Below are 110,410 nucleotides of genomic sequence, written 5' to 3'. Positions count from 1 at the left end.
GGGCGCCGCTCGGAACCGGAGGAGCGCCCACCCCCGTAATCGCCGCCCCGCGAGCCCCCGCCGCCGGACTCGCCGCCGCGGCTGATCTGGCCGCCGCCCTCCTCGTCGGCGCCCATCTCGCCGCCGCCGCCGCCGCGCCCGTCGATGATCGTCAACTCGCCGCGGAAGCGCTGGAGCACCACCTCGGTCGTGTACTTCTCGACGCCCGAGTTGTCGGTCCATTTCCGGGTCTGGAGCTGGCCCTCGATATAGACCTTGGAGCCCTTGCGCAGGTACTGCTCGGCCACCCGGGCCAGGTTCTCGTTGTAGATCACGACCGAGTGCCACTCGGTCTTCTCCTTGCGCTCGCCGGACGCCTTGTCCTTCCAGGACTCGGACGTCGCGAGCCGCAGGTTGACCACGGGATCGCCGGAGGCGAGACGCCGCGTCTCGGGGTCGCGCCCGAGATTGCCCACCAGGATCACCTTGTTCACGCTGCCCGCCATCACGCTCTCCTCAGCTGTCGATCTCACCGGGCCGTCGGGCTTCGCCAAGAAACCCGACCGGGCCTCCGTCTTGAGGCCCCCGCACCGCGCCCGCAATCGGGGCGCGGCACTTGTTCACCGGTTCCACAACCGGCGAACTTTGTCATTCGTTCTATATCTGTTCTATCGGGCCCGCAAGCGTCGGGGCCCTCCCCTGGGGCCTCCCCTGGGCCATTCCCTGGGCTCGGCGCGCTGCCGGCACCGGGCCCCGCCGGATCAGGCGACGCGCACCACGAGCTTGCCGAAGTTGCGGCCCCTCAGCATCCCGATGAAGGCCTCGGGGGCGTTCTCCAGCCCCTCGACGATGTCCTCGCGGTAGGTCACCCGGCCGGCCTTGAGCCAGTCCGAGACGTCGCGCTGGAAGGCCGGGGCCTGGTCCGCGAAGTCCCAGACGATGAAACCCTGGAGGTGCAGCCGCTTCGTCAGGATCGCCCGCATCAGGAGCGGCGTGCGGTCGGGGCCGGCGGGAAGCTCGGTGGCGTTGTAGCCCGCCACGAGCCCGCAGACGGGCATGCGGGCGAAATCGTTGAGGAGCGGCATCACCGCCTCGAAGACCGCGCCCCCGACATTCTCGAAATAGACGTCGATGCCCCCGGGGCAGGCCGCCGCGAGCGCGCCGGGCAGGTCGTCGCCCCGGTGGTCGAGGGCCGCGTCGAAGCCGAGCGTCTCGGTCAGGTAGGCGCATTTCTCGGGGCCCCCCGCGATGCCGACCACGCGGGCGCCCTTGATCCGGGCGATCTGGCCGACGAGGGAGCCGACCGGGCCCGCGGCGGCGGCGACCACCACGGTCTCGCCGGGCTTCGGCCGGCCGATGGTCAGGAGCCCCGCATAGGCGGTCATGCCGGGCATGCCGAGGATGCCCAGCGCGGTCGTCGGCGGGGCGAGGGCGGGATCGACCCGGCGCAGGCCCTTGCCGGTGGCGATCGCGTAATCCTGCCAGCCCGAGAAGGCGGCCACGAGGTCGCCCACCGCGTAGGCCGGGTCGTTCGAGGCCGCGACCTCCGCCACGACCTCCCCGGTCATCGGCTCGCCGATGGCGACCGGCTCGGCGTAGGATTTCGCCGCGCTCATGCGCCCGCGCATGTAGGGGTCGAGGGAGAGCCAGCGGGTGCGCAGCAGAATCTCGCCGTCGCGCGGGGTCGGCGCCCGCCCCTCCTCCAGGCGGAAATGCGCGGCGCTCGGCTCCCCGTGCGGGCGCGAGGCCAGGACGATGCGGCGGTTGACGGCGGCCATGGGCGGACTCCGGTGCGGCTTGAACGGGCATGTCGAGACCCGGGCAGATGGGGCGCCGGCGCGGCTTCGCAATCGCCGCCGGCTTCGCGTCGGGGGCCTTTGCGTCCCAAGGGCCTGCGGTGGCGGGATCGGCGTCGGCGGGATCCGCGCAGGCGATCCTGCGCGGATCCCGTGATCCGATCGCGGCCTCCGGCGTTGTCCGGTCTGGTGGATCGAGCGGGACGGGAGCCGGCATGGTGGGGCGCAATCTCGGCGCGGCGGGGCTGGTCCTCGCGATGGCGGGCGGCGGGACGGGCGGGGCGGCGGCCGGCGGCGATCCGCTGGCGCAGCACCTCTGGACCTCCCGCGTCCTCGTCCTGTCGGCACCGGACGCCGCCGACCCGCGGCTGAGGGGCCAGCGCGAGGCCCTGGCCTCGGCGCGCACGGATGCGAAGGCCCGGGACCTCGTCGTCGTCGAGGCGGTCGGCCCGGGTGCGGAGGCGGAGACGCTGCGCCGGCGCCTCGACCTGCCGGCCCGGGCGTTCCGGGCGGTCCTCGTCGGCAAGGACGGGGGCGCGAAGCTGACCGCCTCCGAGCCGATCGCTCCGCAGCGCCTGTTCGCCACGATCGACGCCATGCCGATGCGCCGGGACGAGATGCGCCGGGACGAGATGCGCCGGAACGAGATGCGCCGGGACGGGCGCTGAGGCGGCGCGGGAGCGTCCGGCGACGGGCCCCGGCGGGCCCCCAGGAAAAAGGGCGGCTCACGCCGCCCTGATCCTCGGACAGGGGCTGGCTGCCCCAATGGCAGCGATGCCGCCTCAGTAGCAGCGCTGGACCAGCACTCGGCGATAGCCGTAGGGCGTCCAGCGCGTGCGGGGCACCGCGTAGCAGCCGCCGTAGCCGTAGCCGGCCGGGGCGTAGCCGTAGCCGTATCCGGCGGGCGCGTAGCCGTAGCCGTAACCGTAGCCCGGGTAGCCGTACCCGCCGTAGCCGCCGTACCCGCCGTAGAGGCCGCCCGCCGCGAGGCCGAGGCCGACACCGAGGCCGAGCCCGCCGAGACCGTATCCGTAGCCGCGGCCACCCCAGCCACGGCCGTAATAGCCGCCGCGGTAGCCACCGAAGCCGGCGCCGCGATAGCCGCCGAAGCCGCCCCGGAAGCCACCGCCCCCGAAGCCGCCGCGGAACCCGCCGCCGCCGCCGTGGAATCCACTGCCGCCGAAGCCGCGCGCATCCGCCGCCGCCGGCAGCATGGCCAGTGCGCCGGCCATCGCGGCCGAGGCAAGAAGTACACGCTTCATCACTTTGTCTCCGACCAAACTCGGTTTTGCCAAACCAACTCGCGCCCCATCGGAGGAAAAACGCGGTCGCCGTGAGAACGGTTCACGGTCTGTTTGCCACGCCCGTTGCCGCACCCCGCCGGCGCATCCGGCCCCGGCCCCCGTCGAAGACTGCGGAATCGGCCGCGCCTGCTTGAAAACCATCACAATTTCAGGCGAGGAAGCCGCCGCGCGTCGCGCGGCGCGGCGGATCGGGGCCCCGGGAACTCACGATGATGTTACGTTCGGCGCAAGGCTGTCGGCTCGTCCTCCTGCTCGCGGCCCTGGCCGGCACCGGCCCGGCCGCCGCCGAGACCCTGGCGCGGACGGCGACGAGCCCCCAGGCCGCGCCGGCGCCTCAAGCCGCGCCGGCGCCTCAAGCCGCGCCGGCGGCCGCCGGCTCCGGCCCCTGCCGCGCCGTCCAGGCCGAGGGCGAGGCCTACACGGTCTGCGTCGTCGACCTGAAGCGCCAGCGGGTCCGCCTGTTCTGGCTCGGCACGGACGGGCTGCCCTACTCCTCCCTCACGAACCTCGCCGAGAAGCAGGGCCCCCGGCTCAGCTTCGCCATGAATGCCGGGATGTACGACAAGGGCCAGGCTCCCGTCGGCCTCTATGTCGAGGAGGGCCGGGAGATGAAGGGCGTCTCGACCGCGAACGGCCCGGGCAATTTCCACCTCAAGCCGAACGGGATCTTCTACGTGAAGGGAGACCGGGCCGGGGTCGTCGACACCGGCCGCTACCTGAAGGCCCGGATCAAGCCCGACTTCGCCACGCAATCCGGGCCGATGCTGGTCATCGACGGCCAGATCCACCCCAAGATCTCGTCGGACGGCCCCTCGCAGAAGATCCGCAACGGGGTCGGGGTCCGGGACGACGGCCGCACCGCCGTGTTCGCGATCTCGGAGCGCCCGGTGAGCTTCGGGGCCTTCGCGCGCCTGTTCAGGGACGATTTCGGCTGCCGCAACGCCCTGTTCCTCGACGGCAGCGTGTCGAGCCTCTACGCGCCGGGCCTCAACCGCTCCGACCTCAGCCGGCCGCTCGGCCCGATGGTCGGCGCGGTCGCCCGCTGAGCGCCGCGGCGCCCTCAGACGAGGCGCGCCCGGGGGCCGAGGGCCGCCGTCAGGCGGTCGCGCACGGCCGGGCCGATCGCCTCCCCGGAGGTGATCCGCACGACGGGCATCGCCCGCCCGACCGGGCTGCGCGGATCGAGGGTGAAGGCGAGGTGGTGCGGGCCGATCTCGAGGGCGACGACGCCGTCGCGCTGGGTCAGTTCCTCGCCCAGGAACTCGACGGAGAGCCCCGTCGCGTCGATCTCCACGATGAAGTAGCCGGCGGGCTCCTCCTCGTCGTCCGCCCCCGCGATCAGGCAATGCCCGTCGGCCTCGTCGATGCGCACGCGCTCCACCGCGAAGCTGACGCCCTCGGCCGGCGCGGCGCCGTTTCGGCCCGGCGCCATGCTCAGCGCTGCCCGAACTGGGTGTCCCGGAACAGGTCCTTGAAGGCGCGCGGCTGCGAGCGCCAGTACTGCTTCGGGGCGCGGATCCGGGCGCCGAGCTCGGCCGCCGCGTGCCAGGGCCAGCGCGGGTCGTACAGCATGGCGCGGGCGAGCGAGATCGCGTCGGCCCGGCCCTCGGCCAGGATCGCCTCGGCCTGGGCGGCCTCCGTGATCAGGCCGACCGCGATCGTGGTCAGGCCGGTCTCCGCCTTGATGCGCTCGGCATGGGGCACCTGGTAGCCCGGGCCGAGGGTGATCGCCTGCCGGGTCGAGAGGCCGCCGGTGGAGACGTGGATCGCGGGGGCGCCACGCGCCTTCAGGCACCGGGCGAGCTCCACGGTCTCGTCGAGGGTCCAGCCCTCCTCGACCCAGTCGGTCGCCGAGACGCGCATCCAGACGGGTTTGCCGCTCGGCACCACCGCGCGCACCGCTTCGAACACCTCGAGGGGGAAGCGCATCCGGTTCTGGAGGCTGCCGCCGTAGGCGTCGGTGCGGCTGTTCGAGAGGGGGGAGAGGAACTGGTGCAGCAGGTAGCCGTGGGCCCCGTGCAGCTCCACCGCCTCGATGCCGAGGCGCATGGCGCGGCGGGCGGTCGCCACGAAGCCGTCGCGCACGCGCTTGAGGTCCTGCGCGTCGAGGGCGTGCGGGGGCATCTCGGCCTCCCCGTGCGGGATCGCGGAGGGCGCCTCGGTGCGCCAGCCCTGGGGGGATTCCGGCGGGATCTGCTGGCCGCCGATCCAGGGCGCCTCGCTCGAGGCCTTGCGGCCCGCATGGGCGATCTGGATGCAGACCGGGATCGGGGCGTATTCGCGGATCGCCCCGAGGACGCGGCCGAGGGCCCGCTCGGTGGCGTCGTCGTAGAGGCCGAGGTCCCAGTCGGTGATGCGGGCCTCGGGCGAGATCGCGGTCGCCTCCAGGGTCAGGAGCCCGGCGCCCGACATGGCGAGCTGCCCGAGATGCATCATGTGCCAGTCCGTCGCCGCGCCGTCCCGGGCCGAGTACTGGCACATCGGGGCGATCAGGATGCGGTTCTCGAGGGTGAGGTCGTCGAGCGCGAGCGGTTCGAACAGGCGGGCGGTCATGGGCGGGGGCTCCGGGACGGGACTGCCCGCCATGTGGCGCGCCGGGGCCGGCTTGGCCAGACGCCGCGGGTCGTTTCGCGCGGGACCGCGCCCGGTCCCGGCCGGGTTCGCCGACACCCCGGGCCTCGGCCGGGTTCGCCGATGCCCCGGCCTCGGCCGGGTTCCCCGCTTCCCCGGGCCTCAGCCCGGCTCGCCGATGCCCCGGGCCCTGAGGCTCTCGCCGATCTCGTCGAGGACGGCGGCGTCGTCGATGGTGGGCGGCAGGGTCCAGGGCTCGTGGTCGGCGATGCGCTTCATGGTGCCGCGCAGGATCTTGCCCGAGCGCGTCTTCGGCAGGCGGTTCACCGTGAGGGCGAGCTTGAAGGCCGCCACCGGCCCGATCCGGTCGCGCACCAGCGCGACGAGCTCGCGCTCGATCTCGCCCGGGTCCCGCGCCACGTCGGCCTTGAGCACCACGAAGCCGCAGGGCGCCTCGCCCTTGAGGCTGTCGCGGATGCCGATCACCGCGCATTCGGCGACGTCGGGATGCGAGGCGAGCACCGCCTCCATGCCCCCCGTCGAGAGGCGGTGGCCCGCGACGTTGATGATGTCGTCGGTCCGGCCCAGCACCGTGATGTAGCCGTCCCGGTCGATCACCCCCGCATCCGAGGTGTCGTAGTAGCCCGGGAAGGTGGTGAGGTAGCTCTGCGCGAAGCGCGCGTCCGAGCCCCACAGGGTCGGCAGGCAGCCGGGGGGCAGCGGCAGGCGGATCGCGATGGTGCCCATCGTGTCGGGGCCGACGGGCCTGCCGCCCTCGTCGAGGACGCGCACGTCGTAGCCCGGCATCGGCACGCAGGTGCTGCCGTGCTTGACCGGGAGCTGCCCGAGGCCGACCGGGTTGCCGGCGATCGGCCATCCGGTCTCGGTCTGCCACCAATGGTCGATGACGGGGCGCCCGAGGGTGCGCTCGGCCCAGGCCACCGAATCCGGGTCCGCCCGCTCCCCCGCCAGGAACAGGGTCCGGAAGCGCGCGAGGTCGTAGCCCCCGACCCGCTCGCCGCGCGGGTCCTCCTTCTTGATCGCCCGGAGCGCCGTCGGGGCGGTGAACAGGCAGGCGACCCCGTGCTCGGCCACCACCCGCCAGAAGGCCCCGGCATCCGGGGTGCCGACGGGCTTGCCCTCGTACAGCACCGTGGTGCAGCCGATCAGGAGCGGCGCGTAGACGATGTAGGAATGGCCCACGACCCAGCCGATGTCGGAGGCGCAGAAATAGACCTCGCCGGGATGCACGTCGTAGAGGTTCGGCATCGACCAGGCGAGGGCCACGAGGTAGCCGCCGGTGTCGCGCACGACGCCCTTCGGCTTGCCCGTCGTGCCCGAGGTGTAGAGGATGTAGAGCGGGTCGGTGGCGCGCATCGGGACGCATTCCGCCCGCCGTCCCGCCGCCCGCGCCGCCGCCACCGCCTCGGCCCAGTCCCGGTCGCGCCCGGGCACGAGGCCCGCGGCGCAGCGGGGCCGCTGCAGGATCAGGCAGGCCTCGGGCTTGTGGCGCGAGGCCGCGATGGCGGCGTCGAGGAGCGGCTTGTAGGCGACGACGCGGCTCGGCTCGATGCCGCAGGAGGCCGCGAGCACGACCTTGGGGCTCGCATCCTCGATCCGCACCGCGAGCTCGTTCGCCGCGAAGCCCCCGAACACCACCGAGTGCACGGCCCCGATCCGGGCGCAGGCGAGCATGCCGACGAGCGCCTCGGGGACCATCGGCATGTAGAGGATCACCCGGTCCCCCGGCCCGACGCCGAGATCGGCCAGCACCGCCGCGAGCGTCGCGACCTCGTCCTGCAACTCGGCATAGGTGATGCGGCGCTTCGTGCCCGTGACGGGGGAATCGTGGAGGATCGCGGCCTGCGCCCCGCGCCCCGCCGCCACGTGCCGGTCGACGGCGTTGTGGCAGGCGTTCAGCCGGCCCTCCGGGAACCAGCGGCCGTAGGCCCCCGCCTCCGGGTCGAAGGCGCGGCGGGGCGGCACCGCCCAGTCGATGCCCGCGGCGGCCCCCATCCAGAACGCCTCCGGATCGGCGAGCGAGGCGGCGTGGACCTCGGCATAGCGTCCGGGCAGCGGCGGGGCGGCGGTCATGGCGTCTCCTGTCGGATCTGCGGCCGGCTTGCCGACGGGTTCGTGATCGGACCCGCGGCCTTGGCGCCATCCTAGCAGAGGACCGGGACGGGACGGCAGGCCCCCAAAACAAAACCGCCACGCTGTTCAGAGGACAGCGCGGCGGCGGACACGAGACGAAAGGGGTTGAGGCGAGAGGCCCGTCAGTGCACCGTATCGGCGGAAGCCTGGAGCCGGTTGATCTCGTCCTTTAGATGGAGTTTCCGTCGCTTAAGCTCTGCGATTCGGAGGTCGTCTTCCGCGGGCTTGTGGATCGCTTCCTGAATCTCACGCTCGAGGGCTTCATGCTTCCGGGTGAGTTGGCTCAGATGCGTCTGCAGCGACATGAGTCGTTTCTCCTGTCATCGTTCCGACAGGGCGACACTGGCACAGGATGAGCCGGCTGTCGAAACCATTCCGATGGCCATGCTTCACGAAAACTTGCCGCTAGCGCGGCCGTGGCGCATGGTCGGGCACACGCGTTCCGGGGTTCGTTGGCGGCAATGACGGTTGAGTTGGTCCAGGATGGTCAATCCGATCTCGCCGTCGAGCTGTCGCGGCTGAAGGAGGAGCATCGCGACCTCGACGGCGCCATCGCGGCGCTGGAACGGAGCGTGGCCGGGGACCAGCTGCAGATCCAGCGGCTGAAGAAGCGCAAGCTCACCCTGCGCGACCGGATCTCCTACGTCGAAGACCAGATCACCCCCGACATCATCGCCTGAGGCGAGGCCCGCCCGGGCGCGCTCCACGGCCAAATCGGCCCCCTGCCTTGCCGGGGCGGGGGCGCGCCTGTATTCGGCAGGTTCGGGCCGGCGGCGCCTCACGGCCCGGTTGCGGCTTCCACGCACAGCACGGATTGGACGACGATGGCGGCAGCGCCCCCGGTCGCGATCATCATGGGAAGCCAGTCGGACTGGGCGACCATGCGGCATGCGGCCGAGACCCTCGAGGCCCTGGCCGTCCCCTTCGAGACCCGCATCGTCTCGGCCCACCGGACGCCGGACCGGCTCGTGGCCTTCGCCACGGGCGCGAAGGCGGCCGGCCTCAAGGTCGTGATCGCGGGCGCGGGCGGCGCCGCTCACCTGCCCGGCATGACCGCCGCCATGACGAGCCTGCCGGTCCTCGGCGTCCCCGTCGAATCGAAGGCGCTGTCGGGCCAGGACAGCCTGCTCTCGATCGTGCAGATGCCCGCCGGCATCCCGGTCGGCACCCTGGCGATCGGCCGGGCCGGCGCCGTCAACGCCGCCCTCCTGGCCGCCGCGGTGCTGGCGCTCTCGGACGCGGCCCTGGCGGCCCGCCTCGACGCCTGGCGCGCCGCCCAGACCGCCGCCGTGGCCGAGCGGCCGGAGACAGAGACGAGCCCGTGACAACCCGTCCCATCGAACCCGGTTCCACCCTCGGCATCGTCGGGGGCGGCCAGCTCGGCCGCATGATCGCGCTGGCGGCGGCCGGGCACGGCCTCAAGGTCCACGTCTTTGCCCCCGATGCCGACAGCCCCGCCTTCGAGGTGGCCGCCCTGACGACGCGGGCCGCCTACGACGACGCCGCGGCGCTGGCGCGCTTCGCCGAGAGCGTCGACGTCGTCACCTACGAGTTCGAGAACATCCCGCGCGAGACCGCCGAGATCCTGGCCGCCCGGGCGCCCCTGCATCCCAGCGCCTCGGCGCTCTCCGTCACGCAGGACCGGCTCACCGAGAAGCGCTTCATCAACGGGCTCGGCATCCCGACCGCCGCCTTCCGGGCCATCGACAGCGGCGACGATTTCGACCGGGCCCTCGAGGCGATCGGCCGCCCGTCCGTGCTGAAGACCCGGCGCTTTGGCTACGACGGCAAGGGCCAGCGCATGATCCGCCAGGAGGGCGCCATCGAGCGCTCGGCCATCATGGCGGAGTTCGGCGGCGCGCCCCTGATCCTCGAGGGCTTCGTGCCCTTCGAGCGGGAGGTCTCCGTCGTCGCCGCCCGCTCGGCGGACGGCTCCTTCGCGGCCTACGACCTCTGCGAGAACGAGCACCGCGACCACATCCTGGCGGTGACGCGCGTCCCGGCCGCCGGGGTCTCGCCCGAGACCGCCGCGAGCGCCACCGAGATCGCCCGGCGCATCGCCGAGGCCCTCGACTATGTCGGCGTCCTCGCGGTCGAGATGTTCCTCGTGCGCGAGGATGGGGGCGAGCGCGTCGTCGTCAACGAGATCGCCCCCCGGGTCCACAATTCCGGGCACTGGACCATCGAGGGGGCGCTGACCTCGCAATTCGCCCAGCATGTCCGCGCCGTCTGCGGCTGGCCCCTCGGGGACGCGGCCCGCACCGGCGGCATGGCGGTGGAGATGCACAACCTGATCGGCGACGAGGCCGATGGATGGCGCGCGATCCTGGCCCGGCCGGGCGCCCACCTGCACCTCTACGGCAAGGGCGAATCCCGCCCCGGCCGCAAGATGGGCCACGTCACCCGCCTGATCCCCTGAGGGGGACGGGCGCGCCCGCGAGCCCGCCGAAACTGGGGCTTTGGCATCACACCCGCGCGGCGCGAGGCCCCGGCTCGGCCCGATTGTCCGGGGGCGCCGGAGCGGGCCATACCTTCGCCACATCCGATCGCTTGAGGCTGAATGTCGCCGCTTCTTAAGCGGGCGTTCACCGCGATGCGGGATCGTGCATCGCACGTCGCCGACCGGGTCTTGCCGGTCGCGGACCGTGGCCGGAGCGGGCTCCGGGGCGGTGCGGCGGGGATCGGCGATCGGACGAGGAACAGTCGGAAGCGCGCGCCTGCGCGCTCTGCCGAGGAGAGCGGGGCGATGACTTCACTGAGCGTGCGGGCACCGAGGGCGGGGCTGATCGGCGCCGCCTTACTGGCCGCGATGGCCCTCGCGGGCTGCGAGACGGTGGGCAGCGCCGCCGGCCCGAAGCAATTCGCCGTGCTGGAGACGGACACGACGGGGGCGACGACCGTCAACATCGCCTCCCTGTCGGAGGTGATCGCCCGCAACCCGAACGACGCGGCAGCCTACAACACCCGCGGCGCGGCCTATGCCCGCGCGGGCCAGTTCGGCGACGCCATCGGCGACTTCACCAAGGCGGTGCAGCTCGATCCGAACTCCGCCTCGGCCTACAACAACCGGGCGCTGACCTACCGGCAGACCGGCCGCAACGACGCCGCCCTGCAGGATTTCTCGAAGGCGATCTCGGCCGACCCGAATTACGGACCGGCCTATATCGGCCGCGCCAACGTGCTGCGCGCCCAGGGCGACCTCGACGGCGCCTCCTCCGACCTCAACCAGGCGATCCGCCTGACGCCGGAATCGGCCGAGGCGTACCACGCCCGCGGCCTCGTGCGGCAGAAGCAGGGCCAGAACACCCAGGCCATCGCGGATTTCGACGCCGCCATCGACCGCAACCCCTTCGTCAGCGCGCCCTACGCCGCGCGGGGCCAGAGCCTCATCGCCACGAACCAGTTCGACAAGGCGATCGAGGACTACAACGCGGCCCTCAACGTCAACAACAAGGACGCGACCTCCTGGGCCTATCGCGGTCTCGCCTACGAGAAGTCGAACCGCAAGAAGGAGGCGATGGAGAGCTACCAGCGCGCCGCCCAGATCGACCCGGGCAACCCGGTCGCCAAGCAGGGCCTCGGGCGCGTCCAGGGCGGCGTCGGCTCGCTCTTCAACTGAGCGATCGCCGGATGTTTCGGGGGCGGGTGCCGCGGGGGGCGCCCGCCCCTTTTCGCGTCCGGCGGCTCCCGCCGGCCAGCCTCACCCCTCGAAGCGCTCCGGCCGGCGGTGCTCGCCGATGATCCGCCGCACGGTGCCGGTCGAGGAGCGGTAGACCACGGTCTCGGTCTCGATCGCGCCGGGCCGGAAGCGCACCCCGCGCAGCAGCGCGCCGTCGGTGACGCCGGTGGCCGCCACGATGACGTCGCCCCGGGCGAGGTCGTTCAGCTCGTACTTCCGGTTCGGGTCGCTGATGCCCATCCCCTCGGCCCGGGCGCGCTTGTCGTGGCTGTCGAGGATCAGCCGCCCCTGCATCTGCCCGCCGATGCAGCGCAGGGCGCCGGCCGCGATGACGCCCTCGGGGGCCGCCCCGATGCCGAGATAGATGTCGGCCCCGGTCTCCTCCGGGCTCGTCGTGAAGATGATGCCGGCGATGTCCCCGTCCGAGATCAGGCGGATCCCCGCCCCCGTGGCGCGCACCGCGCTGACGAGGTTCATGTGCCGCGGCCGGTCGAGGATGATCGCGGTGATCTGCGAGGGATGCACGCCCTTCGCCTTGGCCAGCGCCGCGATGTTCTCGGCCGGGCTGGCGTCGAGGTCGACGAGGCCGGGCGGGTAGCCGGGGCCGATCGCGATCTTCTGCATGTAGACGTCGGGGGCGGCGAGCAGGCTGCCCTTCTCGGCGATGGCCATCACGGCGATCGCGCCCGGCATGTCCTTGGCGCAGAGGGTGGTGCCCTCGAGCGGATCGACCGCGATGTCGACCGCCGGCCCCTCCCCGCTGCCGAGGCGCTCGCCGATGAACAGCATCGGGGCCTGGTCGCGCTCGCCCTCCCCGATCACCACCGTGCCGTCGATCGGCAGGATGCTGAGCTCGCGGCGCATCGCGTCGACGGCGGCCTGGTCGGCTTCCTTCTCGTTGCCCTGGCCGCGCAACCGTGCGGCGGCGATGGCGGCGCGCTCGGTGACGCGGGCCAATTCGAGGGTGAGGGTTCGCGCGACGATCCCGCGCGGCCCCTGTGGGTTCGCCTCCACCATCGTTTCCTCGCCCTGATCACGCCCCGGGGGCCGGCTCTTTGCCGGACCGGAGCCGCGCTTCCGGCGGGACGGAACCGTCCCGCTGAGCCCGTGTGCCTGCCGTTGTAGCGCGTTTTGCGGTCCGGGCTCTCGAACGCTCGAAAAAATCCCCAGCGCTTATTCGCGCTCGATCCGGATCAGCTGCGGCGCCTCGGCCAGGAGCCCGTCCGCCGCGATGGCGTCGAGGGCGGCGCGGATGTTGCCCTCCGTCGCCGCGTAGGTGATCAGCACCAGCGGCACCGGCTGGCCGGAGCGCCCGTGCGGATCCTGCGAGGCGGCCATCTCGGAGCGCCGCTGCAGGATGCTCTCGAGGGAGATCTCGCGCTCGGCCATCCGGGTGGCGACGCCCGCGGCGACGCCGGGGCGGTCGTGCACGGTGAGGCGGATGTAGTAGCCGCCCTCGTGGCGCTGCATCTCGACGCGGGAGGCGGGCTGCATCCGGCCCGTCGGGCGCCCGAAGGCGGGGCGCACCGGGCCCGCGGCCACGTCCGCGATGTCGGCCACCACCGCCGAGGCGGTGGCCTCGCCGCCGGCGCCGGGGCCGATCAGGGTCAGCTCGCCGACCGCGTCGGCATCGATCGTGACGGCGTTCGTCACGCCCATGACCTGGGCGATGCTGGAGGAGCGCGGCACCATGGTCGGGTGCACGCGCTGCTCGATGCCGCCGGCCGCGATCTGCGCCACGCCCAGGAGCTTGATGCGGTAGCCGAGCTCCCGCGCCATGGTCAGGTCGAGGGGCTGGATCGCCGAGATGCCCTCGACCGAGACGCCCTCCGCGTCGAGGGCCGTGCCGAAGGCGAGGCTCGTCAGGATCGCGAGCTTGTGGGCGGTGTCGAAGCCCTCGACGTCGAAGGTCGGGTCGGCCTCGGCGTAGCCGAGCGCCTGCGCGTCCTTGAGGCAGGCCTCGAAGGTCAGGCCCTCGAGCTCCATCCGGGTCAGGATGTAGTTGCAGGTGCCGTTGAGGATTCCGTAGACGCGGCTGATCGCGTTGCCGGTCAGTCCCTCGCGCAGGGCCTTCACGATCGGGATGCCCCCCGCCGCGGAGGCCTCGAAGGCGAGCGCAACGCCCGCCTCCTCGGCGGCGCGCGCGAGGGCGGCGCCGTGATGGGCGAGGAGCGCCTTGTTGGCGGTGACGACGTGCTTGCCGGCGCCGAGCGCCGCCTCGACCACCGCCTTGGCGGCACCCTCGGACCCGCCGATCAGCTCCACCACGGCGTCGACCTCGCCCGAGCGCGCGAGGTCCACCGGATCGTCGAACCAGGTGATGCCGGCCAGGTCGAGGCCGCGGTCGCGGTCGCGGTCGCGGGAGGACACGGCGGTGACCCGGATCTCGCGGCCCGTCGCGGCCGAGAGCGTGGCGGCCCGGCGGGCGACCATCCGGACGACGGCGGCACCCACGGTGCCGAGACCGGCGACGCCGAGGCGGAAGCTCTGTGTCATTGCCTGTTCCCTGACCTGGCCTGTGTCCTGACCTGACTTCGCCCCGCCCCGCGGCCCGACCTGGCCTGTCCCGTGGCCCGACCTGGCCCGTGCCGAGACCTGACGCTGCCGCTGCGGGCCGGTCGATGGTGCGCGGCGATGCGGCGGGACGCGGTTTCCCGTGCCGCGACGCACGGCGCGCTCTTCTGCAACGATTCCCAGAGGGGCGCAAGGAATCGGGGGGCCAGGGAATCGAGGCGGGCGGGAGGGACCGGGGGCGCAAGGAGCGCGCGCTCCCGGGCGTCAGCGCGCGGCCCCGGCGGCGCGCCCGCGGACTTGCCGCGCGGTCTCGATCAGGCCGTAGAGCACGGCCGCGTTGAGCGCGTGCCAGAGGAAGTGCGTGCCGGTCGGCAGCCCGGCGCAGAGGGCCCGGTCGAGGGTCCGGCAGATGAGCGAGACCAGGAACAGCCCCGCGATGGCGAGGAGGCGCCGTCCGGCCACGCGGCGCGCGGGCGCCAGCGCGCGGGTCTGCGGCGTGACCAGCAGCCCGGCCGCCACGCCGAGCAGCCCCAGGAGTGCCGGCACGTAGTCGATCGAGCCGTTGCTGGCCTGCGCGCTCGACAGGCCCGTCGCCGCGTCGAGGAGCGGCGCCAGCCCCGCGCCGAAGGCCGCGAAGGCGAGCGTCGCGGCGAGCGCCCCGGCGGCGCCGAGGCCGAGGAAGCGGCGCATTGCCAGCAGGAAGTAGGCATAGATGAACAGCGCGATCGGGATCACGTCCGCGAGCATCGCCCAGCGCTGGGCGAGGGTGTGGAACAGGAACGAGCCGATGCCGACGACGAGGACCAGGGCCGCGAGCGCCCGCGCGGCGGGATCGCGCACCGCGCCCCGGCGCTCGCGCAGGGCCGCCGCCGCGGCCGCGATCAGGAACGCAGCGTTCGAGACCGCGTTGAGGGGCTCGGCCCAGAAGCCCGGATCCACCCGCTCGCAATAGGCCCGGATGAGCTCGAACCACGCCGCGTCCATCGTCCCCATCCCCTGCCCTCGCCCCGCCCTGGCTTGTCAGCGCGACGCGAAGGCCCGATGACGGGCCGGTCCCGCGACCCGCCCTCCCCGATCGCCGCCCGCGGTGCCGGCCGAGGGCCGCGGCGCGGACGCCCGGAGACGAGAAGCCCCATGCGGATCACGACCTGGAACGTCAACTCGATCAAGCAGCGGGTGGGGCACCTCGTCGGCTTCCTCGAGGAGGCGAAGCCGGACGTCGTCTGCCTGCAGGAGCTGAAGTGCCAGGATGCCGGCATGCCGCGGGCCGAGATCGAGGCGGCGGGCTACGCGGTCGAGACCCTCGGGCAGAAGGCCTATAACGGCGTCGCCCTGCTGGTGCGCGCGCCGCTCCGGATCAGCGAGGTCCGCCGCGGCCTGCCCGGGGACGAGGCCGACCAGCAGGCCCGCTACATCGAGGCCCTGATCAGCGGCGAGGATCCGACCACGGGGAAGAACCTGGCGCCGGTGCGCGTCGCCTCGATCTACCTGCCGAACGGCAACCCCGTCGACAGCCCGAAATACCCCTACAAGCTCGCCTTCCTCGAGCGCCTGCGCCTGCATGCCCGCGCCCTGATGGCGGAGGAGACCGCCCTGGTGCTCGCCGGCGACTACAACGTCATCCCGGAGCCCGAGGACGCGGCCGATCCCGAGGCGTGGCGCGCCGACGCGCTGTTCCTGCCCCAGAGCCGGGCCGCCTTCCGCCGCCTCCTGTCGGAGGGTTTCACGGACGCCCTGCGGGCCTGCGACCCGCGGGCGGGGCTCTACACCTTCTGGGATTACCAGGCCGGCTGCTGGCCCCGGAACCAGGGCATCCGCATCGACCACCTGCTGCTCTCGCCCCAGGCCGCCGACCGGCTGGTCTCCGCCTCGGTGCAGAAGCACCTGCGCGGCCTCGAGAAGCCCTCCGATCACGTCCCCGTCACGGTTGAGCTCCTGCCGGCCTGAGGGGGGCGCCTCGCGGAACCGGGATCGGCGCCCGGTCCGGGTCTCAGCGGCGGCGGCGCCCCGTCGCGGCCTGGGCCTGGGCCTGCGCGTCGGCCCGGTCGTCCTCGGTCGCCCGCGCCCAGTTCTTCTCGTAGAGGGCGACGATCCAGTCGTCCTTGCGCCCCTCCACCCCCTGGCGGGCGAGGGAGAGCCACATCAGCCCGCGCGCCCGCTGCACCGGCACGCCGCCGAGGCCGTTGGCCAGGAGATCGCCGAGCAGCGCCTGGGCCGGGTGGTGCCCCTTCTCCGCCGCGAGGTTGAACCAGCGGGCGGCCTGGCGCGCATCGGCCTCGACCCCGGTGCCGTCGAGATAGAGCCGGGCGAGGTTGTACTGCGCGTTCGGGTCGCCGAAATACGACGCCGCGTAGTTGAACATGTCGTAGGCCCGCTCCGGGTTCGGGCGCACGTAGGTGCCCTTGATCCCGTCGAGGAAGTAGGCCCCGAGCGCCGTGAAGGCGCTCGCCACGACGCCGGAATTCGGCGCCTCCGGCCCGTCGTCGTTGCTGTCGTCGGCGATGCGCGAGAAGAACTCGAAGGCCTTGAGGTCGTCGTGGGGCACGCCGTCCCCTTCGGCGTACATGCGGCCGAGCTTCCACAGGGCGAGGGCGTGGCCCTGGCCGGCGGCGTATTCGAGGGCGCGCGCCGCCCCCTCCTTGTCGCCGGCATTGTACTCGCGCATGCCCGTGCGCAGCGCGTCCTTGGCCGAGCGGAAGCTCTTCTCGGGCACGGGCGTGCGCGCGGTCGCGTCGAGGGCCTCCACCGGCGCGGTCACCGGCAGCCCCAGCACGAGCAGCAGGCCCGCGACGGCCAGAGCCGTCCGCGCTCCTCGCGCGCGCGCGCGCGAGGCGACGAGCCGATCCGGATCGGCCCCGGCCGGCCGCGCGAGCGGCCGGCAAAGGTCAGTCCTAGATGTCCGCATAGGTCTGCGTCTCCTTGGCGCCGCCCGGGTGGGTGACGGCGCCGTTGACCGCGGGTCCGACGGTCTGCGCGTATTTCCAGAGGTAGCCGGAGGTCGCCGCGTTGGTCCGCGGCGTCCAGGCCTTGCGGCGCTCGGCGAATTCCGCGTCCGTGAGCGCCACGTCGAGGGTGCCCTTGATGGCGTCGAGGGTGATGAGGTCGCCGTCGCGCAGGAGGCCGATCGGGCCGCCGATCGCGGCCTCGGGCCCGACATGGCCGACGCAGAAGCCCCGGGTGGCGCCGGAGAAGCGGCCGTCCGTGATCAGCGCGACCTTGTCGCCCATGCCCTGGCCGTAGAGGGCGGCCGTGGTGGAGAGCATCTCGCGCATGCCGGGGCCGCCCTTCGGGCCCTCGTAGCGGATGACCAGCACGTCGCCTTCCTTGTAGGCGCGGGTCTGGACCGCCTCGAAGCAGGCCTCCTCGCCGTCGAAGACCCGGGCCGGGCCGGTGAAGACCTGCTTGTCCGGCCCCATGCCGGCGACCTTCACGATGGCGCCCTCGGGGGCGAGGTTGCCCTTGAGGCCGACGACGCCGCCGGTCGGGGTGATCGGGGCGTTGGCGGGGCGCACCACGTCCTGATCGGGGTTCCAGTGCACCCGGTCCATGTTCTCGGCGATGGTGCGGCCGGTCACGGTCATGCAGTCGCCGTGCAGGAAGCCGTGGTCGAGGAGGGTCTTCATCAGGAGCGGGATGCCGCCGACCTCGAACATGTCCTTGGCGACGTAGCGCCCGCCGGGCTTCAGGTCCGCGATGTAGGGCGTGCGCCGGAAGATCTCGGCGACGTCGAACAGCGAGAACTCGATGCCGCATTCATGGGCGATCGCCGGCAGGTGCAGGGCCGCGTTGGTCGAGCCGCCCGAGGCCGCGACCGCCGCCGCCGCGTTCTCCAGGCTCTTGCGGGTGACGATGTCGCGCGGGCGGATCCCGGTGGCGATCAGCTCCATGATCTTCTCGCCGGCGGCGGCGCAGAACTTGTCGCGGATCTCGTAGGGGGCCGGGGCGCCGGCCGAGTAGGGCAGCGCGAGGCCGATCGCCTCCGAGACGGTCGCCATGGTGTTGGCGGTGAACTGGGCGCCGCAGGCGCCGGCCGACGGACAGGCCACCTGCTCGAGCTCGTCGAGGTCCTCGAGGCTCATGTCGCCGACCGCGTGCTTGCCGACCGCCTCGAACAGGTCCTGCACGGTGACCGGACGGCCCCGGAAGGAGCCGGGCAGGATCGAGCCGCCGTAGATGAAGATCGACGGCACGTTGAGGCGCACCATGGCCATCATCATGCCGGGCAGCGACTTGTCGCAGCCGGCCAGCCCCACAAGGGCGTCGTAGGCGTGGCCGCGCATGGTCAGTTCGACCGAGTCCGCGATGACCTCGCGCGACGGCAGCGAGGCGCGCATGCCGGCATGCCCCATGGCGATGCCGTCCGTGACCGTGATGGTGCAGAACTCGCGCGGGGTGCCGTGGGCGGAGGCGACACCCTTCTTCACGGCCTGGGCCTGGCGCATTAGCGAGATGTTGCAGGGCGCGGCCTCGTTCCAGCAGGAGGCGACGCCGACGAGCGGCTGGTGGATCTGCTCGCGGGTCAGCCCCATGGCGTAGAGGTACGAGCGGTGAGGCGCGCGCTCAGGCCCCTCCGTCACGTGGCGGCTCGGCAGCTTCGACTTGTCGTTCAAACGCGCGTCCATACTGAATTCTCGCGACCCTGGTCCCCGACGCATCGGCTCATTTCATCAACGCTCGACGCCGCTCCTCGCACCGCCCACGGGCGATGTTCGGCAAGAGCCGGCCGCGCTCACGGAATGGACTCGGAACAGAACGGTAAATCGTTGGGGAAACTGCCGTTTACCGCTGACGCTGAGGTGGTCCCGGTTTATGGCGGGATCGCGGCGGATGAAGGCAGGTCTCGGGGCAAACCTGGGATGCTTTCGCGGTGTTGCGACCCCGCCACAGCCACGCTTGGACCCGGTGCAACTTGAGATCTGCTCGTCTTTCCGGGGTCATACCACAGTACAGTAAATCGCAGATCAACCCGATCGTTCGAACTGGATTCGTTGCTCGGATGATTGCTGCGCAGAAACAATCCCGATCCTGACGGGTCGCGCGGCCCGGTGCCTTCCGCCTCGCCGCGGTCAGGCGCCGGGCCCTGGCAGCGTCGGCACCCCCTCCGGCGCGTCGAGGCGGCGCTCGCTCTCGTCCTTGAGGTTCACGCCGGTGAGACCGCGGCTCAGGGCCTCCCCGAGGAGCCAGTTCAGCTTGCACGCGGCCGCCTCGTGCGACAGGCCCGCGGGCCGCACGTTCGAGATGCAGTTGCGCTCGGCATCCGAGCGCCCCGGGCGCGGGCCGAAGGTCAGGTAGATGCCGAGGCTGTCCGGAGAGGACAGGCCGGGGCGCTCGCCGATCAGCACCGCCACCACCCGGGCCTTCAGGATCGACCCGACCGCGTCCCCGATCGCCACCCGCGCCTGCGATGCGATGACGACGGGCGCGAGGCTCCAGCCCGCCGCGGCGATGTGGGGCCGGAACGCCGCGATCAGGGCCCCCGCGCCCTCGTGGACCGCCCGGGCCGAGAGGCCGTCCGCCACCACGAGGGCGAGGTCGACGGGCTCGCCCGCCTCGCGCCGGAGGGCGTCCGCGCTCTCCGGCGCGAGGCGGCGCCCATAATCGGGCCGCCGCAGGTAGGTGGCGCGGTCCGGGGCCTGCGAGGCGGCCCGGAGGGTCCTGAGGCCGAGGGCCTCGACCGCCTCGGCGATGGCGGCGGCGTCCATCGGGGTGTGGACGGCGTCGCGGGCCTGCGCGTGGGCGAGGCCGAAGCGCAGGATCTCCCGGGTGGGAAGCCCGCTCCCCGCCCGGCCGAGGCCGATCCGGGCCGGCGTCAGGCGCGTCAGGCGGGCCCAGAGGTCGTCCGGCGCGCTCACGCGGCGAGGTCCGGCGCGGCGCCGAGGAGGCGCCGGCCGTTGTCGCCGGGCAGCAGGGCGCCGTCGCCGTCCGTCAGGCCGATCCGGGCGAGCCACGCCTCGAATTCCGGCGCCCGCTTCAGCCCCAGGACCTCGCGGATGTAGAGGGCGTCGTGGAAGGAGGTGGATTGGTAGTTCAGCATCACGTCGTCGGCTCCCGGCACGCCCATGATGTAGGTGCAGCCGGCGGCCCCGAGCAGCGTCAGGAGCGTGTCCATGTCGTCCTGGTCGGCCTCGGCGTGGTTGGTGTAGCAGACGTCGACACCGAGGGGCACGCCCATGAGCTTGCCGCAGAAATGGTCCTCGAGCCCGGCCCGGATGATTTCCTTGCCGTCATAGAGGTATTCCGGCCCGATGAAGCCCACCACGGTATTCACCAGGAGGGGCTTGTAGGCCCGGGCGACCGCGTAGGCCCGGGCCTCCAGGGTCTGCTGGTCGATGCCGTGATGCGCGTCCGCCGAGAGGGCCGAGCCCTGGCCGGTCTCGAAATACATCACGTTGTCGCCGACGCTGCCGCGCTTCAGGGCGAGCGCCGCCTCGTGCGCCTCCTTGAGGATCGCGAGGCTCACGCCGAAGCTCGCATTGGCGGCCTCGGTGCCGGCGATCGACTGGAACGGCAGGTCGACCGGCCAGCCCCGGTTCATCGCCTCGATCGTGGTGGTGATGTGGGTCAGCACGCAGGCCTGGCCCGGGATCTCCAGGCGCCGGATCACGTCGTCGAGGAGATGCAGGAGCTTGCCGAGCGCGTGGAGCGAGTCCGAGGCGGGGTTGATGCCGATCACCGCGTCGCCGCAGCCGTAGGAGAGGCCGTCGATGATGGCCGCCGTGATCCCGGCCGGGTCGTCGGTGGGGTGGTTCGGCTGCAGCCGGGCCGCCAGGGTGCCGGGCAGGCCGATCGTGTTGCGGAAGCGGGTCACCACCCGGGCCTTGCGGGCCACCAGGATGAGGTCCTGGTTGCGCATGAGCTTGGAGACCGCGGCGGCGATCTCCGGCGTGACGCCGGGGGCGATCCGGGCCAGGGTCTCGGAGGAGGCGGTGAGCAGGAACTCGCGGAAATCCCCGACCGTGAGATGCGCGATCTCCGCGAAGGCCCCCGCCTCGTGGGTGTCGAGGATCAGGCGCGTGACGTCGTCCGCCTCGTAGGGGATCAGGGGCCGGGCCAGGATCTCAGCGAGGGGCACCTCCGCGAGGCACCAGCGCGCGGCCATGGTCTCCTCGGCCGATTCCGCCGCGATGCCGGCGAGGCGGTCGCCCGAGCGCACCGGCGTCGCCTTGGCCATCAGGGTCGCGAGGTCGGAGAAGGCCCAGCAGCGCGGACCGACGACGTGGCGATAGGCCATTCCGGACAACCTCCTGATCGGGCGCGCCGCGCCGATGATGCCCCCGCGGCGCCCCCGGTCAAAGGCCCGGCCGCGCCGACGATGCCTCCGCTGCGGCCAGCGGGATCCGCGGATCCCCGGATCCCGTGACGACGGGATCCCGTCAGGCGGCGCCGGCGTGCGGGGCCGGCTCCTCGGTCGAGATCGCGTCGACCGTGCGGGCGGCTGGGCCGTCCTGGCCGTCGGCGCGGTTGATCCGGATCTGCATGTTCGTCGGCTGCATGTTGCCGTAGGGCGTCGAGAACGCGATCTCGGCCGCGTCCCGGCCGACGCCGATGCGCACGAGGCCGTCGAGGTTGGCCTGACGCGTCGCGTCGAACAGCCACCAGCGCCCGTCGAGATAGGCCTCGAACACCGCGTGGAAGTCGCAGGGCACGAGGCCGTGGGCGTAGCAGGAGACGAAGCGGGCCGGGATCCCGAGCGCCCGGCAGAAGGCGGTGCCGAGATGGGCGAAGTCGCGGCAGACGCCGGCCCGGCGCAGCAGGGATTCGTCGGCCGTGGTCTGCTCGTCGCTGCTGCCCGGCTGGTAGGTCAGGTGGTCGTGGATCCAGTTGCAGATGGCGTTCACCCGCTGGTGCCCCTTCGGCAGGTTCCCGAACTCCGCCTGCGCGAAGGGCGTCAGCCGGTCCGAGGAGACGAAGCGGCTCGGCAGCAGGAAGGGCAGGATGTCGAGGGGCAGCTCCGTCACCGGCGTCTCGTCGATCGTCGCGGGGTCGGCCCGCAGCACGGTGAGCTCGACCTCGGCGTTGTACTCGAGCGAGAAGGCGCCGGTCGGCACGTTCACCCCGAGGTAGCGGTTCTGGAAATCCGGGGTGACGTAGCTGCGCCGCGGCAGGTCGGGGGAGAGGGTCAGGGTCTCGCTGAGGATCGCGAGGCTCTTCAGGTGCGCGACCTCGAGGTTGAAGATGAACAGCGTGTCCGAGAGAATATTGTAGGAAAGACTGCAGCCCAGAGTATAGCGCACCATCTGCTCCATCGCGGGGGGTCGAGGGCCGACCCTAGCAAGGACTACGCCTGCGACCGGCACGGTTTCCCGCCCGGATGCCGCCCGGTTCCGGGAAAAGGCCTCACGAGCGCGTGAGGCGCGCCCGGCGGCCTCAGGTCCGCGCCAGCAGCACCACGGTCAGCGAGCGCACGCCCTGGGCGCCGTGGATCAGGACGCCCTCGATGTCGGCGGTGGCGGAGGGGCCGGTATGGAGCACCGCGTAGGCCGAGCGGCCGAATTCCGGCCGGCGATAGGCCGCCTGGATGTTGACCAGAAGGTCGGCCGGATCGAGGAGCACGATCAGGTGCTGGGCGAGGTAGGCGACGGCGTTCACCCGCAGCTCGTCCTGGGTGAACAGGACCGAGCCGGTCTCGGCGACGCCGAAGACCGCGCGCACCACCGCCACGTCGACATCCGCGAGGTCGGCCGGGTGCGCGACCCGCGCGAGGTCGCGGTTGCCCGCCACCTCCGGCACCGCGGAGGCGACGACGCGGGCGCCTGCCAGGCGCTCGCGCACGGCCCCGAGGGGGTCGCCGTCCGGGCCCGCCTGGGCCAGGCGCCCGCCCATGCGCTCCAGGCGCTCGCCGAAGGACGCGATCAGGTCGTCGCCGACGAGGGGCGCGAAATCCGGCAGGGGTGGCAGCGCGTAGGTGCCGGACGGGCGGTTCTGCCGGATCGCCCGGAGGATGCCGTCGCGGGCGCTCATGCGGCACCGTCCGTCTTGGCCCGGTTCTGCTTGTACCAGGCGTGGAAGCTCTGGCGCGGGGTCTCGGGCATCTCGCGGCCCCGGCCCCAGGTGTTGAGAGGGTTGTAGACGGCGAAGCGCGGCAGCACCCGCAGGGCGGAATCGGCGGCGCCGATCGCGGCCCGGTAGGCGGCGGGGCGGCTCAGGACCTGCCCGGCGGCCTTCATCATGCCCTTCTTCACCAGCGGGATCTCGTGCTCCTCGGCCAGGACCTTGCGCCAGGCGAAGATCTGCTCGTGGATGTTGATCTTGACCGGGCAGACATTGGTGCAGGAGCCGTTCATCGTCGAGGAGAACGGCAGGGTCGAGTATTTCCGCTTGTTGAAGGTCGGGTCGATGATGAGCCCGATCGGACCCGAATAGGTGGCGCCGTAGGAGAGGCCGCCCGAGCGCCGGTAGACCGGGCAGGTGTTCATGCAGGCGCCGCAGCGGATGCATTTCAGCGAGGTCCAGAACGCCTCCATGCCGAGCCGGGCCGAGCGGCCGTTATCGACCAGCACCATGTGCATCTCGGTGCCCGCGCGCGGGGCGCGGAAATGCGAGGTATACTGGGTGATCGGCGAGCCGAGGGCGGAGCGCGACAGGAGGCGGATGAAGACGCCGAGATGCTCGACCCGGGGGATCAGCTTCTCGATGCCGATCGAGTGGATCTGCAGCTTCGGCACGTTGCCCGAGAGGTCGGCATTGCCCTCGTTCGTGCAGGTGACGACGGTGCCGGTCTCGGCGATGGCGAAGTTGCAGCCCGTCATGCCCGCATCGGCGGTCAGGATGTAGGGCCGGGTGGTCTCGCGCTGGCTCTCGGCGAGGTAGTGGATGTCGTCGTTCTCCGGGTCGGTGCCGAGCGTCCGGGCGAAGACCTCGGCCACGTCGAGGCGGGTCTTGTGCACCGCCGGGCAGACCACGTGGCTCGGCTCCTCCTTGTCGAGCTGCTGGATGCGCTCGCCGAGGTCGGTCTCGATGATCTCGATGCCGTGCGCGTCCATGTAGTGCCGGAAGCCGCATTCCTCGGTGAGCATCGACTTCGACTTGATCAGCGTCCTGGCGCCGTGATCCGTCAGGATGCCGTGGACGATGCGGTTGTGCTCGGCCCCGTCGGCGGCCCAATGGACGTGGACGCCGTTGGCCTTGGCCTGCGCCTCGAACTGCTCGAGATAGGCGTCGAGATTCGTGAGGGTGTGCGCCTTGATCTGCGAGGCGAGCTCGCGCAGCTCCTCCCATTCGGGGATGGTGTGCGCCACCGCGTCCCGCTTCTTGCGCAGGTCCCACAGGCGCTCGTCATGGGCCTTGAGGTGGAGCGGCGCCGCGATGAAGCGCTCGGCCGCCTCCGCCTGGTCGATCGGCCGGTTGCCCCGGATCCTGGCGCCGCGGGGCTGCGGCTCGCGGGCCTGGGCGGCCTTCGGGGCGGCGCTGAGCGGCTGCGTCGTGCCCTCCGCGTGCTGGAGCCGGCTGCCGTCGGGCCCGCGCTCGCTCTCGTCGTCCGGCTGGCGGATCTCGGGGTGGATCAGCCCGCCGCGGTCGGCGGCGCCGTCGTGGATGCGGAGATCGTCTGGCGCGCTCATGCGGCGGCTCCGTTGAGGACCTGGGCGATGTGGATGAACTTCAGCGGAACGCCGAGGCGCTCGGCGCAGCCCTTCTGGTGCATCATGCAGGAGGAATCGGCCGAGACCACGTACCGGGCCCCGGCCCGGGCGTGGTCCGTCACCTTGTCGTAGCCCATCTTGGCCGAGACCGCGGGCTCGAACACCGAGAAGGTGCCGCCGAAGCCGCAGCACTCGTCGGGCCGGGCGATCTCGACGACCTCGAGGCCCCGCACCTTCGCCAGCAGGTCGAGGGGCTTGGAGAAGAACGGCGCGTTGATCTCGCTCGGGCGCGCGTGGCCGATGCCCCGCAGCGCGTTGCAGTTCGAGTGGTAGCTGACCTTGTGCGGGAATTCCGCCCAGGGCAGGTCCTCGACCTTGAGGATGTCGTGCAGGAACTCGACGAGCTCGAAGGTCCGCTCGCGCACGGCGGTGACCTCGGGCGTCTGCGGGATCGCCGTCAGGTGCTCGCGCACCTGGTGCACGCAGCTCCCCGAGGGAGCCACCACGTAGTCGAAGCCGGTGAAGTTCCTGACGAAGAGCGCCTCGGTCGCGGCGGCCTCCGCGTGGCAGCCGGTATTCGTCATCGGCTGGCCGCAGCAGGTCTGGTCGAACGGGTAGGAGACGTCAAGGCCGAAGCGCTCGAGCAGCTCGAGCGTGGCGATCCCCACCTCGGGCTCGAAGGCATCGACGTAGCACGGCACGAACAGACCGACGCGCATCACAGGTGTTCTTCTTCTCGCGGCTCGGCGACCCGGCACCCGCGGGGCGGATTCGGGCCACGGAGCGAAACCGGGCCCGGCCGCCCGCGCGACCGCGCCGGCAGGCTGGAACGTTTCGAAATCCCCGACCCGGTCTAGCGGATGAGGTTCGTCTTGGCGAGGTCGAGAACCGCGTCACCGCGTCCGCTCATCACGGCGCGCAGCACGTAGAGGCTGAAGCCCTTCACCTGCTGGCCGTCGATCTTGGGCGGCATCGAGAGTTCCTGGCGGTTGACCACGACGTCGAGGAGGGCCGGCCCGTCATGGGCGAAGACCTCGCGGGCCGCCCCCTCGAGCTCGCCCGGATCCTCGACCCGGCGCCCGTGGATCCCCGCCGCCCGGGCGAGGGCCGCGAAATCCGGGTTGTCGAGGCTGACGCCGGTCTCGAGGTAGCCCGCGGCCTTCATCTCCATCTCGACGAAGCCGAGGGTGCCGTTGTTGAAGACCACGATCTTCAGGGGCAGCCGCTCCTGGCGCAGCGTCAGGAGGTCGCCCATCAGCATGGCGAAGCCGCCGTCGCCCGAGAGGGAGACCACCTGCCGGGTCCGGTCGGCCGCCTGGGCGCCGAGCCCTTGCGCCATGGCGTTCGCCATCGAGCCGTGCACCCAGGAGCCGAGGAGGCGGCGCCGACCGTTCATCCGCAGGTAGCGCGCCGCCCAGATCGTCGGGGTGCCGACATCGGCGGTGAAGATCGCGTCCCCGGCGGCCGCGTCGCTCACCACCTTGGCGAGGTATTGCGGGTGGATCGGCCTGCGGCCGGCCTTGCCGGTCGCGAGCTCGTCGAGACCCTCGCGCGCCTTGGCGTAGTGCTTGAGGCTCGCATCGAGGTAGCTGCGGTCGTCCTTGACCGTGAGCTTCGGCAGCAGCGCCGCGATGGTCTCGCCGACATCGCCGACGAGGCCGAGGTCGAGCTTGCAGCGCCGGCCGAGCTGCCCCGGCCGCAAATCCACCTGCGCGACCTTGGCATCGGACGGGTAGAATTGCTTGTAGGGGAAGTCGGTGCCGAGCATCAGCAGGGTCTCGCAGCCATGCATGGCGGCGTAGCCCGAGGAGAATCCGATCAGACCCGTCATCCCGACATCGTAGGGGTTGTCGTATTCGACGAATTCCTTTCCGCCGAGGGCGTGCACGATCGGGCTCTTGAGGGTCTCGGCGAGGCGCAGCAACGCGGCATGCGCCCCCGCGCAGCCGCGGCCGCAGAGCAGGGTGATCCGCTTCGAGCCGTTGAGCAGGTCGGCGAGCGCGTCGATCTCCGCCTCGGCGGGGCGGATCACGGGCTTGGCCGGCAGCAGGCCGGGATTGGGCGCGATGGCGCGGGCGGGCGCGTCCTTCACGGCGACGTCGCCCGGGATGATCACCACGGCGACGCCCTGCTGGCCGACCGCGGCCCGCACGGCGTTCTCCAGCACGTAGGGCAGCTGGGCGGGGTCGGAGACGAGCTCGCAGTAATGGCTGCACTCGCGGAACAGGTGCTTCGGATCGGTCTCCTGGAAGTAGCCCGAGCCGATCTCCGGCGACGGGATGTGGGCCGCGATGGCAAGGACCGGCGTGCGCGTCCGGTGGCAATCGTAGAGGCCGTTGATCAGGTGGACGTGCCCGGGCCCGCAGGAGCCGGCGCAGACCGCGAGCCGGCCCGTGATCTGGCTCTCGGCCCCCGCCGCGAAGGCGCCGGCCTCCTCGTGGCGCACATGCACCCACTCGATCTTGCCGCGCGCGCGGATCGCCTCCGTGACGGCGTTGAGACTATCCCCGACGACCCCGTAGATCCGCGCGACGCCGACCTGCTGCAGGGTCTCGACGACGAGGTCCGCGACGTTGGTGATGCGCATGGTTCAGCTCCGTGATGGAAGCCGAACCGCATCAGCCTCCGCCGCGTTCCGCCGCGGAGCGCGGGCGCGTGCGATGCTGCACCCTCACCCGGGAATCTCGCGCTGCGTGCGGGCGATCGCCGCGAACAGGTCGCCGAGCGCCGCCAGACTCGCGGCCTGCACCGCCTGCGCCGGGACGACGGAGCCGTCCGGCGCGGGGAGGTCGCGCGTGGCGGTGGCGGCGGCCACCACGGTCGGCCGGAAGCCGAGGCTGAAGGCGCTGCGCGCGGTCGAGTTCACGCACATATGCGTCATGAACCCCGCCAGGATCAGGTCCTTGATTCCGGCCGCCTCCAGGCGCGCCTGAAGGTCGGTCCCCACGAAGGCGCTCGGATAGGCCTTGGTGATGACGGCCTCGTCCCCCTCGGGCGCCACCTCGTCGCTGATCTGGCCGGCCGCTGCCGTGAGGTCGTAGGGCGAGCCCGGCCCCGCATCGTGACGCACGTGGAAGACCGGGATGCCGGCGGCGCGGGCGCGGGCCAGGAGCGCGGCGGCCTCCGCGACGGCGGGCTCGACGCCATCGAGCCGCATCAAGCCCTCGCGATAGGTGTTCTGCAGGTCGATCATCAGCAGCGCCGACCCGGCGAGCGCGGCGGGTTGCGGGCTGAGGCCCGAGATGTCCCTGAGGGTCCGTAGACCTGCGCGCGTCCGATCCGTCATGGCAGCTCATCCTCTCGATTTCGCGTCCGGTCGTCCGCCGGCCAGGACAGGAACGGGCTCGCGCGGACGCCGTCAATGCGAGAGTGGCCCGGGGTGAGCGCCGTGCCGGCCATTTCGGTGCCGGCCGCGCGTCGCGCCGAACCCGCAGGGCCGCGCCCGGACCTCCCGGGTCGCGGATCGGCGGTGGCCATCGGGCCGCGCCGGAGCGACGTCGCGACCGTCCTCATCGGCGAGTTGGCTCGATCCGACCCTCGCGGTCACAGCTCGGGCTGCGTACGAATCCGGACAAATCCCGGGGAATACGGCGGTGGCGCGATGAAACCTTTGTTCCTGCTTGGGAGGCGCCTGTGGAATCGGAGGGAAACCTCTAACACCTTTGGGCATTCGACCGTACGGACGGATTTTGTTAAACATGCGTTAACCGAAGGGGCATGGGATCGGAGGGTCTACAAGCGAGGCAATACGCCATGGCGATTGTCGTCTTCGACCCCATCACCGGCAAGCTCGTGACCATCCAGCCGCCGAAGCGCGCGCCTTCGGCAAGCTGACGGCGGCGCACCCGGCCACGCTGAACGGCGTCGAAAACTTTGACGCGCGGCCGGGAAAGGCCTTACCCTGATCCCAAAAATCAGGGAGGGACATCGCGTGTGTGCTGCGGGTGCTCGAGTGTTCGCCGTGGAGCGGTTCGGTCAGCCGCATCCCGTCTTCGATTACCGCCTGCCGCGCTGGCATCGTCGCGCCGCCAATGACAATCACGCGGCGACGCGCAGCGTACGGAATGCCGCGCTGGTGGTCGGGGCCATGACGCTGGTCTGCACCAGCGTCCTGCTCCTGGTGCTGGCCTAGCGCGGCCGGAGCCCGCCGGCAGCGGCCCGAGCCGTCCCGGGTCGGCGCGGGCCGGCATCAGCGTTGCGCGTCGATCCAGTCGCGGAGGCGCGCGGCCTCGGCCCGCCACGCATCGCGCTCCTCGGCGGCTTCGGCGAGCTGGCTCCGCAGCGCCGCGACCTCGGCCTGCAGCGCCCCGGGTTCGTCCCGCTCCCGCAGCGCCGCCCGCAGGTCCGGCAGCGCCGTGATGTTGAGCGCGATCCGGCGCGCATCGTCCCGGGACATATACCCGCCGACCGCGCGGTGCCCGATCTCCTCCGAATAGTAGCTGTAGGCGAGCGGCAGCGCCGCCGCGTCCTCGATCCGGAAGGCGCCCTCGAACTCGACGATGCGCCAGGGCGCGAAGAACCGGCGCGGCTCGTCCATCATGGTGCGGATCCCTGCCTCGGAGCGGACGGCTCCGGCGCGAGCGGCGGTTCGACGGGCGCGGGCCCGAAGCAGGCCCCGCCGGCACAGGTCGCGGAGAACCGGCGGGGCCATCCCGCCGGGAGGGGGTCGCGGCGGGTGAGGCCAGGGTCGTCCCGAAGGGTAAACGGGACCTTACCCGCGCGGGGCGCGTACGGCCGCGCACGCAAGCCCTCCGGCCCGCCACCGGGGGGGCCTGCGGCTCGCAACGTCCGATCGGGGTGGCGTCCAGGGGCTTGTCGCCGGACGCGTCTCCTAGTGGACGAGGCCGTCCGGGAGATCGTCGGGCGACAGGCGGCATTCCTCGATCAGGTGGCCGGCGCCGTCGAAGACGCCCTGCCACGCCGCCTCACGGCACTGGACCGTCACCTGCGAACGGCCGAGATCGGCGCCCCGCCCCATCACCACCAGCGTGTGGACGAAGCCGAGGATCTTCTCGGCCTTGAGCTGCTCGCACGGGATGCCGAGCTTGCGCGCGAGCTCGTCCGGATCGACGATCCACTCACCGCGGGTGTTGCGATCGAAACGCATGGCAGGGCCCTCCATCCGCTCGGCAGCGGACGCGGACGAGTCCCGACTCTACCACAGAATGCGCGCCCGCGGTCGATCGAGGCTGCAAGATCCCAGCCGTCCCCGCGAGGGCTCGGCCGCTCAGGCGGGCACCTCGTCGACGGAGGTCGGCTCGACCTCCGGGACGCGGTTGCGCTCGTGCCGGAAGCGCGAGAGCGCCTGATAGGTCTTCAGCCGCGCCCGCATCAGCGAGCCGAGGGGCCGGTGCGCCGCGAGGCTGTGCGCGGGCCGGAACGACAGCACGTCGTCCGCGTAAGCGCGCCTGGCCTCGGCGTCGGCGTCCTGCGGCGGGAGGACGAGGCGGGCCACCGTGCGGTAGGGGCTCAGCGCCTCGTCCCAGCGCTTCGAGGCGTCCTCGACCGGCATCGCCTCGAGGTCGATGCAGAGCTGCACGCGGATCTCGAACACCGCGGCCTCCCCCGCCAGGTAGGTCTGGACCGCGTGCCGGAAGGCGTCCGGATCCTCCCCCGGATCGAGCGTCCCGTCCGCCAGGGCGTTCTGCGCCGGGGAGGCCGGGAAGGCCGCGATCTTGGCGACGTGGTCGCCGTAGCGGAGGGCGGCCTGCGAGTAATAGGGCTCGGCCAGCGGATGCAGCGGCTCGTGCCCGAAGAAGTCGAGGAGCGGCGCGCTCTCGCCCTTGACCGCCTTGACCACGCTGTCGAGGGCGCGGGCCGTCTGCGAGACCACGGCCTTGACCGCCTCCGGGGCGCTCGTGCCGGCCTCAAGCTGCTTCATGCTGCCGAGGAAGCCCTTGGCGTCCGGGTTCGGGAAGACCGGGCCGGTGGCGAGCACGAAATCCTGGGTCGGCGCCGCGTGGCCCTGCAGCCTCTCGCCCGCGACGTCGAACACCTTGATGGCCATGCCGCGATGGGTCGAGACGCTGTCCTTGAGGAGTTCGCCCGGCCCCTGCGCGAAGCGCACCACCACCGGATGGGTGGCGGCCTGCGCGAACAGCCCCTGGCGCAGCTCCGGCGGCAGGTCGGCCAGGATCTCCAGCGTGCCGAGGGCGACGCCGCTGACCTTGGCATGCGAGGCGCGCACCGCGTGGCCGTAGCGCTCGGAGGTCTTCTGACTCTCGCGGGTCATCGAGGCGATGATCGCCTCGATGGTCTCGGCCTCGTCGGGCGCGGGCGTCTCGACGCCGTCGTGGTAGCGGATGGGGGTGCGGGCGTCGCTCATCGGGCTCCTCTCGGGGGTGCGGGGACAGGCAGGCGCGCCGGACGGGGCCCGACGCGCCGGCGGGGGTCAGTTCGGGTGGAACACCACCTTCACGCAGCCGTCCCTCTTGTCCTTGAAGGTCTGGTAGAGGTCCGGCCCGTCCGCGAGGTTCGTCGACCGGTGGGTGATGAGTGACGCGGTGTCGATCTTGCCCTCCTGGATCAGCTTCGTCAGCGGCTCGAGGTAGCGCTTCACGTGGGTCTGGCCGCTCTTCATGGTCAGGCCCTTCTGCACCACGGAGCCCATGTTGATCGGCACCGGGCCGCCATAGACGCCGGGCACCGAGACGATGCCGCAGGGGCGCACCGCCTTGATCGCCTCGGCGAGCACGACCGGGCGCTCGGTCGAGGTCAGCTTCTCCTGGACGGCGGTGAGGAGGCCGGCGAGGCCGTGGCCGCCGCTCGCCTCCATGCCGACGCAGTCGATCACCCCGTCCGGGCCCTCGCCCCGGGTGATCTCCTTGATCCGCTCGAACACGTCCTCCTGCTCGAAATCGATGATGTCGGTGGCGCCCGCCTTGCGCGCGAGGGCGATGCGCTCGGGCACCGTCTCGATCACGATGATGCGCTCCGCGCCCATGATCCGGGCGGCCTGGATGGCGAAGAAGCCGACCGGGCCCGCCCCCCAGATCGCGATGGTCTCGCCGCCCTGGATCTCGCAATGCTCGGCCCCCTGCCAACCGGTCGGCAGGATGTCGGTGAGGAACAGGACCGATTCGTCGTCCATGCCCTCGGGGACCGCCATGGGGGCCACGTCGGCCATCGGCACCCGCACGTACTCGGCCTGGCCGCCCGCGTAGCCGCCGGTGAGGTGGGAATAGCCGAAGAGGCCCGCGGTCGTGTAGCCGAACTGGGCGGCGGCCATCGCGGCGTTGCGGTTCGAGCGCTCGCAGACCGACCAGTTGCCGAGCTTGCATTGCCGGCACGCGCCGCAATTGATGTTGAAGGGCACGACGATGCGGTTGCCCTTCCTGAACTTGGTGAAACCCTGCCCGACCTCGACGACCTCGCCCATGAATTCGTGGCCGAGCACGTCGCCGCTCTCCATCGTGGGCATCAGGCCGTCCATCAGGTGGAGGTCCGAGCCGCAGATGGCACAGCTCGTCACCTTGATGATGACGTCGCGCGCATCCTCGATCCGTGGGTCCGGCACCGTGTCGCAGCGGATGTCGTTCTTGCCATGCCAGCACAGTGCCTTCATCGCGGCGCGCTCCGACGAGGCCGGCGCGATGACGGCCTCTCTGATGTTGCGGGAAGATCGGGACCGCTCGAAACCGGCGGACCCTCACTCCAACCGGCCCTGATGCGAAGTGTTCCGGGCGACGGGCCGGGCCTCGTGGCCGCATTCGCCATGCGTCGTCTTCAGACATGACGCCGTTCCGCGCCATGTCTTGCCCTGACCTGCCCCTTGTCTCGGACGCACCGCCGCGCTGAGCCGGGTCAGGCCGGTGCGCCTGCGCGCTGCGGCGGCGATCGATCGTCCGGCAGATCGCGTCCACCGTCGCACCGTGCTCCCCCTGCCGCAGGGCAATGGCGATCGGTTCGTTCGCGAAGCCTTTGCGGTTCGTTCGCGAAGCCTTTGCGGTTCGTTCGCGAAGTCTTCGCGAGGCCTGGCGCCCACCCTCCCCAGGGGGTCAGGAAGCCCAAGACCCGCGCTCAGCGCGGACCGGTTGTCGGGTCGGGATCGGTCCCGATGACCGGTCAGGTCGCCGCTACCTCGAACCCTTCGCCTGCGCTACAGTCTCGGCGTGCCGTCCGAGGCAGCCGTAGAGGCCCATTGCGCCGCTTTCTCAAATTCCTCCACACGATGGGAGCCATTGGCCTCATGGGGGCGATGGCGTGCCTGCTTGTCATGCTGGCCCTCGCGCCTCCGCCGACCTCCCTGGCCGAATACGCCCTGATGCGTGGCACGATGGGCGCCGTTGCCACGTGGATCTTCTTTCCGTCGCTTGGGCTGACCCTGATCGCCGGTCTTCTCGCGATCGGCCTGCACCGGGGCTTTCATGACGCAGGCTGGGCTTGGCTGAAGGCGGCCACCGGCATCCTCGTGTTCGAGAGCGGCTTCGTGGGTGTTCTGGGCCCGATGCAGCAGGAAGCGGACCTCAGCGCCGGGGCCGTGCTGGGGCGGGTCGATCCTGCAACGCTCGCCGGATCGCTCGCGGCGGAGCGAAACACGCTGTGGGTCCTGCTTGCGATCGCCACGGCCAACGTTGTTCTCGGCATCTGGCGGCCAAGACTGACCCGGCTTCCGAAATAGGTGTCGTGCTCGGTGTCACCTCCGCGAAGGCCGAGCGCGCATCGACAAGGACGGCGCCGGGTTTCTCAGCGTCCGGCAGGAGGACGGCGCGCAGGCGCGTTCTCGTCGTGCCGCCGGGCCCCGTCCAGTAGCTTCTGAAGTGCGGCGTTCGTCGGCTTCTGGGTCTCATCAACGAGCACGAACAGGGCCTGGACCGTCACCGAGGCCTGCGGGGGCGGGTTGCTATGCGGCAATCCCTGCGCATCCGCGTAGCCGACCGGCGTGCCCATATTGGCCTCGAGCACCGTCCGAACGATGTGCGACCAAGGCAAGTCAGACGCCCTGACATCGAACCGGAGGCATTCGTCACCCTCGCTCGAGAACAAGCGCTCGATGATCCACTCCGTGCCCGGCGCGACGATCGCCCGGACAATCATCTCCGGATAGCCTCGGAGTGGCCGGACGATCGCCGAAGCACCGGCCCGCTTGAGCCTCTCGCGGTTCACATCGTCCACGCACTCCGCGATGATGCGGGCCGTGATGCCGCGCTCGCGCAGCCGATGGATGATGTCGAAGGTGCGGCTGTCCGACAGGCGATCCCCTTCGTTCTCGGCGAGGACGACGAGGACCTGGGCCTGATCGACGCCCGCGGCCTCCAGGGCCGCCGGATCATCGAACCGGCCTTTGAGCTGAACGATGAGCGGGTCGTCCTCGAGATCAGGGGGAAGTCCGTCTGGGAAGGCCTCGGTGAGGATCAGGGAGGGCACGCTCGCGAAGTGCGCGTGCGAACGGTGGAGCTGGTCGAGAAGGCGCCGCAGGTAGTCTCCGGGCTCGTCGGCCGGCGCATTCACGAAGACGATATGGTCTCGCATGTCCCATCTCCATTCTCCGCGCCGTTTCCGCTCACGCCGAAGGATCCTGAACTCGAAGAAGGCACCCGCGGCCTGCGTCAGCAGGAAGATGCCGCTCAGGTAAATCAGCACGATGGTGGCGGCGCGGCCGGCCGTCGTCTTGGCGGAGAAGTCGCCGTAGCCGGTTGTCGTGATGGTCGTGAACGTCAGCCAGATCGCCTCGCCGAGGCCGAGATGCTCGAAGGCGACCATCGAGACGACGTGCAGGCCGACGAGGATCAGAAGGCCGACGAGCGCGAACCGGATGCGGTTGCGCAGGTCGCGCACGACGCTGCGCCGAAACCTGAGAGGTCGCGCGCGAGACCGTTTTGAGCGCACCATCAAGCCGGTTGCCTCGATTGCGCTGGGAAGGCCGCTTTTAGCGCGGAAGCCGCCAAGCTGCCACCATCACGGCGAGAGCGCCGATCGGCGGCCCTCGAAGACCGAGGGCTCGTGGAATGGAGCGCAGAAACGCGATGCGCAGCAGCAGCCGGGCGAGGCGTCAGCCCTCGGACTTGCTGCCGAGACCAAGCCCACGGATCAAGTCGCCGATCAGGTCGACCTGCTTCGACCGCTCGGTTGCAACTGCGGTCTTGTCGTTCTCGCTTTTCCCCGCCGATGAGCCAGCCAGCCTGTTGCGCTCGACCGAGGCTTGCCGCTGTCGGGCGGCATCGCGAGCGAACCGATGCCGGCGCGTACTCACCGCCTTCCGTGCTCGCTCAGTCTTCGGGCCATCCCGCAAGGTCACGGGCGCGGGCATCGAGGCTGCCGTCGAAGCGAGCGTGAAGGTGACGGGGCTGGTCGCCGGAGCAAAGATATCGAGGGCCGTCGTCCGGGCGTCCACGGATGACGACGCCGTCGCCGGGATCGACCGTGACGGCGGATCGATCCAGGCCGGCGCACGCGGCGCAGGCTCCGTCACCGCGACGGCTGGCGTTGCACGCCGCGTTCGCGCGTCGAAATTGCCGGGGTGCAGGATGTGCGCCGCGGCGACCAAGCCGAACATCGCAAGGGTGGCGGTCGCGAGTGTGGACTTGACGTGTTCCATGACCATACAACGAACGGCCAAGGTTACGGTTCCGCTTGCCTGAATTGGAAGCACGCGTCGGGTCTCCGAACCTTGTCCAGCGCAAAGTGTTGCGTGCGGAGCAGCGGGCACGAAGGCTTTCGAGCACCTGTCCTGTCGCTGCTGCCACGGCAGAGATCGGCCGGCGCGCTGTGGCGTCGCGGGGGAGGGTCGAGGGCCGGCGTCGGCGGCTGATCGAACTCAGCATCGCTGGCCTGCAGGTGGTCAGCAGAGCGAATGGCTGAGCTTCGGCGGAGATGTAGATAATGTACTAATGAACAAGCATTGCGGGCATGCGTTAAAGGTCGAACGAATTCAGTAGGATTACTCACATGCCTGCGAACAAAAACCTCAGGGCCGCTCAGGCTGCGCTCGATGAAATCGATCAGGACGAAACGGCAGATGCCGACGTCCGGATCGCACTTCTGGAGAAGGCAGGACGCGCGATCTTCCAGGCGGCGACGGCGCGCCGCTCCGGGAAAGGTCGGATCTCGGCCAAGACTTAGCAGCGCGCTGTCCGCGTCCCGGTCACGGGCTTCAGTCGGATCGGTACGCGCCCGCCACGAGCGCCTGCACCTCCGAGAGCCGATGCAGGTGGGGAACGGCGATCCCCGTCACGGCGCGATGCGCTCCGATGCGGCGATCGGCTGACCGCCTTCTCGGCGGACGGCGCTTGCAGCCCTATCGCCACGGTATCGTGGCATGACCTGGCGCAGGCGATCCGACGAGCAAGCGCAGGCCGCGACAGCGCCGGATGCTCAGGTGCTGGCGGCTTGAGCACGAGACGGATCGGGCGCTTCCAGCCGTTGTTATGCCGGAAGCTCCGAACCGCGGCCCCTTTCAAGAACCAGTGTGGCAGCCACCAGATCCTCGAGGGCGGCCCCGACTGACTTGAACAACGTCACCTCGTCATCACCGGCACGGCCGCATCTCGTCCTGGTGCAGAGTTCGCGAAGATCTCCGCAGACGCGGTCTTCGGACCAGATGCCCGCCGCGATCGGCTGGATCAGGTCACCAGCCTCCGCCAGAGCTCCCGCATAGGTGTCGACGTAGACCCGACTGGCGAGGATCACGGCATCGTCGCTCTCGCGCATCGCCGGCGTGAAAGCACCGACGAGATCGATGTGGGTCCCGGGACGGACCTGATGCCCAAGCACCAGCGGCTCAGACGAGACGGTGGCGCAACTCACGATATCGGCTGCTGCCACCGCCGCCGGAAGATCAGATGTCCGCTCGGCCGAGAGGCCCCGCCGGCACAACCGGGCTGCGACCGTTTGGGCCTTGTCGATCGAGCGCCCCCAGACGAGCACCCGACGGATCGGCCTGACGGCAGCGTGCGCCAGCGCCAGTTCCGGCGCGAGGCGGCCCGTGCCGACAAGCGTGAGAACACCGCTGTCAGCGCGCGACAGGTAGGTCGAGGCGAGCGCCGAGGCCGCCGCCGTGCGGCGGTTGGTCAGCGCTTCGCCGTCGATGAGCGCGCGCGGAGCACCGGTTGTCCCATCGAACAGGACGTAGACCGCATGGACGGCCCCCAATCCTCGGTCGGCATTCCGCGGAAAGACGTTCACCAGCTTGACGCCGAGAGCCTCACCCCGCCGCCACGCCGGCATCGCGAGCAACCGGCCCGGTGCCGACGGTGTGCCGACCTCGTAGGCCGTTCGCACCGGGGCCTCGATAGCCGCCATCGCGAAGGCATCGCGCAAGGCGGCAACGAGGCTCGGATAATCGAGGGCAGCGTGGACCGCATCTGCGTCGTAGAAGGGGATCATGTCGCGTCCGGAGGAAGGGCATGCCGCAGCCTGCGGACAGGGAGCCCAGGATCAGGGCCGCATCGGCGGCCTGTGACGGGGGTCGCGACCCGCATCGGCGCGGGAGCCGACGCGCCCGATACTCGCATAGACGTGTGAACGCCCCCGGTCATCTTCGGACGGCGCCAGCACGCACGTCTCGCCCGTTTGGCCGTGCCGGCTGACACCGGCGAACCGGACATCCCGGAGCGCGGCCGCTTGCTGAGCATGGGAGGACCTGTCCCTCGCCATCTGCCGGTCATTCATTCGGCCGGCAAATGCGTGTTATCCGGAAACGGCCACTACGCACCGGACGGCGAATGGACGAAATAGACGTCCATCGAGGATCCGAGTTTCCGGCAGGAAACGCATCAGGAGTGCGCGGACATGGTCGACGTGAATGGCCCCCATTACTTCGTGGCGTTTCAGACACCCGGGCCGAACTGGGTTAAAGGCGTCAAGTACAACGAGCAGCCCGAGTTCGACACACATGTCGGCTACATGACCGCGTTGCAGGAGAGGGGCCTCATCGTTCTCAGCGGCCCCTTCATGGAACGGGCGGGCGGCCTGAACGGCGTGCTGGCCGACGGCGGCATGACGATCTTCAGAGCCGCCGACCTCGACGAAGCCATCACGATCGGCACGGACGATCCCACCGTGAAGTCAGGCATGCTGAACGTCGACGTGAAGATGTTCTGGGTGCCGTTCCACGCGTGAACAGCCTCTTCAGCGCGATCCGCCGCAACATGCGTCGTCGATCCGTCGGGACGACGACGGGCGCGGCCGCGCGCGGGCGCTCCCCACTTCGCATGAGGACCAGGACATGAGACGGCTCGAAGGCAAGGTCGCCGTGGTGACGGGCGGCAGCAGCGGCATGGGCCGCGCGACCGCGAAGCAATTCGTGGCGGAAGGGGCGATCGTGATCGTCACGGGCCGCCGCCAGGACCGGCTCGACGAGGCCGTCGCCGAGATCGGGGGCGCCATCGAGGGCGTCGTGAGCGATATCGCGAGCCTCGCCGACCTCGAACGGCTGCGGGCCCACATCGCCGACCGTCACGGCCGCATCGACGTCCTCTTCGCCAATGCCGGCGGCGGCACGCTCGGCGCCTTCGGCACGATCTCCGAGGCCGACTTCGACCGCAGCGTGACGACGAACCTCAAGGGCACGTTCTTCACGGTACAGACGCTGCTGCCGCTGATCGTCGACGGAGGCTCGATCATCCTGAACGGCTCGATCGCGGCAAGCCTCGGCATGCCGGCCTTCACGGTCTACTCGGCGACCAAGGCGGCGATCCGGTCCTTCGCCCGCACCTGGACGACGGATCTCAGCGCCCGGCGGATCCGCGTGAACACGCTCGCACCGGGAACCATCCTGACACCGATCCTGTCCGAGCAAGCGGGACTGAGCGACGAGCAGGTCGCGGGCTTCCTCGAAAAGTTCGCCGCCGAGACGCCGCTCGGACGCAACGGCGACCCGAGCGAGATCGCCTCGGTCGCGACCTTCCTGGCTTCGTCGGAGAGCAGCTTCGTCACCGGCATCGAGCTTCAGGTCGACGGCGGCTACGCACAGATCTGAGGATGGCCGAAGGTCCCGTTCCCGGCTAGGCTTGGTGACCGTCATGGCCATCGGGAGCGAGGGCGTGAGCGACCGTTTCCAGGCCCTCCGGCTTTTCGTCGAGATCGCCCGGACCGGCAGCTTCTCTAAGGGCGCGCGGGCGATGAAGCTCTCGCAGCCGACCGCCTCGCGGATCATCGCGCTCTTGGAGGAGCAGCTCGGCACGACCCTGTTCTCGCGCTCGACCCGGGCGCTGACCCTCACCGAACCGGGCACCGCTTACCTCGCCCGCGTCCAGCCGATCCTGGCGTCCCTCGAAGCGGCGGACGACGCCATTCGGGGAACCGACGACCTGCGCGGGACCCTCCGGATCGCGGCGTCGTCGATCTTCGCCTCGCGCGCCATCGTCCCGCGGATCGGCGCGTTCGTCGCCCGGCATCCGAACCTCCAGGTCGAGCTGACCATCGACGACCGGCGGCAGGACCTGATTCAGGAGGGGGTCGACGTCGCGATCCGCTTCGGCAAGCTGCCGGATTCGAGTGCCATCGCGCGCCTGATCGGGAGCTGGCCGCTCGTCGTCGCGGCGGCGCCCGCCTATCTCGAGGCACGAGGCACGCCCGAGACGCCGGAGGCGCTCGCGGACCACGCGTTCGTGATCGCCGGTCCGGTGGCCGGCAAGGAGCTCCTGTTCCACCGGGGCGACCGGCAGGTGCGGGTTCAGCCGAAGGGACAGGTCGCGATCGATGGCGCGGAGGTCGCGGTCAGCGCCGTGCGTGCCGGCCTCGGGATCGCCGTCGCCAGCCTTCCGTCCTTCGCCGAGGATCTGGATACGGGCAAGCTGATGCAGTTGCTGGCAGGGTGGCGTCTTGCCGATATCGAGGCGCACGCCCTGTTCGCCGGCGGGCAAGCCGCCAAACCCGCCGCCCGCGCGTTCGTCGACCACCTCGTCGAGGTCTTCCGATCGGTCTGAATCGGCTCGGTCCAACAGGCTGGAGGTCCGCGCGGGTCGGTCGTTGCGTTCAATCGGAATCGTAGGACTGACCGCCTGAGGCAGTGGCGCCGATCTCTCGCGCGTCGGTGTCAATCCGCGCGACGGCGTGAGCCATCGATACAGGCGGATCCGTCAGCATCGCGACCGCGAACGCCGCTGAGAACAGGTCTAGCCTGTGCGCCGCGACGCCGATCCGGGCAGGACGTGCTCGCCAACCCGCACGTGGTCGTGAAGCGCGGCGGCGCCCCCTGGTGCGCGCCGCCGCCCGACGCTCAGGCCGTGCGGGCCGCCGTCGGCGCTGAGCCGCGCTTGATCGCGTCGCGCCGCAGAGCGGAAAGGACCACGAACATCAGGCAGGCGCCCACGGCGAGGCAGGCGGAGAGGAACAGCATCGGCACGAGGTTGCTCTGGGTCTGGTCGCGAATGAACGGAACGACATTCTGAGCCACGAAGCCGCCGAGGTTACCCATCGAGTTGATCGCCGCGATGCCCGCCGCCGCCGAGGCGCCGCGCAGGAACGTGCCGGGCATCGACCAGAACACCGGCTGCGCCGAGAACGTGCCGGCCGCCGCCACGCAGAGGCAGGCGAACTTCAGGGCGTTGCCCGGCACCACGACGCTGAGCGCCAGCGCGGCCGCCGCGATCAGCCCCGGGGCGACCACGTGCCAGGTCAGCGCGTTTCCCTGGGCGCCGGTGCGGGCGGCATGGCGGGGCACCCACCACAGGGCGACCGCCGTGACGAGCCACGGGATGACGTTGATGAAGCCGTTCGTGAGGTTCGAGACGCCGAAGCCCTTGACCACGGTGGGTAGCCAGTAGCTCAGGCCGTAGGCGGAGAGCGGGAATGCGATGTAGACCGCGGCCAGCATCAGCACCCGCTTGTCGAGGAGCGCCGCGAAGGGATTGCCGTGATCCACGTGGCTCCCGCCCTCGCGCTCGTCGCGCAGCGTCCGGGACAGCCAGTCGCGTTGGTCCTTCGTCAGCCAGGGCGCGGTCTCGGGCCCGTCCGGCAGGACGCGCAGCACGATCACCGCGAGCAGCAGCGCGGGCACGCCGGTGGCGACGAACACCCATTGCCAGCCCGCGAGCCCCAGGACCCCGTCGAGCCCGAGCAGCGCCCCGCCGATCGCCGCGCCCACTGCGTTGGCGATGGCCGAGGCGATCATGAACCAGCCGATCATCCGCGCGCGGTGCGCTTGCGGAAACCAGAGCGTCAGCGCGAACAGCACGCCGGGGAAGAACCCCGCTTCGGCCACGCCGAGCAGGAAGCGCAGCACGTAGAACATCGCGGTGCCCTGGGTGAAGCCGAGCAGCACCGTGACGAGGCCCCAGGTGAACATGATCCGCGCGAACCAGATCCGGGCGCCGACCCGCTCGAGGAACACGTTGGCCGGCACTTCGAACAGGAAGTAGCCGAGGAAGAACAGCGACGCGCCGAGCCCGTAGGCGGTCTCGCTGAGCCCCAGGCTGCCCACCATGTCCAATTTGGCGTAGGAGATGTTCTGCCGGTCGATGTAGGCGATGAGGTACATCAATCCGAGGAGCGGCATCAGCCTCACGGTAACCGTGCTCACGGTGCTTTCGGCGAAGTCCTCGCCGGAACCCGGTCCGATCTGGGCCTGCGTTGCCATCGGGCGTTCCTCGTAGCCGTTCCCGGCCCTTCTCGCGAGGGCCTGCGTCATCCTGACGGTAACGGGTTGCCCGTGCGGCGCCTACCGCGCAAGCGGCGCCAGAGGCTAGGAATCCCTATGCGCCTCGATCTGTTGCGCGCCCCGCCTCGCGCTGTCGCGAAGCCCCGTTCGTCGAGATCAACGGGTACGACAGCGATTTCTCGTCGCGGTTCGGTGCCGAGCGAGAGCCTCGCTTGCCAGTCGAGCCGCATCCCGGCAATCTCAGCTTAGCAGTACGCGCGACGGGCGTGGCCGGAGCGTCTCCTCATCGGGGCGCGGGATATGGGAAGTCCAGGATCATGATGAGGGGCGGCGGGAATGCCGATGCCGGCGGGATGGACGAGGTCGCCCGGCTCGGGAATCGGGCGGGGCTTCTCAACCGCCGATCGTTTCTGGTCGGCTCGGCCGCCGGTTTCGGCGCGCTCGGGCTAGGCGGTTGCGCGACCACCGACGGTATCCTCCTCGCCGAGGCGGCGCGGGTCTACGGGCCGATGCCAGACGAGAAATTCCCGATCCCCGCGGTCGATGTCAGCAAGGTCGATCCGAAATATTATCGCCGGACGGTTCGCTACGAATCCAAGGAAGCACCCGGCACGATCATCGTCGACCCCGGCAATTTCTATGTTTACCGCATCGAGGGCGACGGGGCCGCCACCCGCTACGGCGCCAATGTCGGTCGCAACGGGTTCTTGTGGAGCGGCGACGCTTATGTCGGTCGCAAATCCGAATGGGCGACCTGGACACCGCCCAAGGAGATGATCCGGCGTCAGCCCGAGGCTGCCAAATATGCCCGGGGCATGCCGGGCGGCCTCGACAACCCGCTCGGCGCCCGCACCCTCCATCTCTACCAGAATGGCGCCTACACGCTCTACACGGTCTACGCGAGCAGCGAGCCCGAATCGATCGGCACAGGCATCACCAGCGGCTGTGTCGGCCTGCTCAGCCAGGACATGATCCACCTCTACGCGCGAACGCCGGTCAAGACGAAGGTGGTCGTCCTGCCCGCGTAGGCGAAGGTGCGAGCCCTCGAGACCATCCGGAATGGGACTGTCGACGGGCCCGCTCAGGGTCGGCACCAGCTGACCGATGCTGTCCGCTGCGGCCCGCGACTCGCGCCGAAGCCGCCGGTCCACGCCCGGCCGGATCCAGCGGTCGCCGTTAGGGCTCGGACAACAGGAGATCGCTCGCCTTCTCGGCGATCATGAACACGGCGGCCTGGGTGTTGCCGGAGACGATGCTCGGCATGACCGAAGCGTCGGCGACGCGGAGTCCCTCGACGCCGCGCACTCTCAGCCTGGGATCCGTCACCGCCCCGGCATCCCCGCCCATCCGGCAGGTCCCGCAGATGTGGTAGATCGTCTGCCCGTCGCGGCGGGCGAAGGCGAGCCAGTCGGCATCCGTGCGGCATTCCGGGCCGGGATTGAGCTCTCGTCCGCGATAGGGATCCATCGGAGCCTGTGAGACGATGGCGCGGGCGCGCTTCATGCCCTCGACCATCGCTCGCTGATCCTCGGGCGTGGCCAGGAAGTTCGGCCGGATGGCCGGCGGCCGGAACGGGTCGGGCGAGACGGCGTGGATGCTCCCCCGCGATTCCGGGCGAAGCTGCGTGACGCCGACCGTCATGCCGGGCAGACGGTCCAGCCTGCGCTCGGCGGCGTTGGCGTAGCTCGCGTGCATGAAGAAGTACTGCACGTCCGGACCTTCGAGACCGGGCCGCGTGCGCACGAAGCCGTGCGCCAGGCCAGTCCCGAGGGTGAGGATGCCGCGTCGCGTGGCGAGGTAGCGCGCCACCGCGATGCCGAGCCGAACCCCCCGGGTCTGCTCGTTGAGGGTCACGGGCAGGGTCACGCGCCAGTTCATGCGCGTGCAGTAATGATCCATGTAGTTGGCCCCGACATCGGGCGAGGCGTGCCGCAACGGCACCCCCAGCGGGGCCAGCACCGCCGGATCGCCGATCCCGGACAATTCCAGGATCTGCGGCGTCTGCGCGGCGCCAGCGGCCAGGACGACCTCGCCCCGGGTCGCGAAATGCCGTTCGCGGTCCCCGACCCGGGCCACGACACCGCTCACCCTCTCCCCCGTGAAGGCGAGGCGTACGATGTGGGCGCCGGTCACGACCGTCAGGTTCGTCCGCCCGAGCGCCGGCTGCAGGTAGGCGTCCGCCGCACTGACCCGACGGCCCCGGCGCTGGTTGACCTGATAATAGCCGAAACCGTCCTGGCTGCGGCCATTGTAATCCGGGTTGCGGGGATGGCCGGCGGCCTCGGCCGCGGCGATGAAGGCCTGGGCGATGGCCGGCCGCTCGGCCACCTCGGTCAGCGGCAGCGGGCCGCCCCGGGCACGCGCTGGGTCGAGCGGCCGGCCGAGGGGGGAATCATAATCCTCGAGCTTGCGGAAATACGGCAGCACGTCCGAAAATCCCCAGCCCCGGCAGCCGGCCTGGGCCCAGGCGTCGTAGTCCTGGGGCTGGCCGCGAACGTAGATCATGCCGTTGATCAGGGTGGAGCCGCCAAGGCCCTTGCCCCGCGGGACGGCGATGACCCGGCCGCCGGTCGCCTCCTCCGGCTCTGTGCTGAAGCGCCAGTTGTAGGCTGGGTGCCGGAGCAGCCGGCTGAAGCCCGCCGGGATCGGCACCCAGGGGCTGCGCGCCCGGCGCCCCGCCTCCAGCAGCAGAACGGAGTGGCGCCCCGACGCGCTCAGGCGGTTTGCCAGCACGCAGCCCGCCGTGCCGCCGCCGACGATCACGTAGTCGAAAATCCCGGCCTCGATCGCATCCATGCCGCTCGGTCTCACACCGGGTTCCTAAAGCGCGCCCATGTGCCGGGCCATTAGGGCGATCTGAGATTCCAGCATCGGCCTGCCCTTCTGGATCCGGCAGCCCGCCGCCTGCGCGGCGGCGAGCAGCGATGTCATCTCCGGCTCCATGATCGCATCGGCGACGAACTGGCGGGGGTGGATCGCAGCGAGGTCGAAGGGCGCGGCATCCGCCGACCGCATGCCGAGCGACGTCGCGTTGATCAAGAGGTCGTGATCGGGCTGCGCCCGGCCGGCGCCGAGCGAGAGCCGCGGAAAAGCGGCTGCCAGGCGCGCGGCGAGAGCGGCAGCCCGGTCCACGCCGCGGTTTCGGATTGTCAGATGGGCGATCCCGGCTTCGGCGAGCGCGAACGCTACGGCGCAGGCTGCACCGCCAGCCCCCGCGAGGCCGACATGCAGGCCGCGCGGATCGAGGCCCGAGGCGCGCAGCGCCTCCAGGAACCCGATGCCGTCCAGCATCGTGCCGACCATGCGCCCGTCCGGCTCGCGGCGCACGCAGTTCACCGCCCCGGTCCGGCGCGCCTCCGGCGTCAGCGCGTCGCACAGGTCGAGGATCGGTTCCTTGTGCGGAACCGTGGCGATGAAGCCGCCGAAATTCTCCAGGGTGCGCAGGCCGTCGAGGGCCGCGCGGAGGCCGTCGGGTCTCACGTGAAGGGGAACGAGCACGCCGTCCACGCCGTGACGGGCGAAGAGGGCGTGCATCACCTCCGGCGTCTTCACATGGTAGATCGGGTCCGCGAGGACGCCGTAGATCCGGGTCTCCCCGGTGATCGCGCGCATCGCTGCCTCAGGTCAGGTAGAGGCCGCCGGCCACGTCGACCGTCTGCCCGGTGACGAAGCTCGCTTCGGCGGAGGTGAGATAGAGGGCGAGGTCGGCCACCTCCTCGGGGGTGCCGAGGCGCCCCATCGGGGTCAGCCGGACCTGCTCCTCGTTGACCGTGCCGGCCACCGCCAGCACCATCGGGGTCTCGATGCGGCCCGGTGCAATAGCGTTGACGCGCACCCCGAACGGGCCGAGTTCCGCCGCGAGATGCTTGGTCAGGCCGATCAGGCCGGCTTTGGTCGCCGCGTAGTGACAGGCGACGATGGGCGAGTAGGTCTTGCCGGCCACCGACGACATGTTGACGATCCAGCCGCGCCGGGCCGCGCGCATCCCCGGCGCCAGCGCCCGGGCCGTGTTGAAGGCGCCCGACAGGTTGACGGCCACGACCCGGTTCCACTCCGCCGGATCCATCTCCCACACCCGGTGCGCCGTGCCGTCGTGCTTGGGCGAGATGCCGGCGTTGTTGATCACCGTGTCGAACGGGCTGCCCATCGTGTCCGCGGCACGCGCCAGCGCCGCATCGACGGCCGAATAATCGGCGACGTCGAGACCGAGAGGCAAGGCCCGGCCGCCCGCGCCCTCGATCGCGCTGACCGAGGCCGCGACGTCCTCCGAGTTCACGTCAGCCACGCCGACCAGGGCGCCGCGCGCGGCGAAGCCCGCCGCGATCGCCCGACCGATCCCGCGGCCGGCCCCGGTCACGAGGACCCGCCGCCCGGCATGACTCGGCCGCCGGGCGATCGGCTCCGGATTCGCTTCCCGCTCCGCCATATCGAAATCCACCCTCTCAGATCCCCAGATAGGCGCGCCGGACATGGTCGTTGTCGAGGAGCGCCGCGGCAGCGTCCGTGAGGACGATCTCGCCGTTCTCCAGCACGTACCCGCGGTCGGCGACCTTCAGCGTGTGGAACACGTTCTGCTCGACGATCAGCACAGTCGCCCCCGTCTTCACGATCCGGTCGACGACCTCGAAGACCTGGGCGACGACGATCGGCGCGAGGCCGAGGGAGGGCTCGTCGAACATCAGAAGCTTGGGACGGGCCATCATCCCGCGGGCGATCGCCACCATCTGCTGCTCGCCCCCCGAGAGCGAGCCGGCATTCTGGTCGAGGCGCTCCCGCACCCGGGGGAACAGCGCCAGGACCTCGTCCAGGGTCTCCCCCTGTCGCTCGCGGGCGGCGCGCCGGTAGGCGCCCATCAGGAGGTTCTCGCGCACCGTCATCTCGGGGAAGAGCTGACGCCCCTCCGGGATGAGCGTGACACCCCGGTCGACCATCTGATGTCCGGTGAGCCCGGTGACGTCCTGTCCCTCGAAGGTGATGCTGCCGGCCGTCGGGCGGACGAGGCCCGCGATCGTGCGCAGGGTGGTCGTCTTGCCGGCGCCGTTGGCACCGATGATGGTCACGACCTCGCCCGTTCCGACCGCGAGGGAGACCTCGTGCAGGATCGTCGTGGCGCCGTAGCCGGCATGCACGCGTTCAAGCGTGAGCATGCAGGAACTCCTTGCCCAGATAGGCTTCGACCACGGTCGGGTCGCGCACCACCTCCTGTGGCCGTCCCTGGGCGATGATCTGCCCGGAACTCAGCACGATCACCCGGTCGGATAACGCCATCACGGCCTGCATGACGTGCTCGATGGCGATGATGCTGACGCCGGTATCGCGGATCGACAGCATCAGGTCGATGGCGCGGCGCACGTCGGTCTGGTTGATCCCCGCCATCACCTCGTCGAGCAGCAGGACGCGGGGCCGCATCGCCATGACGCGGGCGACCTCGAGGCGTTTCAGGCCGCCGATGGTCAGGTCGCGCGCCTCGGCGTCAAGCCAGGGGGCGAGCCCCATCCGCTCGGCGGTCTCGCGCGCCACCGCGCGAGCCTCACCCACGTCGGCGCTCCGGTGGAAGGCGCCGACCATGATGTTCTCCTCGACCGTCATGGCCGCGAAGGGCTGCACGATCTGGAAGGTGCGGCCGACGCCGATCGCCGCGAAATCCCCGGGCGAGCCCGGATCGCGCCAGGTCCCGTCCGGGGCGCGGACGCTGACGCAGCCGGCATCGGGTTTGAGGAACCCCGAGAGCATGTTGAAGACCGTGGTCTTGCCCGCCCCGTTGGGGCCGATGAGGCCGAGGATCTCGCCCTCGCGCAGGGAGAAGCCCACGTCGTTGGTGACGTGCAGGCCGCCGAAGCGCTTCTGCAGCCCCTCGACCCGCACGACATCCTCGCCGACAGGCGGCCGTTCGGCGCGTGGCGCGGCCGGCGCCGTCGGGCCCGGGGTCGCGCGCGGGGCGGCGCGCGGCCGGGTGTACCGCGCGAGCAGGCCCATCAGGCCATTTGGCAGGAAGAGGACGACGAGCATCAGGACGACGCCGTAGACCAGGCCGTGGAGTCCGAGGGCACTCGCCCCGAGCCAGCCGCGGGCCAACTCGGTGATCGGCACCAGCAACATGGCCCCGAGGAGCGGACCGAACACGGTACCGATCCCGCCGATCAGCGCGAACATCGCGATCTGGATCGAGAGGGTCAGCGAGAACATCGCCGCCGGTTCGATGAAGGTCAGGTACATCGCGTGGAAGGTGCCGATCATGGCGGTCAGCCCCCCCGAGACCGACACGGCGGCGAGCCGCACCCGGACCGTGTCGACGCCCGCCGCCCGGGCCGCCGATTCCCGCTCGCGGGTGGCGATCAGCTGGAAGCCGATCCGATGCCCGCGCATCCACCACGCCACCCCCAACGTCACGAGCAGCAAGCCGAACGCGATGGCCAGCAGCGGCAGGCGCTCGCGGAACAGCATCCAGGCCCAGCCGAACTTGAGCGGGATCATCAAGCCCGTGGCGCCGCCGGTCACCTCCCGAAAGTGCAGGGCGAGAACCCGGAAGACCTCCAGGAAGGCGATCGTGGCCAGCGAGAAGAACGGCCCGTGCAGGCGGAAGCACGGATAGCTGATCACCACGGCGACGATGATCGCGATCCCTGCCCCCGCGAACATGCCGATCCACGGACTGACGCCGACGCCGACTAGGATCACGCCGCAATAGGCCCCGATCCCGTAGAAGATGCCGTGCCCGAGAGAGAGTTGCCCGGCATAGCCCCCGACGATGTTCCAGGCGGTCGAGAGCCCCGCGAAGACGCAGATCGTGATGAAGACGTGGTAGACGAACGGGTTTCCGATCGCGGTCGGGATGACGACCAGCGCCGCCAGCAGGATGGCCAGGGCGGTCGGCGCGGCGAGGTTGCGCCGGGCTGAGGCCGCCGAGCCTGCCGCGTGAGCACCGGCGGGCGGAATGTTCGTCATGGTCTGCTCTTCCGGCGCACGCGTCATGGCGAGACGTGGGACTGCCTGAGCTGCCGCCCGAACAGGCCGGAGGGCCTGAGGATCAGGATCGCCAGGAAGACGCCGAACACCGCCACCTCGCGCATGTCGGAGCTGACGTAGAAGCCGGTGAAGCTGTCGATCAGGCCGATCAGGATCGCCCCGGCGAAGGCCCCCCTGATCGAACCGAGGCCGCCGAGCACCACGACCACGAAGGCGATGAGGACGAAGTAGGTGCCGCTGTTGGGCGAGGTCGGGTACAGCGGGGCGATCAGGACCGCGGCGGTGCCGACGCAGGCCGCACCGATCCCGAAGGTCAGGGCATAGAGGCGGTCGACGTCGATGCCCATCAGCTCGGCCGCCGCGCGGTTCTGCGCGACTGCCCGGATCGCCCGGCCCGTGCGGGTCCGCGCCAGGAAGAGCTGGAGCGCCCCGACGAGCGCGGCGGCCACGCCGAGGATGACGACTTGACCGACGAGGACCCGCACCGGACCGATCTCGACCGGCATGCGCAGGCCGTGGGGCGGCGTGTTGGCGATGTCTGCGCCGAAGACGAGCAGCGCGAGGTTGATCAGCGCCGTGGACAGGCCCACGGTCGCGAAGATCTGGATGTGATGGTCCCCGGCCGCCAGCAGCGGCTGGATCAGGAGGCGCTGGGTCAGCGCCCCCATCAGGAACAGCACCGGCACGACGAGGATCAGCGCCGCGAAGGGATGCATCCCGAGGCCGGTGACGGCGAGGTAGGTCAGGTACATCCCGATCATCAGGAACTCGCCATGGGCGAAGTTGACCACCTTGACGATGCCGAAGATCAGGGTGAGCCCGACACTCACGATTGCGAACAGGCCGCCGAGCATGATCCCGTTGGCGAGGACCTGGAGAAAGACGTCCATCGTGCTGGCCCGGCGCTGCGCTGGAGGGCGTGACTACTTGCGAATTTCCATCGGCGCGACCGCGGCGCTGTCGGGATAGACGGTGACGAGCTTGCCGTTCTGCCACTGCATGCCCATCATCGCGGCCCGCTCGTTCTGGTTGTTCTTGCCGAACTTCAGGCCGTAGCCGACCGCCGTGATGCCGTCCTTGACGTCGATGGCCTTGACCGCCCCGATGAGGGTGTCGGGCTCGAAGCCCTTCACGGTGCCGACGGCCTGAAGGATGAGCTTCGCACCGACGTAATTGTTCAGCGAGTGTCCGGAGCGCGGCGCGCTGCCGTACTTCTTCTTGTAGACCGCCACGAAGTTTTCGAGGCCCGGCGTGTACGTCGTGTTGACGAGATACTGGGTGAAATCGGTGTCGAGAACGCCCTCGATGACCTTGTGGCCCACTGCGTCCGCGGTCGGTTGCATGGAATAGCCGCCCCCGCCCCCGATGATCGCGCCGGGCTTGAACCCGGCCTCGTTGGCCTGCTGCAGGAACAGCACGGAATCGTTCTGGTAGGAGGTCTGCAGCAGCACGTCGACGCCGCGCCGCTTGAGGTCGAGGACGAGAGACGACATGTCGACGGTCGAGGCCGGGTAGCCCTGCGCGGTGACGACGTCGAGCTTGGCAGCGGCCGCAAACTTCTTCTGGAAGCCGGCGACGGAAGAGCCGTAGCTCGAATCCTCGTGGATGATGCCGATCTTCAGGTCGGCGGCCTTCTTGCCGAGGCCCGCCGCGACCTTGTTGACGATCATCTCGATGGCGAGCTTGGCCATATCCTCGGCCGTCGGGTTGGTGCGGTAGAGGTATTGCAGTCCGCGGCTGGTGACCTCCTCGGCCACCGCTCCTAGCTCGAAATACGGGACGCCCGACATCTCGGCCACCTGGCTCGCGGCGATCGAGCGCGCCGAGGAATAGGATCCGAAGATCGCCGATACCCGCTCCAGGGAGATCAAGCGGCGCGCTTCGCCGATGGCCTGGTTGTTGTCGACCGCGTCGCCGCGGACGAGCACCACCTTCTGGCCCTGGACACCGCCGGCCGCGTTGATCTCCTCGACGGCGATCTCGACGCCCCGCGCGCTCTCCTCGCCCAGCAGCGCCAACTGGCCGCTGAAGGGGAACAGGGCCCCGAACTTCACATCCGCCCGGGCCGCCGTCGCGCTCAGCGCGAGGGCGGCGGCGATCACGCGCGCCAGGACTCTCATGGCTTCCTCCGATTTTTTTCGTTCGTCGTTCCGGGCGGGCGCGCCCGTCAGGTTTCGAGGGCGTCCTTGCCCTCGAAGCTGGTGATCGGCGGGTAGGCGCGCTGGTCGGTCACGACGTCGATCACCGTGACGGCATCGCGTGTCAGGGCCTCGCGCAGGGCGGGGGCGAGGTCCCCCGGCTGCTCGACGCGGATGCCGACGCCGCCGCAGGCGCGGGCGATGGCGGCGTGGTCCACGGCCTCGAAGTGGCAGACATCGGTGTGGTCACCGAACAGGCTGAGTTCGGCGTGTTTCTGGTAGCCGAGGATCTGGTTGTTCAGGACGACGACCACCACCGGCAGCCGCATCCGCCGGGCGGTCTCCAGCTCCGACCAGACATGGCCGAAGCCGCCGTCCCCGGTGACGCAGATCACCGGGGCGGCCGGCCGCGCCGCCTTGGCGCCCAGCGCAAAGGGAAGGCCCCAGCCGAGGCCGGCGATGCCGCGTGGGGTGAGGAAGCGCTGACCGGGCCTGCGAGCGGTGATGAAATTGGCGATCCAGATCGAGGAATAGCTCGCGTCGGCGACGACGATCGTCTCCGGCGTGGTCACCGCGTCGATCTCGGCCATGATCCGTTCAGGCCGGATCGGGACCGCGTCCATGTCGACGAGGCGGGCCATGTCGTCCGCATGGGCCCTGCGCGCCCGGTCGATCCCGGCCTCCAGCGCCCCGCGGCGTCCCGCGAGTGCCGTCGTACCGCGTTCGCGCAACGCCCGCGCGAGGGCTGCGAGCGTCAGCTTGGCGTCGCCCACGAGGCGCAGCGCCTCGTAATTGCGCCCGACCTCGCCGCCATCCACGTCGATGTGGATGTAGCGGGCGTCGGACGGGTAGAGCGACCAGCTATCGGTGCCGTTCTGATTGGTGCGATTGCCCACGAGCACGACCACGTCCGCGCCGCTCACCAGATCTCGCAGATGGGCGGTGCGGCCCCGTGGGGCCATGAAGTAGCCGACGACCCCGAGGGAGAGCGAGGCAGTTTCGTCGACCGCGCCCTTGCCCATCACGGTGGTCGCCACGGGCAGGCCCAGCGCCTGGAGGGCGGTGAGTTCGACGGTGGCGCCCGAGGCGTGGACGCCGCCGCCCGCGATCACCACCGGGCGCTCGGCCCCGGCGATCAGACTGGCTGCTTCCGCGACGCGCTCGGGGTCGGCAACCGTGCGATCGAGCGGATAGGTTCCGAGGCAGGCTTGGCGACGGGAGCCGGCCGGCTCAAGGTCGTGCTGCGCGTCGAGAAGGTCGAGGGGAACGAGGAGCACCGCCGGGCCGGGCCGGCCGGAGGCGGCGGCCGTGAAGGCCATGTCGACGTAGTCGTCGATGCGGCTCGGGACGGCGACGCGGCGCACCCACTTCGCGACACCGGCGAACAGGGCGAAGTGATCGAGTTCCTGAAAGGCGTTCTTGTCGGTGAAGCTCCGGTGCACGTCCTGCACGATGGCCACGACGGGCGTGGACGCCTTCAGCGCCTCGGCGAGCCCCGGCACGAGGAGCGTCGCGGCCGGGCCGTTCTGCGCGGCCACCACCGCGACCCGGCCGGAGATCCGGGCATAGGCATCGGCCATCGCCGCGCCCGCGTTCTCGGTGCGGTAGCCGACTTGCCGGATGCCGTAATCGGGGGCGGCGAGGAACAGGGCCGACGGGATGCTCTGCCCGAACACGTCCCGGACGCCATGCCGCTGGAGGGCGGCGGCGAGGACGTGAGCGCCGGTCAGGTTCGCGCGCGCGGAGGTCGAGGACAGGGTCGCGCGCGCGCAGGATTGGGACGGAGCGGAGGAATGCGTCATCGGCCGGTCTCCTGCGTTTCGTCCCGCATGACGAGGACGATCTTTCCCACATGCGCGCCGGCATCCATCCGTGCGTGGGCTTCGGCGACCTTCGCGAACGGGAAGACGGAATCGATCGGCGGCCGCGCCCTTCCCGCGGCGAGCAGCGGCAGCACCTTCTCGGCGAGGGCGGCCGCGAGCCGTGCCTTCATGGCGACCGGCCGTGCCCGGAGCGTCGAGCCCGTGAGCGTGACCCGCTTCATCATCAGCGGCAGGAAGTCGATCTCGGCCCGCGAGCCGTGCTGGAAGGCGATCTGCGCGATGCGGCCGTCGAGAGCCACCGCTTCGAGGTTGCGGGCAATGTAGGAACCGCCGACCATGTCGAGGATCACGTCCGGGCCGCGCCCGTCTGTGGCGGCGCGGGCGGCAGCCACGAAGTCCTCCTGCCTGTAATCGATGGCCGCATCGGCACCGAGCGCGCGGCAGGCGGCGCATTTCTCCGGCGAGCCGGCCGTCACCACGACCCGTGCGCCGAACGCCTTGGCGAGCAGGATCGCGGTCGTGCCGATGCCCGAGGAGCCCCCATGGATCAGGAGGCTCTCCCCCGCCTCGAGACGGGCACGCTCGAACACGTTGCTCCAGACGGTGAAATAGGTTTCGGGAATCGCCCCGGCCTCGACCATGGACAGGCCGTCCGGCACCGGGAGTGCCACGGACTCGTCGATCACCGCCCACTCGGCGTAGGCGCCGCTGTGCACCAGCGCCATCACCCGCGCGCCCCGCTGGAAGCGGCTGGCGCCGGGCCCCAGGGCCTCGACGGTGCCGGCGAGTTCGAGGCCGAAAACGTCGGAGGCGCCGGGCGGCGGCGGATATCGGCCCTCGCGCTGCATCACGTCCGGCCGGTTGATGCCCGCTGCCGCGACGCGCACCAGAACTTGGCCCTCGCCGGGCACCGGCATCGGCCGCTCGACGATCCGGAGAGCGTCGGGGCCGCCGGGCTCGGGAGCGATGACCGCTCGCGACGTCGCGTTCATCGGCGGGTTCCTGCCTCGGCCGTGGCCGGCTGCGGATGAAGCAGGACCTTCACGGCCTGCCTGCTGCGGGCGAGGTCGAACGCGTCCACCGCCGCATCGAGGGGGCGGCGGTGGGTGATCAGCGCCGCCAGGATATCCGCGTGCTCCGCCAGCAGGCGGATCGCCGTGTCGAGGGCGCGGGCGGTGGTGTCGTGGGCCGCGCGGATCTGCTTCTTGCTCCGCACGAAGCGGGTCAGATCGAGATCGAGGGAGCCGGAATGGATGCCGGCGGTCACGAGGACGCCGCCCGAGCGCAGAATCTCCAGCCCGTCGGCGACCGAGCGCGCCGCGCCGGTGGCCTCGATCACGCGGTCGGGCTCGGCTCCGAAGCTCCGCCTGACGGCCTCTGCGAGGGGCTCGTTGACGAGATCGGCGGTGGCGCGGATGCCGATCTCGCGGGCTGTCGCCAGGCGCGCCGCGTCGTCGAGGCCGACCAGCAACACGTTCGCCCCACGCCCCAGCGCGACCCACGCGATGAAGAGGCCGATCGGGCCGGGACCGAGGACGACGACCCGGTCGCCCTCCCCCACCTCCGCCACGTCGACGGCGTTGACGGCCACCGCCAGCGGTTCGGAGAGCGCGGCCACGTCGAGGGGCAGGCGGTCGGGGATCGGGCGGCAATTGGCGGCGGGCACCGCGACCTGGCCGGCGAAAGCCCCGTCGACATGCAGGCCGATGACCACCCGATCCTGACAATCGTGAGGCCGCCCGGCGCGGCAGGCCGAGCAGGCTCCGCAGGCGAGTGTCGGCCAGCAGGTCACTCGGTCGCCCGCGCGGAACGCGGTCACATCCGCGCCCACCGCCCGGACCGTGCCCGCGAATTCATGGCCCAGTGTCAGCGGCATGAACGCGGCCATGAAGCCGTAGCCTGTCGTCCACTCATAGGCATGGATGTCGCTGCCGCAGATACCCGCCGCCGCGACGTCGACCGTCAGCCATCCCGGTCCTGGCGGCTGGGGCGCATCGACCTCGACGAGGCCGGCACCGAATGCGGGCGTTGTCTTCCGCAGTGCGAGCATATCCATCCCTTGTCGACGCGGCGTCGTCCGCTCCGGCATTTCGCCGAGACGGCAGCGACCATCGACAGATTTTGTAATTTGTTATAACAAATTACAGGTCATGGAGCGAGATATGTCAAGCGGCCTCATGGCAACCGATGCGATTGGCGATATCGTGCCGGATTGGGTCCGCCCGATCGTCAGGGAGAGCCTGAGCGAGCGCGCCTATCGCGAGCTCCGCACAGCGCTGATGCGCGGTCAGATGCGCCCCGATGCGCGCCTGCTGTTGCGGCCGATGTCGGCCCGCTTCGGTATCAGCGCGACACCGATGCGCGAGGCCCTGCTGCGCTTGGTGTCCGAGAAGGCACTGGCACTGGATGCGCGGGGGACGGTGGTGGTTCCGACGCTGACCTTCGATCAGCTCATGGAGATCCGGGCGATTCGAACCGACCTTGAAGGGCGCGCTGCGGCAGCCGCGGCCAAAGCTGCGCCCGACGCCGGGATCACGGCCCTGGCGGCGATCCACGACGCGATCTCAGAATGTCATGCCCGCCAGGACTTCGCGCGCGCTGTGGACCTGAACACCGAGTTCCACCTCTCTCTATGTCGTCTCGGACGCTTGCCGATCGTCTACGACATCGTCGAGATCCTCTGGGTGCGTTGCGGCCCCATCCTATCGCATCTCTATGACGAGGGAGTGCCGGACTGGGAGCCGCATCCGCATCGACGGATCATCGATGCCCTGCGGCGTCGCGACGAGGACGCGGCCCGTGACGCGATCCAAGACGATATCGAGCGAGGCGGCCGTGGCTTGCTCGCTCATGTATTGGTGAGCGCCTAGATGTCCCGGTCGTTCGCCGCGCCGACGCCCAGATCGCGCGGTCACAGCCCGGTCGGAGCAGGACAGCAGACTGGCATCGGTTCCCATCGGTTCCCATCCGGGAGCAGGACGAGCGCTCGCTGGCTTCAGGGTCTCGGACGTCCAGCGCTGACCATGCCGCTGCCGCTGATCTGAGGCCGTTCGGGGCACGCAGCCGATGCAGGGCCCAGTTGGCGGTAAGCGACTTCCTGCCGCAGACGTCGCGGCTGCGAGCTTGCCCGCAACCACGCGGTAACCACAGGCTTCGGCACATCCGCGCGATCCAGAACTGACGTGCCGGCCGGTGATCTTTCCGAAGGGAAAGGGACAGGCGATCCCGGTCGGGCTCGAACCAACGAGCTGCCGCTTGGACGCAGCCGAGTCGTGTCGTGGTCTGGTTCGACAAGGCTCTACGCAGCCACGCGAGTCTCGTAGACTTGTGAGCACGGCGACGTTCACGCGCGAACTTCGAGGTCGTGCACTGAGTTTCGCTCAGCGCAGATCGGGTTGCCTGGACAGCGTCAGTACTGAATCGGACAAAGAGCGAATTCGCGTTCGCCGAACACTGGCTCCCGCTGCAAGGCGAGACCCCGAAATATTTTTTTCCGCAGTTTCACTTTTTTTTAATTATGATTTTATCGAGTCCGGTTGCATCATCGATGATGAGAATTTTGTTCTTTTGGTAAAAATTATTCCTTCAGAGAAAACGATAGCGAGCGAGGGGACGGAACTCGGGGGTGGAGATGCCAGCTGGGCTCGATACGGACATTCAAATCATTGATATTGGTCATTGCGAACGACCAATCGTAAGTGCGCGAAGATCAACGTTTGATGCTGTCACGATTTCGTCCGTTGCATACTCACTTTGCGGGTGCGTGGATAGGGTCGTGCTCGCCTCGACGGAGTTGATTGTCGGTCGCGAGTCTTTCCATTTCATGTCCGCGATGCGCCGAACCGGTATTCGAGATGGCGGGACGTATCGTGGAGGTAGCGAGCTCTCCCTGGTTAGGCACGTTCGACCTATCGAGAGCTCCAACACTGCGGACCAAGCCTCGAGCAACGAGGTTCGCACATCTTCCCGCGATGTCGCGAATGCGCGTCTGGCGCCCGGCAACAACACCATCGACGGCTCGCCTCACGAGGCAAGATGCGGCGACGGCTTCGACATGTCGCGTTCATCTGCGAACGTGGGGCGCCGTTCTGGCGCTCACCGACGGCGATCCCGACAGGCCAGCATCGTCGCGCCGGTTCGGCTCCGCGGTTCCTCGAGCGGATCGCTCGCCCGCATGCCTGCGGGGCGTCGGACCGCCATTGTCGGCGTGCATCGTGCATGCTGACGTTGCGGCAGCTGCGCTACCTCGATGCCTTGAGTCGGCACCGACATTTCGGTCGGGCGGCGGAGGAATGCGCGGTTAGCCAGCCGGCGCTCTCCATGCAGATCCAGGAACTCGAAGATTGTCTCGGCGGCGCGCTCGTCGAGCGCCTCAACGGCAACGCGCGGCTGACAGAACGCGGCGTGCAGATCGCCGAGCGCGCGGCCTTGATCCTGAGCGCCACGCGCGATTTGGTGGAATTCGCTCATCGCACCGGTCGGCTGCTCGTGGGAACGCTGCGTCTCGGTATCATCCCGACACTCGCGCCTTACCTCCTGCCGCGGGTGATCCCGGAGCTGCAGCGGTGCTATCCCGAGCTTCGGCTCGGTCTTCTGGAAGCACAGACCAAGACCCTGCTGAACGAGCTCACGCGTGGCACCATCGATGTGGCGCTTCTGACGCTGCCGGTCGAGAAAACAGATATAGAAACGCTGCAGTTGTTTGAGGACCGCTTTCTGCTTGCCGTCTCCGCCAAGGATCCGTTGCCTGAACGGGCCCGGGTCACGGTCAGTGACGTCGAACAGCGTCAGCTCCTGCTTCTGGAAGAGGGCCATTGCCTGCGGGATCAGGCGCTCGCCTATTGCAGGGACGCGCGCAACGGGCCGAACAACAGCTTCTTTGCCACCAGCCTGTCGACGATCATCCAGATGGTGGCCAGTGGCTACGGCGTAACCCTGCTGCCGGAGGTCGCCGTTAACGTCGAGTTGCGTGATAGCCGCGTCAAGCTCCTGCGATTTTCCGATCCGCAGCCGAGCCGAAGCGTCGGGCTGTTGTGGCGAAAGACCTCGCCGTGCAGTGAGGATTTTCACGCTCTGGGCCAAGTGGTGCTCACGGCGGCAAGCCCCGCGCTCGCCCTCTATCAGGGTGGCCGAGCAAGGCGGGCGAGCTGTGCCAATCCGTCGGCCGACGTGCAGGCCTAACGAGGCCGGACAGCCGTACGGCACGGCGTGCCGCTCAATTCTGATGCCGCGCCATGATCTCGCGCAGCTTCGAGGCGACCTCTTCTCCGGACCATTCGGGATCGACGGCGCGAACGAACAGGCCCGCCGGATTCATGAGATAGATGTAGTTGCTGTGGTCGAGGAGATCGTCACGGGCACTCGAGCCTCCCGCATGCCGGGCGACGTAGGCTCCGTATGCCCGAATGACCGCCTCGATCTCCCGCGGATCGCCCGAGAGCCCGACGATTCGTGGATCGAACGACCGGACATACTCGCCCATCACCACAGGAGTGTCGCGTTCGGGATCGAGCGTGATAAAGATTGGTTGGAGATTGCTGGCCTCGGACCCGAGATGCTTCATCGCCGCGGCAAGGTTGAACAGGGTCGTCGGGCAGATCTCAGGGCAAGATGTGTATCCGAAATAGACCAGCAGCCACTTGCCCCTGTAGGTCTGCTCCGTGACCGTCGTCCCGTCGGGTGCCTTGAGCGTGAAAGGGCCGCCGACCGTCACGGCATCTGAGGCGCGCGCCGCCGGGTCGAAGGTCGCCAAGGCAAGGCCGAGCACGATGCCGGAAACGAATCCCGGGGCGAGGCGCGGGCGGGACGGCGACATCGGGCGTCGACTGAGCATGGGCAGGTGGCCGCTCATCATGGCTTCCACTCCACACTACCCTGCGCGAATGGGGATATCTATCTCTGCCTGCCCGATCGTCACTTGGCGCGGATAGTCTGATCAAGTTCGGCAGGCTGTCCATGCCGCGTCCGACAGCTTTGCTGATTGCCCTCATAAGAAGTTCTAGTTTTGAACATTTTGAAATTCGTGATCGTCTCGCCTTCGGGTAGCCTCGGGGAACGTCTCGGGGATGGAAGCGCCGAGCAGGATCATGGCGATTGGCAGATCGATCGGAGCCGCGTGCGCCGTCGCCGTCGGCGCCGCAATGACGTTGCCCGCGCTAGCCTACGATGCCGGCTCGGTCTCGAACGGTGGCGTGATCGAAGGTACGGTCGTCTTCAACGGCGTGCCAGGAACACGCAAGATCGTACCGACGAAGGATGTCGAGATCTGCGGCGGGCCGCGCGAAGAGGCCCTGATCGAGGTGGGCCCCGATAAGGGCGTCAAAGACGCCGTCGTCTACCTCGCCGGCGTGGGCAGTGGGAAGGCATGGCCGCCACCGGGGCGGAAACCGGAACTCGACAACGAGAAATGCCGCTTCGTGCCCGCCGTGCAGGTCATACCGGCTGGTCCGCTGGACGTGATCAACAGGGATCCAGTCCTGCACAACACGCACGGCTATTACGGCAAGCGCACCGCTTTCAACATGGCGCAACCGAACCAGAACCAGAGTATCGCAGCCGAGCTGCCGAAGGCCGGCGCCGTCAAGGTCGATTGCGACGCGCATGGTTGGATGGAGGGTTGGATCTACGTCGTGGACAACCCGTACTATGCGCTCACCAACGCCGAGGGCAAATTCAGCATCTCCGAGATACCGCCCGGCGAATACGATCTGGTGACGCTGCAATCGGCCAGCAAGCCGGTTCAGCAAAGGGTCACGATCGAGGCCGGCAAACCGACGAGCTTGTCGATCGAGCTGAAGAAGAAATGAGTTTGGGCGGCTTCGAGTCCGGACACGGCATCTGAAGCTCGAAACGGACCGAGCCGGATGCCGGGCGTCGGAGAAGTGACCTGCAACGCCGAGCACGTTCACGAGAGGAAACGCTGATGTCCGACCTTGAGCGCCAACGACGTGAGATCGCGGCGGCCCTCCAGCGGCCGGGGGTCAGCCCCGACCCGAACCTCAGGCTGACGAGAAGGATGTTCTTCCACAAGTCGTGCCTGTTCGGCGCGGCCACGGTCGGCCAGACCTTCGCGTGGTGGCCGTTGATCAATACGATCGACGTGGCCTACGCGGCCGAGGAATCGTTCAAGTTCGCCTGGATCTCGGACACGCATCTCTATCCGAGATCGGTCAATACCCGATTCGTCGAGAAGGTCGTACGCGCCGCGAAGGACGTTCAGTCCATGAGCCCTCCGGCCGACTTCCTGATCTTCGGTGGCGACATTGCGCAGCTCGGTAAGCCGGAAGAACTCGAACTCGGTGTCGAGTTGCTTAAAGAGGTGAAGATCAAAAAGGTCTTTATACCGGGCGAACATGATTGGTATCTCGACATGGGCAAGAAGTGGGGTCAGCTCTTCGGACAGCCCAACTGGACCTTCGACCACAAAGGCGTGCGCTTCATCGGGCTCGACACCGTCAGCCGTGGCCCGGATTACTGGACCGCGCGCAAGATGAGCCCCGAGGAGCGCATGGACCACATGGCGGTTCTCGACGGCTCGGTCGCCGGTCCGTGGGCCGGCGTAGGCCGCGACCAGCTCGACTGGATGGAGAAAATTCTCGCTGGCTGGGACCCGTCCAGGCCGATCGTTATCTTCAGCCACAATCCGCTCTACGAGTATTACCCGCCGTGGAACTTCTGGGTGCGCGACTGGCGCGAGGTGCAGGCGGTCCTGAAGCCGTTTTCGAACGTCACCAACATTCACGGGCACGTGCATCAGGTGCTCTACAACGAGATCGGCAACATGCGCTCGATCGGCATGCTGGCGACCTCGTGGCCCTGGCCCTATGCGCCGGAGGGTGTGCCCAAGCTCACGAAGCCGATGATTCGTGTCGATCCTGGCGACATCTACGACGGTGTCGGCTGGGAGAAGCTGACGATGAACAGGGATAAGATCGAGACCGAATACGTCATGTGGGGCCGCAAGGAGGTCTTTGTTCAGTCGGCGGAAGATTCATCGCTCAGTACGCCCGAGGTCTTGCGGCCGAGGATTGCCGATCAGCTGGGTCCATACGAAGGATCGAAGCCATGACACGGGATGGGACGCTCGCTTCGCTCCTGGGGGCGCTCACGACGGCGGTGGCTGTCTCGGCCATCCTGTTCGTCGTCGGCCCGGCGAGCGCACACAAGACTCCGGTCTCACGGGAGCAGTTGAAGTCCTACGAGGACGCGTTCATGGACGCGGTCAAGAAGGGCGATCTGCTGTTCCATGGCGACGCCGCGACCGCGAAGACGATGGGCGTCAATCTCTCGAATTCGGGGATGGCGTGCGCGATGTGCCATCCCCATGCCGCCGATACCCACCCGCACACGTACCCGAAGTTTCAAGCCCAGATCGGCAAGTTCTCGACGTTGCGGGACATGGTCAACTGGTGCATCGAGAAGCCGATGCAGGGCGAGCAGATCGAAGCCGATTCCGAGGCGATGAGGGATTTGGAAGCCTACATATACTGGTCGAATACCGGCTCGGTGTTGACCCCTGGAAAGTACTGAGACGGTTCTGCGGTTCTCCTGGTGACGATTCGGCCGGCGTGCCGCAGCCTGTTCACGACGTCGCAGCGGCCCCTCAACCGAACACGTCCCGCGTGAATGCGTCGTACCAGCCGACCGCCTCCCTGGCAGTCCTGCGGCGCGTCTCCGGCTGCTCGCCGGCCTGGGTCAGGAAGGCGCCGCTGCGCTTGATCGTCCCGTCCGCCGGCGTGAAGACGGCCGCGTCGCCCATCGCGTCGTTGCCGGCAAGGAATGTGTAGAACGTGTTGAGCAGATGGAGCCGGGACGGCCGCGCGCCCGTCAGCGCGGTCAAGATCGCGGCGGCGCAAGCCTTGGCCTGGGCGTTGGCGCAGAAGGCGGATTTCGGCATGTCCCCCGCGCAGGCCGCATCCCCGACGACGTGGATTCCGGGCAGAAGCCGCGACTCGAACGTTTCCGGATCGATCGGACACCAGCCCCGCGCATCGACCAGCCCGGCGCTGTGCGCTACCGCGCCGGCGGTCTGTCGCGGAATGACGTTGGTGACGCTCGCCCGGATGGTCTCGCGCCCTGTCCGGACGAGCCCCGCCCGAACGTCGACGGCCTTCACGCCTCCGGTCGAACGGGCCGGCAGCCACTCGATCATGCCGGGATAGTGCCGGTCCCAACCATCCCGAAAAACCTCCTGCTGGTAGAAGCTGTCCTTCACATCGAGGATGACGATCTTCGAGCGGGGCTTGAACTGCTTGAAGTAGTAGGCGGCGAGCGAGGCGCGCTCGTAGGGGCCGGGCGGACAGCGGAACGGCTCGGGCGGAGCGACGATGACGAAGACGCCGCCATCCTCCATGGCCTCCAGCCGCGCACGCAGCAGCCTGGTCTGCGGGCCCGCGCTCCAGGCATGCGGCATGAATTCCGTTGCGGCCTCGTCGTAGCCATCGATCTCGCCGAACTGGAATGCGATGCCCGGCGAGACGACGAGGCGGTCGTAGGCGAGGCTCGCGCCGCCCGCCAGCCTGACGCGCCTGATCGCGGGATCAATCGCCGCTGCCGCGTCCTTTACGACCGTGACGCCGTAACGCTCTGCGAGCGTCCCGTAACCATGGGTGAGCGATTCGAGCGACCAGAGGCCGGCGAGATAGAGGTTGCTGAAGATGCATGTCGCGTAACGGGATTGCGGCTCGACCAGCGTGACGTCGAGGGCATTGCCGGCCGCCAGGTACTTCGCCGCCGTGGCACCGCCGATGCCGCCGCCGATCACGACAACGCGCGGCTTAGCTTGCGCGCGGGCCGGCCCGAGCGCCGAGCCCAGCGCCGCCGCGCCAATGCCGAGTTCGCGGCGGGTCCAACTCGTCATGACGAATGGCTCACGGCGACTTCGCTCGGCGGCCGATGGCGGCGATTTCGGCCGCGACGGCCGCGATCTCATCGTCGGACAGCGACAGGCTCACCGCGCGCATGATGGGGCTCGCCCGCTCGCTCGCGCGAAAGTCGAGCATCTTGTCGACGATTTCCTCCGCTTCCCACCGGAGTATCGAGGGAATGCCCGTGCTGCGGCCATCGAGCCGATGGCAGGCCGCGCAGATCGCCACGAGGTGCCCGCCATCCTCCGCCGCCGCGGCCCGATCCGCGCTCGCCACGACTGCGAGGACTCCGACCGCGATCAGGGTGGAGGGCAGAAGCCGCGCCGCCAGGGGGGCGGGACCTGTCAGGGAGGCTTGTTGCGCCGAGGTAGCCTCCGTCAGCCAAAGCATTGATCGCGACCACTCAAAAGTCGATGTCCATGTTGCCGTGATGGTGATGGCCATCGAGTTCCGGCACCACTCTGTCGTGCAGGTCGGCGATCATCACCTCGGTGGTCACGAGGAGCCCCGCGACGGAGGCCGCGGCCCGGAGCGCGGTGCACACCACCTCCGCCGGGTCGACGATGCCCGCGGCGAGGAGGTCGGCATAAGTCCCCGTCTGCGCGTCATAGCCGAAACCGTAGGCGTCGTTGGCGAGGATCCTGCCGATCACCACCGAACTGTCCTGCCCGGCATTGCTCGCGATCTGCGCGACCGGCGCCGCCAGCGCCTTCGCGACGAGCCTCACGCCCTGCCGCTGATCCTCGTTCGCGCTCGCAAGCGTCCCCAGCGCCCGCGCGGCGCGCAGCAGGGCGACGCCGCCGCCCGGCAGGATCCCCTCGGCGGCCGCCGCGCGGGTCGCGTGGAGCGCGTTGTCGATCCGGTCCTTGCGCTCCCGGACTTCAGCCTCGCTGGCGCCACCGACCCGAATCACGGCCACGCCCGTCGACAATCGGCCGATCCGCTCCTGCAGCTTCTCGCGGTCGTAGTCGGACGTGGTCTCGTCGATCTGGGCCTTGAGTTCCCTGATCCGCGCCTCGATCTCGGCGTCCTTGCCGTAACCGCCGACGATCGTGGTGTCGTTCCTGTCAACCGTGACCCGCCTCGCCTGCCCCAGCAGCCGGATGCTGGCGTTCTCGAGCTTGATGCCGAGCTCCTCGCAGATCGCGTGGCCGCCCGTGAAGATCGCGATGTCTTGCAGGAGCGCCTTGCCGGGAGGGCCGTAGCCGGGTGCCTTGACGGCCGCGACCTTGAGGGAGCCGCGCATCGTGTTGACGGCGAGCGTGGCGAAAGCCTCGCCCTCGACGCCCTCCGCGACGATGAAGAGCGGCCTGCCGGTTTCCATGACGGCGTCGAGCAGCGGCAGCAGCTCCCTGAGGGACGATATCGTCTTCTCGCTCACGAGCACGTAGGGCTGGTCGAGTTCGACCCGCATCGTCCTCGGGTCGGTCACGAAGGTCGACGAGATATAGCCGCGATCGAACCGCATGCCTTCGGTGACGTCGAGCACGGTCTCGAACGCGTCCCCCGCCTCCACGCTGATCACGCCGTCGTTGCCGACCTGCCGCATGGCGTCGGCGAGCAGCCGGCCGATCGTCGCGTCGCCGTTGCCGGACACCGTGGCGATCTGTGCGATCTCTTCGCTCGACGTCACGGGCCTGGCGTTCCTCCGCAGATCGGCCACGACCGCTGCGACTGCGGCATCGATCCCGCGCTTGAGATCCATCGGGTTCACGCCGGCGGCGACGAGCTTGACGCCTTCCCGGACGACAGCCTGGGCGAGGACCGTCGCCGTGGTGGTGCCGTCGCCGGCGAGGTACGAGGCTCGCGAAGCGACGGCCTTCACCATCTGTACGCCCATGTTCGCGAAGCGGTCGTCGAGCTCGATGTCGTTCGCGACCGTGACGCCGTCCTTGGTGATGCGCGGCGGATCGTGGTCCCGCCCGAGCACAACGATGCGGCCCCTGGGACCGAGGGTCACGCGGACCGTCTCGGAGAGGATGTCGATGCCCCGCAGCATCCGGCTGCGGGCCTCGTCCGAGAACGTCACCTGCTTGGCGGCCATCGTCCGCTGCTCCTCTCGCCGTTTTGCCTGACGAGCCGGAGGCTCGTCGCCTAAGTGACAGCCTCCCGCGGACCAGACGACGAAAGCCCGGTCGTCCGGACGGTCCGTGCCTGCGCGGTCGGCGATCGGCGCTCGCGTCTCATCGCCCCGCTACGGTCTCCGGATGCCCGTCGTCACGCGGCGCCCGCGGCCTGTAGGCGTGCTCCGGCCCGAGCGTCTGGAGATTGGGATCGTTGAGCGCCGCGCGGTCCGCCGGGGCGAGCCGCAGAGGCTTGCCGCTGAGCGGATCGGTGAAGGCCGAGAGAGACAGGATATAGTAGGACAGGGCCCAGCGATCGGCATCCGGGAAGGCGTCCTTGAAGGACGCCATCGGCGTGCCGCTTAGGCCCGTGGTGATGGTTCGGTAGAGATCCGACACGGTCGGGCCCGACTTGAACTGGCCTCGCGTCAGGTTCGCGGGACGGATGGGAAAGCCCCAATCGTCCTTCAGCCCGGCCGCCTTCTGGCCGTCGCCCCTGCCCTGCTGGCCATGGCATTCCCAGCACTTGGCCTGCTGCCAGATTGCCTTGCCGTGGGTGATCATCTCCGCCGAGGGCCTCGGCGGCGTGCCGATCGACATCGGTGGTCCCGGCGGCTCGTCGACGAAGTAGTAGGAGGGTTGTTGCGTCTCGTCGGATTTGTCGACGGTGAGCCCGTACTTGACGTACTGCATCACGGCCAGGCGCTCGTCGAGCGGCAGCTCGTACCAGGCTGGCATGGCAGTGCCGCGCACGCCACGCGTGATCGTCCGCAGCAGGTCGGCATCCGAGGGCAGCGTGCCTTTGGTCAGCCGGAACTTGAACACGCCCGTGGTGAAGTTGCGCGGGCGCTGTTTGGTCATGAAGGTCGAGGCCCAGCCATTGCCGTTGCCGGTCTCACCGTGGCAGGCGATGCAGCGGCGCTCGTAAACGAGCTTGCCGCGTCCGATCCAGTCGTCGGACCGCTCGAGGATGAGCTTGGATCCCTCCACCTCCTCGGACAGGGCGAGATCGCGCCATTGTCCGCGATCGGTCCCGAGCTTCTGGATATAGGCCGTCAGCGCCTGGACGTCCTTCGTTTCGGCGACGAGCTTCACGGCGTCGCCCGCAAACTCCTGGTTCGGCGTCCAGATGATCGGGTGCTTGCCGCGAGCATCCATCGGCACGAATAACAGGCCGTCCTTGTTCGGTGTCAGCTTGACCTGATCCGGGCTGTCGAAGTCGAACAGCCGCTCGGTCGCCGCCGTCCTCGCGAGCGTCATGCCGGTGGATCCGTCAGGAAGCGTGAACGCCGCGTCGCCGACGATCGGCACCAACTCGGCGAGCGTCTCGAACAGGCCGGAGAATCCGCCCATGATCGAACCGCGCGTGATGCCAGGCGGGTTCCAGAAATGCGCGAGGTGCCACTCGTCGCCGTATTTCAGCCCCTCGCGCGAGAGATCCGGGCCGACGCCGCCGGGGCCGAACAGGGGCGGCTTGTCATACGCGAACTCGCCCGGTTCCGCGAGCGGACCCCAACGGCGCACATCGGCAGTGACCGGCCCCCAGGGACGCGCGTCGGTGCTGGTCGGGCGCACATACTGGGAATGACAGTAGTTGCATCCGCCCCTCAGGTAGACCCGGCGCCCCTCCGCCTCCAGCGGGGTGTAGTCGGTTGCCTCGGTGACCACCCATTTGAGTTGGCCGAGATCGTTGCGCACAACGGCCGTCACCCGCTTGTCGCCAACCGGCGGATCGCCAGGGGGGGATGCCCCATGGGTGACGGGTGAGAGGACGAAGACACCGGCGGAGACGGCCAAAGCAGCGAAGCGCCCCGTCATCGGCCGGGCTCCGCGCCGGTCCGCTTCCGATCGAAGGCGTCCGCGAACCGATGTTTCCGAAATGCGGCTGAGCGGCTCCGTCGGATCCTATCCGTGCCGGCTCCTTCCGCAGCCGGGCCGCCCGTGACCGCCTCGGCGGGACGGCGCTCGGGAGGCGCGATGTCGCGGCGCGCCGAGCACCTGCTCATCGTCGAGCGCGTCGGCGACGTCGTCATGACCTTGATCCCTGTCGGCGTTCCTCACAATCCACCGAACACGAAATGTCGAGTTCCACAAAACCAGAACTTCTTATCGGGACGATCAGCAAAGTTATCGGGCGCAATGGAAAAAACGGTGTCACAGTAAAGCTGCGTGCCCTCCCGCGTGAGCTGTCGCGGGGCGGGGAAAGGTTTTGAGGCAATGCGGGCACTCTCTGCCGCGATCGGCAGCGGGGTCCGCCTCCTGCCGATGAGGGCCGGTTCAGCCTGAGCCCTCCCTGGAAGCAGGCGGTCCCGTGCTCTGATCGCTGCCTGTCTGATCGGTGGTCCATCGTGAACCGGCCGATCAGCGCCGGTCTCGTTTCGCGGGAGGGGGCTATTCCATGATCGGCTTCCGCCTCGCTCTGCTGCTCCTCCTCGTTCCACTCGCGATCGCCCTCAACGTCTTCGGGCTTATCGTGTCCAAGACCTTGAACCGGCCGAACACGCAGAGCGAGCAGCACGGCTATCGCGGCACCGGTATGGTCCTTCTGCAAGAACGGAAGGCCAAAACTGCCGCCCTCGCTGCGAACGCGATCCCGGCTTCGGTGCCTTATGCGGGAGACGAGGGGGCCAAGGCGGGCACCGTTTACGAGAACGTCAAGGTCTTGGGCAACGTCAATGTCGGCGAATTCACCCGCCTGATGGTCTCGATGACCAAATGGGTTGCGGCCGATCAAGGCTGCGCCGCCTGTCACAACACTGCGAACTTCGCCGATGACTCGCTCTATACCAAGGTGGTGGCCCGGCGCATGCTGCAGATGGTGCAGCATGTCAATTCGGACTGGACGAAGCATGTCGGCGAGACCGGAGTGACCTGCTACACCTGCCATCGCGGCCAGCTGGTGCCGCCGAATGTCTGGTTCAGCGATCCCGGCCCCACGCAGGCCGGCGGTTCGGCCCAGATGCCAGCCGGCAAAAATCACCCGTCGATGGTGGCCGGCGGCTCCGCCCTGCCCTTGGACCCGTTCACACCCTACTTGGAGCAGAATGGCGAGATCCGGGTTGCGTCGAAAACAGCTTTGCAGACGGGCAACCCGCAATCGATCAAGCAGGCCCAGTGGACCTACTCTCTCATGATGAGTTTTTCAAAGTCGCTCGGTGTGAACTGTAATTTCTGTCACAATACACGTTCGTTCTACAGCTGGTCCGATAGTCCCCCTCAACGAATTACGGCTTGGCACGGAATCCGCATGGTGCGTGACCTGAACAGTAATTACTTGAACCCATTGAGCGACAAGCTTCCCGCCAACCGCCTCGGGCCAGCGGCCGGCGACGCACCGAAGGTGTTTTGCGCCACCTGCCACAACGGGGTCAGCAAACCGCTGTTCGGCGTCAGCATGGTGAAGGAATTCCCTGAACTGAGAGAGAAAACGCAGCTGCAGTCGGACGGGCGATAGACGAGCGCGCGTTGTTGACATCTCCGTGCCGATGCATCGATGCCCATCGTCGAGACATCGTCGAGACATCGTCGAGACATCGTCGCAGCGGGCCGGACGGGAGCCCGACATGACCGGCGTCCCGCCGCGGCCGCTGAGGAGGCACCCGAGCCGCCGGCGATGCCGGACGCGGGGCCCTCCTTCGCTGGCGCGGCGGATTGACAGCCCGATTGAACGGGCAAACCATGAGCGGCCTCAAATCACTACACCGCCGCTCCGTGCCGCGTGCCATGCTGACTCCATGGCGAACAATGTCCGGTCCGGAAAACATCGGCAAACGCAAACGTCTGCAGGCGGGAGGCGCCGATGCCAAGGATCCGCGCGACGCCGTCCGTTGCACTCGCTGCGCCGCTGTGCGCAGCCCTTCTGCTCTCGATGGGGCCGGCCTTCGCCGACGAAACCTGCCAATCACCCTACATGGCCAAGATCACCGGCGTCGAGGACTTCGTCTACGTCTGGACGCTCGGTGTCGAGGGCCTGGGCGACGGCTCGGACAAACTTGTCACGGTCGACGCACGGGAGAACTCGCCGACCTTCGGCAAGCCCATCCACGCAAGCTCGGTGGGCGGCCGGCACGAAGCCCATCACGGCGGCTTCACCGATGATCGGCGCCAGTTCTGGGCGGCGGGACTGTCAGACAGCAAAATCTTCATCTTCGACGTGGCTGCCGACCCGGCAAAGCCCCGGCTCGTGAAGGTGATCGACGATTTCGTCGAGAAGAGCGGCGGCGCGGCAGGCCCACACGGCGCCTACGCGCTACCCGGCCGGATGCTCATCCCGAGCTTGTCGAACCGGGACGGGACCGGCCGTGCGGCCCTCGTCGAGTACTCGAACGAGGGCGCCTATGTCGCGACGCACTGGCTGCCCACTGACGCGGCCCCGGGCGGCGCCCGCATCGAGGCGAAGGCGGATGGCTACGGCTACGACGCCCGCGTGCTACCGCGCCGCAACGTGATGCTGACCTCGTCCTTCACAGGGCGTGAGAACTACATGCGCCCGCTCGGCGACCTGATGAAGGACGGCGAGGCGATGAAGCGCTTTGGGCAGACCATGGTGCTCTGGGACTTTCACACCCGCCAGCCTCGCACCGTGCTGAACGTCCCCGGCGTGCCGCTGGAGATCCGCTGGGCTTGGGGTCCGCACCACTCCTACGCCTTCACCTCGACCGCCCTGACCTCGAAGCTCTGGCTCGTGCACGAGGATGAAGGCGGCGCGTGGCGCGCCAAAGAGGTGGCCGACATCGGCAACCCAGCGATGCTACCCGTGCCGGTCGACATCAGCCTTTCGGCCGACGACCGCACGCTGTTCGTCGACACCTTCATGGACGGCACCACGCGCGTCTTCGACGTCTCCGACCCGCACAAGCCGCGGCAAATCTACGAGAAGACCATTGGTGCTCAGCTCAACATGGTCTCGCAAAGCTGGGATGGTCAGCGGATCTACTACACCAGTTCGCTCCTGGCGAACTGGGACAAGATCGGGCCCGAGAACGAGCAGTTCCTCAAGGCGTATTCTTGGAACGGCAAGGAGCTGATCTCGCGTTTTGCGATCGATTTCACGGCCGAGCGGCTCGGGCGCCCGCACATGATGGCCTTCGGGGCTGCATCGCTCTACACGGACTGACGCCGATGCGGTCCACGACGCTCCTCACCTTCAGCGCGGCACTGATGCTGTGCAGGGCGGCGGTCGCGCATGAGCGTCATCTGCCGCGGGACGATGGCGCCGGGTTCCCGGTCCCACCGCCCGGTAGCTATCGCCTGCCACCAATCAAGCCCGCTGCGGGAGGCGCAGTCACCGACGAGGCTGGCCGCCGCCAGGACCTGTTGCTCGACGCCCTACGGGGTAAGGTGAGCATTCTGGCGTTGATCTACACGCGCTGCACCGATCTCTGCCCGCTCTCCAATGCCGGGATGGCCCGGCTCCAGGACCTTGCGGCGAAGGATCCCGTCCTGTCGCGCCGCATGCGCCTCGTCACGCTGAGCTTCGATCCGGAGCACGACACGCCTGAGGTGATGCGGGACTTTGCCGCCGCATGGCGTTCCGCCGAACCGGCAGCACCCGCCTGGACGTTCCTCACGCCGCACGATCGGGAGGCCCTCGGACCGATTCTCGCCGCCTATGGCCAGCGCGTCTACGCTAAGCCCGACGGAGCGCTCAGCCACGTCTTTCGCGCGTTTCTGATCGACCCCGCGGGGCTCGTGCGAAACATCTACAGTCTCGATTTCTTCGAGCCCGCGCTGGTCCTTTCCGACGTGCGAACGTTGCTGCTCGAAGAGCCCGCGTTCAAAGGTAGCGCGAGCCGCCGGGCGCCTTGAACAGATACTGAGGTGGCGAGCCTGTCCCGGGCCGGGTCGGCACCGGCCGGACCCGGGACAACGGACGCGGCGCGACCGTGTGATGGAGGGCTGTCGAGCCTGAGGGTAAGGGCGCTGCACCGGTCTGTTCCGGCCCGCGGCGTTTCCGTTCCCCGCAAGCTTGCCCGGAACCTTCGGTTCAGCCCAACGTCCTCGGGTGCAACACAATCGTGGACTAACCCCCTCGCATGCATGCCCCGCCCGCCCCGGCCCCTGAAACCCTGACACGCGAGGAACTCGAAGCCGAGGTGCGCCGCCTGCGTGCCCAGTCCGCCTCGCTCGCGCAGATGTTCGAGCAGGCCCCGAGCTTCATCGCCCTCTTGAGCGGCCCGGAGCACCGCTTCGCCTTGACGAACGCCGCCTACCAGCAGGCCATCGACAACCGGGACGTGATCGGGAGTACGGTAGCCGAGGCGCTGCCGGAGGCGGCCGTCCAGGGCTACGTCGCCTTGCTGGACGCGGTCTACCGGACCGGCACGCCGCACAGAGCGACCGGCGCCAGGTTCGACGTGCAGCCCGTGCCGGGCGGTCCCGTCAAGGAGCGCTACCTCGACTTCGTGTACCAGCCCATCACCGACGCGCACGGCACGGTCAGCGGCATCTTCGTGGAGGGGCACGACGTCACCGAGCGCACCCTGGCCGAGGTGGCGCTGCGCGAGAACGAGGCGCGCTACCGGACCCTGTTCGAGAGCATCGAGGTCGGGTTCTGCATCGTCGCGTTGAAGTTCGAGGACGACCGTGCCGTCGATTACCGCATCGTCGAGGCGAACCCCGCCTTCGTGCGCCAGACCGGTGCCGACGTCGCCGGACAGTGGGTGAGCGCGTTTGCGCCCGACCTCGAACGCCACTGGTTCGACACCTACGGCCGTGTCGCGCTGACCGGCGAGCCGGCGCATTTCGAGCACTACGCGGATGTGTTCGGGCGCTGGTTCGACGTGCGGGCCTTACGGACCGGCGACCCGGCCGCGCACCGCGTCGCCATCTTCTTCTCGGACATCACCGAACGAAGACGCGTCGAGAAGCGCGCCGAGGCGGGCGAGCGCGAACTCCGCCTCATCGCGGACGCCCTGCCGGTCTTGATCTCCTTTATCGGTGAGGACCACGTCTATCGCTTCGTGAACAAGGCTTACGACGACTGGTTCTCCGTGCCGGCCGATGGAATCGTCGGTCGCGACGTTCGTGACCTCCTTGGGCCGGACGCCTACGCCGCGCGAAAGCCGTTCATGGACCGGGCCCTCGGAGGCGAGGCGGTCACCTTCGAACTGGACTGGCCGCGGCGCGACGGACGCCACCGCGTCGCCGAGGTCCGTTACCTGCCGCGACGGACCCGGGAAGGCGGCGTCGACGGCTTTCACGTGTTCGTGCACGATGTGACGGCGCGAAAACAGACGGAAGCCGAGCTCGAACGCCAGGTCGCGGCCCGCACGGCCGAGCGTGACCAAGTCTGGCAGGCATCCTCGGACCTCCTCTGCGTGGCCAACCTCGACGGCTACTTCGTCAGCCTGAATCCGGCTTGGTCGAGGGCGCTGGGGTGGACGGAAGCCGAAATGAAGGCTCGGCCCTTCCTCGACTTCGTGCATCCCGACGACATCGAGCCGACCGTAGCGGCCGCGGGCGGCCTGGCGCGCGGGGAGGCCCAGCTCACGTTCGAGAATCGGTACCGCCGCCGAGACGGCGGCTATCTCTGGCTGTCCTGGAATGCGGTGCCGCGCGACGGCCTGATCTACGCCTCCGTGCGCGACGTGACGGAGGCCAGGCGGCAAGCCGAGATCCTGGCCAAAACCGAGGAGGCCCTGCGCCAATCCCAGAAGATGGAGGCGGTCGGGCAACTCACCGGCGGATTGGCGCACGACTTCAACAACCTGCTCGCGGGCATCTCCGGCTCGCTGGAGCTGATGCAGACCCGGATGTCCCAGGGGCGGATCGGCGACCTCGACCGCTACATGACGGTGGCCCAGGGCGCGGCAAGGCGGGCCGCCGCCCTGACCCACCGCCTCCTGGCCTTCTCCCGGCGCCAGACCCTCGACCCCAAGCCCGTGAACGTGAACCGCCTCGTCAAGGACATGGAGGAACTCGTCCGGCGCACGGTCGGACCGTCCATCCACCTGGAGGCGGTCGGCCTCGCGGGGCTGTGGCCGGCGCTGATCGACCCCGGCCAGTTGGAGAACGCGCTGCTGAACCTGTGCATCAACGCGCGCGACGCCATGCCGGACGGCGGCCGCATCACCATCGAGACCGCCAACAAGTGGGTCGACGACGCGGGGGGGCGTCAGCACGAACTGCCCCCGGGCCAGTACCTCAGCGTCTGCGTGACCGACACCGGGACCGGCATGGCGCCGGACCTCGTTGGCAAGGTGTTCGAGCCCTTCTTCACCACGAAGCCCATCGGCGAGGGCACGGGCCTGGGCCTGTCGATGGTCTACGGCTTCGCCCGGCAATCCGGTGGGCAGGTCCGGATCTATTCGGAGGTCGGACAGGGCACCACGGTCTGCCTCTACCTGCCGCGCCACTACGGCGAGGCGGACGAGGAGGACGTCGCGCGAAGGCTCGCGGAGGTCGGGCGCGCCGAGCAGGGTGAGACGGTGCTCATCGTCGACGACGAGCCTTCGGTGCGGATGCTGGTCACCGAGGTTCTGGAGGACCTGGGCTACACCGCCATCGAGGCGGCCGACAGCGTCGCCGGCCTGAAGGTGCTGCAGTCGGACGTGCGCATCGACCTGCTCGTGACGGATGTGGGCCTGCCTGGCGGCATGAACGGGCGTCAGATGGCGGATGCCGGCCGCGAGCGGCGGCCCGACCTGAAGGTGCTGTTCATCACCGGCTATGCCGAGAACGCCGTGCTGGGGAACGGGTACCTCCGGCCCGGGATGCAGGTTCTGACGAAGCCGTTCGTGCTGGAGACGCTTGCCTCCCGCATCAAGGAACTCATCGCCGATCGCTAGTTCGGACAAGGACGACCGGAAGGTCGGCATCCGCCGGCGCCGCTCCGGAACGAGGGAGCCGGGATGGATCCCTCAACCCGGCCTCACGAAGGCGAGGATCTCCGCCGCGAGCCCTTCAGCCCCTCGTGCTCTACCTCAGGTCCGGTTGTGCCCGTGGTCGGCCTCGTCCCAGCGCGCCCGGGAGGCGTGCAAGGCGACGGCGTCGAAGCTCGCCTCGTCGTACCAGCCGGGCGGGCTCCAGTTGTCCCGCAGGATGCGGCCGGAACCCCTCGGGGTCGGCCCGCACGGCCTCGGCGCCTCGCTTGGTCGCCTGGAACCGGTGATACCACTGGCGCCGGGCTTGCGGGAACGGCGGGGTCGGCCTGCCGCCGAGCCGCGACGGCGTCGAGAGGATGGCCATCCGGCCAACGCGCACCGGCCAGCCCGCCGCGATGGCCTCGGCCGCATGCGGCTTTCTCGTTCCGGTCAGCGGACCTGGGAGAGGCTCGCCGGCTCGTGGATCGGGCAGCCGTTGTGCTCGGCGCGGAAGCCGGAGGATTTCGGGTAGACCGCTCCCCGCGCCCGCATGATCGAGCCGAGGGGCCGGTGTGCCGCGAGGCCGTGCCAGGGATTGAAGGCGAGGCCGTCGTCGATGGCCTTCACCTTGCCCTCGCCCCAGGCGTCCTGCCGCGGCGCGGTGATGCGCGCCACGGCGACGTAGGGGCTCTCGTCCTCGGGCCAGGGCACGGAGGCGTCCTCGACCGGCATCGTCGCGATGTTGGTCAGGAGCTGGATCCGGACCTCCCAGACGCCCTCGTGCTCGGCGAAGAAGGCGGTCACGGCCTCGCGCAAGCCGTTCGGCTTACCGTTGACGTTGAGGCTTGCCCCGGTCAGCGCGGTCAGCTCCGGAGAGACGGGGGCGACGGCGACCTTCGCCACATAGTCGCCCCAGCGCAGGGGCACCTGGCTGTAGAAGGTCTCGCCGAGGATGTGCGTCTCGGGATGGCCGCCGAGCGCGATCACCGTCGGGCTCTTGGTTCCCACCGCCTCCAGAACGGTCTCCAGGCCGCGCATCAGGGCAGAGAATGCCTTCTTGAACACCTGCGGCGTGTCGGTGGTGGCGGCAAGGAGCTTGAGGTTCTTCAGGAAGGCTGCGCCATCCGGCGCCACGAAAGCGGGCGCATTCGCCATGACGAAATCCTGCGTCGTGCCCTCCGACCCCGGCATGCGCTCGCCCTCGACGCCGAGGATCTTCACGGCCAAGCCACGGGGCGTCGAGACGCTGTCGTCGAGGATGTCGCCGGGGTTGGTCGAGAGGCGCAGCACCACCTCGTGGCTACCCGGCCTCGCGAAGGCGCCCTGGGCGAGGTGCGACGGCAGCCCGGGCAGCACCTCAAGGCTGCCCGTGAGCAGGCCATGGCCCTTGGCATGCACGCCGCGCACCGCGTGGCCGTAATCCTTCAAGGTGGTGCCCTGGATCTTGGCGAACTGCTCGATCATGCCGGCATGCACCTTTTCCTCGTCGGGCTGGGGCCTTTCCAGGTCTGGCGTGTAGCGGACGGGGGCGGCTGCGGACATGGGACTTCCTGATGGGTTGGGATTGAGACGGCGAAAACCGCGGTCACCGCCTTGGGCATTGAAGGTCGTCCCGACCGGGACGCCGCGCCTGCCCGGGTGGACCGCTGAGTTTGGCCGACCCGAAATCTCCGTGAGCTGGCTGGTTCGTTCGCGCGTGGGTCTTTCAGAGTTGCATGACGTTGTCGCAATGAATTCGAATAAGTCCAGACTGTGCCTGGAGGACCGACCCTGCTTCGCGCTCAAAGCCATGATGAACGTTGTGGTGCGAGCCGATCGGCCGCTGCTCGATGAGATCGGCCTGGCCTTCCCGCAGCACCTCGTCATGCTGCCCTTGGCAGACGTGATCCAACCCCTTCCATGCCGTGGCTGCCCGGCTGCAGCGCAGTGCCGAAGCGGTCACGGCCCTCGTCGACAAGGTGTCGACCGCGGGCTTCCTGACACGCACCCGCGACGGTGGACGCCGCATCGCATCACCAACACGACACCCTGCCGAGCGTTCCCGGGCTTGAGCGACAGCCCACCCGTTCCGCTCTTGGCCAGATCCGGCACTGCCGCATAGGCGGGCCCTGACGTCCAAAAGTGAGCAAATGCCCGATTGTGGCCCGACGGAAGCCATGCCATACGGCCAGTCGCGAGGCCGCGCCGGCACGCTGGAACGATCAACCCCATGTCGAGCGACGCTGGCCATCCCTTCGCGGGCAACCTACTCCTGGCCGCGCTCGCGCCGCAGGACGTGGCCCTGCTCGAACCGCATCTGAGCCGCCGGGACCATGCCCGGGGCGACGTGCTCTTCGAGGTGAATCAGGACGTCTCCCACGTCACCTTCCCCCTCGACCGCGCGGTCGCGACCCTGGTCGTTCCCCTGGCCGAGGGCGGCACCGTCGAGACCGCGACGGTCGGGCACGAGGGCGCCATCGGCGGGGTGGTCAGCCAGGGCTACCTGCCGGCCTTCACCCGCTGCGTCATGCTGGTCGAGGGCCCCACCCTGGGGATGAGGGCGGACCGGCTGAAGGAGGCCAAGCGGGCCTCGCCGACCCTGAACGACCTGTTCGTGCGCTATGCCGACTGCCTGCTCGCCCAGGTGCTGCAATCGGTCGCCTGCAACGCCGCCCACCCGGTCGAGCGGCGGGTGCTGCGCTGGCTGCTGGGCCTGCAGGACAGGCTCGGCAGCGATGCCCTGCCGGTCACCCAGGTCGTGCTCGGCAACATGCTCGGGATCGGCCGCACCCATATCACCGGCGTCCTGGCGAAGCTGCAGCGGCAGGGCCTGATCCATATCGGGCGCGGCCGCATCCACATGCTCGACCGGACGCGCACCGAGGCGGCCTGCTGCGAGTGCCACGGCCGCGTGCGCCGTCACTTCGAGACCGTGCTGGGAGCCATCTACGCGCCGGCGGGCGAGATCGTCGCCGTCGAGGCGACGGAACCGCAGCCGCAGCCCGATCCACGCCCGTCGAAGGGCCGGGAGGCGCGCGCGTGACCGCCCGAGCCGCCATCCCGCCCGACGTCCTGGCCGACGTCCTGGCCGAGCCCAGGCTCGCGGCGCTCGACGCCTATGCCATCCTCGACACCCCGCCCGAAGAGGGTTTCGACGACATCGTGCAGCTGGCCACCCGGCTGTGCCGGACGCCGGTGGCTCTGGTCAGCCTCGTTACGGCCGACCGCCAATGGTTCAAGGCCCGGGTCGGGTTCCCCCCGTGCGAGACGGACCTCAACAGCTCGGTCTGCGCCCACGCCCTGGCCGAGCCGGACCTGCTGGTCATCCCGGACCTCGCGACCGACCCCCGCACCGCGGCCAACCCTCTGGTCACCGGCGAGCCCCACATCCGCTTTTATGCCGGCGCGCCGCTGCGCACCGCCGAGGGGCAGGTCATCGGCAGCCTGTGCGTGATCGACACCGAACCGCGCCCCGGCGGCCTGACGGAGGAGCAGGCGGCCGACCTGCGGGCCCTCGCCCGTCAGGTGATGAGCCAGCTCGACCTCAAGCGGGCGCTGGCCGGCCGCGACGCACTGCTGGCCGAGCAGGCCGCGATCCAGCGCTCGCGCGACACGCTCCACCGCACGCAGGCCGCCATCGCCGAGGCGGGCGGCGATCTCGACGCCATCCTGCGGATTCTCGTGGCCGGCGCCATGGAGGCGGTGCCCGAGGCCGATGGCGGCGCCTTCGAGCTGGTCGACGGCGGGGCACTGGAATATCGCGCGGTCGCCGGCATCCTGAACGCCTTCCAGGGCGCGCATGTGCCGCTGGAAGGCAGCCTGTCAGGGGCCTGCTTCCGGTCTGGCCTGCCGCTGCTGATCCCCGACGTGCGGGTGGACGCGCGCGTCGACCAGGCGTTGGCCGAGCGGATGGCCATGCGCTCCTGCGTGACCGTGCCCGTGGTTCGTGGCCGCCGAAGCGTCGGCGTGCTCAAGTTCCAGTCGAGCCGGCCGAACGCCTTCGAGGAGCGTCACCTCCAGGCAGCCCGCCTGTTCGCCGGCGTCGCCTCGGCGGGCCTGACCGAGGCCAGGGAGGTGGCGGCCCAGCGCGCCGTGCAGGCGAGCGAGATCCACTACAGGGCGATCTTCGAGAGTGCCGTCGACTACGCCATCATCGTCATGGACCTCGATGGCCAGGTGACGAACTGGAACGCGGGCGCGACGCGCATCCTCGGCTGGACGCCCGACGCGGTCCGCGGCAAGGGCGCCGACGTGATCTTCACGTCCGAGGACCGCGCCGCCGGGATCCCGGCCCAGGAGATGCACAGCGCCCTGACCGAAGGCCGCGGCGTCGACGAGCGCTGGCACCTGCGCAAGGGCGGCGAGCGCTTCTGGGCCAACGGCGAGATGATGGCCCTGCGCGAGGATGGCGGCGAGGCCATCGGCTTCGTCAAGATCCTGCGCGACCGCACCGGGGAACGCGAGACGCTCCGGAGCCTGGAGGAGAGCCGCGAGCGCTACCGCCTCGCGACCCGGGCCACCAACGACGCGATCTGGGACTGGAACCTCGCCACCAACCACATCCTCTGGAACGAGGCCCTGGGAGAGGCCTACGGCCATGCGCCGGAGGGCGTCGAGCCGACCGGCGATTGGTGGCTCGCCCAGATCCACCCGGACGATCGGGCCCGCGTCGGCGCCTCGATCCACGCCGTGATCGACGGCACCGGCACCGCCTGGACCGACGAGTACCGCTTCCGTCGCGCGGACGGCTCCTACGCCGAGGTGCTCGACCGCGGGCACGTGATCCGCGATGGCGATGGCCGGCCCTGCCGGATGATCGGCGCCATGCTCGACCTGACCCGGATGCGCACGGCCGAAGCTGCCCTGCGCGCGAGCGAGGAGCGCTTCCGCACGATCCTGGAAACGGTCGAGGCCGCCTTCGCCATCGTGGAGGTCCGGTTCGATGCCGAGGACCGGCCGGTCGACTATCGCTTTCTGGAAGCCAATCCGGCCTTCGAGCGGCAGGCGGGGGTAAACCTGCGCGGCAAGTGGGTCACCGAGTTCGCGCCGGACCTGGAGCGCTTCTGGTTCGAGACCTACGGGCACGTTGCGAAGACCGGCGAGCCGGCGACCTTCGAGAGCTACGCCAAGGCCTTCGAGCGCTGGTTCGACGTGCGGGCCGTTCGCGTCGGTGACCCCGCCGACCGGCAGATCGCGATCCTGTTCAGCGACGTCACCGCGAGGCGGGATGCCGAGGAACGGCTGCGTGCCAGCGAGGCGCTCGCCCGTGACAACGTGGAGCGCGTCCAGCTTGCCCTCGCGGCAGGCGCGATCATCGGGACGTGGCACTGGGACTTGCCCACCGACCGGTTCGCCGTGGACGAGGGCTTCGCGCGCGCCTTCGGTCTCGATCCGACGCTCGGCAGGGACGGCATCCCCCTCGCCCAGATCGTCGCCACCGTCCACCCCGACGATCAGGCAGGGCTGGCAGCCGCCATCACGGCGGCGATCGCCCGTGGCGGGGCATATGCCCACCAGTACCGGGTCCGACGTGCCGACGGGCGGTATTACTGGATCGAGGCAAATGGGCGCGTCGATCGCGGGCCGGACGGGAACCCGTCGAGCTTCCCGGGCGTCCTCATCGACGTGGAGGAGCGGCGCGCCGTCGAGGCGGAGCGCGACCGCGCGACCATGGCGCTGCGCGCGCTGAACGAGACGCTCGAGCAGCGCGTGGCCGAACGCACGGCCGATCTGATGCAGGCCGAGGAGAAGCTGCGCCAGTCCCAGAAGATGGAGGCGGTCGGCCAGCTCACCGGTGGCCTCGCGCATGACTTCAACAACCTTCTGGCCGGCATCTCCGGCGCCCTGGAATTGATGGGCACGCGCATCGCGCAGGGGCGCGTGAAGGACATCGACAAGTACATGGTGGCGGCGCAGGGCGCGTCGAAGCGCGCCGCGGCCCTGACGCACCGGCTTCTCGCCTTCTCCCGTCGCCAGACCCTCGATCCGCGCCCGACCAACGTGAACGCGCTGGTGGACGGGATGGCCGACCTGATCCAGCGCACCGTCGGCCCCGGCATCCCGGTCGAGACCGTGGGCGCCGCGGGCCTGTGGCCGGCACTGGTCGATCCGAGCCAGCTTGAGAACGCGCTGCTGAACCTCTGCATCAACGCCCGCGACGCCATGCCGGAGGGCGGGCGCATCACGGTCGAGACCGCCAACCGGTGGATGGACCGCGAGGCGGCTCGAACCCACGACATGCCCGAGGGCCAGTACCTGTCGCTGTGCGTGACCGATACCGGAACCGGCATGCCGCCGGAGGTGATCGCCCGCGTGTTCGAGCCGTTCTTCACCACCAAGCCGATCGGCCAGGGCACCGGCCTCGGCCTGTCGATGATCTACGGGTTCGCCCGGCAGTCCGGCGGGCAGGTGCGGATCTATTCGGAGGTCGGTCAGGGGACCACGGTGTGCCTCTACCTGCCGCGCCACCATGGCGACGCGCCCGTCGAGGAGGGGACCCCTGACAGGACGCCGGCCGCGTTCGCGCAGGACGGTGAGACGGTCCTGATCGTGGACGACGAGCCGACTGTGCGCATGCTGGTGACGGACGTGCTGGGCGATCTCGGCTATTCCGTGATCGAGGCCGCCGACAGCGTCGCGGGGCTCAAGCTGCTGCGCTCCGACGTGCGCATCGACCTGCTCATCACGGATGTCGGGCTGCCCGGGGGCATGAACGGGCGGCAGATGGCCGACGCGGCACGGGCACTCCGCCCCGAGCTGAAAACGCTCTTCATCACGGGCTACGCCGAGAACGCCGCGATCGGGAACGGTCACCTTGAGCCGGGCATGCAGGTCCTGAGCAAGCCGTTCGCGGTCGACACGCTCGCGGCCCGCGTCCGCGAGTTGCTGAAGGCGTAAGAGGGGATGCAGGCCTGACGGGCTTGGCGACCGGTGCCGCGATGCAGGATCCCGGTCAGGTGTCTCACGGGAACTCCGCAGCGGTCCGGGCATTGCCGGGCGTGATGACGGAGGCGAGCATGACGGCGAAGAAGGGTCACGGCAGCGCGACGGCCAAGAAGGCGAACGCGAAGGCGAGCCACGAGGGCAAGTCGAACCCGCGTACCTCGTCCTCCGCCCAGGCCGAGCTCGGCAAGAAGGGCGGCAAGAGCAAATAGGCCGCGACCGGACGCGACGGTCCGCCGTCGGCGCGAACGCCCGCCGTCACCTTCGGGAGTGCCTCGGGGCTTCCGGATCGAGGCTGTTCGCCCTCCCGCTTTCCGCTTGGTCGTCCGCCTCGTGGTCCGGTGCATCGCGGTCCGTCCATGGCCGGGCGCCGGCATCGCGCGGGACAGGCGGCGCAAGACGGGTCCGCGACGGCGGCGCACGACCCGGCGCGTCGGACGGGACGGCCTGGGTCGCCATCGTTCATCCTGACGATGTCGAGGCGGCGGTCCGAGCCTGGTCGGAGATGGGCCAGGGCACGACCCTGTGCATCGACCTGCCCCGGCACTAGGGCGAGACGGTGCCGATCGTCGACGACGAGCCGACCATGCGCCTGCCGGTCACCGAGATTCTGGAAGGTCCGGGCTGCACCGCCGTCGAGGCCGCGGAGGCCGCCTCCGGACTGACGGTGCCGCGAGCGGAGATGGGCATCGACCTGCCGGTGACGGAGGTCGGGCTGCCGGGGGGCATGTACGGCCGCCGGATGGCAGTTGCGGGGCGGGTCTCCCGGCCTGCCCTGACGATGCTGTTCATCACCGGCTCTGGCGAGAACGCCGCGGTCGCCAACGGCCACCCGGAGCCCGGGTCGGCGATCCTGACGCAGCCCTTCGTGGTGGAGGCGCACGCCTTCCGCGTCAGGGACCTCATCGCCTACCGTGAGGCACCATCGCCCTGAAGGCGCCTTCGCCCAGGAATGAATTGCGACGCTGAAACCTCAACACAGGTTAATCGTTGGAACCTTTCCCGATGCGTGGTCCCTCCGAGTGATGTCGAAGCTCAAGACAGCCAACCGCCTGGTTCTCGTCGTCGAGGACGACGCCATCGTCCGCCTCGTCGCGCGGGACATGCTGGAGGATGCGGGCTTCGAGGTGCTCGAGGCGGACGGCGCCGACGGCGCCTTGGCGGTGCTGGAGAGAGAGCCCGACGTCGGGGCACTCTTCACGGACGTCGACATGCCCGGCTCGATGGACGGCGTCGCCCTGGCCGCGCGCGTCGCCGAGCGCTGGCCACAGATCCGCCTCGTGGTGACCTCGGGCCGGACCGGCATGCGGGACAGCGACCTGCCGGACGCCGGAAAATTCCTGTCGAAGCCCTACCGTCAAGTCCAACTCGTGGGCGCCATAGCGAGTGCGGTCTAGCACGCGGGATGTGCTGACCGGGCTGGATCGGACTTGCAGGACCGCGCCCGGCCCGTGATGTCGATGGCAGGACCGGTTCCGGCAAAGCCTTGCGAGGGGCCGATCGGTCGCTGGCGTCTCCGGTCGCGGCCGCACGGCTGCCTGCAACCACGCGCTTCGGTAGATCCTCGCGAAGCGGATGATCGTGCCAGCCGGCGATCTTTCCGACGGGAAAGGGACTGGCGACCCCGGTTGGGCTCGAACCAACGACCTGCCGCTTAGAAGGCGGCTGCTCTATCCAGCTGAGCTACGGAGTCTTGGGCCGGCCCGGTCAGTATCAGGCCGCTTCCCGCCTGTCGACAATCCGTCCACAGGTCCGCGGGGGTCGGCGGCCGAGGCCATGGCGCAGAGGTGCCCGCGCACGGATCTGCGCGGGCGTCGGACCGGGGCCTCGGCCGGGCGTCCGGGACGGGCCGGCCTCAGGCGTCCTTCTTCTTGCGGGGCGCGCGGCGCTTCTTCTCCGGTGCGGCGTCGGTGGCCTCGGTAGCCTCGACGGCCTCCGGCTCGACAGGTTCGGAGCGGGCGACGTCCTCGGCGGCGGATTTCGCCGCGCCCTTGCGGCGCTGCTGGCCGAGGCCGAGGGCGCGGGCGAGTTCCGAGCGCTGCTCGGAATAGCTCTGGGAGGTCATCGGGTAATCGGGGGCGAGGCCCCACTTGGCGCGATACTGCTCGGGCGTCAGACCGCGCAGGGTCAGGTGCCGGCGCAGGGTCTTGTACTGCTTCCCGTCCTCGAAGCTGATCAGGTAATCGGCCGTGACGGAGCGGCGGATCTCCTGCGGGGTGGCTTTGGGCGGTCCGGCATCGGCCACGGCCGCACCATTGGTGGACACGCCGCAGATCGCCTCATGCACGTCGCTGAGAAGCTTCGGCAACTCTGCGCTTTGAACATGATTGTTGCTGACATAGGCCGAGACGATGTCTGCCGCGAGGGTGATCAGACGGGCCTTGTCGGTGTCGGTTTCACTCATGATCGCTGTGCCGTTGTTATGATGGGCTGATGATCTTCGCGACCGTAAGCTCAGCTTCGGATTTCGGCAAGATGTTTCAAGCGGAGCGAACGGCCTTCGCGCGGACAAATGTGAGTGGGATGCTCGAATTCGCCGTCCATTCGGCGCAAGATCGGTCTCGGGTGGCATTTCTTAGCGGTTGTTCGGACAGTTGGAGCGCTAATTGCGCGGCCGGGCAGCGCCTATTCCTGAGCGGCAAGCTCTTATCAAGCTTGAGCAAAAACCGCTCATCCTTCCGATCAAGCGTCTCAACATGTCAGGCTGCGAAAGACGCGCACGAGCACAGGTCAGAGCGCCCGTGCCGCGGGGATTCGTCGAACTTTGCTATGGATCAAGCCCGCGCGGACGCGGGTCCGGCGCGCGTTCGGCGCGCCGACGCCGCGATCGGCGGCGATCGCCGCCCGGGATAGGGCGAATCAGCCGCGCGATCGTGCGAGGGAGCCGAGCGGGGCCGCCCGGCCGCGGGCGGTCCCGGGGGCACGGGCTAAAAGCCGAGGTTCGGGAGGCCGGGCTCGTCGGCCGGGCGCCGTCCCTACGGCCGGCGGACCTGGCGATCGGCCTCCGCGATCGACCCGTCGTCGATGCTCGATCCCAGACCCCGCATCAGGCCCGCCTCGGGAACGCCCAAGGCTTTCTGCCGTGCCGAGGGGAATGACCGGCCGGCCGCGTCGTGGCCAGCATCGGCGAAGCGCGGCGCGCCGCCGGGGCGCGCGGCCGGGATGGCTCAGTCGAGGCCGAGCATCAGGCCGATATTCTGAACCGCCGCGCCCGAGGCGCCCTTGCCGAGATTGTCGAGGCGAGCCACGAGCACCGCCTGCCGGTGCTCGTCCGACCCGAATACCCGCAATTCGAGGCGGTCGGTGTCGTTGAGCTCCTCGGGCACCAGGCGCTCGCGATGCGCCCCCGCCGTCGCGCCGGGCACGACCTGGACCTGGGGCTGGCCGTCGTACCACGCCGTCAGGGCGGCTTCGAGGTCGCCCGCGCCGGGGCGCCCCGGCAGGCTGTTGAGGTGGAGCGGGATGCTCACCAGCATGCCCTGGCGGAAATTGGCGACAGAGGGGATGAAGATCGGGCGCCGGGTCAGGCCGGAATAGGCCTGCGTCTCGGGCAGGTGCTTGTGGGCGAAGCCGAGGCCGTAGAGCTGGAACGGGGCGGCGCTGCCGCCCTCGTAGCTCTCGATCATCCCCTTGCCGCCGCCGCTGTAGCCGCTGACTGCGTTGATGCTGATCGGGAAATCCGCCGGGATCAGGCCGCCCTCCACCAGGGGGCGCAGCAGCGCGATCGCCCCCGTCGGGTAGCAGCCCGGGTTGGCGACCCGGCGGGCGGCGCGGATCGCGTCGGCCTGGCCCGGCGCGAGCTCGGCGAAGCCGTAGGTCCAGCCGGGGCTGACCCGGTGGGCCGTGCTGGCATCGAGGATGCGCGGGCCTCCGCCGGGCAGGCCGTCGGCCAGCGCCACGGTCTCCCGGGCCGCGTCGTCGGGCAGGCAGAGCACGACGCAATCGACCTCGGCGAGGAGCGCGCGCTTCACCGCGGCGTCCTTGCGGCTCTCGTGCGGGATGCTGCGCAGCCGCACCCGGCCGTCGCGCTCGAGGCGCTCGCGGATCCCGAGGCCGGTCGTTCCCGCCTCGCCGTCGATGAACACGCTGGGCTGGCCGCCGCTGGTCTCGTCCGTCATCGCTGTCGCCTGTTCCTCACTCTCCGACCCTGCGCGCGAGGTGGAGGGCGCGCGCCGCGAAGTCAATCGGCCGGCGGGTCCCCCGGCGCGGAGCCGTCCTGTGCCCGCGCCCCGAGACGGGATGATGACGCAGGGCCGGCCTCCACAGCCACGAGGTCGCGCCGCCGGAACTCGCCGGCGCGGTCCCGGTTGACCGCGAAATCCCGAACGAGAGGTCAGAGACCATGTCGGAAACCGCCGAGAAGACCGATCCGAAGCTGTGGGACAAGGTCAAGACGCGCGTCACCCAGTCTTCGAAGGGCGGCAAGCCGGGCCAGTGGTCCGCGCGGAAGGCCCAGATGGCGACGCAGGCCTACAAGAAGGAAGGCGGCGGATACGAGGGCCGCAAGGACGAGGACAATCACCTGAAGCAGTGGACCGACGAGGAATGGGGCACGAAGTCCGGCCGGAAGAGCGGCGAGACCGGTGAGCGCTACCTGCCGAAGACGGCCCGCAAGGCGGTCTCCGACGCGGATTACGACCGTTCCTCGGACAAGAAGCGCGCCGATACCCGCAAGGGCAAGCAGTTCTCGAAGCAGCCGAAGGACGTGGCCCGGAAGGCGGCCGCCGCCCGCAAGGGCTCGGCCGCGTCCGGCCCGACCAAGGTGGAGCTGATGAAGAAGGCCCAGGCCAAGGGCATCGCGGGCCGCTCCAGGATGTCGAAGGGCGAATTGGAGCGCGCGCTCCACGCCTGAACGGGCCGGGCTCCCGAATGAATGGGCGGCCGGATCCCCGCGGGGCCGGCCGCTTTCTCGTGCGGCTCGTCGGGGCATCGCGCCTGACATGGGGCGCAGGGCGTCGGGCGCGGGGCGCCGGCACCGAGTCCGTCGCGACCCGGCCGGAACGGCGTTCCGGCCGCGGAAGGGACTCTTGCGAACGAGAAAGGGCGGATCCGCGAGGACCCGCCCTTCCGGTCTTGCGATGAGGCCGGGCTCAGCGCTTCGAGAACTGGAAGCTGCGGCGGGCCTTCTTGCGGCCGTACTTCTTGCGCTCGACGACGCGGGCGTCGCGGGTCAGGAAGCCCTCGCGCTTCAGGGGCGCGCGCAGCTCCGGCTCGTAGTAGGTGAGCGCCTTCGAGAGGCCGTGGCGCACGGCGCCGGCCTGGCCCGAGAGGCCGCCGCCCGCCACCGTGACGGTGATGTCGTACTGGTCGACGCGGTTGGCCACCTGCAGGGGCTGGCGCAGGATCATGCGCAGCACCGGGCGGGCGAAGTAGGTCTCGATCGGGCGGCTGTTGACCGTGATCGTGCCGGAGCCGGGCTTGATCCAGACGCGGGCGACCGCGTCCTTGCGCTTGCCGGTGGCGTAGGCGCGGCCCTGGGCGTCCAGCTTCTGGACGTGGACCGGGGCGTCGCTCTCGCCCTGGGACGCGGTGTTCGCCCGGTTGAGGTCGGCGAGGGACTGAAGGGTCGCCATGATCAAGCGCTCACGTTCTTGCGGTTGAGGGCGCCGACGTCGAACGCCTGCGGCTGCTGGGCCTCGTGCGGGTGCTCGTTGCCCTTGTAGACCCGGAGGTTGCCCATGATCTGGCGGAAGAGCGGGCCGCGCGGGAGCATGCGCTCGACGGCCTTCTCGACGACGCGCTCGGGGAAGCGGCCCTCGAGGATGAACTTGGCCGAGCGCTCCTTGATGCCACCCGGATAGCCGGTGTGGTGGAAGTAGAGCTTCTGCTCGTACTTGCGGCCGGTGAACTTCACCTTGTCGGCGTTGATGACGATGACGTTGTCGCCGCAATCGACGTGGGGCGTGTACGCGGCCTTGTGCTTGCCGCGCAGGCGCATCGCGACGATCGAGGCGAGCCGGCCGACGACCAGGCCCTCCGCGTCGATCACGATCCACTTCTTGTCGACGTCGGCGGGCTTCAGCGAGGTTGTTTTCATGGCCGAACCCGTGGCGTTTGGTGGTGTATCGAAAAACGATGGCCGCCGCGTTCGGGGGAACGCAGCGGCGTATGGCGGCTCCAATACGGGCAGCCGGGCCCCGCGTCAAGCGATTCGGCTGAGCCACAACCGCGAAAAAAGCGAGATCCTGGAAGCCTTTCGGTGTTGCGGTATCGGAATACCGCAAACCTACCGCCTCGGCGGGATCGAGTAGGTGCCGGTGGCGTGGCAGACGAGGTCCTCGGCGCCGGCAGCCGTGATCAGCACCTCGCCGACCGCGAGGCGGCGTCCGAGCTTCAACAGTCGCGCCTCGCCCACGAGGCCGGTGGCCCCGGGCCTGCGCAGGAAGTTGAAGCTCAGGTTCGTCGTCACCGCGAGGGCGACCGGCCCGATATTGGCGAGGATCGCGGCGTAGAGCGCGAGGTCGGCGAGCGCCATCATGGCGGGCCCCGAGACCGTTCCGCCCGGGCGCAGGTGGCGCTCGTGATGGTCCATGCGCATCCGGGCGCTCGCGGGGCCGACCGCCTCGAGGTGGTAGCTGCGCCCGCCGTGGTGGATCTGCGGGAATTCCCGCTCGAGGAACGCCACGACCTCCGCGAGGGTCATCACGGAGGGGGCGAGGTCGGTCATGCCGGTCATGGACGCCTTGGTCATGGCCGCCTTGCAGCACGCGCGGGGATGGCGGACAAGACCCGCATGAGCATTCCGCGCCTCGATCAGGTCCCCGAAGGTCTCCCGACCCGCCACGACCGCTACCCCGACACGCAGATCCGGGCCCTGCTCCAGCAGACCCGCACGGTGGCCCTCGTCGGGGCCTCGGCCAGCCCGGCCCGGCCGAGCTGGATCGTGCTGAAATACCTCCTCGACCGCGGCTACGCGGTGACGCCGGTCAATCCGGGCCTCGCGGGCCAGACCCTGCTCGGACGGCCTGTGGTCGGCTCCCTCTCGGAGCTGCGCGAGCCCGTCGACATGGTGGAGATCTTCCGCAACGCCGACGCGGCCGGCCCCCTCGTGGACGAGGCCCTCGCCCTCGATCCGCTGCCGAAGGTGATCTGGATGCAGCTCGGCGTGCGCAACGACGCGGCCGCCGCCCGGGCCGAGGCGCGCGGCGTCGCCGTCATCATGAACCGCTGCCCCAAGATCGAGTACGGGCGGCTCTCGGGCGAGATCGGCTGGACCGGCGTGAACTCGCGCATCATCAGCGCCAGGAAGCCGGTCCTCGCCGGGCGCGGCGTGCAGCGGCTGACCATCGAGACGCGGGGCGGCGCGAAGCCGTGAGGTTTCGCACGAGAACGTTCTTTTTAGTGGACGTTCCTTTCGAGAAGATCCTTGGGCGTCGGGCGGATCCGGGAGAGCAAAGCTCCTCCGCTCAGCGCGGAATCCCGTGATCCTGGCAGCCGCAAGCCCGCGGATACGGGCCGGATCCGCCGAGGGGCAGGGCCTCGGCTTGTTCGTTTAAACGAACGGCCGTAAGATGGGGGCCCGCGGGGCTCCGGTCCCGCGCCGGTGCGGTGGAGCGTTGCGCGCCCGCCCGTCCGGTCCCCTTCGCCACGAGGACGTCCCGCGATGGCCGCGACGCAGCCTGCCCGCCCCATCGCCGTGATCGGCGCCGGCTTCAGCGGCACCATGGCGGCGATCCAGCTGCTCGCCACCCTGCCGCGCGACCGCGCGGTGCTGCTGTGCGAGCGCGGCGGCCGGTTCGGGCGCGGCCTCGCCTACGGCACGGGCGCGTCGGCGCATCTCCTGAACCTGCGCGCCGGCAACATGAGCGCCTTCCCCGACCGGCCGCGCCATTTCGAGGATTGGCTCGCGGCCCTGGCGGAGGGCCCGGCCGAAGGGGTGCGGGCGACGCCGGCCGGCACCTTCGCGCCGCGCGGTCTCTATGGCCGCTACCTGACCGAGCTTCTGACCGACGCCGTCACCCGCGACGGCCTGCCCCGGCTCCACCTCCTCAACGACACGGTGAGCGACCTCGCGCCGGATCCGGAGGGATTCCGGCTGCGGACCGAGGGCGGCCAGACCCACGCGGTGGCGGGGGCGGTCCTCGCCATGGGCAATCTCGGGGCGGCGGGCGAGCCGCGCAGCCGCCACCGCCTCGATCCCTGGCAGCCCGAACGCCTCGGCCGGCTGCATCCGCACCTGCCCGTCCTCATCGTCGGCACCGGCCTGACCATGGTGGACACCGTCGCGACCCTGCGCGACCACGGCTTCGCCGGCCCGATCGTCGCCGTCTCGCGGCGCGGCCTGCTGCCGAGCGCGCACGCGGCCGCCGCCCCGTGGCCGATCCCCGCCCTCTCGGCCGCCGACGTCGCCACCCTGCCGGCGCTGCTGCGGCGGGTCCGGCGCGAGGTCGCCGCCGCGGAGGCCGCCGGGATCGGCTGGCGCGGGGTGATCGACGCGCTGCGGCCGGTCACCGACACCCTCTGGCGCAGCCTGCCGCCCGCCGAGCGTGCCCGCTTCCTCCGGCATCTGCGCCCGTTCTGGGACGTGCATCGCCACCGTACGGCGCCCCCCGCCGCCGAGATGATCGCGCGGGAGATCGCGGCGGGCGGCCTGAGCGTCGGGGCCGCCCGCATCCTCTCGGTGGTCGATGCGCCGGCGCACGCCGCCGTGACCCTGCGGCCGCGGGGGGCGGGCGAGACCCTGCGCCTCGACGTGCAGGCGATCCTCGACGCCACCGGCATCGGGCGCGTCGGGGAGACGGAGGATCCCCTGCTGCGGCGCCTCATCGCCCGCGGCCTCGTGCGCCCCGGCCCCTTCGGCATCGGCCTCGATGCCGGCCCGGATTACCGGGTGCTCGGCACCCGCCCGGGTCCGCGGCTCTGGACCCTCGGGCCGCTCCTGCGCGGCGTCCTCTGGGAATGCCTGGCGGTGCCCGACATCCGCAACGAGGCGGCCGACCTCGCCGGCATCGTGGCGGCCGAGCTCGACCGGGCCGAGGCGGCCTGAAGGCCCGCGGCGGGGCCGGGATCGCGAGGCGGGCGCGCCCGGATCCGGCGCCCGGCCGATGGAGGAAATTCTAACGGGGGGCGCCGAAGCAGGGCATTCTTCTCCTGCCCCCCGAAAATAGACAATCCGAATCCTTTGACCATTCCGTTGAAAACATTAGATTTTGCATAGGCTGAACGTCGAGCGCCGGAAGACTTGAAGTCTTCGTCGGCCCGATGCTTTCGGCCCTTATGGTGATCTGTCGCCGTCGCGCTCATGCTCCTCGAACCAGGGCCTGATCCGCGACGTCTGCTGCCCGAGGAGGGCCCGGCCCATGCTCACACGACGCTCCCTGATCGCCGCGGGCCTCTCGGCCGCGGCTGTCCGGGCCGGGGCCGCCGAGGGCACGCCGCTGCGGATCGGCTACCAGAAGAACGGCATCCTGGTCGTCGCCAAGGAGCAGGGGGCGATCGAGGCGCGGCTGCGGCCCCTCGGCGTCACGGTGAGCTGGGTCGAGTTCTCCTTCGGGCCGCCGCTCCTCGAGGCGCTGAACCTCGGCAGCATCGGCTTCGGGCAGACGGGCGACGCGCCGCCGATCTTCGCGCAGGCGGCGGGCGCGAACCTCGTCTACGCCGCCGCCCAGCCCGGCGGCGGCTCCGGCTCCGCCATCCTGCTGCCGAGCGGCTCGCCGATCCGGACGCTCGCCGACCTCAAGGGCAAGCGCGTCGCCTTCGCCAAGGGATCGAGCGCCCACAACCTGACCATCGCGGCCCTGGAGAAGGCCGGGCTGAGCTACCGGGACATCGTGCCCGTCATCCTGGCCCCGGCCGACGGGGCGGCGGCCTTCGCCCGCGGCGCCATCGACGCCTGGACGGTGTGGGACCCCTATTTCGCGATCGCCGAGCGCGGCGAGGGCGTGCGCGTCCTCGCGCAGGCCGCCGACATCGTGCCGACCAACAACTTCTTCCTGGCCAACCGCAGCCAGGCCGAGGCGCAGCCGGCCGTCATCGCCGCCGCCATCGCGGCGCTCGGGGAGGTCGCGGTCTGGTGCGAGGCCAACCGGGGCAGCGTCGCCGCGAGCCTGTCGCGGGTGACCGGCGTTCCCCTCGACGCCACCGAGCGCACGGTCGGGCGCATCCGCTACACCATCGCGCCGATGACCCCCGCGGTGGCCGCCGAGCAGCAGCGCATCGCCGACCGCTTCCACGAGCTCGGGGTGATCCCGCGTCCGATCCGCGTCGCCGACATCGTCTGGACGCCGCCGTCCGGCGTCGCCAGCAAGGGATGAACAGCATGGCCCATTCCGCATCGATCCCGGCCGGCCGAACGCATCTGCCGGCGGTCGCCCGCCCCGGACGGAGCCGCGGCCCGTGGCTCGACCTGCGCCACCTCGTCCCCTGGCTCCTGCCCGCCGCGATCCTGGTCGGCTGGCAGGCCGCCGCCTCGGCGGGCCTCGTCTCGACCCGCTTCATGCCGGCGCCCCTCGACGTCGCGGCGGCGGGCTGGCGCCTCGGCCGCACCGGCGAGCTCTGGACCAACCTCTGGGTCAGCTTCGCCCGCGCCGCCACCGGGTTCCTGATCGGCGGCGGCATCGGCCTCGCCTTCGGGCTCGCCAACGGCCTGTCGAGCCTGTCCGAGCGGGTGACCGACGCGACGCTCCAGATGGTGCGCAACATCCCGCACCTGTCGCTGATCCCCCTCGTCATCCTGTGGTTCGGCATCGACGAGGGCGCGAAGCTGTTCCTGGTGGCGCTCGGGGTGTTCTTCCCGATCTACGCCAACACCCTGCACGGCATCCGCTCCGTCGACCCGCAGCTGATCGAGATGGGCCGGGTCTACGGCATGTCGCGCTCCGAACTGTTCCGGCGCGTCGTCCTGCCGGGCGCCCTGCCGTCGATCTTCGTCGGCCTGCGCTACGCCCTCGGCATCATGTGGCTGACGCTCATCGTCGCCGAGACGATCTCGGCCACCTCCGGCCTCGGCTACATGGCGATGCAGGCCCGCGAGTTCATGCTCGTCGACGTCGTGGTGCTGGCGATCCTGATCTACGCCCTGCTGGGCAAGCTCGCCGACAGCCTGACGCGGGCGCTCGAGCGCACCTGCCTCGCCTGGAACCCCGCCTACCGGAACGCCTGAGCCCCCGCCGCACCCAAGTCCCGCCGCGCCGAAATCCCGCCGCACCCAAGTCCCGCCGCACCCAAGTCCCGACGACCGATCGCGAGACCCCCATGACCGCATCCGCCGCCCTCCGCCATCCGGACGAGACGCCGCCGCGGCGCGCGCGTCCCGCGCCGGCTCGCGGCGTCTCCGTGACCGCGCGGGGCCTCGCCAAGGCCTTCGATGACGGCCACCCGGTCCTGCGCGGCGTCGACCTGCACATCCCGGCCGGGCAGTTCGTGGCGGTGGTCGGCCGCTCCGGCTGCGGCAAGAGCACCCTGCTGCGGCTGATCCTCGGGCTCGAGGCGCCGAGCGCCGGGCGCATCAACGTCGGGGGTGAGGGCCAGGATGCGGGCGCGACCCGGCGGATCATGTTCCAGGAGCCGCGGCTGCTGCCCTGGGCCCGGGTCGCCGACAACGTCGCGGTCGGCCTCGGCCGCGCCGGGAGCCGGGCCGAGCGCCGGGTGCGGGCCCGGGCCGTGCTCGACGAGGTCGGGCTTTCCGCCAAGGCCGAGAACTGGCCCGCCACCCTCTCCGGCGGCCAGCGCCAGCGGGTGGCGCTGGCCCGCGCCCTCGTCAGCCGTCCGGCCCTCCTCGCCCTCGACGAGCCCCTCGGCGCCCTCGACGCCCTCACGCGCATCGACATGCAGGCCATGATCGAGCGGATCTGGCTCGACCAGGGATTCACCGCGATCCTCGTCACCCACGACGTCGCCGAGGCGGTGGCGCTGGCCGACCGCATCCTCGTCGTCGAGGACGGCGGCATCGCCCTCGACCTCACGGTCGACGCACCCCGGCCGCGCCGGCGCGGCGACCCCGACCTCGCTGCCCTCGAGGGCCGCATCCTCGATCACCTGCTCGGCACCCGCGCCTGAGGGCTGCGGCGCCGAAGCGAAGCCTTCCTCTCGGCGAAGCGTTCTGGAGACACTTCATGACCGGACAGACCGACGTTCTCTGGTTCCTGCCGACCCACGGCGACGGGCGCTACCTCGGTGCGCAGGAGGGCGCCCGCGCGGTCTCGCTCCCCTATCTCCGCCAGATCGCCCAGGCCGCGGACGAGCTCGGCTATTACGGCGTGCTGCTGCCGACCGGCCGCTCCTGCGAGGATTCCTGGGTGGTCGCCTCGGCGCTGGCGCCCCTGACGAAGCGCCTGCGCTTCCTCGTCGCCGTGCGGCCGGGCCTGCAGGAGCCCTCGGCCGCCGCCCGCATGGCCGCCACTCTCGACCGGATCTCGGACGGGCGCCTGCTCATCAACGTGGTGACGGGCGGCGACCCGGTCGAGCTGCGCGGCGACGGGGTCTTCCTCGCGCATGACGAGCGCTACGTCGTGACGGACGAGTTCCTGCACATCTGGCGCGGCCTGATGGCGGGGGAGACGGTCTCGTTCGAGGGCAAGCACCTGCGGGTCGAGCAGGGCCGCGTCGTCTTCCCGCCGGTCCAGGCCCCCTACCCGCCGCTCTATTTCGGCGGCTCCTCGGATGCCGGCATCGCGGTCGCGGCCGACCATTGCGACGTCTACCTCACCTGGGGCGAGCCCCCGGCCGGCGTCGCCGAGAAGATCGCCCGGGCCCGCGCGGCGGCGGAGCGGCGCGGCAAGACCTTCTCGTACGGCATCCGCCTGCACGTGATCGTGCGGGAGACCGAGGGCGCGGCCTGGGCGGCGGCCGAGGACCTGATCTCGCGCCTCGACGACGACACCATCGCGCGGGCTCAGGCCACCCTGAAGCGGCAGGATTCCGTTGGCCAGAGCCGCATGATGGCGCTGCACGGGGGCGACCGCGGCAAGCTCGAGGTCTCGCCGAACCTCTGGGCCGGCGTCGGCCTCGTGCGCGGGGGCGCCGGCACCGCCCTCGTCGGCTCGGCCGATCAGGTCGCCGACCGGATGAAGGAATACATCGGCCTCGGCATCGACCGCTTCATCCTCTCCGGCTACCCGCATCTCGAGGAGGCCTACCGCTTCGCCGAGCTGGTCTTCCCGAAGCTGCCCCTGCGCGCCACCACGGGCGTCGCCCCGACGCAGGCCCAGAACAACGGCCCGTTCGGCGAGATCATCGCCAACGACATCGTGCCGGGCCGCCGCGTCGCCGCCCACTGACCGCCCGGAACCCGCTTCACCCAAGGGTTTCTCGCCCAAGGGTTTTTCCCCCCAAGGCCCTCTCGCCCAAGGCCCTCTCCCCCCGAAGGGCTCCCCGATCGACCCCAGGACGGAACCCGACCCATGCCGGCCATCGCCACCCTCGCCCCGCGGCTCCGCGCCGACCGGGTCTGGCTCCTCCTCAGCGCCCTGGCGCTCGCCTGCCTGATGCCCCTGACGGCGCACGCGCAGGAGCGCGTGGTCCGGATCGGCTATCAGAAATACGGCACGCTGGTGCTCCTCAAGGCCCGGGGCACCCTGGAGCCCCGCCTGAAGGCGCTCGGCTACCGGGTGACCTGGTCGGAATTCCCCTCCGGGCCGCCGCTCCTCGAGGCGCTGAACGCGGGCGCGGTCGATCTCGGCTCCGCCGGCGAGACGCCCCCGATCTTCGCGCAGGCCGCGAGCGACGCCCTCACCTACGTGGCCCACGAGCCGGCCGCCCCCAGGGGCGAGGCCATCCTGGTGCGCAAGGACGGCCCGATCCGCTCGGTCGCCGACCTCAAGGGCCGCAAGGTCGCCCTCAACAAGGGCTCGAACGTGCATTACCTCCTGGTGCGGGCCCTGGAGAAGGCCGGGCTCCAGCTCTCCGACATCAGCGTCGCCTACCTGGCCCCGGCCGATGCCCGGGCGGCCTTCGAGCGCGGCGCGGTCGATGCCTGGGCGATCTGGGACCCCTACTTCGCCGCCGCCGAGGCGGGCACGGGCGCCCGCATCCTCGCCGACGGCAGCGACCTCGTGCCGAACCACCAGTTCTACCTCGCGGCCCGCGACTTCACGGCCAAGCAGGGCCCCGCCCTCGACGCGGTGCTGGCGGCCATCGGCGAGGTCGACGCCTGGGCCCGCGAGAACACCGACGCGGTGGCGCAGGAGCTCGCCCCCTCGGTCGGCATCCCGGCCCCGATCCTCGCCGTGGCCCTCAGGCGCCAGACCTACGGCATCCGGCCCCTCGACGCGGACGTCGTCGCCGGCCAGCAGAAGATCGCCGACACCTTCCACGGCCTCGGCCTGATCCCGAAGGCGATCTCGATCGCCGACGCGGTGCGCAAGCCCGGAAGCTGAGGCCCAACCCCGAGACTGATGGGCGGAGCGCCGCGGCGCCCGCCCAACCGTGCAGCCGTCATATGAAGTGTTCCATGTCCGCGCTCCCCCTCCTCCGCGCCGCGAGCCTGATCCTGGCCCTCGCCGCCGTCGCGCTCGGCCCCGCCGAGGCCGCCGGCACCCTGCGCATCGGCTACCAGCGCTCCTCCACGCTGATCGCGCTCCTGCGCCAGGACGGCTCCCTCGAGAAGGCCCTCGCCCCCCAGGGCGTCGCCGTGTCCTGGCACGAATTCACCAGCGGCCTGCCCATCATGGAGGCTCTGAACACCGGCAGCATCGACGTCTCGGCCGACGTCGCCGACACCGTGCCGATCTTCGCGCAGGCCGCCCAGGCCCGCATCACCTACCTGGCGCAGGAGGCCGCCTCGCCCTCCGCCCAGGCGATCCTGGTGCCGGGTGACTCGCCCCTGAAGAGCGTCGCCGACCTGAAGGGCCGCAAGATCGCGGTCACCAAGGGCGCGGGCAGCCACTATCTCCTCCTCGCGGCGCTCGCGGGCGAGGGCCTGCCCTTCCGCAGCATCGTGCCGGCCTACCTCTCTCCCGCGGACGGCCGGACCGCGCTGGCGAGCGGAAGCGTCGAGGCCTGGGTCGCCTGGGACCCGTTCCTGTCCGCCGCCCTGGAGCAATCCGGCGCCCGGATCCTGCGCGACGGCACCGGCCTCTCGCTCTACAAGCGCTACTACCTGGCGGCTGACGACTACGCCGCCCGGCATCCGGAGATCCTCGCCGTGATCGTGGTCCGCCTCGGCGAGACCGGCGCCTGGGTCAAGGCGAACCCGGACGCGGCGGCCGCGCGCCTCGCGGAACTCTGGAAGCTCGATCCCGGGATCATCCGCAAGGCGAACGAGCGCCGCAGCTACCGCGTCGAGCGGGTCACCCGCGGAGACCTCGCCGAGCAGCAGACGATCGCCGACGCCTTCCGGGCGGAGGGCCTGCTGCCGCGCGCGGTCGATGCCTCGGCGCTCGCCGTCTGGGAGCCGCCGACCCGCTGAACAGGCGCCGAGTGTCGCTGGAACGAGAAGGGGCTCCCGCGCCGGAGCCCCTTTTTCTCGACCCGTTCCCGGGACGGAATGGTGGGCGCGACAGGGATCGAACCTGTGATCCCTACCAAGTCAAGTTCGTTCCCCTGGCGGAAGGCATTGGAAACAAAGGGAAAGGGCCGAACGGCCGCAGGTTCCCCGTCCGTTCACGGTTGCAGGGTTCGCCGAACCAGGGATCGCGAACTAACCCGCGGAGGTCCCATGATGGCACCGCCCGTGACCCCCGAAGGCGAGCGCGCTGGTTCAGCAAGGGTGACTGCAGGTCGGGTAAGGGCCATCCGCGAGGATCCTCGCCCGGCAACCCACGTCGCGCGCGAATGCGGCATGAGCGACAGGGCAGTCCGGAAGATCCGCGACCGAAGAAGCCGTCGGCATGGTGTTACACTTCCCGCACGGGTCCACCGAACGGACGCAGCCGCTTGTCCGCGAAGGAAAACTCGGTCCGGCGGAGATAGGGCATGAAGCGTCGACACCTCGTCGCGGCCATGGCTGGCGCCCTACTCGCGCCCCGGACTGGCCGCGCACAGCAGGGCCGGTGGCCGGTCGTGGGGTTCCTCTCGATCTCCTCGCCAGAGGCTGTCCGGCCTTCGCTCCTGCCTGCCTTTCAGCGAGGCCTTGCGGAGGCCGGCTACGTCGAAGGGCGCAACGTGGCGATCCGCTACGTCTGGGCTGAAGGATCCTACGAACGGCTGCCTACCCTCGCCGGCGAACTTGTGCAGCAGAAGGTCGATGTGATCGTGGCCGCAGGCGGCACCATCGCGGCGCTAACATCCAGAGCCGCGACATCTGACATTCCGATTGTCGGTCTTGCGGGCGACGATCCGGTCCGGCTTGGATTGGCTACGAGCATCGGCCGACCCGGCGGTAATTTCACGGGCGTCGTCCAGCTCGTCGTTGCCTCGGTGGGAAAACGCGCCGAGCTGTTGCACGAACTTGTTCCGGACATGAAGGTTGTCGCCTTCTTGGACAACCGACTCCGGACCAACGCCCCTCAGCAAGTCAGTGAGATGCAGGAGGCGTCGCGAGCGCTTGGATTGGATCTGGTGGTGATCGATGCCAGCGATGACGAGGGGCTCAGATCCGCGCTGCCGGTGGCCCGCGCCAAGGCCGGCGGCCTCGTCCTAGCCGGCGACCCATTCTTTTTCGCCCGTCGGACGTTGATCACGTCGTTGGTCCAGCAGCATGCGCTGCCGACCATCTACTTCTTCAAGGAATTCGTCCTGTCAGGGGGATTGATCAGCTACGGTTCCAACCTCGCGAGCGCATTCCGTCAGATTGGTGTCTATGCAGGGCGCATCCTTGCCGGCGCAAAAGCATCCGAGCTGCCTCTGGTGCAGCAAACCGACAAGCTTGAGCTTGTCATCAATCTCAAGGCTGCGCGCGCCCTAGGCCTCACAGTGCCGACCTCGATCCTGATCCAGGCCGAGGATGTTTTCGACTGAATGGACGGTGTGCTGGGAGCGAGAACTCCAGACTTGGACTGTCCCCGCTTTGAGGCGGCGGACAGCGTTCCGATAGGCCTTGCCCCAACGGACCGGTCCAAGCAGCTCGAAACGTTTCGTCGAGAACGTGCCGTCCTTGGAAGCGGACGAAGGCGGCAGCATCCCGGTCGGGCGAGCTTGGCAGGGAAAGCTGCACAACCAGAAGGCGAAACTCAGGTTGTATCAAATACAATCGAAATTCCTATGATTATGTATCGTTGCGCAATGCATCCTTGGGTCACAGGGCGGGAGACGGCCGTATCAGCGGTCTAGCTCCACCACACCTCCCTCTACCAGGAAGCTCAGACCATGCTCGCCCGCGCCCTCGACTCACTGTGCCTCCGTGTCCTCGGTTCGCCAGCCCTGGGATGGGCGGTGCGCACGGTCATCGTTCTGGCATCACGAGATGCCTCGCCCCGCGGCGAGGCCGCGGACGGCAGAGCCGGCGCGATGGTCTTGGTCCGGTAGCCAGAGGGATCGCCGAAGGGCGACGCGGCTTATGCCGCCCGAGCGAGATCCCCCTCGATCGCGGCGAGCGCCCGCTCCAGCGCCGCGAAGCAGGTCGGGTCGAACGCCGTGCCGAGGTCCGCGCGCATGATACAGAGCGCTTTCTCAAGCGGCATGGCCGCCCGGTAGGGCCTGTTGGCGGTCAGCGCGTCGAACACGTCGGCTACCGAGACGATGCGGGTCTCGGGGGCAATCGCATCGCCTGTCAGCCCGCGTGGATAGCCCTTGCCGTCCAGCCGTTCGTGGTGGCCGCCGCCGATGCGGGCCAACTCGCGGAACACCGCCACGCGGGTCAATATGGTCTCGGACAGGGACGCGTGATTGCGCATGTCCTGCCATTCCGCATCGTCCAGCTTGCCGTTCTTGTCGAGGATGGCGTTCGAGACCCCGAGTTTACCGACATCGTGCAGGAGCGCGGCCCGCTTGAGCCAGCGGCGGCGTTCCGACGTATAGCCGAGTTCGGCCGCGATCATGTCGGCGTAGACTGCGACCCGCTCCGAGTGCCCGGAGGTGAAGGGGCTCTTGGCATCGATGATCTGGGCGAAAGCGCGGGCGATATCGTCGAGGTAATCCTCATCCACGACGATCGGGCTGCCCGGTGCCAGCGCGAACACCGCCGCCTCGACCTCGTCCGAGGCCAGGGTCTTCCAAAAACCGGGTTCGGCGGCGACTGCCTCGAAGCAGGCGACCACCTGAGGATCGAACCATGTGCCCGAGCGCGCCCGCACTTCGGCGATCGCGGCCGCGGGGCCGGCTGCGGTGTGGAACACGTCTACCACTTGGGCGAGCAGCGCCACGCGTGCGTAGAGCGGGATCGCGGGTCCGGCGCGACGGTCCGGTCGGCCGGTGCCGTTCCAGTGCTCGTCCAATGCGTGGATGGCCTCGCAGACGCTCGCCGGAAAGCGAAGCTGACGGGCGATCTCGGCGCCCCGCTGGCAGCGGGTCTGGATGAGGTCGTCGACGATCGCTCCGCCGTTCTGCAGGATGTTGAGCACTGCCCGGAAACGTTCGGCCAAGCCTGCCTTGAGGCCCGTGTGGGACAAGACGAAACCTAGCACCTTCGGCAGGCTGTCGCTCACCGTCTTGAAGTCACGCTTGAAGCTGAGATCGTCGGACAGATAGAGCTCACAAATGCGCGCGGCGTTGCTGGAACAACCAAGATCCTTCAGCATCACCGTGTGGTAGAGTTCCCAGAGCTGCAAGTCGGGCAGGCCCATCTCCCGGCCTACGTGGAAGCCGATCCATGTCGAGCGTACGCAATGCCCGACAGGCTGACCTTCGGTCAGATCGAGGGCGTGGCTCAAGGCCCCGAGCACTTCCGAGAGCTGAACCGTCCTGGTATCCCCGTCATCGCCTGACACGATCCGCATCGTTGTCGTCCAGCCCTTTGCCTTGTCGGCGGCAAGACTGCCTGCAGAACCTGATCAAAGCGTTGCGCTGCAGGCGCGTCCGAGCCGGACGGCGAAGGGACCATCGGCGCGGCAGCACTGGAGTACCCCTGGACTATCTCACTTGGGCGGACGATGAGTTCGGCACGGCAGAGATATCCGCGTCGCGGCTCGAACCGAGCGAGCGAGACCGAGCCTGATCCGCGCCGCTCGCGTCCGGAGGACAGACCGCGATAGCCTGGAGGACGGCGGCGTTTGCAATCTGCGGTCTTGCGACCGAGATCGGCATCGATCCGACCGTCCGCCACGGCGCGGATCTCGGCCTCGTGCCGAACGTCGTCGCGGACGCCTGCGGCGGTGGACACGAAGAGCCCGGCGAGCGTGCGATGGCCAGCATCGGTTTCATGGGCGACGCCCTTCTCATCGATAGCGCCCGCCTCACGGCCTTGATGGATGGCTTCCGTGACACGTGAGGTGCGCCTGGCCGTCTCCTAGGCTTTGCCGCGCAATCCGCCGGAGAGCTGCCTTGTGGATTGGAGTTTATGGAACTCGACCTGCTGTAGAGCCACTTGTGACCTTTCACAGCTATTGCCGACCACGCACACGAACGACTGCAATTGCGCTTTGCAGTCCTTAGGGCCGCTCGAAGACCGCGATCATGCGTTCCCGGAGATGGTGGTGATGCGAGCAGCCTGCGCGTGTCGTACACAGGCGGCCGCGAGCAGCATGGTCGGGTCGAGCAGCGCGATCGTCGCGCCGTCCGCGTCGAAATCGGCCGCCTGCGGGAACAACAACGGAAGTTCCGTGCAACCGAGCACCACGACACCGGCGCCGCGTTCGGCCAGATGGACGATGGCCGCGCGCAGATCGTATCGGCATTGCCCCTCGGTAAACCCGGCCTTCACGCCGCTCGCCCCGTAGATCGCCTCCATCACCAGCGTCTGGTGCTCGGCGTCCGGCACGATCACTTCGACGCCCGCCCGCTTCGCCGCCTCGGCGTAGACACCACTCTCGACGGTGCCAGAAGTCGCCAGCAGGCCGACCAACTGGCCAGGATGGCGCCCGGCCACCTGCGCCATCGTCTCGTCGAGCATGTTCAGCACGGGGATGCGCAGATGGCCCTGGATGCGGTCCACGAAGGCGTGCGCGGTGTTGCACGGGATGGCGATCAGGTCGGCTTCGGCCGCCTCCAGCTTCTTGCAGGTGGCGAACATGGCGATGGTCGGGTCGGTCCCGCCGCGCACCAGATGCTCGGTCCGGTCCGGGATCTGCGGGTTTTGCTCCACGATCATCTTGATGTGGTCCTGGTCGCGCGCCGCCTCGGTCAGGCGCACGACCTTGCCCATAAAATCGACCGTGGCGAGCGGCCCCACGCCGCCGACGACGCCGATCTTGAAGGCCCGGCGCGGTCGGCTGGCAGGTTGGTAGAGCGCGAAATCCGCATAGGATTGGTTCACGTTGAGGACTGGCACGGGCACCGCCGACGACAGGGCCGCGTGGACGAGCGATAGCTCGGTGAAGCCTGGGACGATGACCTCGCAGCCCGCGGCGCATAGCCCGGCGCAGACGCCGCGCAGCGTCTCCAGCAGGTCCGGCGTGGCGCGACCCGCCTTGATGCCCCCCGCCGCGTAGACCGCCTCCATCAAGTCGTGCTGCGCGGCGGCGTCCGGGTAGACGACCGCGCGGGTGCCTTGGAAGGCGCGGTCGAACAGGCCCCTGTCGCGCACGTAGTCCGAGGTCAGGACGCCAACGCGCCGGGCGGCGGGATGGTCGGCAGCCAGCTTCGCGCGCAGGGCGTCCATCAGACCGAAGACCGGAGTGGAGATGTTGGGGGCGATCTCGTCGAGGAAGGTCTGGCTGATGAAGCAGGGCAGCAGGATTACGTCGATGCCACGGGCCTCCAGGCGACGGATCAGCGAGAAGGCGTGCAGCTTGCGGCCGGTGGGGTCGTAGCTCGTGTCGGCGCGCAGGCGGTCCCCGGGGAAGCTCTGCTGCTCGAAGGCGACGGCGTAGCGTTCGGGGTCGGCGGCGGTGGCGCGGATGAGGTGCTGAAGGAAGTCCGCGCCTGCGAGCGCACCGAGGCCGCCAACCACTCCGAAGGCTTGACGATTATCGATCACCACGAACCTCGCTCGTAAGGATGCATGTCCGCAATGGATCGAATTGCAGACACACTCCACCGAAAAACGGACAGCGGCTTTCCACCGAGCCTGTGTGGAAAGAGAGGCTGGTGATCAGGCGAATCTGACATCGCGGAAGGTGGCTTTCAGGTTTTGCAGAACACGGCGGTCGTTGGTCGCAACCTCATCGTCGCTGCTGTCGATCGCGCGCACGAGAAACACGGGCTCCGGAGCGCTTGGATCGGCGTGAGCCTGAAACTCGCCAGACGACCTGCTGGGTCCCGTCTGCGAGGTCTCGCAGCGTGTCTCCCTTGATTTGCCTGCCGGAGGCCGCAAGCTCTCCGAGCCGTCAAGTGCACGGACGCGGACAACCGCAGCACACACGATTTCGCCAAGTGTCGGAAGAGATCGGTGAGTTCACACTGGCGAGTGTACGTTCCGATTGCGTAGTGCGCTAAGCGATAAACCGCCACCGGCGGCGCTTCTCCGGAATCGACCGAACGACGGGTGAGAAGGCCATGCCCTTAGCCACAGTGTCGTGGTGAGCTTCGATCAGGAGCTGAACGCGCTTCATCGCTTCAAGGATCTCGACCGCGGCCAACCGCTCGGCGTCACATGCGCGGGTGTTCGAGATGATCTGGTGCATGCTCTCCTCGGCCTCACGCACGAGCTGGGCGGCTTGAACGCAGAAGCTATCGACCTCCGACCGTTCGCCTAATCGGTTTGCCAGCGTGCTCATGAAGACCCCCCGGATTGGGAACCCGAGGGGTGTGCTCCGGTAGGACGCGGCTATCTGTGAAGCGGATCACGTTTCGCCCGAGATTGGCGGTGTCACCCGGGATTAGAGAGGCCTCGGCAGCGTGCTTCCGTGTCCAGCTCTGTGAACAGCAGCCCCGGGCGCTGGCTGGGCGTTATGGAAACGCGCAGCCTTGACCTGGATGAAGGGCCGCTCGATCGAGCGGCCCTTTTTCATTCAGATGTGGAAGTCAGCGTGCCCGGTGAGGTGATGACCAAACAGGCTGACCGAGAAGTCGGCATGACCTGCATCGCCGTGGGCGCCGCAGCCCCCGTCGTGGAATCCCTGATCGCCCGCATGAGAGCTCGTCGCGGTGTTCGTCGGGTCGGTCGCGTCGGTGGTCTGGCCAGGAGCGGCAGTGGTGCTACCGCTCTGATGCATGTTGAACACGAAGCTGTCACCGTGATGGTGACCCCACGAGTGATGCGAGTGGCTGCTATGGTCCGCCGTCGCGCCTGAATTGGTCTGCGTGGGCACGGTCGAGACGGTGTCCCCCGCATCCGTCGTTGTGGTTGTCTCCATGGTTGACGTCGGCGCAGGCGTCTCTGTGGTCGTCGGAGCCTGCGCCGTATCCGTGTTGCCGGTCGCATCCGTCGTATCAGTGGCACCGGTTGTCGATGGATGGGTGGTGTCCGCCGTTGGCACGGACGCGGTCGTGGTCGTCCCAGCCGAGTGGGCAGTCTCCGCCGTGCCAGTCGTATCGGCGGCATCGGTCGTGGGCGTGTGGGTGGTGTCCGTTGTCGGCGCAGGCGCGGTCGCAGTGCCCGTTGGCGCTGTCGTGGTTGTCGCATCCACTCCCGTACCGTCCGCGCGCTCAGCTGAAGTCGGCGTGCCGAAATCCTCCGTGACGAATGTCACGGTCTGCCCCAGATAGGTGCCCTCATGCAGACTGATCCCGGCGTTCTCGAACGAGCCGTTGACGATGTTCACGTAGTGCTCGGGCGAGTTCACGAGATTGGTGTGCAACTGCTGGACGGTCGCATCACTCAGGCTGCCCGTCACCCAGGCGATATTCTCACCCAAGCCCTGCCAATCGTAACCTGCGCTGTCGATACGCGCGGCAGGCGTGGAGCCATCCGGTCCCGTGTGGGAGAATAAATCGGCCTGATCCATCTCCGCGTTGTGGACCGCAGCGGCGCTTTGAAGCTCACTGTCGAAGGCGAGGGGCTTGGCACCGGCCTTGGCGCGCGTGTCATTGACCAATTGCAGAAATTCGGCCTCGAGGGCTGTAGGTGTAGCCATGCGTACAATTGCTCCTTGGCATTGTCTTTGGTATGCATTCTTATGCTTTTGTTATTATCAAATGCACCAAGTCGGCTTGGCCGTTTAATATGGTGAGAGTGTGATTGTACTAGGTAATACATTAGCGATTACATCAAAATGTGCTTGTAAATCAGCGCGATGAGTTTCCGCTTCGATCGGGATGGTCCTAACCGACGGCTCCGAAGCGGGTAGAGCGGTCCGTCGAGAAAACGACCGTTATCCGCGACCATGATCTCTTGCGGCGGACGGATAGCCTGTCCGCTCTCATTCGGGCAGGCCGGACACGGCGCGGTCGAGCCGTATTCGGTCATGCTTCATCAGGTTGCTGGTGCTAATGCTCACGTCGCGATTGTCGTCGAACACGCAGGCCGAGAACGGCCTGGCCGCCTCCCGCAGGCGGGTGTTCTCAAGCTTCGAGGAGGCGCGTTTGCTCATCCGCAAACCACCTTGCAACTGAGCCGATCTCCACTGCGATCATCACGCGGACGGGGAAAGGAACACGAATGCTCAAGTCTTCAATGTCTCTGCACACCCTATCAACACCGCTTTCCGTACCATTCAGGACTTGACCGCAATGTCTGATGCCGGGAATACAACAGATTTGCGGTCGCTTAAATCTGCCAGCGTTGCGTGTTCGAAATTCTACAGCGTTGGGTGGGACATCCAGGGGTGGCAGCCCCATGCGAGCAGCGCCGTTCGGTGCATGGACATTATGGAGCTGCCCGGTCCACTTGCATCGACGGTTCGCGACACTGTTTCCGCCGCACTATAACTTCTCAGTCCATTTACCGAGGGATGGAAATCGCTGTCGACTCAGAAGGCGACCATGCAGTTCATACGGCAGAAATTCTCTGATGCAGGCGCTTCGAGGCTCTCAAGGCTCGGAGGTGACCGCAGTCCAGCCTCGCAGCGATCGGCGTGTTTTCAGAACACTCGATAACATGCGTGGCGTTGCCGCTATTGCAGTCGTGATCATTCACTTTGATGGTCTGTTCGGGAAGATACCCACTCCAATGACGCTGTTCGTCGCTGAAGGAATGCGATCGCTTTCCCGACATTGGCAGTCGGATGGCGCAAAGGCCAAGGAGGGTGGTTTTGCGACGGACCGCTTTCGGATGCCGGAGCGGCGAAGCCGACTTTCGCTGATCGCGTGACTTGGCTGATAGCAGTCACTCCGCACTACAGGCCTGCCGCATCCAGCGCCCCACGCGCATTGCGCCGGATCACCTGCGGCGGCTGTCCGAACGCCCGAAGGAAGGCACGGCGCATCCGGTTGCGGTCCGCGAAGCCGGTCTGGTCAGCGACGGTGTCGATGGGATGCCGGCTGCGTTCCATCAAGACCCGCGCAGCCTCGACGCGCAGGTTCTCGACCGCCTTCGCTGGCGACTGCCCGGTCTCCGCATGGAAGACGCGGCTGAACTGGCGCGGGCTGAGGCGGGCGGCCTCCGCCAACTCCTCGACCGATAAGGGGCGGTGGAGGTTCTGCTTGGCATAGGTCAGCGCGGACTGGATGCGGTCCGACTTGGCATCGAGTTCAAGCAGGGTCGAGAATTGCGACTGTCCGCCCGCCCGGCGGTGGTAGAGCACGAGCTTCTTGGCGACCGCCCGCGCCACCTCCTGGCCGAGGTCCGCTTCAATCAGGGCGAGCGCCAGGTCGATGCCCGCGCTCATCCCCGCAGATGTCCAGATCGGGCCATCGTTGATGTAGATGCAATCCACGTCGGCCGAACACTTCGGGAACTGCTTCTGCAACTCCCGCGCGTGCATCCAGTGCGTCGTGACCCGCCGGCCGTCGAGCAGGCCGGCCTCCCCGAGGACGAAGGCTCCGGTGCAGATCGCGGCGACGCGCCGGGTCTGAGCGGCCGCGCGCTGCACCAGCGCAACGAGGCCCGGCGTCGACGGGCGCACGAAGGTGCCGCCGCCGACGATGAGCGTGTCGAAGGCCGTCTCGCCGAACGCCTCCGTCTCAACGTTCAGGCCGGCTGAGGTGCGGACCGGACCCCCGTGCTCGGAGACAAAGGAGATCTCGTAGGTCGCCTCGTCCGCCACGAGGTTGCCGACCTCGAAGGCGGGCACCGCCGCCAGCGCCATGATCGAGAAGCCCGGATAAACGACGAAGCCGACGCGCTGCATGTCCGTCCTTAGATGTCCGAAAACGATGCAACTATGACATTTGCGTCGAACCCGGTCAACGATAGCTTCCTCTCATCGGACGCCGGCAGCCGCTGGCGTGGAGGAAGAGGAGAACGACCATGTCCGGTCGGAATCGATATACCCTGGTGCGTGTTTTGGCTCTTGCCACGTCACTGGCAGGTGCGATCGTCGCCAGCGAGACGGTCTCAGCACAGGAAGCCATCATGCTCGAAACCATCGGAGCGGTGCGCATGGCGTCGCCCGAGGAAGCCCGGCAGATGAGTGCCAAGCAGGAAGAAGCCCGACCGCAGGCGCAGGAACGGCCGCGCCGCGAGGTACGGGAAGCGTCTGCTCGGTGACATGCTGAACCATTGAGCCGTGCCCGATTGCTGGCGCGGTGTGATGGCCGAAATCGACGCTTTATCGACATTTCGGGTGGGTTCGAGCGGGCGTACTCCCGAAAGGATCTCGCCGTGGACAGAGAAATGAAAGGACATTCCATGACCACTCAGTCCAGCAAGGGACTCGCCGTCGTGACCGGCGCATCCGCCGGTATCGGCGCGGTTTACGCCGACCGGCTCATCAAGCGGGGGTATGACCTCCTGCTGGTCGCCCGCAACGAGGAGCGCCTGCACGCGCTGGCCGATCACCTGACCCCCGAGACGGGGCGCAGGGTCGAGCCGTTCAAGGCCGATCTGGGCCGCAAGGATGATCTCGCGCGCCTAGAAGCTCGCCTGCGCGAGGACCCGAGCATCACCATGCTCGTCAACAACGCCGGCATCGGCTCCGTCGCCTCGATCCTGCAGGGCGACGTGAATGCGATGGACGCCATGATCCAGCTCAACATCACCGCGCTGACCCGCCTGACCTACGCGGTCGCGCCGGCCTTCGTGGCGCGCGGATCCGGGACCATCGTCAACATCTCGTCCGTCGTCGGCGTCGCGGTCGAGATGCTCAACGGCGTCTACAGCGCCTCGAAGTCCTACGTCCTCAGCTTCGGCCACTCGCTGCAGAAGGATCTGGCGGACAAGGGCGTGCGCATCCAGACCGTGCTGCCCGGCGCGACCGCCACCGAGTTCTGGGATGTCGCCGGCTACGCGGCGCAGAAGTCGTCGACGATTACCATGTCGGCGGCCGATCTCGTCGACGCTGCGCTGGTCGGTCTCGACCAGGGCGAACGCATCACCATCCCGGGCCTTCAGGACGTCGGCGATTGGACGCGCTGGGAAGAGGGCCGCCGAGCGATCTCCGCCAAGTTCAACAATGCCAAGCCCTCGCCGCGCTACGGGCTTGAGACGCCGAGCGCCGTCTGAACCCGGGGGACGTCCATGCCTTATCTTCAACTCGACGTCACCGGCAAGCATTCGGTGGCATCCAAGAAGCGCCTCGCTGCGCGGATGAGCCGAACCTACGCGGAGATGATGTCGGTCGACATCAGGAGGATCAGCGTCGCCATTCGCGAACTTGGCGAGGGAGGCGTGTGGCGGATACCGGACGCTGGCGGCGAGCCGGTACCGGTGTCCGTGATGATGCTGGACATCCGGAGAGGCCGCTCAGCCGAATTGCGGATGGAGGTCGCTCAGGCACTGTGCGCACATTGCACCGAGATCCTCGGCCTGCGCGAGGATCGCCTCAACGTGGAGTTCACGCAGCATACTGGCGACGAAATGTATCATCCTGCCCTCGGGGGCTATAGTCCTGATTGGACGCCGGATGAGCAATGAGGTTGTGTCGCAAGCGACTTACGTAATGCAAGATGTCCGCTCTCAAGGTCGACGTAGAACGACTGTAACGACGCGTTCTTGTCGAAAGCAGCTGTTACTGATGTCGGAATAGCGGTCATTTCCCCGACAGAGGTCCGAACCATAGCCCGTTTCTGTCAGGAAGTTATGCCCATAAATCGACTGTCCGAAATACGTGCGCTGAGGAGCGAGGCCGACATCGGGCGGAGGATCTTGCCCGTGGCCGCCTCGCCTTCGCGACTCACCGTCTCCTCGATGATCCCGGCGCTCCCGCCATTCGCTCGGGATCCCTGTCCGCATCGCCCGCGCTTCAGATCGTGCCGTCCGACGTTCAGGCCTGGCGCGACGGTCTCGCCCGCCTCAAGCCTTGCGTCCCGCCCTGCCCCGGCATGACGGCGTCGGGACGGGCCCAGATGCATGCGGTCGCGCTCGAAGCCCTCGATCAGTTCGGAGACGATCTCGTCGCGAACAGTTGGACGACGGCCGAGCTGTTCGGCGCGCATCCCAAGTTCGGCACGATGCGGGTCGACGCCTGCGGCGCCGTCGTGATCGGCAGGCGCAGGACCACGGCGGTCCTGGCCGATCGCATCGAGTTCGGCCTCACCGCTTACTGCCGGAACGTGCCGGGCGCGGGCGTCGGGATCACAGTCTGGGATTTCCGCTGGTGACGCGTATCCTCTGAGGCATGACCGAGCCTGCCCCCCTCGACATGTTCCTGAGCAATGCGATCCGCTTTCTCATCGCCGAAGGACTGCCGCTTGAGATCGTCGACGAGGGCGGGCGCCAGCGCTACATCCTCGAGGGCAAAGAGTTGACGACCGAGCAGATCATCGCGGGCGCCTCCCTGCTCGGCATGGGCAACCACAGGCCGCTCAACTGAGCTATGGCCGAATCACCCACGACCGGGGAACTCTGCGAGGCCGAGGCGATCACCGAGGACGACCTGGTCGCCGCGGGCGAGGCCGACATGGCCGATCCGACGGCGACGCTGTTCGTGATGGGCGAGGGCTACGGTCTGAACCTCGCGGAGGTGGTGCGCTCGCACCCATGGGCCCGCACGACCGTCGCCAGCCCCGAGGCCAGCGATTACCGGACGCGGGGTGTGGTCCGCACGGCGATCCTACTGGCGCGGCCGGAGACGCGATGATCCGCACGACGACGCCAACGCCGGTCATCGTCGAGGAAATGCTGCAATTTGCCGATGATGCAGCCGAGATCGCTCTAGCTCGTGGCGATCCGATCCGCGCAACATGTCCGCCATCATCAATGTACATCCCTCTGCATCTTGCACGGTGACGCTCCCCTTAAGACTGGCTCTCGGGCTAGAGTCCTGCGCGTAGTCGGCCAGGGCGTCGATCGGGGTTGTTAGATAATCTTCAGAGTATTGCTCAAGATCCTACAGAGGAGGTTCCTGGGCCGAAAACGCTCAATGAGTATGCTGAGTTGATGACCTCACAATCTAATGCGTCCTTAGCCAGCGTCGCTGTGAAGTAGGCCAATGCCGCAAAATCTGTGGTCGGGCGACCCATCGACTGCTTTGGCCTAACTCCATTGCTGATCTTCCAAGATGTTTCCGGTTGAGCCCTCCCGGAGACGAAAAGCCCCGCGGGCCGTGAGGCTGCGGGGCTGAGTGCACGGGTAGAATTAGGGCGGCCTCGCCAGCACTGAGCACTGGAGAGAGGAGCCAGCGAGGCCATGTCAGGTGGGCGGCACCCGACGCCTCATGGTGGCACACCGCGAATGTTCGAAACCGATCATAGGTTCGGTGCGGAGCGCACAGAGAAGTCCGCCGCGGCGAACCGGGCGGCCAGTCAGATCAGCGGCCAGGCCTCAATAGGCGTATCCGTAATAAGGCCGATAGTAGCCGTAGGGACCACCGTAGTACCCGACAGGCGCGTATCCATAGCCGCAGTACGGATTGTAGACGCTGCAATAGGGATAGCCGTAGCCGTAGCCGAGCGCTGAACCTGCCGCGAGGCCGAGCCCAAGGCCGGCCAAGCCCCAGCCATAACCACCCCGCCAACCGTAGCCGCGCCAGCCGCCACGCCAGCCAGCACCGCGCCAGCCGAAACCCGGGCCACGCCAGCCAGCCCCACGCCAGCCGCCGAATCCACCGCGGAAACCGGCTCCGCCGAAGCCGCCGCGGAACCCACCGCCCCCGAAGCCACCGCCGCGGAAACCACCACCCCCGAAGCCACCGCCATGGAAGCCACCGCCCCCGAAGCCGCGCGCATCCGCTGGATCAGGTGTGAATGCCAGAGCGGCCAGGACCGCCCCAGCTGCAAGTGCAACACGTTTCATGTCCGCACCTCCGACCATACGCCCTCCGAGGTGTGAAACGCGGGTGCGGTGAGGTTGGTTCTTGGCAGGTTCCGGACGATCCGATTGGAAAAATGATTCTGGATGATCCGATTCAGCGGTCGTCGAAACGCCTGATCGCAGGATGGGGATCTGCGATCAGGCGCCGGTTTGGTCGGTGAATGCTGTCTCAGAGAGACTTCAGAAAAACCGGCGGCCAGATTGCGTGTTCCCCACCTCTCGAGGCGTCTCCGCTTGAGTCTGCTTCCGCATTGAGCGGATCGAAGCCGGCTGATCGGTGGGAAGCAGGGATTCCTCGATACCTGCTTCTCATCATTTCCGCCGCCTCTCCTCGCTTTCTCGCACCAAAGCCGCGAGCGCGAGCCCGATGATCCGACCCACCGAAGCCGCCATCGGCCGCGGCGTGAGCAACCGCTACCGGATGTACGCCACTCCGATCCTCCGCCCGTCGCGCCAGACGATCATCGCATCTCGGTCGATCCCGAGGCTCGGGATCACGGCGTGGAACCGATCCGGCACGTCGATTCCCGGCTCAACCTCGATCAGTGCGCCGAGCTCTGAGGCAGTCCAGACGAGGCAGTCGTGCATCTGCGGGGCCTCGTGGAAGAAAAGCCGCCCGAAAACGAGGGCGTCTCGGCGAACGGCCGCCCGTCGCTCGACGAACATCGTGGTGCTCCAATCTGAGCCGTCGGGTCAGGTGAGCACTCTAAGGTTGCAATTGTCTGAATCTATACAAGCACAAGGTGCGTCCGGGCGTCGCAACCTGAAGGGCACGTGACGACCCCCCTCATCGAGCGCACCGAGCGCGAGCGAGAGGCGCCCCACCGTGCGCCAGGCGCGTGACTTGGCCGGCGCCTGCGCGACCCCTCACCTCGAACTGTTCGTGCACGTGGCCTACGCGAACGCCGGGCGCGCCGCGGCCATCCTCGGCCTGACCTGAGACCGGGTCGACTTCGAGCGCGACAAGATCGACCTCGAGGATCTCCCCTGACGGTACCGCACGAGGGGCGTGTCATCGTGCCCATGACAAATACGCTCCGCACGCGGCGGCTGAACCCACAGGCCGGCCACCGATCCGAGTTCGTGATCGGATCGGCCAGCGAGCCGCTCGGTTCCGTGAAGACGGGACTGGCAACGGCGGCGACGCAGGCCGGGCTCGGCCAGGTCCATCCACACATGCTCCGCCATCGCGCCGCGGTGCGCATGGCCGTGAACGGCGTCGACATGGAGGAGATCCGCTCCGAGCTCGGCCCCTCGGACAGCAAGACCTCGCGCAACATCCATGCGCGATTCTCGCCGGACCGTCTGCGGGAAGCGGCGGCGAGCCTGGAGCTTGATGAGGGGCCGATCGAGGTCAGGCGGAGGGCTTGATGCCGGGTATGCTGAACCGGCATGGCGCTTGGATCGAACCCGGGTCAGGTTCGCCGAACCAGGGAGACATTCGTTTCCGGCGGTCTAGGCCATCTTCCGTCAGGGAAAACCCTGTGACATCGGAGAGATGAGTGGTGGGCGCGACAGGGATCGAACCTGTGACCCCTACCATGTCAACTTTGTTCTCTATGATGAACA

Annotated in this window: 106 protein-coding genes, 1 tRNA gene and 1 pseudogene (1 of these 108 cut by a window edge); 48 read left to right on the top strand and 60 right to left on the bottom strand. The window is 69.2% G+C overall.

The features are described from left to right. Positions 1 to 485, bottom strand: the 5' portion of a protein-coding gene (ssb, locus tag F6X51_RS13730; protein WP_150964284.1) for a single-stranded DNA-binding protein. 64 nt of this gene lie to the left of the window's left edge; only the first 485 of its 549 coding nucleotides appear in the window; the start codon lies at positions 483 to 485; its stop codon lies off the left edge, out of view. A gap of 255 nt (positions 486 to 740) precedes the next feature. Further along, complete coding sequence (locus tag F6X51_RS13725; protein ID WP_150964223.1) at positions 741 to 1,757, bottom strand: NADP-dependent oxidoreductase; 1,017 nt, start codon at positions 1,755 to 1,757, stop codon at positions 741 to 743. A gap of 233 nt (positions 1,758 to 1,990) precedes the next feature. On the opposite strand from F6X51_RS13725, the gene F6X51_RS13720 reads away from it, so the two are divergent. After that, positions 1,991 to 2,443 (top strand): DUF4174 domain-containing protein, encoded by a 453-nt coding sequence (locus tag F6X51_RS13720; RefSeq protein ID WP_150964222.1) that lies wholly within the window; start codon positions 1,991 to 1,993, stop codon positions 2,441 to 2,443. A 114-nt stretch (positions 2,444 to 2,557) separates the two neighbouring features. On the opposite strand, the gene F6X51_RS13715 is transcribed toward F6X51_RS13720, so the two are convergent. Then, on the bottom strand, positions 2,558 to 3,037 hold the full coding sequence (locus tag F6X51_RS13715; protein WP_150964221.1) for a hypothetical protein: 480 nt from the start codon (positions 3,035 to 3,037) through the stop codon (positions 2,558 to 2,560). A gap of 251 nt (positions 3,038 to 3,288) precedes the next feature. Here F6X51_RS13715 and F6X51_RS13710 point away from each other — a divergent pair, with 251 nt between their 5' ends. Then, positions 3,289 to 4,125 (top strand): phosphodiester glycosidase family protein, encoded by an 837-nt coding sequence (locus F6X51_RS13710; protein WP_246696790.1) that lies wholly within the window; start codon positions 3,289 to 3,291, stop codon positions 4,123 to 4,125. Positions 4,126 to 4,139: 14 nt separating this feature from the next. Here the strand turns inward: F6X51_RS13710 and F6X51_RS13705 are convergent, their stop codons facing one another. From F6X51_RS13705 to F6X51_RS13690, 4 genes are all read right to left on the bottom strand, one after another. Then, positions 4,140 to 4,511 (bottom strand): hypothetical protein, encoded by a 372-nt coding sequence (locus F6X51_RS13705; RefSeq protein WP_150964220.1) that lies wholly within the window; start codon positions 4,509 to 4,511, stop codon positions 4,140 to 4,142. A gap of 2 nt (positions 4,512 to 4,513) precedes the next feature. Then, positions 4,514 to 5,632, bottom strand: a complete 1,119-nt coding sequence (locus tag F6X51_RS13700) for an NADH:flavin oxidoreductase/NADH oxidase (protein ID WP_150964219.1) — start codon at positions 5,630 to 5,632, stop codon at positions 4,514 to 4,516. A gap of 180 nt (positions 5,633 to 5,812) precedes the next feature. Continuing rightward, positions 5,813 to 7,744, bottom strand: coding sequence for a propionyl-CoA synthetase (locus F6X51_RS13695; RefSeq protein ID WP_150964218.1), 1,932 nt, complete (start codon positions 7,742 to 7,744; stop codon positions 5,813 to 5,815). Positions 7,745 to 7,926: 182 nt separating this feature from the next. After that, positions 7,927 to 8,109, bottom strand: a complete 183-nt coding sequence (locus F6X51_RS13690) for a YdcH family protein (RefSeq protein WP_150964217.1) — start codon at positions 8,107 to 8,109, stop codon at positions 7,927 to 7,929. A gap of 156 nt (positions 8,110 to 8,265) precedes the next feature. Between F6X51_RS13690 and F6X51_RS13685 the strand changes: the two genes are divergently transcribed. The 4 genes from F6X51_RS13685 (at position 8,266) to F6X51_RS13670 (ending at position 11,423) form a co-directional block, all read left to right on the top strand. Continuing rightward, complete coding sequence (locus F6X51_RS13685; RefSeq protein ID WP_150964216.1) at positions 8,266 to 8,484, top strand: YdcH family protein; 219 nt, start codon at positions 8,266 to 8,268, stop codon at positions 8,482 to 8,484. Positions 8,485 to 8,628: 144 nt separating this feature from the next. Next, positions 8,629 to 9,129, top strand: coding sequence for a 5-(carboxyamino)imidazole ribonucleotide mutase (gene purE, locus F6X51_RS13680; protein ID WP_150964215.1), 501 nt, complete (start codon positions 8,629 to 8,631; stop codon positions 9,127 to 9,129). Next, entirely contained in the window at positions 9,126 to 10,223 is a 1,098-nt protein-coding gene (locus F6X51_RS13675; protein WP_150964214.1) for a 5-(carboxyamino)imidazole ribonucleotide synthase, read from the top strand. Before purE ends, F6X51_RS13675 begins: the two co-directional genes overlap by 4 nt. 327 nt (positions 10,224 to 10,550) lie before the next feature. Beyond that, a complete protein-coding gene (locus tag F6X51_RS13670) occupies positions 10,551 to 11,423 on the top strand; it encodes a tetratricopeptide repeat protein (protein ID WP_150964213.1) in 873 nt (290 codons plus the stop codon). A gap of 81 nt (positions 11,424 to 11,504) precedes the next feature. Here F6X51_RS13670 and glpX read toward each other — a convergent pair whose 3' ends face one another. The 3 genes from glpX to F6X51_RS13655 form a co-directional block, all read right to left on the bottom strand. After that, positions 11,505 to 12,500 carry a class II fructose-bisphosphatase gene (gene glpX / locus F6X51_RS13665; protein WP_150964212.1) on the bottom strand — a complete coding sequence of 332 codons (996 nt, stop codon included), beginning with the start codon at positions 12,498 to 12,500 and terminating at the stop codon, positions 11,505 to 11,507. 156 nt (positions 12,501 to 12,656) lie between these two features. After that, on the bottom strand, positions 12,657 to 13,979 hold the full coding sequence (locus F6X51_RS13660) for a homoserine dehydrogenase (RefSeq protein ID WP_150964211.1): 1,323 nt from the start codon (positions 13,977 to 13,979) through the stop codon (positions 12,657 to 12,659). A 282-nt stretch (positions 13,980 to 14,261) separates the two neighbouring features. Beyond that, on the bottom strand, positions 14,262 to 14,981 hold the full coding sequence (locus tag F6X51_RS13655) for a ceramidase domain-containing protein (protein ID WP_150964210.1): 720 nt from the start codon (positions 14,979 to 14,981) through the stop codon (positions 14,262 to 14,264). A gap of 150 nt (positions 14,982 to 15,131) precedes the next feature. On the opposite strand from F6X51_RS13655, the gene xth reads away from it, so the two are divergent. Then, entirely contained in the window at positions 15,132 to 15,944 is an 813-nt protein-coding gene (gene xth / locus F6X51_RS13650; RefSeq protein WP_150964209.1) for an exodeoxyribonuclease III, read from the top strand. A gap of 43 nt (positions 15,945 to 15,987) precedes the next feature. On the opposite strand, the gene F6X51_RS13645 is transcribed toward xth, so the two are convergent. The 10 genes from F6X51_RS13645 to F6X51_RS13600 form a co-directional block, all read right to left on the bottom strand. Further along, entirely contained in the window at positions 15,988 to 16,902 is a 915-nt protein-coding gene (locus F6X51_RS13645) for a tetratricopeptide repeat protein (protein WP_150964208.1), read from the bottom strand. Continuing rightward, entirely contained in the window at positions 16,889 to 18,619 is a 1,731-nt protein-coding gene (gene ilvD, locus F6X51_RS13640) for a dihydroxy-acid dehydratase (protein WP_150964207.1), read from the bottom strand. Before ilvD ends, F6X51_RS13645 begins: the two co-directional genes overlap by 14 nt. Before the next feature lie 444 nt (positions 18,620 to 19,063). Next, positions 19,064 to 19,849, bottom strand: coding sequence for an ethanolamine ammonia-lyase subunit EutC (eutC, locus tag F6X51_RS13635; protein ID WP_150964206.1), 786 nt, complete (start codon positions 19,847 to 19,849; stop codon positions 19,064 to 19,066). Next, positions 19,846 to 21,228, bottom strand: a complete 1,383-nt coding sequence (locus tag F6X51_RS13630) for an ethanolamine ammonia-lyase subunit EutB (RefSeq protein ID WP_150964205.1) — start codon at positions 21,226 to 21,228, stop codon at positions 19,846 to 19,848. The genes eutC and F6X51_RS13630 overlap by 4 nt, the downstream gene beginning before the upstream one ends. 142 nt (positions 21,229 to 21,370) lie before the next feature. After that, positions 21,371 to 22,231, bottom strand: a complete 861-nt coding sequence (locus F6X51_RS13625) for a transglutaminase-like domain-containing protein (RefSeq protein ID WP_150964282.1) — start codon at positions 22,229 to 22,231, stop codon at positions 21,371 to 21,373. Positions 22,232 to 22,364: 133 nt separating this feature from the next. Then, a complete protein-coding gene (locus tag F6X51_RS13620; RefSeq protein WP_150964204.1) occupies positions 22,365 to 22,958 on the bottom strand; it encodes a LutC/YkgG family protein in 594 nt (197 codons plus the stop codon). Beyond that, entirely contained in the window at positions 22,955 to 24,556 is a 1,602-nt protein-coding gene (locus F6X51_RS13615; protein ID WP_150964203.1) for a lactate utilization protein B, read from the bottom strand. Before F6X51_RS13615 ends, F6X51_RS13620 begins: the two co-directional genes overlap by 4 nt. Then, complete coding sequence (locus tag F6X51_RS13610) at positions 24,553 to 25,296, bottom strand: (Fe-S)-binding protein (protein WP_150964202.1); 744 nt, start codon at positions 25,294 to 25,296, stop codon at positions 24,553 to 24,555. Before F6X51_RS13610 ends, F6X51_RS13615 begins: the two co-directional genes overlap by 4 nt. 134 nt (positions 25,297 to 25,430) lie before the next feature. Continuing rightward, positions 25,431 to 27,164 carry a ubiquinone-dependent pyruvate dehydrogenase gene (gene poxB / locus F6X51_RS13605; RefSeq protein ID WP_150964201.1) on the bottom strand — a complete coding sequence of 578 codons (1,734 nt, stop codon included), beginning with the start codon at positions 27,162 to 27,164 and terminating at the stop codon, positions 25,431 to 25,433. Between the two features lie 84 nt (positions 27,165 to 27,248). After that, positions 27,249 to 27,863 (bottom strand): cysteine hydrolase family protein, encoded by a 615-nt coding sequence (locus tag F6X51_RS13600; RefSeq protein WP_150964200.1) that lies wholly within the window; start codon positions 27,861 to 27,863, stop codon positions 27,249 to 27,251. A 675-nt stretch (positions 27,864 to 28,538) separates the two neighbouring features. Between F6X51_RS13600 and F6X51_RS27915 the strand changes: the two genes are divergently transcribed. Next, positions 28,539 to 28,709 (top strand): hypothetical protein, encoded by a 171-nt coding sequence (locus F6X51_RS27915; protein ID WP_191970117.1) that lies wholly within the window; start codon positions 28,539 to 28,541, stop codon positions 28,707 to 28,709. A gap of 57 nt (positions 28,710 to 28,766) precedes the next feature. Here F6X51_RS27915 and F6X51_RS13595 read toward each other — a convergent pair whose 3' ends face one another. The 4 genes from F6X51_RS13595 to F6X51_RS13580 all read right to left on the bottom strand — a co-directional run bounded on the left by F6X51_RS13595 (position 28,767) and on the right by F6X51_RS13580 (position 32,141). Then, a complete protein-coding gene (locus F6X51_RS13595; RefSeq protein ID WP_150964199.1) occupies positions 28,767 to 29,117 on the bottom strand; it encodes a hypothetical protein in 351 nt (116 codons plus the stop codon). A gap of 291 nt (positions 29,118 to 29,408) precedes the next feature. Next, positions 29,409 to 29,684 carry a DUF6522 family protein gene (locus tag F6X51_RS13590; RefSeq protein ID WP_150964198.1) on the bottom strand — a complete coding sequence of 92 codons (276 nt, stop codon included), beginning with the start codon at positions 29,682 to 29,684 and terminating at the stop codon, positions 29,409 to 29,411. Between the two features lie 120 nt (positions 29,685 to 29,804). Further along, positions 29,805 to 30,902, bottom strand: a complete 1,098-nt coding sequence (locus tag F6X51_RS13585; RefSeq protein ID WP_150964197.1) for a catalase family protein — start codon at positions 30,900 to 30,902, stop codon at positions 29,805 to 29,807. A 66-nt stretch (positions 30,903 to 30,968) separates the two neighbouring features. Then, complete coding sequence (locus F6X51_RS13580; protein WP_150964196.1) at positions 30,969 to 32,141, bottom strand: zinc-dependent alcohol dehydrogenase; 1,173 nt, start codon at positions 32,139 to 32,141, stop codon at positions 30,969 to 30,971. Between the two features lie 576 nt (positions 32,142 to 32,717). Here F6X51_RS13580 and F6X51_RS13575 point away from each other — a divergent pair. Next, positions 32,718 to 33,197 carry a hypothetical protein gene (locus F6X51_RS13575; protein WP_150964195.1) on the top strand — a complete coding sequence of 160 codons (480 nt, stop codon included), beginning with the start codon at positions 32,718 to 32,720 and terminating at the stop codon, positions 33,195 to 33,197. 65 nt (positions 33,198 to 33,262) lie between these two features. Here the strand turns inward: F6X51_RS13575 and F6X51_RS13570 are convergent, their stop codons facing one another. Further along, positions 33,263 to 34,354, bottom strand: a complete 1,092-nt coding sequence (locus F6X51_RS13570; protein WP_246696789.1) for a potassium channel family protein — start codon at positions 34,352 to 34,354, stop codon at positions 33,263 to 33,265. Positions 34,355 to 34,568: 214 nt separating this feature from the next. After that, positions 34,569 to 35,114, bottom strand: a complete 546-nt coding sequence (locus F6X51_RS13565; RefSeq protein ID WP_150964193.1) for a hypothetical protein — start codon at positions 35,112 to 35,114, stop codon at positions 34,569 to 34,571. A 350-nt stretch (positions 35,115 to 35,464) separates the two neighbouring features. Between F6X51_RS13565 and F6X51_RS27910 the strand changes: the two genes are divergently transcribed. Beyond that, entirely contained in the window at positions 35,465 to 35,638 is a 174-nt protein-coding gene (locus tag F6X51_RS27910) for a hypothetical protein (protein WP_191970116.1), read from the top strand. 303 nt (positions 35,639 to 35,941) lie between these two features. On the opposite strand, the gene lhpI is transcribed toward F6X51_RS27910, so the two are convergent. Continuing rightward, a complete protein-coding gene (gene lhpI, locus F6X51_RS13560) occupies positions 35,942 to 36,901 on the bottom strand; it encodes a bifunctional Delta(1)-pyrroline-2-carboxylate/Delta(1)-piperideine-2-carboxylate reductase (RefSeq protein ID WP_150964192.1) in 960 nt (319 codons plus the stop codon). Positions 36,902 to 37,306: 405 nt separating this feature from the next. On the opposite strand from lhpI, the gene F6X51_RS13555 reads away from it, so the two are divergent. The 3 genes from F6X51_RS13555 to F6X51_RS13545 all read left to right on the top strand — a co-directional run bounded on the left by F6X51_RS13555 (position 37,307) and on the right by F6X51_RS13545 (position 39,444). Next, complete coding sequence (locus tag F6X51_RS13555) at positions 37,307 to 37,636, top strand: YciI family protein (RefSeq protein WP_150964191.1); 330 nt, start codon at positions 37,307 to 37,309, stop codon at positions 37,634 to 37,636. A 106-nt stretch (positions 37,637 to 37,742) separates the two neighbouring features. Continuing rightward, entirely contained in the window at positions 37,743 to 38,495 is a 753-nt protein-coding gene (locus F6X51_RS13550; protein WP_150964190.1) for an SDR family oxidoreductase, read from the top strand. Positions 38,496 to 38,559: 64 nt separating this feature from the next. Further along, entirely contained in the window at positions 38,560 to 39,444 is an 885-nt protein-coding gene (locus F6X51_RS13545) for a LysR family transcriptional regulator (protein WP_191970115.1), read from the top strand. Positions 39,445 to 39,737: 293 nt separating this feature from the next. Here F6X51_RS13545 and F6X51_RS13540 read toward each other — a convergent pair whose 3' ends face one another. After that, positions 39,738 to 41,096 (bottom strand): MFS transporter, encoded by a 1,359-nt coding sequence (locus F6X51_RS13540; RefSeq protein WP_150964188.1) that lies wholly within the window; start codon positions 41,094 to 41,096, stop codon positions 39,738 to 39,740. A gap of 338 nt (positions 41,097 to 41,434) precedes the next feature. Here F6X51_RS13540 and F6X51_RS13535 point away from each other — a divergent pair, with 338 nt between their 5' ends. Continuing rightward, complete coding sequence (locus F6X51_RS13535; protein WP_150964187.1) at positions 41,435 to 42,145, top strand: L,D-transpeptidase; 711 nt, start codon at positions 41,435 to 41,437, stop codon at positions 42,143 to 42,145. A gap of 148 nt (positions 42,146 to 42,293) precedes the next feature. On the opposite strand, the gene F6X51_RS13530 is transcribed toward F6X51_RS13535, so the two are convergent. Genes F6X51_RS13530 through F6X51_RS13485 form a run of 10 tightly spaced genes read right to left on the bottom strand, consistent with a single transcriptional unit; the run spans position 42,294 to position 54,094 of the window. Continuing rightward, positions 42,294 to 43,913 (bottom strand): GMC family oxidoreductase, encoded by a 1,620-nt coding sequence (locus tag F6X51_RS13530; RefSeq protein ID WP_150964186.1) that lies wholly within the window; start codon positions 43,911 to 43,913, stop codon positions 42,294 to 42,296. A gap of 24 nt (positions 43,914 to 43,937) precedes the next feature. After that, entirely contained in the window at positions 43,938 to 44,729 is a 792-nt protein-coding gene (locus F6X51_RS13525; RefSeq protein ID WP_150964185.1) for a shikimate dehydrogenase family protein, read from the bottom strand. A 7-nt stretch (positions 44,730 to 44,736) separates the two neighbouring features. Then, positions 44,737 to 45,543, bottom strand: a complete 807-nt coding sequence (fabG, locus tag F6X51_RS13520) for a 3-oxoacyl-ACP reductase FabG (RefSeq protein ID WP_150964281.1) — start codon at positions 45,541 to 45,543, stop codon at positions 44,737 to 44,739. 16 nt (positions 45,544 to 45,559) lie between these two features. Next, positions 45,560 to 46,264 carry an ABC transporter ATP-binding protein gene (locus F6X51_RS13515; protein WP_150964184.1) on the bottom strand — a complete coding sequence of 235 codons (705 nt, stop codon included), beginning with the start codon at positions 46,262 to 46,264 and terminating at the stop codon, positions 45,560 to 45,562. Further along, positions 46,251 to 48,062: a branched-chain amino acid ABC transporter ATP-binding protein/permease gene (locus tag F6X51_RS13510; protein WP_150964183.1), complete on the bottom strand. Its 1,812-nt coding sequence runs from the start codon at positions 48,060 to 48,062 to the stop codon at positions 46,251 to 46,253. Before F6X51_RS13510 ends, F6X51_RS13515 begins: the two co-directional genes overlap by 14 nt. Before the next feature lie 23 nt (positions 48,063 to 48,085). Further along, positions 48,086 to 48,973, bottom strand: a complete 888-nt coding sequence (locus F6X51_RS13505) for a branched-chain amino acid ABC transporter permease (protein WP_150964182.1) — start codon at positions 48,971 to 48,973, stop codon at positions 48,086 to 48,088. 33 nt (positions 48,974 to 49,006) lie between these two features. Then, positions 49,007 to 50,203 carry an ABC transporter substrate-binding protein gene (locus tag F6X51_RS13500; protein ID WP_150964181.1) on the bottom strand — a complete coding sequence of 399 codons (1,197 nt, stop codon included), beginning with the start codon at positions 50,201 to 50,203 and terminating at the stop codon, positions 49,007 to 49,009. Positions 50,204 to 50,250: 47 nt separating this feature from the next. Then, on the bottom strand, positions 50,251 to 52,023 hold the full coding sequence (locus F6X51_RS13495; protein ID WP_150964180.1) for an acetolactate synthase catalytic subunit: 1,773 nt from the start codon (positions 52,021 to 52,023) through the stop codon (positions 50,251 to 50,253). Next, on the bottom strand, positions 52,020 to 53,036 hold the full coding sequence (locus tag F6X51_RS13490) for an NAD(P)H-quinone oxidoreductase (RefSeq protein WP_150964179.1): 1,017 nt from the start codon (positions 53,034 to 53,036) through the stop codon (positions 52,020 to 52,022). Before F6X51_RS13490 ends, F6X51_RS13495 begins: the two co-directional genes overlap by 4 nt. Then, positions 53,033 to 54,094 (bottom strand): zinc-dependent alcohol dehydrogenase, encoded by a 1,062-nt coding sequence (locus F6X51_RS13485; RefSeq protein ID WP_150964178.1) that lies wholly within the window; start codon positions 54,092 to 54,094, stop codon positions 53,033 to 53,035. The genes F6X51_RS13490 and F6X51_RS13485 overlap by 4 nt, the downstream gene beginning before the upstream one ends. A 112-nt stretch (positions 54,095 to 54,206) precedes the next feature. On the opposite strand from F6X51_RS13485, the gene F6X51_RS13480 reads away from it, so the two are divergent. Beyond that, positions 54,207 to 54,914 carry a GntR family transcriptional regulator gene (locus tag F6X51_RS13480; RefSeq protein WP_150964177.1) on the top strand — a complete coding sequence of 236 codons (708 nt, stop codon included), beginning with the start codon at positions 54,207 to 54,209 and terminating at the stop codon, positions 54,912 to 54,914. A 1,165-nt stretch (positions 54,915 to 56,079) separates the two neighbouring features. Next, positions 56,080 to 57,225, top strand: coding sequence for a LysR substrate-binding domain-containing protein (locus tag F6X51_RS13475; protein ID WP_322098526.1), 1,146 nt, complete (start codon positions 56,080 to 56,082; stop codon positions 57,223 to 57,225). Between the two features lie 34 nt (positions 57,226 to 57,259). Here F6X51_RS13475 and F6X51_RS13470 read toward each other — a convergent pair whose 3' ends face one another. Next, positions 57,260 to 57,898, bottom strand: coding sequence for an SCO family protein (locus F6X51_RS13470; RefSeq protein WP_150964176.1), 639 nt, complete (start codon positions 57,896 to 57,898; stop codon positions 57,260 to 57,262). A gap of 286 nt (positions 57,899 to 58,184) precedes the next feature. Between F6X51_RS13470 and F6X51_RS13465 the strand changes: the two genes are divergently transcribed. From F6X51_RS13465 to F6X51_RS13455, 3 genes are all read left to right on the top strand, one after another. Then, a complete protein-coding gene (locus F6X51_RS13465) occupies positions 58,185 to 58,850 on the top strand; it encodes a carboxypeptidase regulatory-like domain-containing protein (protein WP_150964278.1) in 666 nt (221 codons plus the stop codon). Between the two features lie 116 nt (positions 58,851 to 58,966). Next, positions 58,967 to 60,112 carry a metallophosphoesterase family protein gene (locus tag F6X51_RS13460; protein WP_150964175.1) on the top strand — a complete coding sequence of 382 codons (1,146 nt, stop codon included), beginning with the start codon at positions 58,967 to 58,969 and terminating at the stop codon, positions 60,110 to 60,112. Then, positions 60,109 to 60,573: a c-type cytochrome gene (locus tag F6X51_RS13455; protein WP_150964174.1), complete on the top strand. Its 465-nt coding sequence runs from the start codon at positions 60,109 to 60,111 to the stop codon at positions 60,571 to 60,573. The genes F6X51_RS13460 and F6X51_RS13455 overlap by 4 nt, the downstream gene beginning before the upstream one ends. A gap of 73 nt (positions 60,574 to 60,646) precedes the next feature. On the opposite strand, the gene F6X51_RS13450 is transcribed toward F6X51_RS13455, so the two are convergent. The 4 genes from F6X51_RS13450 to F6X51_RS13435 all read right to left on the bottom strand — a co-directional run bounded on the left by F6X51_RS13450 (position 60,647) and on the right by F6X51_RS13435 (position 65,791). Further along, entirely contained in the window at positions 60,647 to 61,903 is a 1,257-nt protein-coding gene (locus F6X51_RS13450) for an FAD-dependent oxidoreductase (RefSeq protein ID WP_150964173.1), read from the bottom strand. Between the two features lie 10 nt (positions 61,904 to 61,913). Further along, entirely contained in the window at positions 61,914 to 62,354 is a 441-nt protein-coding gene (locus tag F6X51_RS13445; protein ID WP_150964172.1) for a c-type cytochrome, read from the bottom strand. After that, positions 62,314 to 63,954 carry a chaperonin GroEL gene (gene groL / locus F6X51_RS13440; protein WP_150964171.1) on the bottom strand — a complete coding sequence of 547 codons (1,641 nt, stop codon included), beginning with the start codon at positions 63,952 to 63,954 and terminating at the stop codon, positions 62,314 to 62,316. The genes F6X51_RS13445 and groL overlap by 41 nt, the downstream gene beginning before the upstream one ends. Positions 63,955 to 64,093: 139 nt before the next feature. Next, a complete protein-coding gene (locus F6X51_RS13435) occupies positions 64,094 to 65,791 on the bottom strand; it encodes a cbb3-type cytochrome c oxidase subunit II (RefSeq protein WP_150964170.1) in 1,698 nt (565 codons plus the stop codon). 580 nt (positions 65,792 to 66,371) lie between these two features. Here F6X51_RS13435 and pufC point away from each other — a divergent pair. The 4 genes from pufC to F6X51_RS13415 all read left to right on the top strand — a co-directional run bounded on the left by pufC (position 66,372) and on the right by F6X51_RS13415 (position 72,762). After that, a complete protein-coding gene (gene pufC, locus F6X51_RS13430) occupies positions 66,372 to 67,427 on the top strand; it encodes a photosynthetic reaction center cytochrome PufC (RefSeq protein ID WP_150964169.1) in 1,056 nt (351 codons plus the stop codon). 345 nt (positions 67,428 to 67,772) lie between these two features. Next, positions 67,773 to 69,089 (top strand): methanethiol oxidase, encoded by a 1,317-nt coding sequence (gene mtoX, locus F6X51_RS13425; protein WP_150964168.1) that lies wholly within the window; start codon positions 67,773 to 67,775, stop codon positions 69,087 to 69,089. 5 nt (positions 69,090 to 69,094) lie between these two features. Further along, a complete protein-coding gene (locus tag F6X51_RS13420; RefSeq protein ID WP_150964167.1) occupies positions 69,095 to 69,781 on the top strand; it encodes an SCO family protein in 687 nt (228 codons plus the stop codon). 227 nt (positions 69,782 to 70,008) lie between these two features. Then, positions 70,009 to 72,762 carry a hybrid sensor histidine kinase/response regulator gene (locus F6X51_RS13415; RefSeq protein ID WP_150964166.1) on the top strand — a complete coding sequence of 918 codons (2,754 nt, stop codon included), beginning with the start codon at positions 70,009 to 70,011 and terminating at the stop codon, positions 72,760 to 72,762. 465 nt (positions 72,763 to 73,227) lie between these two features. Here the strand turns inward: F6X51_RS13415 and F6X51_RS13410 are convergent, their stop codons facing one another. Together F6X51_RS13410 and F6X51_RS13405 are read right to left on the bottom strand one after the other, a co-directional pair. Then, positions 73,228 to 74,319, bottom strand: a complete 1,092-nt coding sequence (locus tag F6X51_RS13410; protein ID WP_150964165.1) for a catalase family protein — start codon at positions 74,317 to 74,319, stop codon at positions 73,228 to 73,230. 163 nt (positions 74,320 to 74,482) lie between these two features. Next, on the bottom strand, positions 74,483 to 74,719 hold the full coding sequence (locus tag F6X51_RS13405) for a hypothetical protein (protein WP_150964164.1): 237 nt from the start codon (positions 74,717 to 74,719) through the stop codon (positions 74,483 to 74,485). 267 nt (positions 74,720 to 74,986) lie between these two features. Between F6X51_RS13405 and F6X51_RS13400 the strand changes: the two genes are divergently transcribed. From F6X51_RS13400 to F6X51_RS13385, 5 genes and pseudogenes are all read left to right on the top strand, one after another. Continuing rightward, positions 74,987 to 75,799: a Crp/Fnr family transcriptional regulator gene (locus F6X51_RS13400; protein ID WP_150964163.1), complete on the top strand. Its 813-nt coding sequence runs from the start codon at positions 74,987 to 74,989 to the stop codon at positions 75,797 to 75,799. Further along, the gene (locus F6X51_RS13395) at positions 75,796 to 79,653 is read left to right on the top strand and encodes a PAS domain S-box protein (protein ID WP_246696787.1); all 3,858 of its coding nucleotides are present in this window, start codon (positions 75,796 to 75,798) and stop codon (positions 79,651 to 79,653) included. The genes F6X51_RS13400 and F6X51_RS13395 overlap by 4 nt, the downstream gene beginning before the upstream one ends. A gap of 119 nt (positions 79,654 to 79,772) precedes the next feature. Further along, positions 79,773 to 79,910: a hypothetical protein gene (locus F6X51_RS27905; protein WP_191970114.1), complete on the top strand. Its 138-nt coding sequence runs from the start codon at positions 79,773 to 79,775 to the stop codon at positions 79,908 to 79,910. 275 nt (positions 79,911 to 80,185) lie between these two features. Next, positions 80,186 to 80,632 (top strand): annotated as a pseudogene (locus F6X51_RS13390) (hypothetical protein); the annotation flags it as partial. A gap of 91 nt (positions 80,633 to 80,723) precedes the next feature. Further along, positions 80,724 to 81,095: a response regulator gene (locus F6X51_RS13385; RefSeq protein ID WP_150964162.1), complete on the top strand. Its 372-nt coding sequence runs from the start codon at positions 80,724 to 80,726 to the stop codon at positions 81,093 to 81,095. Between the two features lie 219 nt (positions 81,096 to 81,314). Here F6X51_RS13385 and F6X51_RS13380 read toward each other — a convergent pair. The 3 genes from F6X51_RS13380 to argC all read right to left on the bottom strand — a co-directional run bounded on the left by F6X51_RS13380 (position 81,315) and on the right by argC (position 83,816). Then, a tRNA-Arg gene (locus F6X51_RS13380) sits at positions 81,315 to 81,391 on the bottom strand. 162 nt (positions 81,392 to 81,553) lie between these two features. Further along, positions 81,554 to 82,102 (bottom strand): MucR family transcriptional regulator, encoded by a 549-nt coding sequence (locus F6X51_RS13375; protein ID WP_150964161.1) that lies wholly within the window; start codon positions 82,100 to 82,102, stop codon positions 81,554 to 81,556. A gap of 763 nt (positions 82,103 to 82,865) precedes the next feature. Further along, positions 82,866 to 83,816 carry an N-acetyl-gamma-glutamyl-phosphate reductase gene (argC, locus tag F6X51_RS13370; protein WP_150964160.1) on the bottom strand — a complete coding sequence of 317 codons (951 nt, stop codon included), beginning with the start codon at positions 83,814 to 83,816 and terminating at the stop codon, positions 82,866 to 82,868. Between the two features lie 224 nt (positions 83,817 to 84,040). Between argC and F6X51_RS13365 the strand changes: the two genes are divergently transcribed. Further along, positions 84,041 to 84,550, top strand: a complete 510-nt coding sequence (locus F6X51_RS13365) for a hypothetical protein (RefSeq protein ID WP_150964159.1) — start codon at positions 84,041 to 84,043, stop codon at positions 84,548 to 84,550. A gap of 238 nt (positions 84,551 to 84,788) precedes the next feature. Here F6X51_RS13365 and rpsI read toward each other — a convergent pair whose 3' ends face one another. From rpsI to F6X51_RS13350, 3 genes are all read right to left on the bottom strand, one after another. Beyond that, a complete protein-coding gene (gene rpsI, locus F6X51_RS13360; RefSeq protein ID WP_150964158.1) occupies positions 84,789 to 85,271 on the bottom strand; it encodes a 30S ribosomal protein S9 in 483 nt (160 codons plus the stop codon). Between the two features lie 2 nt (positions 85,272 to 85,273). After that, positions 85,274 to 85,735, bottom strand: a complete 462-nt coding sequence (gene rplM / locus F6X51_RS13355; protein ID WP_150964157.1) for a 50S ribosomal protein L13 — start codon at positions 85,733 to 85,735, stop codon at positions 85,274 to 85,276. Positions 85,736 to 85,924: 189 nt separating this feature from the next. Next, a complete protein-coding gene (locus F6X51_RS13350) occupies positions 85,925 to 86,389 on the bottom strand; it encodes a PaaI family thioesterase (protein WP_407658526.1) in 465 nt (154 codons plus the stop codon). A 42-nt stretch (positions 86,390 to 86,431) separates the two neighbouring features. Here F6X51_RS13350 and F6X51_RS13345 point away from each other — a divergent pair, with 42 nt between their 5' ends. From F6X51_RS13345 to F6X51_RS13305, 9 genes are all read left to right on the top strand, one after another. Further along, positions 86,432 to 87,013: a CoA-binding protein gene (locus tag F6X51_RS13345; protein WP_150964156.1), complete on the top strand. Its 582-nt coding sequence runs from the start codon at positions 86,432 to 86,434 to the stop codon at positions 87,011 to 87,013. Between the two features lie 288 nt (positions 87,014 to 87,301). Beyond that, the gene (locus tag F6X51_RS13340; protein ID WP_150964155.1) at positions 87,302 to 88,684 is read left to right on the top strand and encodes an FAD/NAD(P)-binding protein; all 1,383 of its coding nucleotides are present in this window, start codon (positions 87,302 to 87,304) and stop codon (positions 88,682 to 88,684) included. A 313-nt stretch (positions 88,685 to 88,997) separates the two neighbouring features. Next, on the top strand, positions 88,998 to 89,951 hold the full coding sequence (locus F6X51_RS13335) for an aliphatic sulfonate ABC transporter substrate-binding protein (RefSeq protein WP_150964154.1): 954 nt from the start codon (positions 88,998 to 89,000) through the stop codon (positions 89,949 to 89,951). 5 nt (positions 89,952 to 89,956) lie between these two features. Continuing rightward, a complete protein-coding gene (locus F6X51_RS13330; RefSeq protein ID WP_150964153.1) occupies positions 89,957 to 90,799 on the top strand; it encodes an ABC transporter permease subunit in 843 nt (280 codons plus the stop codon). Between the two features lie 92 nt (positions 90,800 to 90,891). Then, positions 90,892 to 91,695, top strand: coding sequence for an ATP-binding cassette domain-containing protein (locus F6X51_RS13325; RefSeq protein ID WP_150964152.1), 804 nt, complete (start codon positions 90,892 to 90,894; stop codon positions 91,693 to 91,695). Positions 91,696 to 91,751: 56 nt separating this feature from the next. After that, on the top strand, positions 91,752 to 92,915 hold the full coding sequence (ssuD, locus tag F6X51_RS13320) for an FMNH2-dependent alkanesulfonate monooxygenase (protein WP_150964151.1): 1,164 nt from the start codon (positions 91,752 to 91,754) through the stop codon (positions 92,913 to 92,915). A gap of 123 nt (positions 92,916 to 93,038) precedes the next feature. Further along, a complete protein-coding gene (locus F6X51_RS13315; RefSeq protein ID WP_150964150.1) occupies positions 93,039 to 94,013 on the top strand; it encodes a sulfonate ABC transporter substrate-binding protein in 975 nt (324 codons plus the stop codon). Between the two features lie 74 nt (positions 94,014 to 94,087). Further along, complete coding sequence (locus F6X51_RS13310) at positions 94,088 to 95,044, top strand: aliphatic sulfonate ABC transporter substrate-binding protein (RefSeq protein WP_150964149.1); 957 nt, start codon at positions 94,088 to 94,090, stop codon at positions 95,042 to 95,044. Positions 95,045 to 95,550: 506 nt separating this feature from the next. After that, a complete protein-coding gene (locus tag F6X51_RS13305) occupies positions 95,551 to 96,534 on the top strand; it encodes an ABC transporter substrate-binding protein (RefSeq protein ID WP_150964148.1) in 984 nt (327 codons plus the stop codon). A 536-nt stretch (positions 96,535 to 97,070) separates the two neighbouring features. Here F6X51_RS13305 and F6X51_RS13300 read toward each other — a convergent pair. Continuing rightward, positions 97,071 to 98,450, bottom strand: a complete 1,380-nt coding sequence (locus tag F6X51_RS13300; protein WP_150964147.1) for an HD-GYP domain-containing protein — start codon at positions 98,448 to 98,450, stop codon at positions 97,071 to 97,073. Positions 98,451 to 98,701: 251 nt separating this feature from the next. On the opposite strand from F6X51_RS13300, the gene F6X51_RS13295 reads away from it, so the two are divergent. Further along, positions 98,702 to 98,941 carry an isochorismatase family protein gene (locus F6X51_RS13295; RefSeq protein ID WP_150964146.1) on the top strand — a complete coding sequence of 80 codons (240 nt, stop codon included), beginning with the start codon at positions 98,702 to 98,704 and terminating at the stop codon, positions 98,939 to 98,941. A gap of 183 nt (positions 98,942 to 99,124) precedes the next feature. Here the strand turns inward: F6X51_RS13295 and cuyB are convergent, their stop codons facing one another. The 4 genes from cuyB to F6X51_RS27900 all read right to left on the bottom strand — a co-directional run bounded on the left by cuyB (position 99,125) and on the right by F6X51_RS27900 (position 103,082). Continuing rightward, positions 99,125 to 100,591, bottom strand: a complete 1,467-nt coding sequence (cuyB, locus tag F6X51_RS13290) for a cysteate racemase (RefSeq protein ID WP_210250310.1) — start codon at positions 100,589 to 100,591, stop codon at positions 99,125 to 99,127. 451 nt (positions 100,592 to 101,042) lie between these two features. Then, positions 101,043 to 101,327 (bottom strand): hypothetical protein, encoded by a 285-nt coding sequence (locus F6X51_RS13285; RefSeq protein WP_150964145.1) that lies wholly within the window; start codon positions 101,325 to 101,327, stop codon positions 101,043 to 101,045. Between the two features lie 234 nt (positions 101,328 to 101,561). Continuing rightward, entirely contained in the window at positions 101,562 to 102,626 is a 1,065-nt protein-coding gene (locus tag F6X51_RS13280) for a CAP domain-containing protein (protein ID WP_150964144.1), read from the bottom strand. Between the two features lie 285 nt (positions 102,627 to 102,911). Further along, on the bottom strand, positions 102,912 to 103,082 hold the full coding sequence (locus F6X51_RS27900) for a hypothetical protein (RefSeq protein WP_191970112.1): 171 nt from the start codon (positions 103,080 to 103,082) through the stop codon (positions 102,912 to 102,914). Between the two features lie 506 nt (positions 103,083 to 103,588). Between F6X51_RS27900 and F6X51_RS13275 the strand changes: the two genes are divergently transcribed. Then, entirely contained in the window at positions 103,589 to 103,801 is a 213-nt protein-coding gene (locus tag F6X51_RS13275; protein ID WP_150964143.1) for a hypothetical protein, read from the top strand. 25 nt (positions 103,802 to 103,826) lie between these two features. On the opposite strand, the gene F6X51_RS13270 is transcribed toward F6X51_RS13275, so the two are convergent. Next, complete coding sequence (locus F6X51_RS13270) at positions 103,827 to 104,780, bottom strand: GlxA family transcriptional regulator (RefSeq protein ID WP_150964142.1); 954 nt, start codon at positions 104,778 to 104,780, stop codon at positions 103,827 to 103,829. Between the two features lie 119 nt (positions 104,781 to 104,899). On the opposite strand from F6X51_RS13270, the gene F6X51_RS13265 reads away from it, so the two are divergent. The 7 genes from F6X51_RS13265 to F6X51_RS27895 all read left to right on the top strand — a co-directional run bounded on the left by F6X51_RS13265 (position 104,900) and on the right by F6X51_RS27895 (position 107,818). Continuing rightward, the gene (locus tag F6X51_RS13265; RefSeq protein ID WP_150964141.1) at positions 104,900 to 105,139 is read left to right on the top strand and encodes a hypothetical protein; all 240 of its coding nucleotides are present in this window, start codon (positions 104,900 to 104,902) and stop codon (positions 105,137 to 105,139) included. 141 nt (positions 105,140 to 105,280) lie between these two features. Next, complete coding sequence (locus F6X51_RS13260) at positions 105,281 to 106,093, top strand: SDR family NAD(P)-dependent oxidoreductase (RefSeq protein WP_150964274.1); 813 nt, start codon at positions 105,281 to 105,283, stop codon at positions 106,091 to 106,093. A 15-nt stretch (positions 106,094 to 106,108) separates the two neighbouring features. After that, positions 106,109 to 106,504, top strand: a complete 396-nt coding sequence (locus F6X51_RS13255; RefSeq protein WP_150964140.1) for a tautomerase family protein — start codon at positions 106,109 to 106,111, stop codon at positions 106,502 to 106,504. Between the two features lie 431 nt (positions 106,505 to 106,935). Further along, positions 106,936 to 107,190 carry a hypothetical protein gene (locus F6X51_RS13250; RefSeq protein ID WP_150964139.1) on the top strand — a complete coding sequence of 85 codons (255 nt, stop codon included), beginning with the start codon at positions 106,936 to 106,938 and terminating at the stop codon, positions 107,188 to 107,190. Positions 107,191 to 107,207: 17 nt separating this feature from the next. Then, positions 107,208 to 107,402, top strand: coding sequence for a hypothetical protein (locus F6X51_RS13245; protein ID WP_150964138.1), 195 nt, complete (start codon positions 107,208 to 107,210; stop codon positions 107,400 to 107,402). 3 nt (positions 107,403 to 107,405) lie between these two features. Continuing rightward, positions 107,406 to 107,669, top strand: coding sequence for a hypothetical protein (locus tag F6X51_RS13240; protein WP_150964137.1), 264 nt, complete (start codon positions 107,406 to 107,408; stop codon positions 107,667 to 107,669). Then, positions 107,666 to 107,818, top strand: a complete 153-nt coding sequence (locus F6X51_RS27895) for a hypothetical protein (RefSeq protein ID WP_191970111.1) — start codon at positions 107,666 to 107,668, stop codon at positions 107,816 to 107,818. The genes F6X51_RS13240 and F6X51_RS27895 overlap by 4 nt, the downstream gene beginning before the upstream one ends. Positions 107,819 to 108,352: 534 nt before the next feature. On the opposite strand, the gene F6X51_RS13235 is transcribed toward F6X51_RS27895, so the two are convergent. Both F6X51_RS13235 and F6X51_RS13230 read right to left on the bottom strand, forming a co-directional pair. Then, positions 108,353 to 108,823 carry a hypothetical protein gene (locus F6X51_RS13235; protein WP_150964136.1) on the bottom strand — a complete coding sequence of 157 codons (471 nt, stop codon included), beginning with the start codon at positions 108,821 to 108,823 and terminating at the stop codon, positions 108,353 to 108,355. A 432-nt stretch (positions 108,824 to 109,255) separates the two neighbouring features. Next, complete coding sequence (locus F6X51_RS13230) at positions 109,256 to 109,507, bottom strand: pilus assembly protein PilZ (protein ID WP_150964135.1); 252 nt, start codon at positions 109,505 to 109,507, stop codon at positions 109,256 to 109,258. 357 nt (positions 109,508 to 109,864) lie between these two features. On the opposite strand from F6X51_RS13230, the gene F6X51_RS13225 reads away from it, so the two are divergent. Beyond that, a complete protein-coding gene (locus F6X51_RS13225; protein WP_246696794.1) occupies positions 109,865 to 110,212 on the top strand; it encodes a tyrosine-type recombinase/integrase in 348 nt (115 codons plus the stop codon). Here the strand turns inward: F6X51_RS13225 and F6X51_RS28370 are convergent. Next, a partial coding sequence (locus F6X51_RS28370; RefSeq protein ID WP_210250309.1) for a hypothetical protein occupies positions 110,196 to 110,410 on the bottom strand: 215 nt, incomplete at its 5' end. The genes F6X51_RS13225 and F6X51_RS28370 overlap by 17 nt on opposite strands.

The organism is Methylobacterium planeticum, assembly GCF_008806345.1.
Lineage (GTDB): Bacteria > Pseudomonadota > Alphaproteobacteria > Rhizobiales > Beijerinckiaceae > Methylobacterium > Methylobacterium planeticum.
The sequence above is the reverse complement of the archived record's forward strand: the minus strand, read 5'-3'. Positions and strand labels throughout refer to the sequence as shown.

Bases quoted from the DNA above. Each gene is read 5' to 3' on its own strand.
- F6X51_RS13230 (WP_150964135.1), bottom strand. From the start codon at position 109,507: ATGTTCGTCGAGCGACGGGCGGCCGTTCGCCGAGACGCCCTCGTTTTC.
- ssuD (WP_150964151.1), top strand. From the start codon at position 91,752: ATGACCGGACAGACCGACGTTCTCTGGTTCCTGCCGACCCACGGCGAC.
- F6X51_RS13585 (WP_150964197.1), bottom strand. From the start codon at position 30,902: ATGAGCGACGCCCGCACCCCCATCCGCTACCACGACGGCGTCGAGACG.
- F6X51_RS13505 (WP_150964182.1), bottom strand. From the start codon at position 48,973: ATGGACGTCTTTCTCCAGGTCCTCGCCAACGGGATCATGCTCGGCGGC.
- F6X51_RS13265 (WP_150964141.1), top strand. From the start codon at position 104,900: ATGTCCGGTCGGAATCGATATACCCTGGTGCGTGTTTTGGCTCTTGCC.
- F6X51_RS13400 (WP_150964163.1), top strand. From the start codon at position 74,987: ATGTCGAGCGACGCTGGCCATCCCTTCGCGGGCAACCTACTCCTGGCC.
- fabG (WP_150964281.1), bottom strand. From the start codon at position 45,543: ATGGCGGAGCGGGAAGCGAATCCGGAGCCGATCGCCCGGCGGCCGAGT.
- glpX (WP_150964212.1), bottom strand. From the start codon at position 12,500: ATGGTGGAGGCGAACCCACAGGGGCCGCGCGGGATCGTCGCGCGAACC.
- F6X51_RS13325 (WP_150964152.1), top strand. From the start codon at position 90,892: ATGACCGCATCCGCCGCCCTCCGCCATCCGGACGAGACGCCGCCGCGG.
- F6X51_RS13550 (WP_150964190.1), top strand. From the start codon at position 37,743: ATGAGACGGCTCGAAGGCAAGGTCGCCGTGGTGACGGGCGGCAGCAGC.
- F6X51_RS27910 (WP_191970116.1), top strand. From the start codon at position 35,465: ATGCCTGCGAACAAAAACCTCAGGGCCGCTCAGGCTGCGCTCGATGAA.
- F6X51_RS13705 (WP_150964220.1), bottom strand. From the start codon at position 4,511: ATGGCGCCGGGCCGAAACGGCGCCGCGCCGGCCGAGGGCGTCAGCTTC.
- argC (WP_150964160.1), bottom strand. From the start codon at position 83,816: ATGACGGACGAGACCAGCGGCGGCCAGCCCAGCGTGTTCATCGACGGC.
- rpsI (WP_150964158.1), bottom strand. From the start codon at position 85,271: ATGGCGACCCTTCAGTCCCTCGCCGACCTCAACCGGGCGAACACCGCG.
- F6X51_RS13655 (WP_150964210.1), bottom strand. From the start codon at position 14,981: ATGGACGCGGCGTGGTTCGAGCTCATCCGGGCCTATTGCGAGCGGGTG.
- F6X51_RS13555 (WP_150964191.1), top strand. From the start codon at position 37,307: ATGGTCGACGTGAATGGCCCCCATTACTTCGTGGCGTTTCAGACACCC.
- F6X51_RS13495 (WP_150964180.1), bottom strand. From the start codon at position 52,023: ATGACGCATTCCTCCGCTCCGTCCCAATCCTGCGCGCGCGCGACCCTG.
- F6X51_RS13245 (WP_150964138.1), top strand. From the start codon at position 107,208: ATGACCGAGCCTGCCCCCCTCGACATGTTCCTGAGCAATGCGATCCGC.
- F6X51_RS27905 (WP_191970114.1), top strand. From the start codon at position 79,773: ATGACGGCGAAGAAGGGTCACGGCAGCGCGACGGCCAAGAAGGCGAAC.
- F6X51_RS13240 (WP_150964137.1), top strand. From the start codon at position 107,406: ATGGCCGAATCACCCACGACCGGGGAACTCTGCGAGGCCGAGGCGATC.
- F6X51_RS13620 (WP_150964204.1), bottom strand. From the start codon at position 22,958: ATGAGCGCCCGCGACGGCATCCTCCGGGCGATCCGGCAGAACCGCCCG.
- F6X51_RS13720 (WP_150964222.1), top strand. From the start codon at position 1,991: ATGGTGGGGCGCAATCTCGGCGCGGCGGGGCTGGTCCTCGCGATGGCG.
- poxB (WP_150964201.1), bottom strand. From the start codon at position 27,164: ATGCGCATCACCAACGTCGCGGACCTCGTCGTCGAGACCCTGCAGCAG.
- F6X51_RS13445 (WP_150964172.1), bottom strand. From the start codon at position 62,354: ATGGCCATCACCATCACGGCAACATGGACATCGACTTTTGAGTGGTCG.
- F6X51_RS13410 (WP_150964165.1), bottom strand. From the start codon at position 74,319: ATGTCCGCAGCCGCCCCCGTCCGCTACACGCCAGACCTGGAAAGGCCC.
- F6X51_RS13610 (WP_150964202.1), bottom strand. From the start codon at position 25,296: ATGCGCGTCGGTCTGTTCGTGCCGTGCTACGTCGATGCCTTCGAGCCC.
- ilvD (WP_150964207.1), bottom strand. From the start codon at position 18,619: ATGGACGCGCGTTTGAACGACAAGTCGAAGCTGCCGAGCCGCCACGTG.
- F6X51_RS13465 (WP_150964278.1), top strand. From the start codon at position 58,185: ATGACGTTGCCCGCGCTAGCCTACGATGCCGGCTCGGTCTCGAACGGT.
- F6X51_RS13280 (WP_150964144.1), bottom strand. From the start codon at position 102,626: ATGGCTACACCTACAGCCCTCGAGGCCGAATTTCTGCAATTGGTCAAT.
- F6X51_RS13415 (WP_150964166.1), top strand. From the start codon at position 70,009: ATGCATGCCCCGCCCGCCCCGGCCCCTGAAACCCTGACACGCGAGGAA.
- F6X51_RS13330 (WP_150964153.1), top strand. From the start codon at position 89,957: ATGGCCCATTCCGCATCGATCCCGGCCGGCCGAACGCATCTGCCGGCG.
- purE (WP_150964215.1), top strand. From the start codon at position 8,629: ATGGCGGCAGCGCCCCCGGTCGCGATCATCATGGGAAGCCAGTCGGAC.
- F6X51_RS13595 (WP_150964199.1), bottom strand. From the start codon at position 29,117: ATGATGGACGAGCCGCGCCGGTTCTTCGCGCCCTGGCGCATCGTCGAG.
- F6X51_RS13420 (WP_150964167.1), top strand. From the start codon at position 69,095: ATGCGGTCCACGACGCTCCTCACCTTCAGCGCGGCACTGATGCTGTGC.
- F6X51_RS13630 (WP_150964205.1), bottom strand. From the start codon at position 21,228: ATGGCCTATCGCCACGTCGTCGGTCCGCGCTGCTGGGCCTTCTCCGAC.
- F6X51_RS13725 (WP_150964223.1), bottom strand. From the start codon at position 1,757: ATGGCCGCCGTCAACCGCCGCATCGTCCTGGCCTCGCGCCCGCACGGG.
- F6X51_RS13580 (WP_150964196.1), bottom strand. From the start codon at position 32,141: ATGAAGGCACTGTGCTGGCATGGCAAGAACGACATCCGCTGCGACACG.
- F6X51_RS13515 (WP_150964184.1), bottom strand. From the start codon at position 46,264: ATGCTCACGCTTGAACGCGTGCATGCCGGCTACGGCGCCACGACGATC.
- F6X51_RS13565 (WP_150964193.1), bottom strand. From the start codon at position 35,114: ATGGAACACGTCAAGTCCACACTCGCGACCGCCACCCTTGCGATGTTC.
- F6X51_RS13480 (WP_150964177.1), top strand. From the start codon at position 54,207: ATGTCAAGCGGCCTCATGGCAACCGATGCGATTGGCGATATCGTGCCG.
- F6X51_RS13375 (WP_150964161.1), bottom strand. From the start codon at position 82,102: ATGAGTGAAACCGACACCGACAAGGCCCGTCTGATCACCCTCGCGGCA.
- F6X51_RS13310 (WP_150964149.1), top strand. From the start codon at position 94,088: ATGTCCGCGCTCCCCCTCCTCCGCGCCGCGAGCCTGATCCTGGCCCTC.
- xth (WP_150964209.1), top strand. From the start codon at position 15,132: ATGCGGATCACGACCTGGAACGTCAACTCGATCAAGCAGCGGGTGGGG.
- F6X51_RS13510 (WP_150964183.1), bottom strand. From the start codon at position 48,062: ATGACGAACATTCCGCCCGCCGGTGCTCACGCGGCAGGCTCGGCGGCC.
- F6X51_RS13435 (WP_150964170.1), bottom strand. From the start codon at position 65,791: ATGACGGGGCGCTTCGCTGCTTTGGCCGTCTCCGCCGGTGTCTTCGTC.
- F6X51_RS13530 (WP_150964186.1), bottom strand. From the start codon at position 43,913: ATGGATGCGATCGAGGCCGGGATTTTCGACTACGTGATCGTCGGCGGC.
- F6X51_RS13475 (WP_322098526.1), top strand. From the start codon at position 56,080: ATGCGGCGACGGCTTCGACATGTCGCGTTCATCTGCGAACGTGGGGCG.
- F6X51_RS13600 (WP_150964200.1), bottom strand. From the start codon at position 27,863: ATGACGGATCGGACGCGCGCAGGTCTACGGACCCTCAGGGACATCTCG.
- F6X51_RS13700 (WP_150964219.1), bottom strand. From the start codon at position 5,632: ATGACCGCCCGCCTGTTCGAACCGCTCGCGCTCGACGACCTCACCCTC.
- mtoX (WP_150964168.1), top strand. From the start codon at position 67,773: ATGCCAAGGATCCGCGCGACGCCGTCCGTTGCACTCGCTGCGCCGCTG.
- F6X51_RS13275 (WP_150964143.1), top strand. From the start codon at position 103,589: ATGCGTGGCGTTGCCGCTATTGCAGTCGTGATCATTCACTTTGATGGT.
- F6X51_RS13710 (WP_246696790.1), top strand. From the start codon at position 3,289: ATGATGTTACGTTCGGCGCAAGGCTGTCGGCTCGTCCTCCTGCTCGCG.
- F6X51_RS13385 (WP_150964162.1), top strand. From the start codon at position 80,724: ATGTCGAAGCTCAAGACAGCCAACCGCCTGGTTCTCGTCGTCGAGGAC.
- F6X51_RS13255 (WP_150964140.1), top strand. From the start codon at position 106,109: ATGCCTTATCTTCAACTCGACGTCACCGGCAAGCATTCGGTGGCATCC.
- F6X51_RS13525 (WP_150964185.1), bottom strand. From the start codon at position 44,729: ATGCGCGCGATCACCGGGGAGACCCGGATCTACGGCGTCCTCGCGGAC.
- F6X51_RS13470 (WP_150964176.1), bottom strand. From the start codon at position 57,898: ATGATGAGCGGCCACCTGCCCATGCTCAGTCGACGCCCGATGTCGCCG.
- F6X51_RS13450 (WP_150964173.1), bottom strand. From the start codon at position 61,903: ATGACGAGTTGGACCCGCCGCGAACTCGGCATTGGCGCGGCGGCGCTG.
- F6X51_RS13535 (WP_150964187.1), top strand. From the start codon at position 41,435: ATGATGAGGGGCGGCGGGAATGCCGATGCCGGCGGGATGGACGAGGTC.
- F6X51_RS13540 (WP_150964188.1), bottom strand. From the start codon at position 41,096: ATGGCAACGCAGGCCCAGATCGGACCGGGTTCCGGCGAGGACTTCGCC.
- F6X51_RS13690 (WP_150964217.1), bottom strand. From the start codon at position 8,109: ATGTCGCTGCAGACGCATCTGAGCCAACTCACCCGGAAGCATGAAGCC.
- F6X51_RS13645 (WP_150964208.1), bottom strand. From the start codon at position 16,902: ATGCGGACATCTAGGACTGACCTTTGCCGGCCGCTCGCGCGGCCGGCC.
- F6X51_RS27900 (WP_191970112.1), bottom strand. From the start codon at position 103,082: ATGAGCAAACGCGCCTCCTCGAAGCTTGAGAACACCCGCCTGCGGGAG.
- F6X51_RS27895 (WP_191970111.1), top strand. From the start codon at position 107,666: ATGATCCGCACGACGACGCCAACGCCGGTCATCGTCGAGGAAATGCTG.
- F6X51_RS13455 (WP_150964174.1), top strand. From the start codon at position 60,109: ATGACACGGGATGGGACGCTCGCTTCGCTCCTGGGGGCGCTCACGACG.
- lhpI (WP_150964192.1), bottom strand. From the start codon at position 36,901: ATGATCCCCTTCTACGACGCAGATGCGGTCCACGCTGCCCTCGATTAT.
- F6X51_RS13260 (WP_150964274.1), top strand. From the start codon at position 105,281: ATGACCACTCAGTCCAGCAAGGGACTCGCCGTCGTGACCGGCGCATCC.
- rplM (WP_150964157.1), bottom strand. From the start codon at position 85,735: ATGAAAACAACCTCGCTGAAGCCCGCCGACGTCGACAAGAAGTGGATC.
- F6X51_RS13335 (WP_150964154.1), top strand. From the start codon at position 88,998: ATGCTCACACGACGCTCCCTGATCGCCGCGGGCCTCTCGGCCGCGGCT.
- F6X51_RS13305 (WP_150964148.1), top strand. From the start codon at position 95,551: ATGAAGCGTCGACACCTCGTCGCGGCCATGGCTGGCGCCCTACTCGCG.
- F6X51_RS13250 (WP_150964139.1), top strand. From the start codon at position 106,936: ATGCATGCGGTCGCGCTCGAAGCCCTCGATCAGTTCGGAGACGATCTC.
- F6X51_RS13345 (WP_150964156.1), top strand. From the start codon at position 86,432: ATGAGCATTCCGCGCCTCGATCAGGTCCCCGAAGGTCTCCCGACCCGC.
- F6X51_RS13695 (WP_150964218.1), bottom strand. From the start codon at position 7,744: ATGACCGCCGCCCCGCCGCTGCCCGGACGCTATGCCGAGGTCCACGCC.
- F6X51_RS13485 (WP_150964178.1), bottom strand. From the start codon at position 54,094: ATGCTCGCACTGCGGAAGACAACGCCCGCATTCGGTGCCGGCCTCGTC.
- F6X51_RS13300 (WP_150964147.1), bottom strand. From the start codon at position 98,450: ATGCGGATCGTGTCAGGCGATGACGGGGATACCAGGACGGTTCAGCTC.
- F6X51_RS13660 (WP_150964211.1), bottom strand. From the start codon at position 13,979: ATGACACAGAGCTTCCGCCTCGGCGTCGCCGGTCTCGGCACCGTGGGT.
- F6X51_RS13225 (WP_246696794.1), top strand. From the start codon at position 109,865: ATGACAAATACGCTCCGCACGCGGCGGCTGAACCCACAGGCCGGCCAC.
- F6X51_RS13715 (WP_150964221.1), bottom strand. From the start codon at position 3,037: ATGAAGCGTGTACTTCTTGCCTCGGCCGCGATGGCCGGCGCACTGGCC.
- F6X51_RS13340 (WP_150964155.1), top strand. From the start codon at position 87,302: ATGGCCGCGACGCAGCCTGCCCGCCCCATCGCCGTGATCGGCGCCGGC.
- F6X51_RS13365 (WP_150964159.1), top strand. From the start codon at position 84,041: ATGTCGGAAACCGCCGAGAAGACCGATCCGAAGCTGTGGGACAAGGTC.
- F6X51_RS13460 (WP_150964175.1), top strand. From the start codon at position 58,967: ATGTCCGACCTTGAGCGCCAACGACGTGAGATCGCGGCGGCCCTCCAG.
- F6X51_RS13350 (WP_407658526.1), bottom strand. From the start codon at position 86,389: ATGACCAAGGCGTCCATGACCGGCATGACCGACCTCGCCCCCTCCGTG.
- F6X51_RS13235 (WP_150964136.1), bottom strand. From the start codon at position 108,823: ATGAAACGTGTTGCACTTGCAGCTGGGGCGGTCCTGGCCGCTCTGGCA.
- F6X51_RS13270 (WP_150964142.1), bottom strand. From the start codon at position 104,780: ATGCAGCGCGTCGGCTTCGTCGTTTATCCGGGCTTCTCGATCATGGCG.
- F6X51_RS13615 (WP_150964203.1), bottom strand. From the start codon at position 24,556: ATGAGCGCGCCAGACGATCTCCGCATCCACGACGGCGCCGCCGACCGC.
- F6X51_RS13490 (WP_150964179.1), bottom strand. From the start codon at position 53,036: ATGAACGCGACGTCGCGAGCGGTCATCGCTCCCGAGCCCGGCGGCCCC.
- F6X51_RS13315 (WP_150964150.1), top strand. From the start codon at position 93,039: ATGCCGGCCATCGCCACCCTCGCCCCGCGGCTCCGCGCCGACCGGGTC.
- F6X51_RS13590 (WP_150964198.1), bottom strand. From the start codon at position 29,684: ATGCGTTTCGATCGCAACACCCGCGGTGAGTGGATCGTCGATCCGGAC.
- F6X51_RS13670 (WP_150964213.1), top strand. From the start codon at position 10,551: ATGACTTCACTGAGCGTGCGGGCACCGAGGGCGGGGCTGATCGGCGCC.
- pufC (WP_150964169.1), top strand. From the start codon at position 66,372: ATGATCGGCTTCCGCCTCGCTCTGCTGCTCCTCCTCGTTCCACTCGCG.
- F6X51_RS13685 (WP_150964216.1), top strand. From the start codon at position 8,266: ATGACGGTTGAGTTGGTCCAGGATGGTCAATCCGATCTCGCCGTCGAG.
- groL (WP_150964171.1), bottom strand. From the start codon at position 63,954: ATGGCCGCCAAGCAGGTGACGTTCTCGGACGAGGCCCGCAGCCGGATG.
- F6X51_RS13500 (WP_150964181.1), bottom strand. From the start codon at position 50,203: ATGAGAGTCCTGGCGCGCGTGATCGCCGCCGCCCTCGCGCTGAGCGCG.
- F6X51_RS13285 (WP_150964145.1), bottom strand. From the start codon at position 101,327: ATGAGCACGCTGGCAAACCGATTAGGCGAACGGTCGGAGGTCGATAGC.